General features: G+C 52.1%; 114 protein-coding genes, 2 tRNA genes, 1 pseudogene, 1 CRISPR repeat array and 1 riboswitch (2 of these 119 only partly in view). Of the genes and pseudogenes, 43 read left to right on the forward strand and 74 right to left on the reverse strand.

Going from position 1 to position 114,296, the window contains the following annotated elements; translation table 11 throughout:
- From ACWAU0_RS04310 to ACWAU0_RS04340, 7 genes are all read left to right on the forward strand, one after another.
- Window positions 1–717: the 3' portion of a cytochrome b gene (locus ACWAU0_RS04310; protein ID WP_458138413.1), read on the forward strand. The gene continues 681 nt to the left of window position 1, outside the view; the window shows 717 of its 1,398 coding nt (coding positions 682–1,398); its start codon lies off the left edge, out of view; it ends in the stop codon at window positions 715–717.
- A gap of 3 nt (window positions 718–720) precedes the next feature.
- Window positions 721–1,440 carry a cytochrome c1 gene (locus tag ACWAU0_RS04315; protein ID WP_033155859.1) on the forward strand — a complete coding sequence of 240 codons (720 nt, stop codon included), beginning with the start codon at window positions 721–723 and terminating at the stop codon, window positions 1,438–1,440.
- Between the two features lie 184 nt (window positions 1,441–1,624).
- Window positions 1,625–2,176, forward strand: a complete 552-nt coding sequence (locus tag ACWAU0_RS04320; RefSeq protein WP_458138414.1) for a winged helix-turn-helix domain-containing protein — start codon at window positions 1,625–1,627, stop codon at window positions 2,174–2,176.
- A gap of 182 nt (window positions 2,177–2,358) precedes the next feature.
- Complete coding sequence (locus ACWAU0_RS04325) at window positions 2,359–2,619, forward strand: hypothetical protein (RefSeq protein WP_458138415.1); 261 nt, start codon at window positions 2,359–2,361, stop codon at window positions 2,617–2,619.
- 394 nt (window positions 2,620–3,013) lie between these two features.
- Entirely contained in the window at window positions 3,014–3,643 is a 630-nt protein-coding gene (gene lexA / locus ACWAU0_RS04330) for a transcriptional repressor LexA (protein ID WP_171696677.1), read from the forward strand.
- A 9-nt stretch (window positions 3,644–3,652) separates the two neighbouring features.
- Window positions 3,653–3,802: a hypothetical protein gene (locus ACWAU0_RS04335; protein WP_165385910.1), complete on the forward strand. Its 150-nt coding sequence runs from the start codon at window positions 3,653–3,655 to the stop codon at window positions 3,800–3,802.
- A gap of 48 nt (window positions 3,803–3,850) precedes the next feature.
- The gene (locus ACWAU0_RS04340; protein ID WP_458138416.1) at window positions 3,851–4,174 is read left to right on the forward strand and encodes a YqfO family protein; all 324 of its coding nucleotides are present in this window, start codon (window positions 3,851–3,853) and stop codon (window positions 4,172–4,174) included.
- 230 nt (window positions 4,175–4,404) lie between these two features.
- On the opposite strand, the gene ACWAU0_RS04345 is transcribed toward ACWAU0_RS04340, so the two are convergent.
- Window positions 4,405–5,562: a PilT/PilU family type 4a pilus ATPase gene (locus ACWAU0_RS04345; RefSeq protein ID WP_205454376.1), complete on the reverse strand. Its 1,158-nt coding sequence runs from the start codon at window positions 5,560–5,562 to the stop codon at window positions 4,405–4,407.
- A 167-nt stretch (window positions 5,563–5,729) separates the two neighbouring features.
- Here ACWAU0_RS04345 and ACWAU0_RS04350 point away from each other — a divergent pair, with 167 nt between their 5' ends.
- The 10 genes from ACWAU0_RS04350 to ACWAU0_RS04395 all read left to right on the forward strand — a co-directional run bounded on the left by ACWAU0_RS04350 (window position 5,730) and on the right by ACWAU0_RS04395 (window position 19,199).
- A complete protein-coding gene (locus tag ACWAU0_RS04350) occupies window positions 5,730–8,336 on the forward strand; it encodes a PAS domain-containing sensor histidine kinase (protein WP_458138417.1) in 2,607 nt (868 codons plus the stop codon).
- On the forward strand, window positions 8,333–8,965 hold the full coding sequence (locus ACWAU0_RS04355) for a response regulator (RefSeq protein WP_101051991.1): 633 nt from the start codon (window positions 8,333–8,335) through the stop codon (window positions 8,963–8,965). The genes ACWAU0_RS04350 and ACWAU0_RS04355 overlap by 4 nt, the downstream gene beginning before the upstream one ends.
- A 141-nt stretch (window positions 8,966–9,106) precedes the next feature.
- Window positions 9,107–9,529: a hypothetical protein gene (locus ACWAU0_RS04360; RefSeq protein WP_129871332.1), complete on the forward strand. Its 423-nt coding sequence runs from the start codon at window positions 9,107–9,109 to the stop codon at window positions 9,527–9,529.
- Window positions 9,526–12,072 carry a putative bifunctional diguanylate cyclase/phosphodiesterase gene (locus ACWAU0_RS04365; RefSeq protein ID WP_458138418.1) on the forward strand — a complete coding sequence of 849 codons (2,547 nt, stop codon included), beginning with the start codon at window positions 9,526–9,528 and terminating at the stop codon, window positions 12,070–12,072. Before ACWAU0_RS04360 ends, ACWAU0_RS04365 begins: the two co-directional genes overlap by 4 nt.
- Before the next feature lie 118 nt (window positions 12,073–12,190).
- Window positions 12,191–13,945, forward strand: a complete 1,755-nt coding sequence (locus tag ACWAU0_RS04370; protein ID WP_415879772.1) for a methyl-accepting chemotaxis protein — start codon at window positions 12,191–12,193, stop codon at window positions 13,943–13,945.
- Between the two features lie 184 nt (window positions 13,946–14,129).
- The gene (locus ACWAU0_RS04375; RefSeq protein WP_458138419.1) at window positions 14,130–15,173 is read left to right on the forward strand and encodes a tRNA (5-methylaminomethyl-2-thiouridylate)-methyltransferase; all 1,044 of its coding nucleotides are present in this window, start codon (window positions 14,130–14,132) and stop codon (window positions 15,171–15,173) included.
- A complete protein-coding gene (locus ACWAU0_RS04380) occupies window positions 15,170–15,394 on the forward strand; it encodes a sulfurtransferase TusA family protein (RefSeq protein ID WP_458138420.1) in 225 nt (74 codons plus the stop codon). Before ACWAU0_RS04375 ends, ACWAU0_RS04380 begins: the two co-directional genes overlap by 4 nt.
- A gap of 444 nt (window positions 15,395–15,838) precedes the next feature.
- Window positions 15,839–16,558: a HEPN domain-containing protein gene (locus ACWAU0_RS04385; RefSeq protein ID WP_458138421.1), complete on the forward strand. Its 720-nt coding sequence runs from the start codon at window positions 15,839–15,841 to the stop codon at window positions 16,556–16,558.
- Window positions 16,559–17,027: 469 nt separating this feature from the next.
- Window positions 17,028–18,242, forward strand: a complete 1,215-nt coding sequence (argJ, locus tag ACWAU0_RS04390; RefSeq protein ID WP_458138422.1) for a bifunctional glutamate N-acetyltransferase/amino-acid acetyltransferase ArgJ — start codon at window positions 17,028–17,030, stop codon at window positions 18,240–18,242.
- A 12-nt stretch (window positions 18,243–18,254) separates the two neighbouring features.
- Window positions 18,255–19,199: a Nudix family hydrolase gene (locus ACWAU0_RS04395; protein WP_458138423.1), complete on the forward strand. Its 945-nt coding sequence runs from the start codon at window positions 18,255–18,257 to the stop codon at window positions 19,197–19,199.
- Between the two features lie 16 nt (window positions 19,200–19,215).
- Here the strand turns inward: ACWAU0_RS04395 and yacG are convergent, their stop codons facing one another.
- The 7 genes from yacG to thiC form a co-directional block, all read right to left on the reverse strand.
- Window positions 19,216–19,419: a DNA gyrase inhibitor YacG gene (gene yacG / locus ACWAU0_RS04400; RefSeq protein ID WP_033155846.1), complete on the reverse strand. Its 204-nt coding sequence runs from the start codon at window positions 19,417–19,419 to the stop codon at window positions 19,216–19,218.
- The gene (zapD, locus tag ACWAU0_RS04405) at window positions 19,419–20,192 is read right to left on the reverse strand and encodes a cell division protein ZapD (RefSeq protein WP_458138424.1); all 774 of its coding nucleotides are present in this window, start codon (window positions 20,190–20,192) and stop codon (window positions 19,419–19,421) included. The genes yacG and zapD overlap by 1 nt, the downstream gene beginning before the upstream one ends.
- Complete coding sequence (gene coaE, locus ACWAU0_RS04410) at window positions 20,189–20,800, reverse strand: dephospho-CoA kinase (protein WP_458138425.1); 612 nt, start codon at window positions 20,798–20,800, stop codon at window positions 20,189–20,191. Before coaE ends, zapD begins: the two co-directional genes overlap by 4 nt.
- Before the next feature lie 3 nt (window positions 20,801–20,803).
- Window positions 20,804–21,670, reverse strand: a complete 867-nt coding sequence (locus tag ACWAU0_RS04415; protein ID WP_458138426.1) for a prepilin peptidase — start codon at window positions 21,668–21,670, stop codon at window positions 20,804–20,806.
- 75 nt (window positions 21,671–21,745) lie between these two features.
- Entirely contained in the window at window positions 21,746–22,963 is a 1,218-nt protein-coding gene (locus tag ACWAU0_RS04420) for a type II secretion system F family protein (protein ID WP_205452935.1), read from the reverse strand.
- A gap of 2 nt (window positions 22,964–22,965) precedes the next feature.
- Window positions 22,966–24,681 (reverse strand): type IV-A pilus assembly ATPase PilB, encoded by a 1,716-nt coding sequence (pilB, locus tag ACWAU0_RS04425; protein ID WP_458138427.1) that lies wholly within the window; start codon window positions 24,679–24,681, stop codon window positions 22,966–22,968.
- A 201-nt stretch (window positions 24,682–24,882) separates the two neighbouring features.
- On the reverse strand, window positions 24,883–26,751 hold the full coding sequence (gene thiC / locus ACWAU0_RS04430) for a phosphomethylpyrimidine synthase ThiC (RefSeq protein WP_171696694.1): 1,869 nt from the start codon (window positions 26,749–26,751) through the stop codon (window positions 24,883–24,885).
- Between the two features lie 32 nt (window positions 26,752–26,783).
- Window positions 26,784–26,891, reverse strand: a riboswitch (TPP riboswitch).
- Between the two features lie 195 nt (window positions 26,892–27,086).
- On the opposite strand from thiC, the gene ACWAU0_RS04435 reads away from it, so the two are divergent.
- A complete protein-coding gene (locus tag ACWAU0_RS04435) occupies window positions 27,087–27,491 on the forward strand; it encodes a hypothetical protein (protein ID WP_205452931.1) in 405 nt (134 codons plus the stop codon).
- A gap of 4 nt (window positions 27,492–27,495) precedes the next feature.
- Here the strand turns inward: ACWAU0_RS04435 and ispB are convergent, their stop codons facing one another.
- Entirely contained in the window at window positions 27,496–28,500 is a 1,005-nt protein-coding gene (gene ispB, locus ACWAU0_RS04440) for an octaprenyl diphosphate synthase (protein WP_171696696.1), read from the reverse strand.
- Window positions 28,501–28,706: 206 nt separating this feature from the next.
- Between ispB and rplU the strand changes: the two genes are divergently transcribed.
- From rplU to proB, 4 genes are all read left to right on the forward strand, one after another.
- Window positions 28,707–29,018, forward strand: a complete 312-nt coding sequence (rplU, locus tag ACWAU0_RS04445; protein ID WP_033156113.1) for a 50S ribosomal protein L21 — start codon at window positions 28,707–28,709, stop codon at window positions 29,016–29,018.
- A 17-nt stretch (window positions 29,019–29,035) separates the two neighbouring features.
- The gene (gene rpmA, locus ACWAU0_RS04450; RefSeq protein ID WP_020484554.1) at window positions 29,036–29,293 is read left to right on the forward strand and encodes a 50S ribosomal protein L27; all 258 of its coding nucleotides are present in this window, start codon (window positions 29,036–29,038) and stop codon (window positions 29,291–29,293) included.
- Window positions 29,294–29,375: 82 nt separating this feature from the next.
- Complete coding sequence (gene cgtA / locus ACWAU0_RS04455) at window positions 29,376–30,434, forward strand: Obg family GTPase CgtA (protein ID WP_458138428.1); 1,059 nt, start codon at window positions 29,376–29,378, stop codon at window positions 30,432–30,434.
- Window positions 30,421–31,542 (forward strand): glutamate 5-kinase, encoded by a 1,122-nt coding sequence (proB, locus tag ACWAU0_RS04460; protein WP_458138429.1) that lies wholly within the window; start codon window positions 30,421–30,423, stop codon window positions 31,540–31,542. The genes cgtA and proB overlap by 14 nt, the downstream gene beginning before the upstream one ends.
- Window positions 31,543–31,585: 43 nt before the next feature.
- Here the strand turns inward: proB and apbC are convergent, their stop codons facing one another.
- Window positions 31,586–32,677 (reverse strand): iron-sulfur cluster carrier protein ApbC, encoded by a 1,092-nt coding sequence (apbC, locus tag ACWAU0_RS04465; RefSeq protein ID WP_319960208.1) that lies wholly within the window; start codon window positions 32,675–32,677, stop codon window positions 31,586–31,588.
- A 258-nt stretch (window positions 32,678–32,935) separates the two neighbouring features.
- On the opposite strand from apbC, the gene ACWAU0_RS04470 reads away from it, so the two are divergent.
- Window positions 32,936–34,273 (forward strand): L,D-transpeptidase family protein, encoded by a 1,338-nt coding sequence (locus ACWAU0_RS04470; RefSeq protein WP_458138430.1) that lies wholly within the window; start codon window positions 32,936–32,938, stop codon window positions 34,271–34,273.
- A gap of 13 nt (window positions 34,274–34,286) precedes the next feature.
- Here the strand turns inward: ACWAU0_RS04470 and ACWAU0_RS04475 are convergent, their stop codons facing one another.
- The 4 genes from ACWAU0_RS04475 to ACWAU0_RS04490 all read right to left on the reverse strand — a co-directional run bounded on the left by ACWAU0_RS04475 (window position 34,287) and on the right by ACWAU0_RS04490 (window position 38,399).
- A complete protein-coding gene (locus tag ACWAU0_RS04475) occupies window positions 34,287–36,554 on the reverse strand; it encodes an EAL domain-containing protein (RefSeq protein ID WP_205452913.1) in 2,268 nt (755 codons plus the stop codon).
- Complete coding sequence (locus ACWAU0_RS04480; protein WP_445367137.1) at window positions 36,551–36,889, reverse strand: hypothetical protein; 339 nt, start codon at window positions 36,887–36,889, stop codon at window positions 36,551–36,553. The genes ACWAU0_RS04475 and ACWAU0_RS04480 overlap by 4 nt, the downstream gene beginning before the upstream one ends.
- Before the next feature lie 572 nt (window positions 36,890–37,461).
- Complete coding sequence (locus ACWAU0_RS04485) at window positions 37,462–37,710, reverse strand: EexN family lipoprotein (protein ID WP_033155832.1); 249 nt, start codon at window positions 37,708–37,710, stop codon at window positions 37,462–37,464.
- A 287-nt stretch (window positions 37,711–37,997) separates the two neighbouring features.
- Window positions 37,998–38,399 carry a hypothetical protein gene (locus ACWAU0_RS04490; protein WP_033155831.1) on the reverse strand — a complete coding sequence of 134 codons (402 nt, stop codon included), beginning with the start codon at window positions 38,397–38,399 and terminating at the stop codon, window positions 37,998–38,000.
- A 259-nt stretch (window positions 38,400–38,658) separates the two neighbouring features.
- Between ACWAU0_RS04490 and metG the strand changes: the two genes are divergently transcribed.
- The 3 genes from metG to ACWAU0_RS04505 all read left to right on the forward strand — a co-directional run bounded on the left by metG (window position 38,659) and on the right by ACWAU0_RS04505 (window position 41,558).
- Window positions 38,659–40,725 (forward strand): methionine--tRNA ligase, encoded by a 2,067-nt coding sequence (gene metG / locus ACWAU0_RS04495; RefSeq protein WP_458138431.1) that lies wholly within the window; start codon window positions 38,659–38,661, stop codon window positions 40,723–40,725.
- 30 nt (window positions 40,726–40,755) lie between these two features.
- Window positions 40,756–41,328, forward strand: coding sequence for an RnfABCDGE type electron transport complex subunit B (locus tag ACWAU0_RS04500; RefSeq protein WP_458138432.1), 573 nt, complete (start codon window positions 40,756–40,758; stop codon window positions 41,326–41,328).
- Between the two features lie 153 nt (window positions 41,329–41,481).
- A tRNA-Arg gene (locus tag ACWAU0_RS04505) sits at window positions 41,482–41,558 on the forward strand.
- Between the two features lie 145 nt (window positions 41,559–41,703).
- Here the strand turns inward: ACWAU0_RS04505 and ACWAU0_RS04510 are convergent.
- From ACWAU0_RS04510 to moaB, 29 genes and pseudogenes are all read right to left on the reverse strand, one after another.
- Entirely contained in the window at window positions 41,704–42,453 is a 750-nt protein-coding gene (locus ACWAU0_RS04510; RefSeq protein ID WP_033159547.1) for an IS5 family transposase, read from the reverse strand.
- Between the two features lie 200 nt (window positions 42,454–42,653).
- Window positions 42,654–42,875 (reverse strand): hypothetical protein, encoded by a 222-nt coding sequence (locus ACWAU0_RS04515; RefSeq protein WP_101051493.1) that lies wholly within the window; start codon window positions 42,873–42,875, stop codon window positions 42,654–42,656.
- Between the two features lie 322 nt (window positions 42,876–43,197).
- A CRISPR array of direct repeats spans window positions 43,198–46,156; the repeat unit is 29 nt; unit sequence CGGTTCATCCCCGCGGGTGCGGGGAACAC.
- A gap of 139 nt (window positions 46,157–46,295) precedes the next feature.
- On the reverse strand, window positions 46,296–46,619 hold the full coding sequence (cas2e, locus tag ACWAU0_RS04520) for a type I-E CRISPR-associated endoribonuclease Cas2e (protein ID WP_101051491.1): 324 nt from the start codon (window positions 46,617–46,619) through the stop codon (window positions 46,296–46,298).
- The gene (gene cas1e / locus ACWAU0_RS04525) at window positions 46,600–47,511 is read right to left on the reverse strand and encodes a type I-E CRISPR-associated endonuclease Cas1e (protein WP_101051507.1); all 912 of its coding nucleotides are present in this window, start codon (window positions 47,509–47,511) and stop codon (window positions 46,600–46,602) included. The genes cas2e and cas1e overlap by 20 nt, the downstream gene beginning before the upstream one ends.
- Window positions 47,512–47,546: 35 nt before the next feature.
- The gene (locus ACWAU0_RS04530) at window positions 47,547–47,876 is read right to left on the reverse strand and encodes a type II toxin-antitoxin system RelE/ParE family toxin (RefSeq protein WP_101051490.1); all 330 of its coding nucleotides are present in this window, start codon (window positions 47,874–47,876) and stop codon (window positions 47,547–47,549) included.
- Window positions 47,873–48,148 carry a type II toxin-antitoxin system Phd/YefM family antitoxin gene (locus tag ACWAU0_RS04535; RefSeq protein WP_101051489.1) on the reverse strand — a complete coding sequence of 92 codons (276 nt, stop codon included), beginning with the start codon at window positions 48,146–48,148 and terminating at the stop codon, window positions 47,873–47,875. Before ACWAU0_RS04535 ends, ACWAU0_RS04530 begins: the two co-directional genes overlap by 4 nt.
- Window positions 48,149–48,195: 47 nt before the next feature.
- Window positions 48,196–49,074 (reverse strand): type I-E CRISPR-associated protein Cas6/Cse3/CasE, encoded by an 879-nt coding sequence (cas6e, locus tag ACWAU0_RS04540; RefSeq protein WP_458138433.1) that lies wholly within the window; start codon window positions 49,072–49,074, stop codon window positions 48,196–48,198.
- Window positions 49,074–49,856 carry a type I-E CRISPR-associated protein Cas5/CasD gene (cas5e, locus tag ACWAU0_RS04545; RefSeq protein ID WP_101051487.1) on the reverse strand — a complete coding sequence of 261 codons (783 nt, stop codon included), beginning with the start codon at window positions 49,854–49,856 and terminating at the stop codon, window positions 49,074–49,076. Before cas5e ends, cas6e begins: the two co-directional genes overlap by 1 nt.
- 9 nt (window positions 49,857–49,865) lie before the next feature.
- Window positions 49,866–50,999, reverse strand: a complete 1,134-nt coding sequence (cas7e, locus tag ACWAU0_RS04550) for a type I-E CRISPR-associated protein Cas7/Cse4/CasC (protein WP_101051486.1) — start codon at window positions 50,997–50,999, stop codon at window positions 49,866–49,868.
- Between the two features lie 16 nt (window positions 51,000–51,015).
- A complete protein-coding gene (gene casB, locus ACWAU0_RS04555) occupies window positions 51,016–51,579 on the reverse strand; it encodes a type I-E CRISPR-associated protein Cse2/CasB (protein ID WP_101051485.1) in 564 nt (187 codons plus the stop codon).
- Entirely contained in the window at window positions 51,580–53,154 is a 1,575-nt protein-coding gene (casA, locus tag ACWAU0_RS04560; protein WP_458138434.1) for a type I-E CRISPR-associated protein Cse1/CasA, read from the reverse strand.
- 25 nt (window positions 53,155–53,179) lie between these two features.
- A complete protein-coding gene (locus tag ACWAU0_RS04565) occupies window positions 53,180–53,386 on the reverse strand; it encodes a type II toxin-antitoxin system HicA family toxin (RefSeq protein WP_101051483.1) in 207 nt (68 codons plus the stop codon).
- Window positions 53,383–53,586, reverse strand: coding sequence for a type II toxin-antitoxin system HicB family antitoxin (locus ACWAU0_RS04570; RefSeq protein WP_033158589.1), 204 nt, complete (start codon window positions 53,584–53,586; stop codon window positions 53,383–53,385). The genes ACWAU0_RS04565 and ACWAU0_RS04570 overlap by 4 nt, the downstream gene beginning before the upstream one ends.
- A 48-nt stretch (window positions 53,587–53,634) precedes the next feature.
- Complete coding sequence (gene cas3 / locus ACWAU0_RS04575; protein ID WP_458138435.1) at window positions 53,635–56,415, reverse strand: CRISPR-associated helicase Cas3'; 2,781 nt, start codon at window positions 56,413–56,415, stop codon at window positions 53,635–53,637.
- Between the two features lie 234 nt (window positions 56,416–56,649).
- Window positions 56,650–56,925, reverse strand: a complete 276-nt coding sequence (locus tag ACWAU0_RS04580) for a J domain-containing protein (RefSeq protein ID WP_165385909.1) — start codon at window positions 56,923–56,925, stop codon at window positions 56,650–56,652.
- A 279-nt stretch (window positions 56,926–57,204) separates the two neighbouring features.
- Window positions 57,205–57,603, reverse strand: coding sequence for a DUF805 domain-containing protein (locus tag ACWAU0_RS04585; RefSeq protein WP_051670351.1), 399 nt, complete (start codon window positions 57,601–57,603; stop codon window positions 57,205–57,207).
- Between the two features lie 6 nt (window positions 57,604–57,609).
- A pseudogene (locus tag ACWAU0_RS04590) lies at window positions 57,610–57,672 on the reverse strand (zinc-ribbon domain-containing protein); the annotation flags it as partial.
- Window positions 57,673–58,023: 351 nt separating this feature from the next.
- A complete protein-coding gene (locus tag ACWAU0_RS04595; protein ID WP_129871328.1) occupies window positions 58,024–58,209 on the reverse strand; it encodes a hypothetical protein in 186 nt (61 codons plus the stop codon).
- Window positions 58,210–58,361: 152 nt separating this feature from the next.
- Entirely contained in the window at window positions 58,362–59,486 is a 1,125-nt protein-coding gene (locus ACWAU0_RS04600; RefSeq protein ID WP_033158586.1) for a fatty acid desaturase family protein, read from the reverse strand.
- Between the two features lie 263 nt (window positions 59,487–59,749).
- Window positions 59,750–59,825 (reverse strand) — tRNA-Thr (locus ACWAU0_RS04605).
- A 10-nt stretch (window positions 59,826–59,835) separates the two neighbouring features.
- Complete coding sequence (hisI, locus tag ACWAU0_RS04610; RefSeq protein ID WP_033158585.1) at window positions 59,836–60,222, reverse strand: phosphoribosyl-AMP cyclohydrolase; 387 nt, start codon at window positions 60,220–60,222, stop codon at window positions 59,836–59,838.
- Window positions 60,219–60,992: an imidazole glycerol phosphate synthase subunit HisF gene (gene hisF, locus ACWAU0_RS04615; protein ID WP_205452890.1), complete on the reverse strand. Its 774-nt coding sequence runs from the start codon at window positions 60,990–60,992 to the stop codon at window positions 60,219–60,221. Before hisF ends, hisI begins: the two co-directional genes overlap by 4 nt.
- 24 nt (window positions 60,993–61,016) lie before the next feature.
- On the reverse strand, window positions 61,017–61,763 hold the full coding sequence (gene hisA, locus ACWAU0_RS04620; protein ID WP_026147134.1) for a 1-(5-phosphoribosyl)-5-[(5-phosphoribosylamino)methylideneamino]imidazole-4-carboxamide isomerase: 747 nt from the start codon (window positions 61,761–61,763) through the stop codon (window positions 61,017–61,019).
- 68 nt (window positions 61,764–61,831) lie between these two features.
- On the reverse strand, window positions 61,832–62,473 hold the full coding sequence (gene hisH / locus ACWAU0_RS04625; RefSeq protein WP_205452888.1) for an imidazole glycerol phosphate synthase subunit HisH: 642 nt from the start codon (window positions 62,471–62,473) through the stop codon (window positions 61,832–61,834).
- Window positions 62,474–62,520: 47 nt separating this feature from the next.
- The gene (gene hisB / locus ACWAU0_RS04630; RefSeq protein WP_033158582.1) at window positions 62,521–63,114 is read right to left on the reverse strand and encodes an imidazoleglycerol-phosphate dehydratase HisB; all 594 of its coding nucleotides are present in this window, start codon (window positions 63,112–63,114) and stop codon (window positions 62,521–62,523) included.
- 49 nt (window positions 63,115–63,163) lie between these two features.
- On the reverse strand, window positions 63,164–65,806 hold the full coding sequence (gene pepN / locus ACWAU0_RS04635) for an aminopeptidase N (protein WP_458139197.1): 2,643 nt from the start codon (window positions 65,804–65,806) through the stop codon (window positions 63,164–63,166).
- A 3-nt stretch (window positions 65,807–65,809) separates the two neighbouring features.
- The gene (locus ACWAU0_RS04640; RefSeq protein ID WP_458138437.1) at window positions 65,810–66,352 is read right to left on the reverse strand and encodes a phosphate-starvation-inducible PsiE family protein; all 543 of its coding nucleotides are present in this window, start codon (window positions 66,350–66,352) and stop codon (window positions 65,810–65,812) included.
- The gene (locus ACWAU0_RS04645; RefSeq protein ID WP_458138438.1) at window positions 66,353–66,724 is read right to left on the reverse strand and encodes a DUF423 domain-containing protein; all 372 of its coding nucleotides are present in this window, start codon (window positions 66,722–66,724) and stop codon (window positions 66,353–66,355) included.
- The gene (gene moaB, locus ACWAU0_RS04650; RefSeq protein ID WP_458138439.1) at window positions 66,724–67,245 is read right to left on the reverse strand and encodes a molybdenum cofactor biosynthesis protein B; all 522 of its coding nucleotides are present in this window, start codon (window positions 67,243–67,245) and stop codon (window positions 66,724–66,726) included. The genes ACWAU0_RS04645 and moaB overlap by 1 nt, the downstream gene beginning before the upstream one ends.
- 154 nt (window positions 67,246–67,399) lie before the next feature.
- Between moaB and ACWAU0_RS04655 the strand changes: the two genes are divergently transcribed.
- Both ACWAU0_RS04655 and ACWAU0_RS04660 read left to right on the forward strand, forming a co-directional pair.
- Window positions 67,400–68,485 (forward strand): AI-2E family transporter, encoded by a 1,086-nt coding sequence (locus tag ACWAU0_RS04655; protein WP_033158579.1) that lies wholly within the window; start codon window positions 67,400–67,402, stop codon window positions 68,483–68,485.
- 125 nt (window positions 68,486–68,610) lie between these two features.
- Complete coding sequence (locus tag ACWAU0_RS04660) at window positions 68,611–68,976, forward strand: Rieske (2Fe-2S) protein (RefSeq protein ID WP_033158578.1); 366 nt, start codon at window positions 68,611–68,613, stop codon at window positions 68,974–68,976.
- A gap of 76 nt (window positions 68,977–69,052) precedes the next feature.
- On the opposite strand, the gene ACWAU0_RS04665 is transcribed toward ACWAU0_RS04660, so the two are convergent.
- From ACWAU0_RS04665 to ACWAU0_RS04720, 12 genes are all read right to left on the reverse strand, one after another.
- The gene (locus tag ACWAU0_RS04665) at window positions 69,053–69,520 is read right to left on the reverse strand and encodes a CBS domain-containing protein (protein ID WP_033158577.1); all 468 of its coding nucleotides are present in this window, start codon (window positions 69,518–69,520) and stop codon (window positions 69,053–69,055) included.
- 165 nt (window positions 69,521–69,685) lie between these two features.
- The gene (locus tag ACWAU0_RS04670) at window positions 69,686–70,189 is read right to left on the reverse strand and encodes a YgjP-like metallopeptidase domain-containing protein (protein ID WP_033158576.1); all 504 of its coding nucleotides are present in this window, start codon (window positions 70,187–70,189) and stop codon (window positions 69,686–69,688) included.
- 25 nt (window positions 70,190–70,214) lie between these two features.
- A complete protein-coding gene (locus ACWAU0_RS04675; RefSeq protein ID WP_033158575.1) occupies window positions 70,215–70,490 on the reverse strand; it encodes a DUF5710 domain-containing protein in 276 nt (91 codons plus the stop codon).
- Window positions 70,491–70,645: 155 nt separating this feature from the next.
- Window positions 70,646–70,795, reverse strand: a complete 150-nt coding sequence (locus ACWAU0_RS04680) for a hypothetical protein (protein ID WP_165385908.1) — start codon at window positions 70,793–70,795, stop codon at window positions 70,646–70,648.
- Window positions 70,796–70,932: 137 nt separating this feature from the next.
- On the reverse strand, window positions 70,933–71,724 hold the full coding sequence (locus ACWAU0_RS04685; RefSeq protein ID WP_171696729.1) for a sterol desaturase family protein: 792 nt from the start codon (window positions 71,722–71,724) through the stop codon (window positions 70,933–70,935).
- Window positions 71,724–72,407 (reverse strand): TIGR04283 family arsenosugar biosynthesis glycosyltransferase, encoded by a 684-nt coding sequence (locus tag ACWAU0_RS04690; protein WP_171696730.1) that lies wholly within the window; start codon window positions 72,405–72,407, stop codon window positions 71,724–71,726. The genes ACWAU0_RS04685 and ACWAU0_RS04690 overlap by 1 nt, the downstream gene beginning before the upstream one ends.
- A gap of 93 nt (window positions 72,408–72,500) precedes the next feature.
- Window positions 72,501–72,782 (reverse strand): antibiotic biosynthesis monooxygenase, encoded by a 282-nt coding sequence (locus ACWAU0_RS04695; RefSeq protein WP_171696731.1) that lies wholly within the window; start codon window positions 72,780–72,782, stop codon window positions 72,501–72,503.
- Window positions 72,783–72,796: 14 nt separating this feature from the next.
- Window positions 72,797–73,273, reverse strand: a complete 477-nt coding sequence (locus tag ACWAU0_RS04700) for a cupin domain-containing protein (protein ID WP_301539353.1) — start codon at window positions 73,271–73,273, stop codon at window positions 72,797–72,799.
- A gap of 58 nt (window positions 73,274–73,331) precedes the next feature.
- Window positions 73,332–74,174 carry a glutamate racemase gene (gene murI / locus ACWAU0_RS04705; protein ID WP_171696733.1) on the reverse strand — a complete coding sequence of 281 codons (843 nt, stop codon included), beginning with the start codon at window positions 74,172–74,174 and terminating at the stop codon, window positions 73,332–73,334.
- A 28-nt stretch (window positions 74,175–74,202) separates the two neighbouring features.
- Window positions 74,203–74,829, reverse strand: a complete 627-nt coding sequence (locus ACWAU0_RS04710; protein ID WP_171696734.1) for a glutathione S-transferase family protein — start codon at window positions 74,827–74,829, stop codon at window positions 74,203–74,205.
- A gap of 135 nt (window positions 74,830–74,964) precedes the next feature.
- The gene (locus ACWAU0_RS04715; protein WP_523070760.1) at window positions 74,965–78,927 is read right to left on the reverse strand and encodes a CHASE domain-containing protein; all 3,963 of its coding nucleotides are present in this window, start codon (window positions 78,925–78,927) and stop codon (window positions 74,965–74,967) included.
- Window positions 78,928–79,113: 186 nt separating this feature from the next.
- Window positions 79,114–80,163: an NAD(P)-dependent alcohol dehydrogenase gene (locus ACWAU0_RS04720; protein ID WP_458138441.1), complete on the reverse strand. Its 1,050-nt coding sequence runs from the start codon at window positions 80,161–80,163 to the stop codon at window positions 79,114–79,116.
- A gap of 134 nt (window positions 80,164–80,297) precedes the next feature.
- On the opposite strand from ACWAU0_RS04720, the gene ACWAU0_RS04725 reads away from it, so the two are divergent.
- Window positions 80,298–80,999, forward strand: a complete 702-nt coding sequence (locus ACWAU0_RS04725; protein ID WP_458138442.1) for a class I SAM-dependent methyltransferase — start codon at window positions 80,298–80,300, stop codon at window positions 80,997–80,999.
- 123 nt (window positions 81,000–81,122) lie between these two features.
- Here ACWAU0_RS04725 and ACWAU0_RS04730 read toward each other — a convergent pair whose 3' ends face one another.
- From ACWAU0_RS04730 to ACWAU0_RS04750, 5 genes are read right to left on the reverse strand one after another with little or no spacing between them, the layout of a single operon-like run.
- Window positions 81,123–81,368, reverse strand: coding sequence for a YfhL family 4Fe-4S dicluster ferredoxin (locus ACWAU0_RS04730; RefSeq protein ID WP_171696737.1), 246 nt, complete (start codon window positions 81,366–81,368; stop codon window positions 81,123–81,125).
- A 2-nt stretch (window positions 81,369–81,370) separates the two neighbouring features.
- Complete coding sequence (gene coaD, locus ACWAU0_RS04735) at window positions 81,371–81,856, reverse strand: pantetheine-phosphate adenylyltransferase (RefSeq protein WP_171696738.1); 486 nt, start codon at window positions 81,854–81,856, stop codon at window positions 81,371–81,373.
- Between the two features lie 26 nt (window positions 81,857–81,882).
- Complete coding sequence (gene rsmD / locus ACWAU0_RS04740; RefSeq protein ID WP_458138443.1) at window positions 81,883–82,467, reverse strand: 16S rRNA (guanine(966)-N(2))-methyltransferase RsmD; 585 nt, start codon at window positions 82,465–82,467, stop codon at window positions 81,883–81,885.
- Window position 82,468: 1 nt separating this feature from the next.
- On the reverse strand, window positions 82,469–83,767 hold the full coding sequence (locus tag ACWAU0_RS04745; RefSeq protein ID WP_458138444.1) for a M16 family metallopeptidase: 1,299 nt from the start codon (window positions 83,765–83,767) through the stop codon (window positions 82,469–82,471).
- Entirely contained in the window at window positions 83,757–85,127 is a 1,371-nt protein-coding gene (locus ACWAU0_RS04750; protein ID WP_458138445.1) for a M16 family metallopeptidase, read from the reverse strand. The genes ACWAU0_RS04745 and ACWAU0_RS04750 overlap by 11 nt, the downstream gene beginning before the upstream one ends.
- A gap of 107 nt (window positions 85,128–85,234) precedes the next feature.
- On the opposite strand from ACWAU0_RS04750, the gene cyoE reads away from it, so the two are divergent.
- Entirely contained in the window at window positions 85,235–86,125 is an 891-nt protein-coding gene (cyoE, locus tag ACWAU0_RS04755) for a heme o synthase (RefSeq protein ID WP_033158560.1), read from the forward strand.
- Window positions 86,122–87,120, forward strand: coding sequence for a glycosyl transferase family protein (locus tag ACWAU0_RS04760; RefSeq protein WP_458138446.1), 999 nt, complete (start codon window positions 86,122–86,124; stop codon window positions 87,118–87,120). Before cyoE ends, ACWAU0_RS04760 begins: the two co-directional genes overlap by 4 nt.
- 28 nt (window positions 87,121–87,148) lie before the next feature.
- Here the strand turns inward: ACWAU0_RS04760 and ACWAU0_RS04765 are convergent, their stop codons facing one another.
- Window positions 87,149–87,781, reverse strand: a complete 633-nt coding sequence (locus ACWAU0_RS04765; protein WP_033158558.1) for a PilZ domain-containing protein — start codon at window positions 87,779–87,781, stop codon at window positions 87,149–87,151.
- Between the two features lie 66 nt (window positions 87,782–87,847).
- Here ACWAU0_RS04765 and ACWAU0_RS04770 point away from each other — a divergent pair, with 66 nt between their 5' ends.
- From ACWAU0_RS04770 to ACWAU0_RS04785, 4 genes are all read left to right on the forward strand, one after another.
- On the forward strand, window positions 87,848–88,438 hold the full coding sequence (locus ACWAU0_RS04770) for a transglycosylase SLT domain-containing protein (protein WP_275899161.1): 591 nt from the start codon (window positions 87,848–87,850) through the stop codon (window positions 88,436–88,438).
- A 36-nt stretch (window positions 88,439–88,474) separates the two neighbouring features.
- Entirely contained in the window at window positions 88,475–88,960 is a 486-nt protein-coding gene (locus ACWAU0_RS04775; RefSeq protein WP_192392074.1) for an FKBP-type peptidyl-prolyl cis-trans isomerase, read from the forward strand.
- Between the two features lie 534 nt (window positions 88,961–89,494).
- The gene (locus ACWAU0_RS04780) at window positions 89,495–90,163 is read left to right on the forward strand and encodes a hypothetical protein (RefSeq protein ID WP_051670343.1); all 669 of its coding nucleotides are present in this window, start codon (window positions 89,495–89,497) and stop codon (window positions 90,161–90,163) included.
- Window positions 90,164–90,575: 412 nt separating this feature from the next.
- On the forward strand, window positions 90,576–91,541 hold the full coding sequence (locus tag ACWAU0_RS04785; RefSeq protein WP_458138447.1) for an IS110 family RNA-guided transposase: 966 nt from the start codon (window positions 90,576–90,578) through the stop codon (window positions 91,539–91,541).
- Between the two features lie 354 nt (window positions 91,542–91,895).
- On the opposite strand, the gene ACWAU0_RS04790 is transcribed toward ACWAU0_RS04785, so the two are convergent.
- Window positions 91,896–92,471 carry a chemoreceptor glutamine deamidase CheD gene (locus ACWAU0_RS04790; RefSeq protein WP_458138448.1) on the reverse strand — a complete coding sequence of 192 codons (576 nt, stop codon included), beginning with the start codon at window positions 92,469–92,471 and terminating at the stop codon, window positions 91,896–91,898.
- 415 nt (window positions 92,472–92,886) lie between these two features.
- Between ACWAU0_RS04790 and rlmKL the strand changes: the two genes are divergently transcribed.
- Together rlmKL and ACWAU0_RS04800 are read left to right on the forward strand one after the other, a co-directional pair.
- The gene (rlmKL, locus tag ACWAU0_RS04795) at window positions 92,887–95,082 is read left to right on the forward strand and encodes a bifunctional 23S rRNA (guanine(2069)-N(7))-methyltransferase RlmK/23S rRNA (guanine(2445)-N(2))-methyltransferase RlmL (RefSeq protein WP_458138449.1); all 2,196 of its coding nucleotides are present in this window, start codon (window positions 92,887–92,889) and stop codon (window positions 95,080–95,082) included.
- Window positions 95,079–95,351, forward strand: coding sequence for an acylphosphatase (locus ACWAU0_RS04800; protein ID WP_458138450.1), 273 nt, complete (start codon window positions 95,079–95,081; stop codon window positions 95,349–95,351). Before rlmKL ends, ACWAU0_RS04800 begins: the two co-directional genes overlap by 4 nt.
- 28 nt (window positions 95,352–95,379) lie before the next feature.
- Here the strand turns inward: ACWAU0_RS04800 and ACWAU0_RS04805 are convergent, their stop codons facing one another.
- Window positions 95,380–95,625, reverse strand: a complete 246-nt coding sequence (locus ACWAU0_RS04805; protein WP_458138451.1) for a hypothetical protein — start codon at window positions 95,623–95,625, stop codon at window positions 95,380–95,382.
- A 220-nt stretch (window positions 95,626–95,845) separates the two neighbouring features.
- Between ACWAU0_RS04805 and hemC the strand changes: the two genes are divergently transcribed.
- The 4 genes from hemC to ACWAU0_RS04825 are packed head-to-tail and all read left to right on the forward strand — an operon-like array spanning window position 95,846 to window position 99,949.
- Complete coding sequence (gene hemC / locus ACWAU0_RS04810; protein WP_458138452.1) at window positions 95,846–96,772, forward strand: hydroxymethylbilane synthase; 927 nt, start codon at window positions 95,846–95,848, stop codon at window positions 96,770–96,772.
- Window positions 96,769–97,551 carry a uroporphyrinogen-III synthase gene (locus ACWAU0_RS04815; RefSeq protein WP_458138453.1) on the forward strand — a complete coding sequence of 261 codons (783 nt, stop codon included), beginning with the start codon at window positions 96,769–96,771 and terminating at the stop codon, window positions 97,549–97,551. Before hemC ends, ACWAU0_RS04815 begins: the two co-directional genes overlap by 4 nt.
- Window positions 97,535–98,701, forward strand: a complete 1,167-nt coding sequence (locus ACWAU0_RS04820; protein ID WP_458138454.1) for a uroporphyrinogen-III C-methyltransferase — start codon at window positions 97,535–97,537, stop codon at window positions 98,699–98,701. The genes ACWAU0_RS04815 and ACWAU0_RS04820 overlap by 17 nt, the downstream gene beginning before the upstream one ends.
- Before the next feature lie 12 nt (window positions 98,702–98,713).
- Window positions 98,714–99,949 carry a heme biosynthesis HemY N-terminal domain-containing protein gene (locus ACWAU0_RS04825; protein WP_458138455.1) on the forward strand — a complete coding sequence of 412 codons (1,236 nt, stop codon included), beginning with the start codon at window positions 98,714–98,716 and terminating at the stop codon, window positions 99,947–99,949.
- A 20-nt stretch (window positions 99,950–99,969) separates the two neighbouring features.
- Here ACWAU0_RS04825 and ACWAU0_RS04830 read toward each other — a convergent pair whose 3' ends face one another.
- The 7 genes from ACWAU0_RS04830 to ACWAU0_RS04860 form a co-directional block, all read right to left on the reverse strand.
- The gene (locus ACWAU0_RS04830) at window positions 99,970–101,052 is read right to left on the reverse strand and encodes an HD domain-containing phosphohydrolase (RefSeq protein ID WP_033158548.1); all 1,083 of its coding nucleotides are present in this window, start codon (window positions 101,050–101,052) and stop codon (window positions 99,970–99,972) included.
- A 206-nt stretch (window positions 101,053–101,258) separates the two neighbouring features.
- Window positions 101,259–102,395: a PP2C family protein-serine/threonine phosphatase gene (locus ACWAU0_RS04835; RefSeq protein ID WP_458138456.1), complete on the reverse strand. Its 1,137-nt coding sequence runs from the start codon at window positions 102,393–102,395 to the stop codon at window positions 101,259–101,261.
- Window positions 102,396–102,435: 40 nt separating this feature from the next.
- Window positions 102,436–103,899, reverse strand: coding sequence for a 4-hydroxy-3-polyprenylbenzoate decarboxylase (ubiD, locus tag ACWAU0_RS04840; protein WP_458138457.1), 1,464 nt, complete (start codon window positions 103,897–103,899; stop codon window positions 102,436–102,438).
- 288 nt (window positions 103,900–104,187) lie between these two features.
- Window positions 104,188–104,490 (reverse strand): hypothetical protein, encoded by a 303-nt coding sequence (locus ACWAU0_RS04845; protein WP_458138458.1) that lies wholly within the window; start codon window positions 104,488–104,490, stop codon window positions 104,188–104,190.
- 258 nt (window positions 104,491–104,748) lie between these two features.
- A complete protein-coding gene (locus tag ACWAU0_RS04850; protein WP_458138459.1) occupies window positions 104,749–106,023 on the reverse strand; it encodes a PepSY-associated TM helix domain-containing protein in 1,275 nt (424 codons plus the stop codon).
- 171 nt (window positions 106,024–106,194) lie between these two features.
- Window positions 106,195–108,009 (reverse strand): TonB-dependent siderophore receptor, encoded by a 1,815-nt coding sequence (locus tag ACWAU0_RS04855; RefSeq protein ID WP_458138460.1) that lies wholly within the window; start codon window positions 108,007–108,009, stop codon window positions 106,195–106,197.
- The gene (locus ACWAU0_RS04860; protein ID WP_129871393.1) at window positions 108,006–108,755 is read right to left on the reverse strand and encodes an IS5 family transposase; all 750 of its coding nucleotides are present in this window, start codon (window positions 108,753–108,755) and stop codon (window positions 108,006–108,008) included. The genes ACWAU0_RS04855 and ACWAU0_RS04860 overlap by 4 nt, the downstream gene beginning before the upstream one ends.
- Window positions 108,756–108,993: 238 nt before the next feature.
- Between ACWAU0_RS04860 and ACWAU0_RS04865 the strand changes: the two genes are divergently transcribed.
- Together ACWAU0_RS04865 and ACWAU0_RS04870 are read left to right on the forward strand one after the other, a co-directional pair.
- Window positions 108,994–109,236, forward strand: coding sequence for an antitoxin (locus tag ACWAU0_RS04865; protein WP_458138461.1), 243 nt, complete (start codon window positions 108,994–108,996; stop codon window positions 109,234–109,236).
- An 8-nt stretch (window positions 109,237–109,244) separates the two neighbouring features.
- Complete coding sequence (locus ACWAU0_RS04870; RefSeq protein ID WP_458139198.1) at window positions 109,245–109,646, forward strand: type II toxin-antitoxin system VapC family toxin; 402 nt, start codon at window positions 109,245–109,247, stop codon at window positions 109,644–109,646.
- Between the two features lie 177 nt (window positions 109,647–109,823).
- Here ACWAU0_RS04870 and ACWAU0_RS04875 read toward each other — a convergent pair whose 3' ends face one another.
- From ACWAU0_RS04875 to ACWAU0_RS04890, 4 genes are all read right to left on the reverse strand, one after another.
- On the reverse strand, window positions 109,824–110,798 hold the full coding sequence (locus ACWAU0_RS04875; RefSeq protein ID WP_458138462.1) for a FecR domain-containing protein: 975 nt from the start codon (window positions 110,796–110,798) through the stop codon (window positions 109,824–109,826).
- Between the two features lie 6 nt (window positions 110,799–110,804).
- A complete protein-coding gene (locus ACWAU0_RS04880) occupies window positions 110,805–111,308 on the reverse strand; it encodes a sigma-70 family RNA polymerase sigma factor (protein WP_458138463.1) in 504 nt (167 codons plus the stop codon).
- A gap of 388 nt (window positions 111,309–111,696) precedes the next feature.
- Complete coding sequence (locus ACWAU0_RS04885) at window positions 111,697–114,177, reverse strand: ABC transporter permease (RefSeq protein ID WP_458138464.1); 2,481 nt, start codon at window positions 114,175–114,177, stop codon at window positions 111,697–111,699.
- A protein-coding gene (locus ACWAU0_RS04890) for an ABC transporter ATP-binding protein (RefSeq protein WP_458138465.1) crosses the window boundary here: on the reverse strand, window positions 114,174–114,296 show its final stretch. It continues 570 nt past the right edge of the window; only the last 123 of its 693 coding nucleotides appear in the window; the start codon falls outside the window, past its right edge; its stop codon occupies window positions 114,174–114,176. The genes ACWAU0_RS04885 and ACWAU0_RS04890 overlap by 4 nt, the downstream gene beginning before the upstream one ends.

Here is a 114,296-nt window from a genome sequence, read left to right on the forward strand (position 1 = left end):
AAGGACCCTTGGGGACATCCGGTCGACGGCATTCCTTTCCACCCTTACTACACCGTCAAGGACATCGTCGGCGTCGGCGTGTTCATGTTCTTCTTCGCCACGGTGATTTTCTACATGCCGGAATTAGGCGGCTACTTTCTGGAGCATGCCAACTTTATCCCGGCTGACCCATTGAAAACCCCGGAACATATCGCCCCGGTCTGGTACTTCACCCCGTTCTACGCCATTTTGCGCGCGGTACCGGATAAGTTTGCCGGCGTGATTGCGATGGGCGGCGCGATTGTGGTGCTGTTCATGCTGCCTTGGCTGGATCGCAGCCCGGTCAAATCCATCCGTTACCGTGGCGGTATCTTCAAAAAAGCCGTGGCATTGTTTGTAGTCGCCTTTATCGGTCTGGGTTATTTGGGTACCCAGCCTGCTACGCCAGGCGCCACGACGGTTGCGCGGATATTGACCGCCGTTTACTTCGGATTTTTCCTGTTGATGCCTTTATATACCCGCTGGGAAAAAACCAAACCGGTACCGAATCGCCTGACCAACCAGCCTAGCCTGGAAGATCGCATTCCCGCTCTGCTGGCCTTAGTCGATGAAGTCGTTGAGGTACAGCAAGTTCCCGACAATATGGGTGGCACTATCGCTAAGAAAAGGCCGAACTGGTCCGGCGTCTCAGCCGTGCTGATTCGTTTTGCAAAAAACCTAAAAAAGAGCCTGGATTAAGCCATGAAAAAAATACTCTACACTCTTTTGTTTTTGCTGCCTTTCAACGTGCTGGCCAGTGGCGGCGTCAAACTGGATAGCGCCGACATCGATTTGAGCGACAACCTGTCGATGGAGCGCGGCGCGAAGTATTACGTCACTTATTGTTTGGGCTGTCATTCGGCAAAACACATCCGCTACAAACGTATCGCGATCGATTTGAAACTGGATGAAGCGGAAGTTCTGAAAGTGGTGGCGCCTTTCGGGGCCGGCATTTACGATCAGATGCATTCAGCCATGAACGCGCACGACGCGGAAAAATGGTTCGGCACCACACCGCCGGATTTATCGCTGATCGCCCGTTCGCGCGGTGCCGACTGGCTATATACCTACCTGCGCAGCTTCTATGCTGAACCGGGAAAACCTTTAGGCGTTAACAACGCGGTATTCCCTGATGTTGGTATGCCGAATGTATTCTGGCAACTGCAAGGTACGCAGTCGGCAATTACGCAGAAAATCGACGGCCATGACGTGATTACCGGTCTGAAACTGGATCAACCCGGCCAAATGACACCCCAGGAATTCGACAAAATGGTCAACGATCTGGTCAACTTCCTGGTTTATGTCGGTGAACCGGTACAGTTGGAAAGACAACAAATGGGTAAATACGTGCTGTTCTTTATCCTGATGTTTATCGCTCTGGCTTATCTGTTGAAAAAAGAGTACTGGAAAGACGTACACTAACCACAGTTTGAGCGCTTTATATCAAACCGGTATCGGCTGAGCTGATACCGGTTTTTTTATGGCCGCGGGTTTAACAAGCAATCGATTTATAAATCCGGTTAAAATCTCGGTTAAACTCCCAGTATAGCCATGCGCTAAGCTCTAACGCTGGAAACAACTCTATCCTTGACCGTCGAAAGCTAATATGAAAAAAACTACGCCTACCTCCGAAACACCAGTCTCTACCGCTGAAAAGCCCGCTCCAGCGAAAGCGACTAAAAAATCCCCTACCAAATCCGTTGCCGTTAAAACAGCACAAGAAGCCTCCGTCGCACCGGGCAAAACCAAAGCTAAACCCAAAGCAACTACAACGCCTAAAGCCGTAAAAACAACGGCTGAAGCACCGGCTGCCCCGGAAAGTATCGAAAAAGCTCCGGAAGCTGCCGCTGCCAAAGCAGCCACGAAAAAAGCCAATCCAAAACCAAAGGCCGCCAAAGTAGAGTCTAATGTAGAAGCCGAGCCAAGCGGCACTGAGTCAGCCGAGATTTCCATGCTCGAACGCATAGGTTTGACCGCTGGCGTTATCTGGCATCATTTGGCTGAAAACGGCGCGACACCGGTTGCCAAATTAGTTTATGTACTTCAGGAGGAAGAGGCCGTCATTCAAAGAAGTATCGGCTGGTTAGCTCAAGAGGACAAAATCACGCTGTCGGCCAGAGGTGGTGACCAAGTCGAAACCATCGTGCTGAAGGGCTAGTATTTGCGACTGAGAAAATCGTTCCTCGCGCAACACTTAGCCGCTTGCCATGAAAATAACGATTGTTGAGGCATAAAGACCTCTGGCTTTAAACGACAAGCAACAGACGGTCAATTGCGAGAGCCATCCAAACCTCAGCAATGACCGAATAAGCGCACTATCAATTATTCGGAGGATAAACAATGAAAAACATTATTTTGGCAATCGTAGCTTTATTGTTCTTAGGCCAAACGGCGTATGCGGCCGACGCAGATTGCGCAGCGAAGGCAACTGAAAAAAAGCTGGCCGGAGCCGCCAAAAATAGCTTTCTTAAAAAATGCGAGAAAGACGCCAAGATCGCTGCCGCTAAAGCCAGTTGCGATACAAAAGCGGCCGAGAAAAACTTGAAAGGCGCGGCCAAAAACAGCTTCACCAAAAAATGCGTCACTGACACAAGTAAATAGCACTTTCGATAAACGCGAGTCCTCCGTCCCGCAGGAACGCCAGCAACGAATATCTGCTTGCCCCCATAGTTGCAATCACTCCGAAAATACGTTTTTTGTGAAATGACGTGTTTCAGTCCCACTGACACATACGCAACAGCTATTAACCCCGCGCCTCAATAAGCTCGCTCCCGCAAAGCCGGGAGCCCAGTTGCCGCACTGGAGCCCCTCTTCTCCTGAATGACGACCTCAAGAAACTCAAGAAGCGGATTAACCATAGCGGTTTCGAGAAGACCGCCTTACCTCACCCAAGCAGCAACAGCCCATCGATAGAAAATTTTTCCGGTAACGAAAAAATTATTTGTTCTGCATTTGTTTTAGTTGTATGCTTTATCAAAACAAACACAGAACAAATATGACGCTTACCCGTAAACAACAAGAAATTTTCGACTTCCTGCTACAAAACCAAGAGCGATTCAGTCATCCGCCGACATTGGAAGAATTGTGCGCGGCGATGGGCTTGAAATCACGCGGTTCATTGCATAGCCAGATTAAGGCGCTAATCGATGCCGATTTGATCGAAGCGCCGCAGCGCAAGCAACGCGGCATCCGCCTGACCGAACACGCCAAATCGCTGGTCAACAAAACCGAGGCATCCGGCATGCTGCCTTTTGTCGGCACCATAGCCGCCGGCCGGCCGATAGAAGCGATCGAAAACATTTCTTATATGGCAGTGCCGGAAGAATTGAAAACCGAGAACCCTTGTTATGTACTGAAAGTAAAGGGCGATTCGATGCAGGAAGAAGGCATCTTCGACGGTGACTGGGTCATCATCGAACAACGCAGCCATGCCCGTAACGGCGAAATCGTCGTGGCATTGGTCGAAAAAGCCGAAGCAACATTGAAATTTATTGAGCAGTATCCACACGAAACCCTGCTAATCCCCGCCAATTCCACGATGCAGGCCATGCGTTACCGGCCCGAGCAAGTGGAAATACAAGGGGTATTAGTCGGACAAATGCGTAGCTATACCAACCACCATTAGGAGGAGATTATGCTTCATCAATCCGTTCATATGCGCGATCAAAAAGCCAATCAAACAGCCATGCTGAACAGGGCGGATCGACAGGCCGCCATCAACATGATCGAGGAAATTACGTTGGTAGTGGTGCTGTGGGGCGTGTTTTTACTGGCTACCGGCTGATGTTCGTAACCATAAGCTGCATGGCATGGTCACCTGGCACCCAGCACGATGTATAAGCTGAGTTTTTATGTGCCGGTGAGCCATGCCGAACAGCTGAAACAAGCGTTGTTCGAGCAGGGCGCCGGGCGTATCGGCGATTATGATAGTTGCGCCTGGCAAGTGCTGGGAGAGGGCCAATTCCGGCCTCTTACCGGTAGCGAACCCTATCTGGGCAGTATCGGTAAAATTGAGCAGGTCGCCGAATATAAGATAGAAATGGTCTGCGCCGATGATTTGATAAAAACGGTGGTGCGAACCTTGCTGGCTTGCCATCCCTATCAGCAGCCAGCCTACGAGGTTTATAAAATCCTCAGCATCGCAGACTTATCCTAGCCTGTTCAAATCAGTTTTAGGATCTGTGCACAAGCTGATTCCATTGGGATTCGAAGCCATCCAGACGAAATCTATCGATTGCCACTCGCTGGTAAAATGGCCTATCGTCGGCTTTTATGTCTTGATAGACCCGTCATTCCCACAACCGGAATCCAGTTTTCGAACTTACCGGCTTGCAGCTTTCGTGGCAACACAAAGCAAAGATGTTTGGGACATTCGTTGGAATTTCCTTAATGTCCCCCACTATCCTCATCGCCCTCCTTCTTGGTGATTTCTTCCAAAGCAAGACCGCCGGCCAACGAACTGGGTTTTTTGGTCGCCGACCCCAAACCTTCGCTCAAATTGATTTTAAGTTTTAAATTGTTCGGCGAATCCGAATTGCGTAAGGCCTCCTCCAAGGTAATCACGCCGCCTTTATAGAGCTTGAGTAAATGACTGTCAAAAGTCTGCATGCCGATATTTTCGGATTTTTCCATCGCTTCCTTGATGGCGTGAATATCGCCTTTATGGATCAAATCGCTGACCAATTTCGTGCCCAGCAAAATTTCGATAGCCGCCACCCGCTTACCTTCCACGGTGGGCACGAGGCGCTGGGAAATAAACGCTTGCAGATTCAAGGACAAGTCCATCAATAACTGCGGACGGCGCTCTTCCGGGAAAAAATTGATGATTCGGTCCAAAGCTTGATTGGCATTATTGGCGTGTAATGTGGACAAGCACAGATGCCCGGTTTCGGCAAAAGCCAAAGCGTGTTCCATGGTCTCCTGACTGCGAATTTCGCCAATCAGAATCACATCCGGCGCCTGCCGCAGAGTGTTTTTCAATGCATCCTCATAACTGAGGGTATCGACACCCACTTCGCGTTGATTGACCAAGGATTTTTTATGCGGATGTACAAACTCGATAGGATCTTCGATGGTAATGATATGCCCGGATGAGTTGCTATTGCGATAATCTATCAAGGCCGCCAAGGACGTGGATTTACCGGAACCGGTGCCGCCAACAAACAAAATCAGCCCGCGCTTTTCCATGATTTTATCTTTGAGGATTTGCGGCAAGCCCAAGGCATCGGCACTGGGAATATCGACCTTGATGTTGCGAATTACCAAGGCATGGCAATTGCGCTGTTTAAAAATATTCACCCGAAACCGTCCGATTCCTTCTTCGGTGATCGCCAGATTCATTTCCGGCACCTGTTCGAAGGCGGCGCGTTGCTCGGCGTCCATGATGCCGTCGGCAATTTCCTTGATGCGCTCACGGCTAAGTTTGACGTTTTCCAACGGTTTTAAGCTGCCTTGGAACTTGGCCGCCGGTGGAGCGCCCGCCGTCAGGTAAAGGTCCGAACCATCGTGTTGGACGAGGATTTTTAGATAGTCTTTAAATTCCATGCGGGCGGCTCTCGAATTGATAATGCCCAAAGTGTAGGCCAATCCGCCCACAAGTGAAGCCGGGACGCTATTCGCTTGCTTACCCAAAAATGCCTGTTAATTTCTTCGCCGAAAAATGTCGTAGCTCGTTTATGCTTGCCTTCCCAAACCATTACTAATTCGTCGAGATGCCAAACCGCCGACTCAACTTGAGTAATTTTGCCCATGAAACCGACTTGCTGTACGGGATCATCGACAGCATTAAAGAAGCCGTCATCGTTTTCGACACGACCCACCAAATCATCTGCGTCAACCGCTCCGCCGAACTTTTGCTGGGGATTGGCTCAACAGCCGATTGGCAGAATCAACATTACCTTTTTTCCGCTGACGGCAACACGCCTTTTCCCGTTGCGCTTTTACCGTGTTTCAAGCCCGTTGGCCCAGGTATGGCGGAAGCTATCGAATTAACCGTAAGACGCGCAGACGGCAGCGATGTCCGCGTCAGCGTCAGCGGTCGAGGTCTAGCGGACCGGCATGGCACTATATCGGCATGGCTAACAATACTTTCGGATATTTCGTTGCCAAATAACCCGGAGAAGGCGGCCGAAGTTTTAGAGCACCAACAGAATTTGCGTTCCGTACTCAACCATATGCCGGCGATGATCGGCTACTGGGACAAAAATCTTATCAACAAATTTGGCAACAAAGCCTATGAGGAATGGTTCGGCTTTACCTCCGAAAACTTACTCGGCAAACATATTCGCGAAGTCATCGGCGATGAACTATACACGCTGAATAAGCCGTTTATCGATGCCGTTCTGAAAGGAGAACCACAGTATTTTGAGCGCACCATCGTCAATGTCGCGGGCGCAGTTCGCCATACCCAATCCGCCTATTTGCCGGATGGCGCAGCAGGGCAAGTAAAAGGATTTTTCGTCTTGGTGACCGACATTACCGCATTGAAGTCTGCACAAAAACGGGTTAGCGAATCGGAAGCCCGTCTGCGTGCCATGTACGATAGCTTGCCGTTCTTGGCCTGGATGAAGGACAGAAACGGGAAATATATTCAAGCCAACAAACATTGGCTAAACGCCGTGGGCATCGACCATCTGCACGATTCAAACGATGTGACTGATTTCGATATCTGGCCGGAAGGCCTGGCCGAGCATTACCGCGCGGTTGACAAAGAAGTGATGCTGACTCGGCAACAAATATCGCTGACCGAGAGAGCCTTCGACGCTGGACGGGAAACCTGGACCGAAACGATCAAAGCCCCCATCGTCGACGATAAAAACGATGTGCTGGGCACCATCGGTCTGGCACGCGATATAACCGAAAGCCGCAGCGCGGAGGAGCGACTCCGCAATTACAGCGAACGCTTGAGCTTGGCCACCAAAGCCGCCGCAATCGGTATTTGCGAGTGGGATCTGGCGTTGGGCGTCGGGGATTGGGATGAACGCATGTACGAAATGTTCGGCATTCCTGTGGGAACGCCCATAGACTACCAAATCTGGTCTGCCTTGGTGGTGGTTGAAGACTTACCGCGCACCGAAGCCACCCTGCGCAAGCTGATTCGAGACCAGCAGGAAAAGCATTGGGAATTTAGGATTCGCCGGCAAAGCGACGGCGCCTTACGCTTCATTCAGGCTTCAGCGATCATAGCCGGCGATCCCAAGAGCGGCGGGCAAAAAATCGTCGGGGTTAACAGAGATGTCAGCAATTTTAAGTTGATCGAAAATGCCTTGCGCGAAAGCGAAGCACATCTGGCTCACGCCCAAGCCCAGGCGCATTTGGGCAGTTGGTCCTTGAATCTTAGAGAACATTCTCTGAAATGGTCTGACGAAAATTACCGCATTTTCGGCATGCCTTTGGGCACGCCGATAAGCTACGAGCGCTTCTTGGAATGTGTCCATCCGGCTGACCGACATTACGTGCGCCACGCCTGGGAAGCGGCCATGCGTGGCGCGCCTTACGACATCCAACACCGTATCGTGGCGAACGGTAAAATAAAATGGCTGAGGGAACGCGCCGATCTGGTATTTGCCGGGGATGGCAGTTTCGTGCGCGGCATAGGCACATCGCAGGACATCACCGAACTGAAAATAATAGAAAAAGACCTGGAATCGTCCCGCTTGCAATTACGGCAACTGGCCGCTCGTCGGGAAAAGGCCCGTGAAGAAGAACGCAAGCACATGGCCCGTGAAGTTCACGACGAGCTGGGACAAATGTTGACTGCCCTGCGCATGGAAATGTCGCTGCTGCGCATGAAATTCGCCATCAACAACCGGGAGCTGGCCGAACAAATCCGCAACATTATGGAATTGCTGGACCAAACCATCCAGGTTACCCGCGACGTGGCAACCTCCCTACGTCCCTCGGCGATAGAAATGGGAATTGTGCCGGCTTTGGAGTGGCTGGTAAGGAAATTCGCGGAACAATCCGGGATTCAGTGCGATCTGTTGTATCCGGAAGATGATTTCGATATGGACGAGGAATGTGCAATCGTGATTTTTCGCATCGCCCAAGAATCGCTGACCAATGTGCTGCGGCATGCGGCAGCCAGCAAGGTAAAAATTGCCGTCAATTTGGATAAGGACCACTATTGCCTGAAAATTGACGATAATGGTCGTGGTTTCGACACCCATGCGCCCACTAAGACCAAGTCTTTTGGCCTGATCGGCATACGTGAACGCTCCTTGATGTTGGGCGGAGAAACCAGTATTTCCAGTGCCCCGGGCCAAGGTACCTCTATCCAGGTACGTATCCCGGCTAACCCTAAAAGACCAGAACTATGATCCGATTAATTATTGCCGACGACCATGCCATTGTGCGGGGCGGTCTGAAACAACTATTCGCACTCTCCACCGATATTACCGTCGTCGGCGAAGCCGAAAATAGCCAGCAACTGTTGAGTTTTCTCGATGAAAACGCCGTTGATCTGGTGCTACTTGATCTGACCATGCCCGATCTTGGCGGCGTGGAGATGATCAGCCGGATTCGCAGCCAATATCCGGCATTGCCCATCCTGATTTTGAGTATGCACAACGAATTGCAAATCGTCTCGCGTGCATTAAAAACCGGTGCGAATGGCTATCTAACTAAGGATAACGACCCGGAAACCTTACTGACAGCCATCCGCCGAGTCGCCGGTGACGGCCGATTTATCGACCCTAAACTCGCCGAAAAAATGGTATTTGAATTCGAGAGCTCCGAGCCAAGCAAACCGCATGAAAAACTATCCGAACGCGAGTTTCAAATCTTGCAGTTACTGGCTAAAGGCCAAAGCCTGAACGACATCGGCAGGGACCTGGCAATCAGCAACAAGACTGTCAGTACATACAAAGCCCGGCTGTTTGAAAAATTGCACATCAGCAATAACGCCGAATTGATCCGCTACTATGATGCACACCGCCTGAACATGTAGTCCTATGCCCGCATAAGCCGGAAATAGCCTACAAAAAATTACATTTTTACCTGCCTGAAATTTCGGATTAACTGATATTCAGCCGCTCTACATTTAAATATGATGCAGGCTCCAGAATTTTGAATGCATCGGGGTTCATCTATGCAAGTATCGGTAACAGGTGAATGGTTTGAGGTGACTATCCGTAACACGTTGGAGTTTGCAAAATGCCATGAATTACTGGCGTCGTGCAAGGCTCACACCAAAGTCAATACGCGCGCCGGCGCCAGGATAACACTCGAGAATATCCCTACATTCAATATGTGCGGCATCGCCACCATCTCGCTAATCTGCGATTGGATGCAGGCCGGCGTCGAGCTGAATCTGCAAGGCTGTGGCGGCGACGTACATCAGATTTTCGATACCGGCATATTCGATAAATACTTCAGCAAACACACCCCCTACATTCGCACCACCCACCATGTGCCAGGAGCGCACAAAGCCGCGTTTAGCCAAGGATTGCCCGATACGCAAAACCCGCCCACGGTTACGTCCGGACCAAACCGTGCTGGAAAATTAGCGTGAAAACACCATTTTTCGACTTTTTCAGTGCGGGCGGACTGATGCCGCACGGGTTTTGCCTAAAGTGGACGCCCGGCCTGCTGTGGTCGTATGTGATTTCCGATGCCTTAATCGCTCTGGCCTATTTCGCGATTGCCGTCATTCTGGCTTATGTCGTATCACAGCGCCGAGACCTGAAATTTCGCGGCATCTATTTGATGTTCAGCTCATTTATTCTGGCCTGCGGGGCATCGCACTTGATGTCCATCTTCCTGATCTGGCAACCCTTGTATTGGTTGGATACCGCCATAAAAGCCTTGACGGCGACCATCTCCCTGGCAGCGGCAATATTGCTGATCAAGTTGGTGCCGCATGCATTGAAACTACCGAGCAATCGGCAACTGGCAGCCGAAATTGCCGTGCGCACGCAGGCGCAACAGGATCTACAGGAAAGCGAAAGCAAGCTAAAAGCCCTCAGCCAGCAACTCATCAGCCTGATAGAAGCCATTCCCGACGCTATTTTGTTCAAAGACGGCGACGGCCGCTTGTTATTCGCCAATGAGCACGCGCAACAGTTATTCCGATTTGACGGTATGGATTGGCAGGGCAAGACCTATCTGGAACTGGCCGATCAACAGCCGGACGCACTGGACAAGCATATAAAACTATTTTCGGATGAAGAAGCGGTATGGAAGGCCGGACACTTGATCATGTTCGAAGATCATATTCTCAACGACGAGGGCCGCTCGATCGAAATAGAGGTACGCAAAACGCCGATTTACCAGGAAAACGGCCAACGCAAAGGCATGGTGGTGATTAGCCGGGACATCAGCAACATCCGCTGGGCGGAGAGCCAATTGCGCATCGCCGAGCGCGCTATCGAGTCCCAGGAAGGGATCATGATTACCGACGAAAATAATATCATCTTGCGCGTCAACAACGCCTTCACCCGGCTGACCGGTTATCAGCCGGACGAAGTCATCGGCAACAAACCCTCGATTTTAAAATCCGGCCGCCACGGCCAAGAGTTTTACCGGGAAATGTGGGCCGCTCTGAAGCGCGAAAAATTCTGGCAAGGCGAGGTGTGGGACAGGCGTAAAAACGGCGACGTGTACCCGAAGTGGCTGACAATCAGCGTAGTAACCGGCGCGGACGGCCACACTTGCAACTACGTGGCGGCCTTTACCGACATTAGCCAGCACAAGGAAGCGCAAGCCGCCATTCACCGCCTGGCTTATTACGACCCGCTCACCGACCTGCCCAATCGCCGCCTGTTGCAAGACCGGCTACAGCAAGCCTTACACAATAGCCGTTGCGTGGGCAAACATGGCGCGGTGTTGATGATTGATGTCGATAATTTCAAAACGATTAACGATACCCAGGGCCACCAAATCGGCGATCAGCTACTAATAGAAATTGCCTCGCGCCTAAAGTCCTGCGTCCGTCAAGGCGATACCGTTGCCCGGCTGGGCGGCGACGAATTTATCGTGCTGCTGGAAAATCTGGGCAGCGCGCAAGCCGAGGCAACCGCGAATGCCGAAGACGTTGCACACAAAATATTGTGCGCCATCAATACCGGCATGTTGTTAAACGGTAAGGAACATCTCGGCTCCATCAGTATCGGCATTGCCATATTCGACGAACACAACAACTCGTTCGACGACACGCTGAGGCGCGCCGACGCGGCGCTGTACCAGGCCAAGGATGCCGGCCGCAACACGCTGCGCTTCTTCGATCCACAGATGCAGGCCTTATTGGAATCGCGCGTACTGCTGGAGTTCGATTTACGCCATGCCCAGGCCCAAGATCAGCTAAGCCTGCATTACCAACCCCAGGTCGATAAAAACGCCCAGATTTTTGGCGCAGAAGTGCTATTACGCTGGAAACATCCGCAAAAAGGCATGATTTCGCCGGCCGAGTTTATCCCGCTAGCCGAAGAATCCGGCTTGATTCTGCCCATCGGCGAATGGGTGTTGCAATGCGCCTGCGAGCAACTCAAGGCCTGGGAACAGAATCCGCTCACCCAGCATTTACAGCTTGCCGTCAATGTAAGCGCCAGACAGTTCCGTCAAGCCGATTTCGTCGAATCGATCTGCCGAATTCTTAACAACTCGGGCGCCAACTCGGCAAAACTCAAACTGGAATTGACCGAAAGCATGGTATTGCACGATGTCGAAGATGCCATCGAAAAAATGCAAACGCTGAAATCATTGGGCGTACGTTTTTCGATGGACGACTTCGGCACCGGATATTCCTCACTGAGTTATCTAAAGAAGTTGCCGCTTAGCCAACTCAAAATCGATCAAAGCTTTGTGCGCGACCTTATCGTTGATCCTAACGATGCGGTCATTGCCCAAACCATTATCGGCATGGGCCACAACCTGGGCCTGAATGTGATTGCGGAAGGGGTGGAAACCCAGGATCAACGCATCTGCCTGGAGCGTATAGGCTGCGATGCCTTTCAAGGCTACCTGTTCGGCAAACCCATGCCCTTACCTGAATTCGAACGTGTAATACACAGCTTGAACCGGGCGATTCGACCGGAAAACATCCGCAACGGCAGCTAAATGGCCGTCATTTTAAGCCCTCATTGATTTTCTACACGACTTGGCGACATGGCATGTTTGATCATCCATCTGCCGTTTCACTCACTCTTATAACAATAAATTTAACGGGGGAAATCTTATGTTCTTAATGAACTGGCATTCGGTGGGAGTCAAAGTGGTAGCAATAACCACGGGCATACTCTTCGTCCTGAGCTTGGGCTTGTTGTTGATGTTTGCCAACATCGAAAAACAAAAACTGATAGACCGCAAGATTGAATCGTCCCGGCAATTGCTGCTGCTTTCCGAATCGATTCGCGACAATGTAGCCAAAAATTGGGAAAGCGGCCTTTACTCGCCGGAGTACCTCCGGCAGTTGGTGCAAGGCAAGGATGAAGCCAGCCGCCGGTCGTTGATTATCGCGACCGTCCCCACCGCCAATGCCTGGGACGTGATAGAAGCCAAAGCCAAGGAAGGCGGTTTTCGTTTTAAAGCGCCGGCACTGAATCCGCGCAATCCGCCCAGAAACATGCCGGACCAACTGGAACAACAGGTTTTGGACAAATTCAAAAAAGACCCGGCGCTAAGCGAATACAGCATGGTCGACGAAGAGAAACAAGAAATTCGCTATTTCAGACCGGTGAAAATGACCAAACAATGCGAGCTTTGTCACGGCGACCCGCAAACCTCGCAAGCCTTATGGGGCAACGGCAAGGGCCAGGATTTACTCGGTTATGCCATGGAAAACCGCCGGACTGGCGACTTGCACGGCGCATTCGAAATCATCACTCCCTTTAGCAACGCCTTTAGCGAGTTGAAGCAAACCGTGTTTTACGCTGTCGGCTTTTTGGGTTTGACGCTTTTAATCATCGGTATCACCGGTTATCTGGTGATGAGTAAAATCATCATCGGCCCACTGACTGCATTGGCGCTGAACCTGCAAGCCATTTGCAGCGGAGACGGCGATTTGCGCGCCAGGCTCAGCGCGTCGGGTAAATCCGAGTTTGCCTGGGTGGCTTCCAGTTTTAATGCCTTCGTGAAGAAAATCGCCAAAACCGTTGAAGAAATCAGCGTGACCAGCGACCGGCTGGCGCAGGCAGCCAACAAACTGGCAACCATCACCCAATCCACCCAACAAGGCGTAGAGCGGCAATTGCAAGAAACCACGCTGGTGGCCAATGCAATGAAACAAATGACATCGACTGTACAAGAGGTTGCCAAAAACGCGGTTAAAGCATCCGAAGCCGCCGAAAATGCGGACCGGGAAGCGACGTCAGGCAAAAATATCGTCACGCAAGCAGTTGGCGGTATTAACGAATTAGCCACCGAAGTGGAAAATGCCGCCAATGTGATTCACGATCTGGAAACCGACAGCAACAGCATAGGCGAAGTATTAAGCGTGATTCAGGGCATCGCCGAGCAAACCAATTTATTGGCGTTGAATGCGGCGATTGAAGCCGCCCGCGCCGGCGAGCAAGGCCGCGGCTTTGCAGTGGTGGCGGATGAAGTCAGAACTTTGGCCAGCCGCACGCAAAACTCGACGCTGGAAATCCGCCAAACCATAGAAAGGTTGCAAGGCCGGGCGAAACAAGCGGTTTCGGTGATGGAAAACGGCAGAAAACGCGCCGCCTCCAGTGTTGAGCAAGCCGCTTCGGCAGGTGATTCGATCAATACCATCAGCGAGAGAATATTTACCATCAACGACATGAATAATCAGATCGCCACCGCCGCAGAGCAACAGACAGCGGTCGCGGAAGAAATTAACCGTAATGTCAGCAATATCAGCCATGTGTCCCAAGAAACCTCCAGCGGCGCCAAACATACCGCCGATGCCTGCCATGAGTTGCTTGAGCTGGCCAATCAATTACGGCAGACGGTTGGCCATTTTAGAATTTAAAGCCATCGCTTCGCCGGCCGTCAGCGGCCGGCGAATCACCGACCCACCAAGGCAAACCCCTGATTTTTTGGTGGATTTTCCAGCCGAAAGTTGCCCAATTAATTGTTTGCCCTCGTTGCTGACAGCCGCATATTGCTGAAATCCACAGTATAATGCGGCGTTTTTCCTGCTAGACATCTGAGTTATGAGTCAACAAAGAAAAGCGGTGGCGCTGATTTCCGGCGGCCTGGACTCCATGCTGGCTACCCAAGCCATCCTTGAGCAAGGTATCCACGTCGAGGGCATCAATTTTTTCACCGGCTTTTGCGTGGAAGGCCACACGCATGCGATACGTAAGCAAGACGCCGACAAGGTCAAGCGCAACAACTCGCTGTGGGTGGCCGAGCAGTTGGGTATCAAACTGCATATCATCGATGTTATCGAAGAATACAAAAACGTCCTTCTAAACCCAAAACACGGTTACGGCGCCAACCTGAATCCCTGCCTGGATTGCAAGATTTTCATGGTCAACAAGGCCAAACAGTGGATGGTGGAAAACGGCTTTGATTTTATCATCACCGGCGAAGTGGTCGGCCAACGGCCAATGTCGCAGCGCAAGCAAACCATGCCCATCGTCGCGGCCCAGTCCGGTGCCGACGATTTACTGGTCCGCCCCTTATCCGCGCAAAATTTACCCGCCACCTTGCCGGAACGCGAAGGCTGGATCAGCCGTGAAAAAATGTTCGGTTTTAGCGGTCGGTCACGCAAACCGCAAATGACCTTGGCGAAAGAATACGGCTTTACCGACTACGCCCAACCCGCCGGCGGCTGCTGTTTCTTGACCGACGAAGCCTATTCGTTGAAGTTGGTTGATCTATGGAAAGCGCGCGGCGAACGCGATTACGATCTGGACGATGTGATGCTGCTGAAAGTGGGCCGGCATATCCGCCCCAAACCACATTTCAAAGTCATCATAGCGCGCGAAGACGGTGAAGCCCGCTTCATGAGCGGTTATAAAAAAGAGTTTATCAGCATGAACTGCGCCAGCCATCGCGGCCCACTGGCCTTAATCGACGGCACGCCCAGTGAAGACGATTTGCTGCAAGCCGCGCAGATTACCGCACGCTATGGCCAGGGCCGCGAAGCCGAGCAAGTGGAAGTGACCATCCGCGACCGGGAAGGCAACGAGCGCAATGTGTTCGTTAAACCTTTGCTCGCCGACGAAATTCCGCAGGAGTGGTTCGTATGAGTGGCCATGTTTTGAACGCCCGCCGGCTGCTCTGCCCTTTGCCGGTGATCCGCACGCAGGACAAGGTAAAAACCCTGGTGACAGGTGACGTGCTGACTGTTGAATGTACCGATCCTGGGGTGATGCAGGATATTCCGGCTTGGTGTCGGATTAATGGGCATCGGGTTTTGGATACACGAGTTGCCGATGGTGAGTATGTGATTGTTTTGGAAGTGGGCTAAGTTGTTTGGTTGGTTGGTTGGTTGTGTCGCTGTCGCGACGGGTTGATTTGATGTCGGTTTCACGAAAAACGTCCTTGTTTTTCGCCCTTCGGGTGCTAACGCATGCAAATCGGCTATCCTGCCGATTTGTCGGCCCGACGGCCGAGTGACTTTTCTTTGTTTGGCCAAAGAAAAGTCACCAAAAGAAAAGCCACCCGGATGCCGTTTTTTCCCTGCGCTCCGTAGCTTTCGACGGGGATCGACAGAAGGGGCTTCCTGCCCCTCTGTCGATGTGCGGCATCCATGCCGCACCCCTGCGGGCTATTCCCGCCGAAAGCCCCGGTGCTCGGCGCGGCATACGGGATTAAAACCGTCGCGATATAAAGAAATAGTTTATTTGCGGATACGGATGATATACAGAAACCATTTAATAACTTATTAAACCGAAATAGTGGATGCAATAAAATGATGGAGGATCAGGATTTAATCAACGACTACGCAGAACGGTCATTACGATATACTGCTGACGAGGATTATATTGCCGCAAGAATGAGTTATAAGGCAGGATTAATTGAACCATTTTTATGGTCGAGCCTGCATTCAATAGAAAAATACCTAAAAGCTCTTTTACTTTTCAAACGAAGACCTGCGAAGGGTTTCAAACATGACATTGTCCGTTTGCTGGACGCGGCAATTGCAATCGAAGGGCTTGATTTACGACTTTCCAAAAAGGCAAAGTCGTTTATTGGTTACATAAATGAGTTTGGCGAAAACCGTTATTTTGAAGGAGCGGCATGTTTAAAAGAATGCGCTCTTGACTGCCTTGATGAGGTTGTTTGGTATATTCGTAGGTATTGCTACGACGAAAGTGCTTATGAAGGATATAACCTTCGAAAAATTGAGTCGGCAGACTTAGAGAAAAACCCAAAAGAGTACCGCCTATCGGGAGGGCTTTTGGAAAAAATTGTTAAAGAAAAGCCTATTGCCTATAGTTATCTTGTTTGGGATAACTTCTTTTATGGCGATGAAAACATTGACAGAGATGATATACGAAGAAAGCAATCGAAATTCTCTGTTATAAACCCGCCTTTAGCCTACTTCGGTAAAGAAGCATTTGAAACTCTGAAGGAGTTTGTCGATTTCTCTTATGACACAAAGCAATATTTCAAAGAGAACGCCGAATAGGTACGCATTACTTATCTTGTTGAACTTAAAGCCCTGTAGGGTGGGCACGGCTGTTTGTGCCCACGCGAATTTATAGCTATCGACTCAACAAGGTGGGCAGAAAAGCGTTGCCCACCCTACATTTGAACGTCGCATTAAGGTTGATAGCACCAAGCGCATCTGATTTACGGGATGGTTTTTTCCCGTATGCCGCGCCGAGCACCGGAGCTTTTGGACGGTATAGCCCGTAGGGGCGATGCAGGGATGCATCGCGTTGCCGAAGGGGCAGGAAGCCCCTTTCGGCAACCCCGTTCAAAAGCTTCGGAGCGCAGGTAATAAGCGGCGTCTGGGTGTCTTTTCTTTTGGGTACTTTTCTTTGGACAAGCAAAGAAAAGTACCTCGGCTGTCGGGCCGAGACCCGACATCAAATCAACCCGTCGCGACAGCGACACAAAATAGAACAGCTAATTAGTATTAACAGGTTACAACAATGGCAGTAGGACAAATCGACTTCCCCACCATGCATGCCGTAAAGGGCATCAAACTCGGCACCTGCAATGCCGGCATCAAGCAAACTGTCCGCGACGATATTTTAGTCATCGAAATGGCGGAGGGCGGCAGTTGCGCGGCGGTGTTTACCCAAAATGCCTTTTGCGCGGCGCCGGTACATATCGCCAAAGCCCATTTATCGCAAAACCCGCGCTGGTTGCTGGTCAATTCCGGCAACGCCAATGCCGGGACCGGTAAGCAAGGCCTGCAAGATGCCTTCGCCTGCTGCGCCAATCTGGCCGGCGAAGTGGAGGCCTTGGCACAACAGGTGTTGCCGTTCTCCACTGGCGTCATCGGCGAACCGCTGCCGGTGGAAAAACTCACGGCGGCATTGCCGAGCGCTGTCGCAAACTTGTCTGAAGCACATTGGGATAAAGCCGCGCGCGCGATTATGACCACCGACACCTTCCCCAAGGGCGCTTCGATCATCATCAATATCGCCGGCCATCCGGTGACGATTACCGGGATTTCCAAGGGTGCCGGCATGATTCAACCCAATATGGCTACCATGCTGGGTTTTGTGGCTAGCGATGCCCGTATCGAGCAATCGCTGTTGCAACAGTGTCTGAGCGCGGCGGCGGAAAAATCCTTTAATCGGATTACCGTGGATGGTGATACCTCGACTAACGACGCCTGCGTATTGCTGGCCAGCGGTAGTAGCTCGGCACCGGAAATTCTGGCCGACAGCGCGGAATATGCAACCTTCGCCGAGGCCGTGATGGCGATTTGCAAACGCCTGGCGGAGCTGATTATTCGCGACGGAGAAGGTGCGACCAAGCTGATGCGCATCGTCGTCGAGCAAGCCCGCGATAGCGCCGAGGCGGTGCAAGTCGCTAAAACCATCGCCCATTCTCCGTTGGTAAAAACCGCCTTCTTCGCCAGCGACCCGAACTGGGGACGGATTCTGGCAGCGGTCGGCCGGGCCGGTGTCGAAAACATGGACTTGGATAAAATCGAAATTTATCTGGGTACGGTGTGCATCGTCGAAAACGGCGGCAGAGCCCGCTCGTACACCGAACAGGATGGTCAGCGCGTGATGAATCAGGAGGAAATCGTCGTCACGGTCAGACTGGGACGAGGCACAGCTAGCGAGGAAGTGTTGACCTGCGATTTTTCCTACGATTACGTGAAAATCAACGCCGAATACCGTACCTAAGCGGCTAAAAGTATGTCAAGCAATAATCAGCGTCTGCATGTTGCGGTCGGCGTAATCCGCGACGGCGACGGCAGGATTTTGATTACCCAACGCGCCAAACACGCGCATCAAGGCGGCTTGTGGGAATTTCCAGGCGGCAAACTGGAAACAGATGAACCGGTACAGCAAGCACTAGCCCGTGAGCTGGCGGAAGAAGTTGGTATTCAGGTAGAAACCGCAACACCGCTGATCAAAATCAACCACGATTATGGCGACAGGCATGTGTTGCTGGATGTTTGGAATGTCAGCGCCTTTGCCGGCCAAGCCAGAGGCTGCGAAGGTCAGGCGATGCGCTGGATTGATGCCGAGCAACTAAAGGAGTTTACCTTTCCGGCCGCCAACACCCCCATCATCGCCGCCGCGCAACTTCCGCATTATTACGCCATCCTGGAAGGCCGCAGCGCGACGGAAGCGCTAGACAATTGCCGGCGGATTTTGGCAAACGGTGTCAAGCTGCTGCAATTTCGCGTCAAGTCTTTACCTATTGCCGATTTGCAAACTGTCTTCGAGCAGGTTTCTCAGCTTTGCCGGCAGCAACAGGTTAGCTTGCTGGTCAACGCCGATTTGCCTGTCGATACGGTTAATGCGCAAGGCCTGCACCTGAGCAGCCGCACCTTGCTGGCTTGTCATGAACGGCCAAACGGCTATCGCTGGGTAGCGGCATCGTGTCATAACCTTGAGGAACTACAACACGCGGCAGCGCTGGGCCTGGACTTTGCGGTTTTAGCGCCCATCCAAGCGACCGCATCCCATCCGGACGCCACGCCGCTAGGCTGGCAGACTTTCACCGAATTGCTCGAGCACATCAATTTACCGGTGTTTGCCTTGGGTGGTTTGGGGAGGCACCACCTGAACCGAGCCCTTGCCGCCGGCGCTCAGGGCATAGCCGGCATCAGCACCTTTTTAGCGGCAGATTAGCAGGATAAAACCCGGCTTAGTAGGATTCGAAATCCGAATTTTCGCCGTCTTCGTCAAGCAGTGGCGGACCGGGGATTTTATGGGCTTCGGTAGCCCAATCGCCCAAATCGATCAATTTGCAACGTTCGGAACAGAACGGCTTGAATGGTTCGGCGGCTATCCAGGCTACCGGCTTGCGACAAGTGGGACATGCCACCATAGTCGGGGTATTCGCGGTCATCAGAACATGCAGCGGGTCAAAGAAAATTCAATATCGTCCAACGTCTGGCTGGGCCGGTTTTCGTCAACCGATGGATTCATAAACCGGATGCTGAACCGATGCTTGCCACCGCTGATTTCGGCAAAACACGGGGTGTCAGCCGCTAAGCCAACTCGAAGCAATTGCACCGGATGGTTTTTATTGTCCAGCGCCAATTGGAAAAATCCGGCCTTGGCAAGTTCCTGGGTGGGCACGCTGCTTTGCCGAATAAAACCCAGGATCAAATCAATCGCTACCCGAATATCCACGAACGGTTGAGTCCAGCGTTCCAGGTCTTTTTGCTGCTCGGCTTCGTGTTGCTCCAGCCAGTAATGAAAAGCCGGCAAATCGAAGGAACAGCTGCCGCCGGGGATGGAGTTGCGCTGCGAGATACTTTGAAACAAATCGCTTTCCATCACGCTGATGCCAATTTTGCCGTTGGCGCTATACAAATTACGGCTGGCTTGATTCAGCTCGAGCAGTATTTCCTGCAATTTCTCATCATCAACGCCATAGCTATGCGCCAGTTGATTCAATACTTTGGTGTGCCTATCCAGCTCTTTGATCAACTCGGATTTCAAGTCGCTGCGGCTGAAGATCATCAAGATGTCGAGTAAAACCGAAATGGCGGCGCGTTTATCGAAGACCGAAGCGCCCAACATGAAGTGACTGAGCTGTTGAAAGAGTTGCTCCAAGCGCATAAACACCCGAATTCGTTCATTGAGAGGGAATTCGTAGATAGTTTGTGTATTCAAGCCGATTGTGTCCTGACGGTGGCTAATAAAGTGTAGGAATTGTGCAGTCTTTTAACCTGTTCTGCAAGTTGCTCCGGGCCGGCGATATTCTCGATGACATCGTCCGCTTTGCTTAAACGTTCTGGCCGCGACATTTGGCTGTCGATGATGGCTTGCACTTGCTGGCGAGCAAGTTTATCGCGCGCGGTAACCCGGGCTATTTGCAAATCCACCGGGCAATCGATCAATAAAACCCGATCCACGACATAAGGATTTTTCGACTCCAGCAGCAGTGGCACGGCAATTATGCAATAGTCGGCCGTTAACTCGCGGACATCCTCCGCGATCTTCCCGTACACCAAGGGATGCATGATGCCATCCAATTCACGCTTTTTGTCCCTATCAGTGAATACCGCATCGCGCAGTCTGGCGCGATTCAAGCTACCGTCCTGGTTAAGCATCTGTTGCCCAAAAGACCTGGCGATCAGCGACAGAGCAGCTTCTCCCGGCTCGACCAACTGTCGGGCAATCAGATCTGCATCAACAATAGGAACGCCAAATTCGGCAAACAACCGGCAAACCGTGGATTTACCGCTGCCTATGCCGCCCGTCAGACCAATCTTCAGCATCGCCTACAAACCGGCAGTATGCAGATATAAGGCATTCAGCTCCGGTCCGAACAACATTGCCAACCAGCCGGCCATGGCCAGATAAGGCCCGAAGGGTATCGGTTTGCCGGCATCGCGTTTGCCGAACACGATCATCGCGATACCGATGACCGCACCCACCAAAGATGACAGAAGAATGATCAACGGCAGATATTGCCAGCCCAGCCAGGCCCCGAATAGTGCCAGCAGTTTGAAATCGCCGTAGCCCATCCCTTCCTTGCCGGTCAGCAATTTAAAAAGTTGATAAACGCTCCACAGGCTCAAATAGCCAGCCACCGCGCCGATGATCGCGTCGTGGCTATTCGTGTATATATCAAACAGGCTTAACAACAGGCCCAGCCACAGCATCGGCAGCGTGATCGAGTCCGGTAATAATTGCTGATCGATGTCGATAAAACTCAATGCGATCAAACACCAGGTCAAAGGTAATGCAAACGCTAAAGCCCAACCGTAACCGAAATGCCAAGCCACCACAGCAGAACATAAACCGGTAAACGCTTCGATAAGCGGGTAACGGATGGCGATTTTCACCCCGCAATGTGCGCATTTGCCGCCCAACAACAGGTAACTGATGACCGGAATGTTTTGATAGGCTTTGATTTCGGTTTTGCACGACGGGCAATGCGAGGCCGGCAACATCAGGTTGAACACTTCGCTTGCTTCATCCTGTGGGAGCTGCAAATATTCCCGGCATTCGCGCCGCCAACCCGTCTGCATCATCACCGGCAAACGGTAGATAACCACGTTTAGGAAGCTGCCGACCAGAAGGCCCAGCACGCAAACGACGCTGATCAGAAACAGCGGATATTGTTGTAGAGTGGCAAAAACCATGAGGAAGAGAGAATATCCGTAATTCGGCCCCGGCGCTCGGCCCAACGATGGCAAGCAACCAGGGAATAACAAAAACTAAATAGCCGCGCCCAACTTGAAGATAGGCAGATACATCGCGACGATCAAGCCGCCGACCAGGATACCCAGGATCACCATGATGATAGGCTCCATCAAACTGCTCAAGTTATCGACCAGGTTATCCACTTCTTCTTCGTAAAAGTCGGCTACTTTGTCCAGCATCGCATCAATGGAACCGGACTCCTCGCCGATCGCCACCATTTGCACCACCATATTCGGAAACATGCCGGTGGTCTCCAAAGCAAACTTCAATTGCTGGCCGGTGGAAACGTCGTCGCGCACAGCCATCACCGCTTCGTAAAATAAAATATTGCCGCAAGCCCCTGCCACCGAAACCAGTGCTTCAACCAAGGGTACGCCAGCCGCAGACATGGTGGACAGTGTTCTGGCAAAACGAGCGATGGCCGATTTTTCCAGGATCATCCCGACAACCGGGATTTTCAGCAAAGTCTTATCCAGAAAATGGTTAAACGCCTTCGAGCGCTTTTTAAAATAATTGAACACGTAAGCGGTAATGGCGATCACGCCAATCACCGCCCACCACCATTCCTGCACCCACGCCGACAGCTCAATAACAAATTGGGTAAATGCCGGTAGGTCGGCGCCAAAGCCTTTAAACAAATCCTCAAACACCGGCACTACGAAAATCAGCAAAATCGCGGTGACGATAAACGCCACGACCAACACTGCAATCGGGTAGGTCAATGCTTTTTTAACCTTCTTTTTGATCGATTCGGTTTTTTCTTTGTAGGTGGCAATCTTATCGAGCAAAGTTTCCAATACCCCGGCATGTTCGCCGGCTTCGACCAAATTGCAGAACAGCGCATCAAAATACAGTGGCTTACGGTTTAAGGCCTGGGCCAGGGTATCGCCACCTTCCACATCGGCTTTTATCGATAACAGCAACTCCGACATACTGGCATTGTCGTGTCCCTTGCCGATAATGTCGAACGATTGCACCAAAGGCACACCAGCGGCCAGCATAGTCGCCAACTGCCTGGCGAACACCGCGATGTCGCCGGGCGTGATTTTCTGCACTCTGGCACCGAACAAGGGCTTGGACTTGGCTTTGATACCGATGACCCGAATGCCCATCCGCCTTAATTCGGTGCGCGCAATGACCTCGCTCTTGGCGCTGATGGTGCCTTTGGTTTTCTTGTTTTGCCTATCGAAACCGTCCCAATTGAACTCGATTTGTTCGTCTTGCTTTGCCATGATTATTCCTTGGTGACCCGGTCAATTTCTTGCAGCGAGGTAACGCCTTGCTTAATTTTTAACAGCCCCGACATTCTTAAATCGTTGATCCCTTCACTTTTCGACAATTCCGCCATTTGCATGGAATTACCGCCGTTCAAAATCAGCGCACGCATTTTTTCGGTGATAGGCATTACCTGGTAGATCCCTACCCTGCCCTTGTAACCGTTATTGCAATGTTCACAACCCACTGGACCGTAGACTTTAAACGTACCGATTTCCTCCTGCTTAAACCCGGCCGACAGCAAGGTGCTTTCCGGATAATCAACTTCTTGCTTGCAATGCTCGCATAAGCGCCGCGCCAGCCGTTGTGCCATGATCAAAATCACCGCCGAAACAATATTGAACGGTTCTATGCCCATTTGCACCAAACGGTTAATGGTTTGCGGCGCATCATTGGTATGCAAGGTAGACAACACCATGTGACCGGTTTGCGCCGCCTTGACCGCGATACTGGCGGTTTCCAGGTCGCGAATCTCGCCAACCATGATGATGTCCGGATCTTGCCGCAAAAACGCCCGTAGCGCTTCGGCAAAGGTCAGGCCGGCCTTGGGATTGACGTTGACCTGGTTGATGCCTTCCACGGTGATCTCGACCGGATCTTCGGCGGTGGAAATATTGGTTTCGATGCTGTTCAGAATATTCAGCCCGGTATACAGCGATACGGTTTTACCGCTACCGGTCGGCCCGGTGACCAACACCATGCCGTAAGGCTTGTGGATCGCCTCCAGAAAATTTTTCTGCTGCTCGGGCTCGAAGCCGAGTTTCTCGATGCCAATTTGCGCACTGGTCGGATCGAGAATCCGCATTACCACTTTTTCACCGAACAACGTCGGGCAGGTGTTTACCCGAAAATCGATGGCCCGGTTCTTGGAAATCTGCATTTTGATCCGGCCGTCCTGCGGCACCCGCCGTTCGGCAATGTCCATTTTCGACATGACTTTCAGCCGGGAAATAATCCGGTTGGCAATGCCCACCGGCGGACTGGCCACCTCCGATAAAATACCATCGGCCCGAAAACGGATACGGAATTTCTTCTCGAAAGGCTCCAGGTGTATGTCCGACACCCCTCGTTTGATCGAGTCCAGCAGGATTTTGTTCACAAAACGGACGATAGGCGCGTCATCAATATCCGAGCCTATTGCTTCGTCGGCCGGTTTGCTGTCGTCGCCTGCGGAAATATCGATATTATCCAGATCGTCGTCCAACAGATCCTTCATCGACGTATCGGCAGCCTCCAGCGCCGTGTCTATCATGCGGATCAGCTTGTCTTCTTCAACCAGAATATTTTCGGTGTTGTGCCGGGTATGAAACTTGATCTCGTCCAGCGCCTGAAAATTGGTCGGATCTGCGGTGGCGACAAACAAGCGGTTGCCGCGCTTGAATAAAGGTAAGGCATGATGCTGGCGAATCAATTTCTCGCTGACTAGTTTGATCGGCAAGAATGAAGGATCTATGGCATCCAGATCGAAAAACGGCACACCAAACTCCGCCGAAGCCAGCATAGCCACGGTTTTGCTGTCCGCATACTTATGTTCCACCAAATAGCTGATAAACGCTTGTTTACGCTTCTGCGCCTCCTGCAAACAGGTCGCCGCCGATTCCTCGGTCAACAAACCTTTTTGAATCAGGCATTTGACCAAGCCGCTGAAATGGATGTTAGTGGGTGCTGTCGCCATGAAAAAAAGTCTGGATTGGTTTTACTGCAACTAAGTGCTGCAACTATAGATGAAGTAAGGATTTTATCCAAACTCATCAAGCCATGCCCAAGACTTTAACATGGCTATATTGGCATGCCGCCAAGCGCTGTTTTTAAGCTGGCGATCATTTGGAACGGCCGGCGGTGCCAAGAACAGCACCGCCGACGAAGGGGACAAGAATCAGATTTCGTGATAAATCGCAGCACCTTCTTCCAGGAACTGCTTGGACTTTTCTTCCATACCAATTTTCAAGGCCTCGGCTTCTTCCAGACCTTTTTGCTCGGCGTAATTGCGCACGTCCTGGGTGATTTTCATCGAGCAGAAATGCGGACCACACATCGAGCAAAAATGCGCGACTTTTGCGGAATCCTTCGGCAAAGTTTCATCATGGAAAGAGCGGGCTTTTTCGGGATCGAGCGCCAAGTTGAACTGGTCTTCCCAGCGGAATTCGAAGCGCGCCTTGGACATGGCGTTATCGCGGATCTGCGCGCCGGGGTGGCCTTTGGCCAGATCGGCGGCATGCGCGGCGATTTTGTAGGTCACAATACCTTCGCGCACATCCTGCTTATTGGGCAGACCCAAGTGTTCTTTCTGAGTCACGTAGCACAGCATCGCACAGCCGTACCAGCCGATATTGGCAGCGCCAATCGCTGAAGTAATGTGGTCGTAGCCGGGCGCGATGTCGGTGGTCAACGGTCCCAGGGTGTAGAACGGCGCTTCGTAGCAATCTTCCAATTGCTTGTCCATGTTGACCTTGATCATTTGCAACGGCACGTGACCGGGGCCTTCGATCATGGTTTGTACATCGTGTTTCCAGGCGATTTGAGTCAATTCTCCCAGGGTTTCCAGTTCGCCGAACTGCGCTTCGTCGTTGGCGTCGTAAATCGAGCCGGGACGCAAACCATCGCCCAAGGAGAACGACACATCGTAAGCCTTCATGATTTCGCAGATTTCCTCAAAGTTGGTGTAAAGGAAACTTTCGGTATGGTGAGCTAGACACCATTTGGCCATGATGGAGCCGCCACGCGAAACAATGCCGGTGAGACGCTTGGCGGTTAAAGGCACGTGATGTAGACGTACCCCGGCATGGATGGTGAAGTAATCCACGCCCTGCTCAGCTTGTTCAATCAGCGTGTCGCGGAAGATTTCCCAAGTCAGCTCCTCGGCTTTACCATCGACTTTTTCCAGGGCTTGGTAGATCGGCACCGTGCCGATCGGTACCGGCGAGTTGCGCAAGATCCATTCGCGGGTTTCGTGGATGTTTTTGCCGGTGGATAAATCCATGATGGTATCAGCGCCCCAGCGGATGCCCCACAGCATTTTCTCGACCTCTTCTTCGATAGAAGACGTCACGGCAGAGTTACCTAGGTTACCGTTAATCTTGACCAGAAAGTTGCGGCCGATAATCATTGGCTCCAATTCGGGATGGTTGATGTTGGCGGGGATGATGGCGCGACCACGGGCAACTTCGGAGCGAACAAATTCCGGTGTGATGAAGGACTGGATATTAGCGCCGTAGGAAAAACCGGGGTGCTGACCTTGGTAACGGTCGCGCATTGCTTCAAGATTTTGGTTTTCGCGGATGGCGATGTATTCCATCTCAGGAGTAATGATGCCTTTACGGGCATAGTGCATTTGCGAGACATTGTGGCCGGATTTGGCACGACGTGGATTACGGGTCAATTCGAAACGTAAGTGCGCGGTTTTCGGGTCGTGTAAGCGCTCGTGACCATACTTTGAGGTCGGACCTTTCAATAATTCTGTGTCACCGCGCTCCGCAATCCAGTTACCACGAATCGAACCCAAGCCTTTATGTAAATTCACATCCACATTAGGATCGGTGTAAACACCGGAGGTGTCGTAAACATAAATCGGCGGATTTTTTTCCGCACCGAAGTGCGCCGGCGTGTCCGACATGCTGATCTTACGCATCGGCACTTGAATATCCGCGCGACTGCCCTGAATATAAATTTTCTCGGAAGCGGGGTAGGAATCAATTCTTACGCTACTACCGGTATCGGTAGTAATCTCATTACGGACAGCGCTCATGCTTATCTCCAAAATCTCAATAAATCGCAAGCGCAGGGAAGATAGGGCTTTCCTACGCCGGTGTTAACCGGTTCAGGTTCGAAGGGTTTTTCTCAGCTTTCCGGGCTTGCATACAGCGGAAAGCACCCCTAGCCTTTCAGGTGACTTGCTAAGTTAAATGATAATCGAGCCAATTGCAAGCGCAGCGCCAAGCTCCCAAGGCGCAAAAAGCTTATAAAACAATGGGTTTTAAAGCTCATCAATCCCTCCCGGCGCTCTTGCTATCATAAGCATTCACAGCCAAACCAGAGCATATGCCGCCGCAGCAATCAACGCACTAAAAAACAGGAGAAAACATGGCATCCCAAAAAAAGCAAAGCAAACGCCTGCTGAACGACATAGAGGACTCAGTAAATCAGTTAGTATTTTTGACCAGCGATTTGAGTTTGCTTGCAGACACAAACAGACTGGCGCTAAACCTAAAAACAAACATCGAGACATTAAACCGCCAATTAGCCGGCTTAAAAAAAGCAGAATTCAACGCCACCCTGGCAGAATCGGAGATACTGGAGATATTGGACGAGCTAATCGATAGCGATCCGATCAGCACACTGGAACAACGACTGTTTGTAGCTCATGCTGATCAAGAATCGGGCGAAGTAGGCGAGTTTTTCCAACAGTTGCTCGATAAAATCGAAAAACTGTATTCGCCGCTACTATCGTCCATCCAGCAACTAACTGCGATGCCGGATAAGCTGTAAACGCTCAGTGACTGCGCTGCACCGAGAAGCGCGCCAACTCTTCAAGAGCCTGTTTGTAATCGGAATCAGGCAGGCATTGCAGTGCGGCAATCGCCTTTGCAGCGGCCCTGTCCGCACATTGCTCTGTGTATTCTATGGCATTGGTGGCCTTAACTACTTCATAGACATCGTTAAACGCCTCGCGCGAACCTTGCCGGATCGCATCGACCACAATTTTAGCCTGCTGCTCGTTCCCGTGCTGGATGGCATAGATCAACGGCAAGGTAGGCTTACCTTCAGCCAGGTCGTCACCCAAGTTTTTACCCAGTTCTTCGCTATTGGCTTTGTAATCCAATGCATCATCTATCAACTGAAACGCCACGCCCAATTGCTGACCATAAACCGCCAACGCTTCTTCCGTAGCCGGGTCTGTTGCAGAAACGACTGCCGCCAAACGGGTGGCCGTACTAAACAAAATGGCGGTTTTACGGGCAATGACTTCTAAATATCTGGCTTCACTGGTCTCCGGGTTATTGCAATTCAACAATTGCAGCACCTCACCCTCAGCAATCGCGGTGGTAGTTTTGGACATAATGGCCATCACCCGCATGTTATCGGTGCGGACCATCATTTCGAAGGCACTGGAGTACAAGTAATCACCTACGAGCACGCTAGCCGCGTTGCCCCACACCGCATTCGCCGACTCCTTGCCGCGCCGCAGAGCCGATTCGTCGACCACATCGTCGTGCAACAACGTCGCGGTATGGATGAATTCGATCACTGCTGCCAAAATCAGATGATGGTCATCAACCTTGCCCAAGGCTTTTGCCGCCAACAGCAACAGCATCGGTCGTAATCTTTTTCCGCCATTACCGATTATGTAATGCCCAATTTGATTAATCAGCACAACATCGGAACTCAGTTCCTCTAAAATCAACCGGTCGACGGCTTGAGTTTCCGCACTGGTTAAATTTTTGATGGAATCGAAGTCTATAGTGACTGACGCTGGCGTTGAAACTTTAGCTATCATGTGATGTTGTGAACTTGTCGCTCGTTAGCGTATAACGTGAATAACCGGTCATGCTATGAAGAATACTGATTAGTGTCAATAGTACTCCCTGCATAGGCCTGTTAGACAGCAGGCTTCCCCTGGAATTTTAGTTTGACTGTGACTTAAATAAAAAATATAATCCTCTGTTCACTATTAACAGATTATGCTTGATGGAGCTTACGCTGATGTATGCGGTAATTCAAACAGGTGGTAAACAGTATCGGGTCGCAGAGGGTACTACCTTAAAAATAGAAAAACTTGAGTTGGGCGCAGGCGACAGCGTAGAGTTCGACAAAGTACTGATGGTCCAATCCGGCGACTCCGTAAAAGTAGGTCAGCCATTTGTCGAAGGCGGCAAAGTGACTGCAACCGTGGTTTCCCAGGGCAGACACAAAAAAGTCAGAATCATTAAATTCAGAAGACGTAAGCACCACATGAAACAAATGGGGCATCGTCAATACTACACAGAAATCCAGATTACTGGCATTTCTGCTTAATATAACGAGGATAAGAAATGGCTCATAAGAAGGCAGGCGGTAGTACTCGTAACGGCCGCGACTCTCAGGCTCAGCGCCTCGGCGTAAAACGTTTCGGCGGTCAAGTTGTTAAAGCCGGCAACATTCTGGTTCGTCAACGCGGCACCCAGTTCCACCCTGGCACCAACGTAGGCATCGGCAAAGACCACACCTTGTTTGCAACAGTCGATGGCAAAGTGGTTTTTGAAGAAAAAGGTCCTAAAAACCGCAAATACGTCAGCATTGCAGCAGCGTAAATTTCTTTGGCTGTGCTGATTGGCACAACTAAAAATAAAAGCCTCGTTTTCAGCGGGGCTTTTTTGTTTATACCGGTAGATTATGAGATTTGTTGACGAAGCGGAAATCCGCGTAGAAGCAGGCGACGGCGGCAATGGCAAAGCCTCATTTCGCCGTGAAAAGTATATTCCCCTGGGCGGCCCGGACGGCGGCGACGGCGGCGACGGCGGCAGTGTTTATCTGGTAGCCACCGAAAACGTCAACACGCTGGTGGATTTTCGCTATCACTCGGTACACCGAGCCCAACGCGGACAAAACGGCGGCAGCCGCGATTGCACCGGCAAGAAAGGCGACGACTGCTTCGTCCCGGTCCCACCCGGCACCATCGTTTACGAAGCCGACACCGGCGAAAAAATCGGCGATCTAACCAAACCCGGTCAGCAGCTATTAGTCGCCAAAGGCGGATTCCACGGCCTCGGCAACACGCGCTTCAAAAGCAGCGTCAATCGCGCCCCGCAACAAACCAGCAAAGGCTCGGCCGGCGAGCACCGGATGTTGCGCCTGGAATTAATGGTCATCGCCGATGTTGGCTTGCTAGGCATGCCCAATGCCGGCAAATCCAGCCTGATTCGCACCGTCTCTTCCGCACGCCCCAAAGTCGCGGACTACCCATTCACAACCTTACACCCCAACCTGGGTGTCGTGCGTGTCGATGATTTACGCAGCTTTGTCATCGCAGATATCCCCGGCGTCATCGAAGGCGCTGCAGAAGGTGCAGGCCTTGGCTTGCAGTTTTTAAAACATCTATCCAGAACCGGCTTGTTGCTGCACATCGTAGACATTGCCCCCTACGAAAGCGACGAAACGCCAGTGAGCGCTGCGCGCAAAATCATCCATGAAGTGGAAAAATGGAGCGATGACCTGTCCAGCAAGCCACGCTGGCTGGTATTGAATAAGATCGACAATGTGCCTGACGACGAAGTCGAGCAACATTGCCAAGCCATCGTCGAAGAACTTGATTGGACCGGTCCGGTATTCCTGATTTCCGCCTTAAAAAATCAAGGCACGCAGGCGCTGATGTACGCCATCATGGACTTTCTCGACCAACAAAAGGCCGAGCAGGATCAGCAAGCACAGGAGCCGCGCCATGAGCCGTTCTGAGTTTTCGCAAGCCCAGCGCATTGTCGTCAAAATCGGCAGCTCACTGCTAACCGACGGCGGGCGCGGCCTCAATAAACAGGCCATCGCCGGCTGGGTCGCGCAAATGGCCGCCCTCAAACGCCAAGGCGTCGACGTGGTATTGGTATCGTCCGGCTCCGTTGCGGAAGGCATGTCCCGCTTAAAGCTAAAAGCCCGCCCGAAAACCTTACATGAATTACAAGCGGCCGCCTCAGTAGGGCAAATGGGCTTGGTCAGACGCTTTGAAGATGAATTTCAAATACACGACTTGCTGGCAGCGCAAGTATTGCTGACCCATGACGACCTTTCAGACCGCCAGCGTTACCTGAATGCCCGCAGTACTTTACTCACACTGCTGGATTTCGGTGTCGTGCCGGTCATCAATGAGAACGATGCCGTCGCTACCGAAGAAATCCGCTTCGGCGACAACGATACCTTGGGCGCGCTGGTTGCCAATTTGGTAGAAGCCGATTTGCTGATCATTCTTACCGACCAAACCGGCTTATTCGACGCCAACCCTAGCTTGAATCCAAACGCTAGGCTGATTTCCAGTATTAGCGTTAACGAAAGCCTACTTGACGAGGTTGCCGGCGGCAGCATCAGCGGCCTGGGACGCGGCGGCATGTACACCAAAGTTCGCGCCGCCAGGCTGGCTGCGCGCTCTGGTGCAGCAACAGTGATCGTATCCGGCAAAATTGACAACGTCATCCACGCAGTATTCGACGGCAATGACTTAGGTACTTATTTAATACCCAACATTGCACCGCTGGCGGCTCGCAAACAATGGCTGGCCGGGCAATTGCAACTGAAAGGCAGTGTGGTATTGGACGATGGCGCGGTAAAAATCCTGAAAGATGCCGGCAAAAGCCTACTCGCGGTCGGCGTTAAAAGCGTACAAGGTTCGTTTAAACGTGGCGACCTGGTCTCTTGCCTGGATTTGCAAGGCAATGAAATCGCCCGCGGCTTAATCAATTACGGCGCGGACGATGCCAATAAAATCGCTGGCAAACCCAGCAGCGAATTCGAAACATTGCTGGGCTACGCCGACGAAGACGAACTTATCCATCGCGATAATTTAGTGTTGGTCTGAAACCAGACGACTTCGCGACTAGCCAAGTCGTCTGCCATTAATCTCAGGTATTCTGGATAACAATATTTGGAAACCGGCCGCTATAATCCCGCGCACGCATTGCCAGCTTGGCGGCCATTTTCCGGGCAATCGCTTTGTAGATTTGCGCCGGCCGGCCATCCGGGTCAGCCACCACTGTAGGCCTGCCGCTATCGGCATACTCTCGAATCTGAATATCCAGCGGCAAAGACCCCAGTAAATCAAGCTTATTCTTGACCGCCATCGCCACGCCGCCGCCTTGCCCGAAAATCGCCTCTTCGTGTCCGCAATTGCTGCAAATATGCACGCTCATATTTTCCACTAGCCCCAATATAGGCACGTTGACCTTTTCAAACATCCCCAAGCCGCGCTGAGCGTCGATCAGGGCAATATCCTGCGGTGTAGTCACGATCACCGCGCCACTCACCGGTATTTGTTGAGCCAATGTCAGCTGAATGTCACCAGTGCCGGGCGGCAAATCGATGATCAGATAATCCACATCCTGCCACTGGGTTTGATTCAGTAATTGTTGCAAAGCACCGGTAACCATGGGTCCACGCCAGATCATCGGCTGATCCGGATCGATCAGATAACCGATGGAAATTGTCTGCACTCCGAACGAGATTTTCGGCAACATACTTTTGCCGTCAGGGCTATCGGGCTTACCGGACAAGCCCAACATGGTCGGAATGCTGGGGCCGTAAATATCCGCATCCAGAATACCGACATTGGCGCCTTCCGCCGCCAAGGCCAGAGCTAGGTTCACGGAAGTGGTGGACTTGCCCACCCCACCCTTGCCGGAGGCCACTGCGATGATGTTTTTCACATTCGGCAAGGGTTTCAGCGCCTTTTGCACCGAGTGCGAAACGATATTGAAACTGACCGACACATCCAGTTTGCCGACGTCCGGCAAAGTTTGCAGACGCTGTGTTACCGCCGCCTTCAGTTCTTCAAGATAACTTTTAGCCGGATAACCCAACTCAATAACGACGCTGACATCATTGCCATCCACACTGATTTTCTTAACGGATTTTGCCGACACCAAATCGGTTTCCACATTTGGATCGATAAAGTGTTTAAGTAAATTTTCGACAGCCGTTTTGTCAATGCTCGCCATGCGGAACTCCGAAGTAAGGGGAAATAATAACCAAGTAAAATAGTGCGAATATGATAACACCTTAACAGGATGCCATTAAATCCGCGCCATTGTTAAAAAATAGTTTTCTCTTGCAGAATAATGCTTTATCGTAACGACTTAACAATTAGCCTTAATAGTTAATTCTTAATTAAGACTTAATGCCGCCTTAATCTGATTTTAATTTGGATCGCTTACCTTCAACCATCCGCTCCGTCACTATCTGCGCCTATCATAAACATGTCAGCAGTCATTCAAAACCGTACTGATTCACCGATACCGCTAGTCTTCGTTGTAGCAGTAGTCAGCGCCCTGCTTAGCGGCTGTCAAAGCATACCGTTATTTTCCGACAACCAGCCGGAACACATCGTCTGGAACTCCAAACCGGACAATATAGCCAGTCATGAATTTAACCTGAGCAGTGACCAAGGCATGGTCGGTACGCTTGCCAGTATCAGCAGCCGCGAAAACGATACGCTGTCCGACATCGGCCGCCATTACGGTTTGGGTTACAACGACATTACCATCGCCAATGCCCATCTCGATCCATGGACCTTGCCCGCCGAGCAAACCGTGTTGCTGCCTTTGCGTTTCGTGCTCCCCGACGCCCCACGCAAAGGTATCGTGTTGAATCTGGCCAATATGCGCATGTTCTATTACCCCAAAAATCAAGCCAATACCGTGCTGACGTATCCGGTGGGCATCGGCCGCCAAGGCTGGAACACGCCGTTAGGACAAACCCAAATTGTCGCAAAAAAGGCCAATCCGGACTGGACGGTACCGGAATCGATCCACCGCGAACATCAGGCATTGGGCGACCCACTACCCAAAGTGATACGTTCCGGCCCGGACAACCCCCTGGGCAACTACGCCATGCCCTTGGGTTTCAGCGGCTATTTAATCCACGGCACCAACAAGCCTTACGGGATTGGTTTACAAGTCAGTCATGGCTGCGTGCAGCTATATCCTGAAGATATAGAAGTCCTATTCAACAAAGTCGAAGTCGGCACCCCGGTTCGTATCGTCCATCAGCCATACATGGCAACCTGGCAAGACGACATGCTTTATCTGGAAGCTCATCGCCCCTTAGACAAATGGGAAAAACAGCAAAAACAGCTACAAAAAGATATTCGGAAAAAATTGCAACAGCTAGCCTCCGAAAAACAGGCAACGGTTGACTGGAGCAAAGTCGAGCGGATTTTACAACGCGCCGACGGCGTCCCCACCCCGGTCTTGCCGAACAGTGCCGACCTACCCGAACTCACAGCCGATGCGGTGCAACTTGCCCATCCTGAACAATTTTTCGGTCAACCGGTCATCGACGAATTGAGCGACAGTGACTGGTCCATTCTGGCCGCCAGCTTCGAAAATGAGACCGACGCCCAAAAGCTGGCAGCCATGCTCAATCACCAAGGGCCGCCGATTCCCGCCCGTAAAATTGCCAAGGATGGTAGCTTTCAAGTGGTTGCCGGACCGTTTAAGAATAAGAAAGAAGCCAAAACCGTTGCACAACGCATCAAGCTGAATTTCGACATGGACGTTAAAGCCATCGATCCGAAGCAGGCTTCAAGAAACTGAGCGCAGCCAAGCCTTATTGCTGTTGCAACATGGACTGCCGCAACAGGGCAGATGCCTGTTCGGCCGGCACGGGTTTACTGAAAAAATACCCTTGTCCGTAATTGCACTGTTGTCCGCCCAAAAAATCCAACTGACTCTGATCTTCGACGCCTTCGGCCACCAGCTCCAGCTTCAACTGGCCCGCCATGGCCGAAATAGCCGACACAATCGCTCTATCGTTGGCGTCGGTGCAAATATCCTTCACGAACGATTTATCGATTTTTAAGGTATCAAGCGGAAAACGCTTCAAATAACTGAGCGAAGAATAACCGGTACCGAAATCATCCACCGAAATCCGCACTCCCAGCTGCTTGATCTGACTCAGCGTGTCCAGCGTCGTATCCAGCTTATGCATCAAGATGCTTTCGGTAATCTCCAACTCCAGCAACTCCGGCGAAAGCTCGGTTTCTTTAAGCACATCCAACACCACATCCAGCAACTGGCGCTGATCTTGGAAGCGGTGAAACTGCCGCCCGGACAAATTGACCGCAATTCGAGTCGGCATACCGGCCAACTGCCAGGCCCGTGCCTGTTTGCATGCAGTTCGCAATACCCAAGCCCCAATTGGCACGATCAGCCCGGTTTCTTCAGCCAAGCCGATAAATTGATCCGGCATGACGATACCCATGGCGTGATTGTGCCAACGTATTAACGCCTCCATACCGATGATGCAACCGCTATCGATTTTCACCTGCGGCTGATAGTGCAATACCAGTTCATCCAAATCCAAAGCCTGGCGCAAATGATGCTCCAGCTTCAGATAATGCTGAGCGGCGCTGTTCATTTCCGGGGTAAAAAACTGGTAATTATTTTTGCCCAGCTTTTTGGCGTGATACAAAGCAGAGTCGGCCTGCGCCAGCAATTCGTCGAACGAAAGCGAATTATCCGGATAAATACTGATACCAATACTGGCCCGTGAATAGATTTGATGCTGTTGAACCTGTAAAGGCTCGTTCAAGGCATGTAATATTTTGATGGCCACTTTGGCGGCATCCAGACTATCTGCAATATTGGGCAGCATAATAATAAACTCATCCCCGCCCATCCTGGAGGGCGTATCGCCTTCCCTCAAACAACCGGAAATTCGCTTGGCAACAGCTCTGAGTAATTCATCACCCACGGCATGCCCAAAGGTATCGTTGATCGCCTTGAAATTATCCAGATCGAGAAATAGAAACGCGATAATGCCTTGCCTGCGCTGCGCTTGCGTAATGAACTGCAAGGCTCTATCGGTTAACAAAGTCCGGTTCGGCAACTCGGTAAGCGCATCGAAATGGGCAATATAATCCAGGCGTTGCCGTGCGCGTTTCACTTCCTCAATTTCACGGGCATTATCGATTACCAGCGACAACGAATGCGCAAAACTCAACGCCAACTCTTCATCGTTCTTGGTAAACAGCTCACCACTGTATTTATCGCTGAGATAGATACGCCCATACACCCGGCCTTGATGAGATATAGGCACCGCCAATAAGGATGTCATCTGCGGATGATGTGGTGGAAAGCCGGCGCTGCGCGGGTCCTTGCCCATATCCGCAAGCCTCAAGGAGACGTTTTCCTCAATGACTACCCCCAACAAGCCCCTCCCCTCAGGTAAATGACCTATTTGCTGAGCTTGCTCGTCGCTGATACCGGCATAAATAAACTCCGTCAACGCGCCGCCGTTGTCAACTATCCCAATAGCACCATAACGAGCATCCAACAAATTACAAAGCGCATCAATGCCGGCCTGCAATAACTCGGTTTCGATTGATGTATGGGCCAGCACCCCCAGCAAGCTGCGCGCAGCGTCGTTCAATGCGGCCAGACGCCCAACCCAAACCACCGTTTGCTCGTGGTTGGTTTCCGCCGCAATTTTAAGGCGCATAGTCTCTTTCAGCAGCAGTCGCTCACGGTTCAGCAGAACTTCCAAAATACTTTGCCGGGTAACCACGCCGACGAATTGACCTTTGTTGAGCACAGCCAAGGCTCCCAGCTGATTTTCATCCATCAGACATAGCGCTTTGCGGACGCCAAGCTTAGGAGCGACACTAAGCATAGGCCGATGCTCGACCAAATCTGCAAAAATCCAATTGGGATGTTTTGATATATCGTGATCGGTGGCCAAACCGCAAAACTCTTCCACCGGTGCTTCCCGAAAAACGGCAAAAACGATATTGCGCTCAACGCTGCAAGGCCGCTCCTCCTCCATAACCCGACGAACGTGCGGCCATAAACAATCGCCAACCGCCAGTTGTTTCATAACTTGGTATTTAGCTGAACGGAAATATCCATCTCCGCATGCAATATTTCATCGTCACTCATCAAGGGCTTTATCTGAGTCAACACGAAATCGATTAACGCAGCCTTGCTGATACGTTTTAGCAAGCTCTGTCTTACCAAAAGATCACTGATCACATCGTCATCAAACTCAATATGCTCAAACGGCGCTTTTACCAATAGTTCGATTGCCCGGCGCATGGCGATGCAGCCAATCGGAGACTCCTTGCCTAACACCAACATATCTTTTAACGGCGGAATAGCGTATTCGCCCAAGTTGGCAGAAATATGAATTTGATTTTGGCTGGCTTTGTACATGGTCTAATGGCCGAATTATCTGACAAATTGAAAGGTTAATTTAGCAGATTTTCAGTTTTGAGAATTATTTCAGTAGCAGCCGACGCTAGGTCAGAGACTTCACTTGCCGCTCGACCACGTGCTATGGAAATGAAGAAAGGAAGGACTTAAAAGTTACCGCTAAAATCATGCGGATTGGCGATTACCCATCCACAACAACTAACTTGAAAAAAAGGAATTTGCATTGCGTTTGCCGGCTTGCCTAATTAGACGACAGCTGTCAACTAAGCAAACCGGTAAACGCTATCCGGACAATCGAGGGGAGATTATCCGGTCACAAAACAGGCGGCAGTGACCGCCAAAAACAATTATCTCGGTTCAAACCAAACCGCTCAAAACCTCTATCAAACCGACTCTTAAACGCCCTGGATTCGTCATTCCTGAGAAGGTCGCAACCGTTAAAGAATTCTCAGCGAATCCGGCATAGCCGCTGGGCTCCCGGTTTCGCGGGAGCGACGATATTCAAGAATTGGATCAATCATTTCGTAAAGTCTTGGCCGGCAAGTTGTCGAACCGAATAGGTTCAACGGGTATCAGTTGCCACCTTTGAAGGTAATTTCCAGCGCGTGCAAGGCATTAGCGCAATTAGCGCTGCCTTGAATAGCCGGATCATCGTGACAAGCTTGGTTTTGGGTACGCGCCTCTTTAATGTTGGCCACATACCAAGCGACGGTTTTGACATCCTCGCCAGCCGCTTCATTGGCATTAGTAACATTCAACGCCGTAGTCAAACCCAGCGCGGCAACGGCAGCGGCTATTATCATCATGTGTGCTTTTTTCATAAAAACTCCTTGGCTTCTCGATTATCGGGGGGAACGATTAACGCCCATGCAAACCCGCATGAGCTGGCGATAATCTAGCAAAGAATCCTAACGTTTAAAATGTGGCCGATTGCCGCGCGACAATATGTCTCTACAGTGCGGCATATCACACAATTTTGCACAAAAACCCCTAAATGCGGCTGACAAAAAGCGTTAATAACAAATGGCCGCAAAACACAGCGGGACAGCCCAGGCAGGTTTGTTGGAGAAAAGACGGCGCAATAAGCCAAAGCCATTGCGCCAGGGATTTATTTGATTTTGACCAGTTCCTTACCGTTGCTGGAAAAACTGCAGATACCGGCTGCGAAATAAGTACATTCGTCCGATTGCTCCAGCTTGGCACCGTTAGGCGTCAGATGAATTTTCACTGAGCAAGAGCGCGCTTCGCCCTCAATGTGCTTTTTCAAGACCAATTCGTTTTCACCAACACTTTTAGCCTCATCGGATACCGTTGCGGAACAAGCGTGCTTGCCGGCTTCATCGGGATTGGGTTCGAAATCCACATCCACCGTGGCGTTAATGTCTTTTCCCAAGGTCGTAATCTTCAAATGCTGTACATGATTGCCGTCGCGCAACAGATAATGGTCAGTAGCCGCCGCCGCAGTACCGGAAGCCAGCATCGCGATGGCCAGAAACAACGTTTTTCTCATGATGTTACCTCTTCTTATAAGTTTAAGTGGTTCAAAAAGGGCTAAGGCCGATCCGACTTTAAGTATGCCATGCCGGACGGTATAGCGCTTAAGCTGGAGGCTTGGTTGGGATTGTACCTTACTGATCCCTATTACCAAACATCCCTAGCCCCCGCATCAGGGTAACGCGCCGGCAATCGGCAAACCGCTGCCCAAACCATGAAAGCCCTGGCGATTTATGCCATAATCCGCCCTCATTTTCCCAGGCTGTTTTAACCCCATGTCTAACCGAAAAATCCTTGTTACCAGCGCCCTGCCGTATGCCAATGGCCCGATTCATTTAGGCCACCTCGTCGAATACATTCAAACCGACATCTGGGTGCGGTTCCAGAAACAACGCGGGCACAATTGCTACTACGTCTGCGCCGACGACACCCACGGCACGCCGATCATGCTTAGAGCCGACAAGGAAGGCATTACCCCGGAACAACTGATCGCCGATGTGGAAAAACAACATCGCGCCGATTTCCAGGAATTTGGCGTCGCGTTCGATCAGTACCACAGCACCCATTCGCCGGAAAATAAAGAATACTCGGCGCTGATCTACAAACGTCTGCGCGCCGGCGGCCATATCAGCCAACGCAGCATCACCCAGGCTTACGATCCGGTGAAAAATATGTTCCTACCGGACCGTTTCATCAAGGGCGAATGCCCGAAATGCGGCGCGGCCGACCAATACGGCGACAGCTGCGAAGCCTGCGGCGCCACCTATTCGCCCACCGAACTGAAAAACGCCGTCTCCGCCATTTCCGGTGAGCGCCCCATCGAAAAAGATTCCGAGCATTACTTTTTCGAACTCGGCCATTTCGCCGAGATGCTGCGCGATTGGACCACCGCAGGCCACTTGCAACCGGAAGTCAGCAACAAGATGGCGGAATGGCTGGAGAACGGCCTGCAGCAATGGGACATTTCCCGCGATGCGCCGTATTTCGGCTTCGAAATTCCGGACGCGCCAGGCAAGTATTTCTACGTTTGGCTGGATGCCCCGATCGGTTACATGGCCAGCTTCAAGCACTTCTGCGACCGCCAAGGCCTGGACTTCGACCAGTTTTGGCAAAAAGACAGCACCACCGAGCTGTACCATTTCATCGGCAAGGACATCATTTATTTCCATGCCCTGTTCTGGCCGGCCATGCTGCACGGCGCAGACTTTAGAACACCCAGCGCGATCTTCGCCCACGGCTTTTTAACCGTCAACGGCGAGAAAATGTCCAAATCGCGCGGCACCTTCATCAAGGCCCGCACCTACCTGGACCATCTCAATCCGGAATATCTGCGCTATTACTTCGCCGCAAAACTCAGCGCCGGCGTGGATGACATTGATTTAAACTTCGACGATTTCAGCCAGCGTGTCAATTCCGACTTGGTCGGCAAAGTGGTTAATATCGCCAGCCGTTGCAGCGGCTTCATCGCCAAGCGTTTCGACGGCCTGCTTTCGACGGAATGCGCCGAACCGGCACTATTCCAACAGTTTGTCGACGCCAACAGCACGATTGCCGATTTATACGAAAGTCGCGAGTTCGGCAAAGCGATGCGGGAAATCATGGCGCTGGCCGATAAAGCCAACCAATATATCGACGAGAAAAAACCCTGGCTAATCGCCAAGGAAGAAGGCAAAGACGCCGAATTGCATTCCGTGTGCAGCATGGGCGTGAATCTGTTTCGGATGCTGGTAGCTTATCTGCGCCCGGTGATTCCGACGCTGGCAAACAACGCCGAAAGCTTTTTGAACATTCCCACACAAAGCTGGCCGAGCGATGCCCAGCCGCTGGTCGGCCACAAAATCAACAGCTTCGTACCGTTGATGACCCGCGTAGAGCCGGACAAAATCGCCGCGATTGTAGAAGCCTCCAAAGAAAATCTGGAAAAAACGCCACCGGTGACAGCCAAGCCGGTCAAACCAGCCGCCGTGGAAAACAATCCCGAGCAAGTAGCAAAAGCGATAGCCGAGCCGATTGCTGAAGCGATCGAGATCGAAGACTTTGCCAAAATTGATTTGCGCATCGGTCGCATCGTCAAAGCCGAATCGGTGGAAGGCGCCGAAAAGCTACTGCAACTGACGGTGGATTTGGGGACCGAAACCCGCAATATCTTCGCCGGCATTAAATCGGCCTACGCCCCGGAAGAACTGGAAGGCAAATTGACCGTGGTAGTGGCCAATCTAAAGCCGCGCAAAATGCGCTTCGGCACCTCCGAAGGCATGGTGTTGGCGGCTGGACCCGGCGGCAAAAACATCTGGGTGCTGTCGCCGGACCAAGGCGCGCAACCGGGCATGCGGGTTAAATAAAGCAAGAGGCCGCAAGACAGCTTATTGGTCATGAGCGAGCAACACGAGGCATCTCTAGCCGTACAGATCGACGCGCTGCTACCGCAAACCCAGTGCCGCAAATGCGGTTACCAGGGATGCCGGCCGTATGCGCAAGCTATCGCAAACGGTGAAGCCGACATAAACCAGTGTCCGCCGGGCGGTGACCAGGGTGTCCGTCTACTGGCGGATTTCCTGAACGTCCCCGCCAAACCGTTGAATCCGGCGTTCGGTATGACGCAGCCTTTGCAAGTGGCCGTAATCGACGAGGCAAATTGCATAGGCTGCACCAAATGCCTGCCGCCTTGCCCCACCGACGCCATTCTCGGTGCATCTAAGCAGATGCATACCGTCATCGCCACCTTATGCACCGGTTGCGAATTATGCATCGCCCCCTGCCCGGTCAACTGCATCAGCATGATCCCGGCAAACGCCCAATGGACCGCCGCTAATGCGGACCAATCCAGACAGCGCCACCAAGCCAAAAACCGGCGGCAAGCCAAAGCGGAAGCGGAAAAGTCCGAACGGCTGAATCGGCAAAAACAGCTGCTGGCGAAACTTAATAAAGGAAAAACCGCTGTTTAAGCCAGGATTGGCAATGACTTTAACGGCATTTAATCTTATAATGACGCGCTTACCCGATTCGGCCCAGTGGCCGATACGTATCCTGAAAAGAAATCCTCTTAGGTTTTCAGGATTAAGGTAAAAAGCCTAAACCGCTTGAATGCAAATCACATAGCGCCCGTAGCTCAGCTGGATAGAGCGCAGCCCTCCGGAGGCTGAGGCCAGAGGTTCGAATCCTCTCGGGCGCGCCATTTGACATGTTTCCCACCCTATCTTGACTCTGCGTGCGATGGTGCTGAGAGGCCTCTAGTAGCAAATAGTCTTTTGCCATGCCCGGCAAATCCGCTTCCGAAACCCTGATCAAATGGGCATTTAATATTAGGGGCTGTTGCCGTTTTACATGGGTAACCAAATAAAAGCGCAGGCCAAAGCGACAACGCCTTCAAAATTGCGTTTCAATTTGTCATATCGCGTCGCGATGGCTCTGAAATGTTTCAATCGCGCAAAGACATTTTCAACGAGGTGGCGATATTGGTAGAGGCACCAATCCATTCCGTCATTCCCGACGATTGAATTTTGTTTTCTAGGAATGATAGGGACACTCCCTTTCTCTCGAATTTGAATCCGTAGAGGTTCACTGTCATAGCCTTTGTCAGCGACCGTGTAGTCAGCCAAAGGCAGTTTAGCCACTAATTCCGGCGCTTCTTTGCAGTCATGGACTTCACCACCGGTGATCGAGAAATGAATAGGCAGCCCACAGGCATCAACGGCCATATGGATTTTCGTGGTGTTACCCGCAACGGATTTCCCAATCGCGGCATCCTGTTCATGAGCCGCACCACTACTATGCTGATGCGCTTTCACGATACTGCCGTCAATAAAGGTCCATTCCAAATCCGGTGCCACAACCAGGCCTCGAAAGATGCCCATCAGTTTTTCTTGCAGTGACCACGCATTAAACCGTTTGTAGACTGCATTCCACTTACCAAACGTGGCAGGCAGGTCTCGCCAGGGGCAGCCGACTCGCATGCGATAAAAAATCCCTTCTACCGTTTGCCTGAGCGAAGGCTTGTCATAAATCCCCAGGCTTAACAGGATGGCTTTGAATTTATTCCAGTATGCATCCGTAAACATTTGTCGCGGCATAGCTCACTTGTCTTCTGATTGAAAAATCAATCAATGAGGCAGAGCCGTTCGATTTCAAGGCTATCGTTTCAAAATGGCAACAACCCCTAGCCTGCCCCTTAACGTCTCTGGAGTCGCCATACCCGCGAAAGCAGAAATCCAAAAAGCTGCTGGGCTATGGTCATAGCTGGAAAATCGATACTTAAAGACTAATAAACAGGCTAATCCGGATTGAAGTCACTCAAGGCGTTTTCAAGTTCCTCCAACAGGGTCTTTAACACTTCGGCTTCTTGAAGCAAATGGCTATTTTCTTGGCGGACGGCTGGCCCCGGAACGGTTTCCGCCTTAATGCTTGATTTATCCGCTGCCGATTTAGCCGGCATATCGGTTAACAATGCTTCAAGCCCGCGGCCCAGGCCGCGTTTGGGTGGAATATTATTCATATCAATTTAATGACAACAACAAATCCGCAGCACTTGCGGCCGCTTAAGGCCATCATCTCCAGCGCATAGACCCTGGTAACTTCGGCGAAGTGTTGCTGCAACATCAAATAAACTCCTCTTCTAATCACGGGGAACCGAGCCAATACAAACTGGGGCAACGAATACCGGAGAACCTCCATTTCGCCGGCGAACAAGGCATTTTAGCAATTTCCCTGCCGGCAAGCCGATCAGAAATAGCGGTTTTAACAGAATACGCCCCGCATTCCATGCCTCGACACTTGCACCAAAGCCACGAGTCGATATGAGGAAGGTCAACAACAAGTCATTCATCCCCGCGGGCGCGGGGAACACCAGGCCAAGCTGGTGGTCTCTGCCGATGCGGACGGTTCATCCCCGCGGGTGCGGGGAACACGCCCCGGGCGTTATATCCAGGGCTTTTGCCAGCGGTTCATCCCCGCGGGTGCGGGGAACACCGCAAACACAATATCCACCTTCTCATCACCGCCGGTTCATCCCCGCGGATGCGGGGAACACCCCGTTTAGGCCGCTTTTCCGTGCCAGAATCCCGGTTCATCCCCGCGGGTGCGGGGAACACTGCCGGTTCTTATCAAGTCAAGGCGGCGTGTGCGGTTCATCCCCGCGGGTGCGGGGAACACACCTGATTATTCGGCGCGCGCGTGTTGTGATTCGGTTCATCCCCGCGGGTGCGGGGAACACTAATTACGCTACATTTTGCGGGTCAAACAGTACGGTTCATCCCCGCGGGTGCGGGGAACACGTCATGGCTGCTCTCGCCGGTGTATTTATTGTCGGTTCATCCCCGCGGGTGCGGGGAACACATCGTAAAATCGTTACAAATATCCCGCTGATTCGGTTCATCCCCGCGGGTGCGGGGAACACATAGCCGCTACAAGCGCAAAGGATTATCAACTCGGTTCATCCCCGCGGGTGCGGGGAACACGAAGAGACAAAGCTGCTAGCTATTGCTCTAGCCGGTTCATCCCCGCGGGTGCGGGGAACACCACCAGCATGCCGGCCAGATAAACCACCAACCCGGTTCATCCCCGCGGGTGCGGGGAACACGCAAAAAATAGCCCTTGACACCCTGAAAAAGCCGGTTCATCCCCGCGGGTGCGGGGAACACCATGCTGTGAAATTCCCTGTCAGCTAGGCCGGCGGTTCATCCCCGCGGGTGCGGGGAACACGATTTAGCACAAGCTAAAAGGGTGAAGCTATCCGGTTCATCCCCGCGGGTGCGGGGAACACATCAGTTTGCGCATTGATAAAGCTAATAAAGCCGGTTCATCCCCGCGGGTGCGGGGAACACAATCCAGCATCGATCGCGCTTGTGTGGAGCGCTGGTTCATCCCCGCGGGTGCGGGGAACACTACGAAGATATTTTGCACATGGCCGGTCCTGGCGGTTCATCCCCGCGGGTGCGGGGAACACCTACGGCGGGTTTTTTTATGTCTTTTGCTGTAACGGTTCATCCCCGCGGGTGCGGGGAACACGGTTGAACCGGTAAACGTCACGCTGCCGATGGCGGTTCATCCCCGCGGGTGCGGGGAACACACCGAGGGAGCCATGGAAACAGCAGGCGACTACGGTTCATCCCCGCGGGTGCGGGGAACACAAACGCCAGCAGAAACACCGGGCGCGTGGAGTGCGGTTCATCCCCGCGGGTGCGGGGAACACCCGTCCGTATTCATCCGGACATCAACGCCAGGCGGTTCATCCCCGCGGGTGCGGGGAACACCGACTATCATTAAAACCGTGGAAAGCATACCGCGGTTCATCCCCGCGGGTGCGGGGAACACACAACAATAATGACCGAAAACGCATCTCTAACCGGTTCATCCCCGCGGGTGCGGGGAACACAAAATGACTAAAATTTACACATCTGATACCGACGGTTCATCCCCGCGGGTGCGGGGAACACTACGTTGTCGTTTCAGCGCTACCGGGGCGGGGCGGTTCATCCCCGCGGGTGCGGGGAACACCCAAAGGCCTGGAAAGATTCACATTTCACGACCGGTTCATCCCCGCGGGTGCGGGGAACACTGCCGATTCAGCGATTTGCGCGCCCTCAGCCGCGGTTCATCCCCGCGGGTGCGGGGAACACAATAATAGGGCTATCCAGCGCTTGCCTATAGACGGTTCATCCCCGCGGGTGCGGGGAACACAATGCTATTAAGCAGACTGCTGTATCTAGCGCCGGTTCATCCCCGCGGGTGCGGGGAACACCACTAGCAGCCCTCACCAATGCCACTAAAACCCGGTTCATCCCCGCGGGTGCGGGGAACACCCATATAGAAGGGTAGGTTCAAAGTTTTACTACGGTTCATCCCCGCGGGTGCGGGGAACACCAGAATCAATTCAAGGCGCTGCTACCGGGCAGCGGTTCATCCCCGCGGGTGCGGGGAACACCTGTATATTTTTGATGACGGTCATCCGCTAGGCGGTTCATCCCCGCGGGTGCGGGGAACACCAATGCTGATACGGCGGCGGTTGATGATCCCGCGGTTCATCCCCGCGGGTGCGGGGAACACTGTTTATATCGGTTCTGCTCTTGACGATCAAGCGGTTCATCCCCGCGGGTGCGGGGAACACAAAGTTGCGTTTGAACCTTAAAAGACGGGAATCGGTTCATCCCCGCGGGTGCGGGGAACACGGAAAAACAATGATTTTTCATCTGTTGATTCGCGGTTCATCCCCGCGGGTGCGGGGAACACCGCTCAGAATGCTAGCGCTTTAACCTACTGTCCGGTTCATCCCCGCGGGTGCGGGGAACACCACTGTGGTTTTCTTCGGTGTCCGAAAAACATCGGTTCATCCCCGCGGGTGCGGGGAACACGCTTCGTAGAGATCGTCGAACAAAAAGCCCTCCGGTTCATCCCCGCGGGTGCGGGGAACACTGCTTTTGTTGAGCTCTTAAGGCTCTACGCTGCGGTTCATCCCCGCGGGTGCGGGGAACACGCCCTTGCGGCGGCTGATCAGCAGGCCTTTGTCGGTTCATCCCCGCGGGTGCGGGGAACACTACCCACGCCAGCCAGATCAAACCCATTGCCACGGTTCATCCCCGCGGGTGCGGGGAACACTGATACAAATAACCCCGATAATCCCGGTACGTCGGTTCATCCCCGCGGGTGCGGGGAACACCCAGGCACCGGCACCGTTAACCCGCACATCAACGGTTCATCCCCGCGGGTGCGGGGAACACTCCAGGTCGTCGGTTTCGATGATTGTCCAGGCCGGTTCATCCCCGCGGGTGCGGGGAACACACTAATCGTAACTTATTGTTACGCATATAAAAATAACCTGGCTAAATTTCCACCAAATTTTTCGGTATTTTCCAAGTTGTTAAAAAGCTGGCGACTACCCTTACAGCGCCCTATACCCCAACAGGAATTTAGTGCACCTTCACCCCGGCCCTCTCCCGGAGGGCGAGCGAGACAAATCGGCCTCTTCCGGCGGAAAAAACGACACCAGTTTCAAGCCGTCCAACTCTACCGGTAGCCGTCTATTCTTTCCTAAAGTCATAAAATCAAAACCGGATTCGGTATTGGTGGACCAGGCCATCACGGCGTTGCCCTCCTCCAAGCCCTGCTCGACTTGCGACCAGATCATCTCCCGCACCTTGGCCGACAAGTCGCCGACGTAAACCCCGGCGCGGATTTCGATCAGCCACACCGCCAAGCGTCCGCGCAGCCTGGGCGGCACGTTTTCAACTACGATGACCAACATCGCCGATGCCCTCCGCATTGGGAATGGCCGGGGCAATGTTTTCCTCGGCGGGTTTAGGCACTTCCAGTTCGCCGGCCGCCAGCACGTCTTCGATGGTGGGGATGATCTTGCGCAGGATTTTGGATTGGCGAAACACATCGCGGCACATCAGCCGCACTTCGCGTTCCGGGTTGGAGTAGTTTTTGGCGGCGATTTTGAAGGCGTGCGGGACGATGTCGTCGAATTTGAACAGGTCGGCGATGTCGTAAACGAAAGACAACGGCTTGCCGGTATGGATAAAGCCGATGGCCGGCGCGTAACCGGCGGCCAGCACGGCCGCTTCGCAAATGCCGTATAGGCAGGCGGTGGCGGCACTGAGACAGCGGTTGGCGGTATCGCTGTTGTCCCACGCCGTATAATCGTAATTGCGGCCCTTCCAGTCCACGCCGGCCTGCTTGGCCAGCAACTGGTACAACTTCCTGACTCTGGCGCCTTCGATGCCGCGCAGTTGTTCGACGCTACGGCGCTCGGGCGGTTTTTCGCCGAAACGGATTTCGTACATTTTGCGCACCACCTTCAAACGAGCGTCGTCGTCCAGCGCCAGTTTGGCCTGGTAAAGCAAGCGGTCGGAACGCGCGCCGCCGGGTTGGCCGGCTGCGTATAACCTGACACCGGCTTCGCCAACCCAGACCAGCAAAGTCCCTGCTCGGGCCGCCAGGGCGGCGGCGTGATGGGAGACGCGGGTGCCGGGTTCCAGCATGATGCAGGCAATGGAGCCGACCGGAATGTGGGTGCGGATGCCGGTTTCGTCGATGACGACGAAGGCGCCGTCCTTGACATCTATCTGGCCTTTTTCGATAAAGACCAGCGAGACACGTTCTTTCATGGCAATGGGTTTTAGGGGTGGGAGCATGGGTAAAATCATCCTTAATTTTGGGGATCGTTCGGCTAGAGAGCGCCTATCAATCGCTGGGTTAACAGCGTTTGCATATCCCGGCGCCCATCCAGAATGGCATGGACGACCACTTGTTCAGGCATGCGTTGATAGACGATGCGATAGGGTTTTACGATGAGTTGTCGATATTGGCGAATGCCCAAACCCAGTAACCCTTTAGGTACGGTTCCACGCTCGTTCAAATCCGCGAGGCTATTGACGGCTGTTTCGAGGGCGTCGATGATTTTTGCCGCCACCTTATCACTGACTTCCACTAAGAAATAATCATTGATAGCCAGCAAATCGGCCAAGGCCGGTTCGGTCAGCCTTACCGGAACACTCATGCCAAGCCGCGCCGCTTACGTAAACGACTAAACGCCTCTGCGCTGGACACCGTTTTGCCTTCCGCTAGCGCTTGCTGACTTTGCGCCAACATTTTCAGCAAGGCCAGGGTTTCCTGAGTTTGCTCGTAATCGGCAACCGACTGAACTACCATCGCCGCCTCGCCGTTTTGGGTGATGACCATAGGCTGGTGATCGGTTTTTAATTTTTCGATCACCTCAGCGGCGTTGGCTTTTAAGTAACTGATGGGTTTTATGTTTTCGGATAGTTTCATTTGGTTTTGCTCGCAATGAAATAAATTCAGACTGAATTAAGTCCGAATTATAACCGCCGCACCATCAGCAAACCACAACCAAATGCCTTGGCCCGGCCCAGGCCGGTGAACAGGGTTTGGCGAAATTTTTCGGCGTCGGTGATTTGCAGTTCGCCGGTGAAATCGACCGAGCTAAAGCCGGATTTTTCGCCTTTTTTGACAGCCTTTTGCTGCAAGCCGTGCCATGCGTAAGTGCTGTTTTGCAACTTGGGTAAACCGTCATCGCCGCTCAGTAACGTAAATCCGCAACGCTCGCCTTGCTTGATCATCCAACTAGTCAGTGCCTGATCGACGCAGGCTTTGATCGCCCATTCCAACTTATCAGCCAAGCCGGAAATTTGCCCCAAACGCTCGGCGTAGTAACGATCCCCAGCCAATAATTCGGATAATTCAGCCTCCAACGCCGCCCCGCCCTTTTCCAGTAACAGCCTTTTGTAAATACCTTTATCGGTTTTGGCGGGCAAAGAAACATCCAGGCCATGCGATTTGATCAACGACGCCAAAAACTGCAATTGCGCATCCATCGCCACATCATGCTTTTTGCCTTGCCGACTGACCACTGGGTTGACCCGGCAATCGAATTGCAGGCATAGGCCGTTCGCCAATCGTGGGTCGTATTCTTTACTCTCGACCTTGAACAACGATCCTTCAAGCTCAATAGGCTTATTTTGCGAAACGACGTAATACAAGGGCTCGCCGCGTACCGCCGGCGACGGACCAATCTGTTCGCGGGCAATTTCTTCGCGATAGAGAAAAGTCCGTTTGTCCTGTTCCGGGAACAAATCCCATAACAATTGATGACAACCGTAAACGTTGCCTTCCAATTCCCTCGCCAACTGCGACGATTTGTAAATATCCGGCCGTATCCTGACCCTGGAAAAATACATCACTCGCCTCCCTGATAAAAATAATGTTCCTGACGCGGCGCGAATTGCCACCGTTTGCGCGATAAGGGTTGATCGTGGCGAACGCGGGTTTGCCGGAGCTGCAAATCGATGTCTTTGGCAAAGTCATCAGGCTCGCCTTCCCAGTAATAATGGCGCTCACCACCGGCATTCAGCCAATAAGCATCTTGCTTATCGGGTTGGCCCAGTGCGCCATCTGCCTCCTTGTGCGGCAATAACGGTTTATGCAGATAGGCTTTGAACGCCGACAACAGATCGGCTTGCTCGGTCAGCAATTGCGGATGCAACGGCGCGGCCAGCGGACAAGATTTGCGCCCCAAATACAAATGGAACACCGGCTTGCGCAGTTTTTCCTCGATTTGTATCAGACTGAACGGCGCATCCGGTAAAGCGCGCAAAGCCACGACGGCCAGGGCATCGCTACGGTATTCGCGGCTGGACAATATCGTGCCCAAGCGCTCCTTGCCCAACACCAATTCGTCGCGGCGGGTACGGTAAACAAACTTGCCGGCCGAGTCCGGCACTTGCGCAGTATGGTAATCGCGCAGCAATTGGCCGGTGCTGAACACTTCGACGGCCACTTGGTAACCATTCTGCAAGCCGGCTTGTTGCGCTTCGTCGCTTCGCTCTATACCCAGCGCCGCGCCGACCAATCCCAATATCGCCGACTTGCTCGGATAATTGGCGCTATGCCGGCTTTCGCCAACGGCGATTTCACCCCAACTCGCCATCGGCCCGTATAAACGGAATAACAATAGGTCCATTGCCGGCTCCTATTGGCCGACGAAGTCGAGTAATCCGGCCAGTGAAACTGGCGCTATTTGTGACTCTACAGATTGCTCTTGCTGGCGTTTTTTCAATTTTTCAATCACGTCTTTTTGCTGCTCTTGAGTCAAAGCCGACAACAATCGACGATCTTCGGCACATTCGCCATAAACACTATCAAAGGTAAAGCACTGGTCGAGCAAAGCGGCAACGGCTTTAACACTATAATCTTCGTGCGAACGATCAACTGGCTTTAGATACGCTACCGACAAGGAACGCGGCTGCTGATCGCCCTTTTCCGCCAACACGAACGACGCATAAGCCCTGGACGCGAAGCTGTTTTGCTTGCCTTCCGGCGCAACTTTGACGGCGGCTTCGGTCAAGGCGCGAATGGCTTTATTCGCAAGCTCGGCGTTGCCATCCAGGTTTTTGATCAGCAACTCGCGGTTGATGCAGATGTAGGCGTAAAACAAACCGGCTGCGAAGCGGGTTTCGCCGATGTGGGCGGCACCCATGTCGTCCTGGCCGTTGTTTAGATCGTCGACGGCGGTGAAATAATCGTCTTCGATCACCACCGGATGCACGCTGATGGCGTGCGCCACTTGGCAAGCAGCTTCGATGTTGAAGGCCGGGCTGGATGCCAGCATACGGCCGAACAAGGCAATGTCCACCGCCTGTTCCTTGACTCGCAGCAAATTCAATTCGTCTTTTTCCGGCGCTCGCTGTTCGGCAATCAATTTTGCGGTCAGCACATCCAATGCCGACCGTTCCGCAGGACTGACATGCACCAATTGTTCGATTTCCATTTCCGCCAGCGGGTCGCTTTTGTCGGTTTTTTTCAACGCGCCGAATACCTTGGCAATGTCCTTGGTCCATTCCTTGGCGTCTTTTTCTTTAACCCCGCCTGCCAACAGCTTGTTATAAATCTCCAGGCCAAGCAATTTGGTCCGGGTGCCCAAATGGCCGGCAACCGCCGCCTGGAACATGTCCGAGGTCCGCCAGGTTCTTTTCAGGCATTGCGACGACACCCGCAAGCGGTCGTAACCTCCCATCTTCGCGGTTTTCGGGCTGCCTTGATCGTCGCGGTTCAGGTTGGCGGGCGGGTAAGCGGTCAGCAAATGCAGTTGAATGAAACGGCTCATGTGTCTCTCCTTGAAATTAATTTTTGGGTAAGGCGGTGAAATAGTCGGTGGCCCAACGCACAGCAAGGCGGTCTTTGGGATAGCGGCCCAGCGGCTGATTAAACTCCTTATGCCAATGAATGATGTCGTTGGTGAGCGACACAACATTGGCGGTTTTGCCAAGCAAACGAATCGCGCGCAGCATGCGCCGATAAAAGTCTTCGACGGTTGGGCTTTTTTGCAGTTGCTGAAAGCGCAACTCGCTCATTGGCGGCTTGGCTTTATCTTTGGCCGTACCCAACTGAGCGGCAAAACGGGCAGTGGCATCGTTGGTTTCGACATGCGCCAGCAAACCAACAATAGATGCGGCGACCAACAAGCGCTGCTCGGGCGACACCTTTTGCGGAAAATCGTCCGGCATTTGCCGTAAGAAATGGAAAAAGGCGTCGGTCAACAAAATGTCTTCCGGCGCTTCGGCGCGGCGTAAACGGGCGCGGGCGCCACGATTACCACCCCGGTCGCCGTCGTCGCCGTTCAACCAGCGATGCCAGGCCAGCAAAGCCGGTAATTCCTCAGAAGTTAAAAAATAGTTCTCGCTCATTTAGGCAGCCTCCTCCGTTTTGGCATGGGTTTTCAATTGCTTGACGATTTTGTTGCCGTGAAAACGGCCTAACATGGATTTCCGGGCGTTGATAATCCGTTTTAAATCGAGGTCTTCCGGGGTAGCGCTTAAAGTTGCAACTTCAAAAACCTCGATCATTTTCGATCTCAACGCTGCAAACCAATCAGCGTAAATGTCAGCCGGGGCCATACCACCGCCGTCCGACAAGGTAGCCAAGCGTTCCAAGAGGCGGAAAAACTCCGCTTCGCTGGCTTGCCAAAATTGCGCGTCGATTTGGCTCATGTCGCCTTTGGCATCTTCTGGGCGTCGAAACCAGGCGGCTTTGACTTCGCTACGCAAAATCTTCACGGTTTCCCGTGCCGCGGCTATCAATTCGCCAGCCCAACCGACAAGGTTGCGTTGCTGCTGTGCGGACAGATAAAACACCGGAAACCTCGCTTCGTACCAGCAACGCGCCTTCATGTTGTCCATGTCGTAACCGAAGCACCACAATGCCGTTCCGCCCCGGTCGGCCAACTTGCGACCGCGCTCCTGGTTGTATTGGCAAACAATTTTGGCGGCTTTGTCGCCGTTGCTATCGTCCTGCAAGGCCAAGCCCAACCAATGCCGGTAACCCAAACCGCCTTGCTGGCCTTTCAAAGACAACGGTGGATTGACCTTTTTCGGATCGTGACGGTACGGCGTTAACGGATGTTGCCAAGCGCCATCGTAATTGGTGCCATAGTTTTTAGTACGGTATTCGCGGAACAACGTCTTGGCATCGCATCCGCATACATCGCAAATACCCGGCTCAGGAGTTTCGCTCAAGCGAATCCGGCGCGGCATGCCCCAATAAGCGTGCAACGGATGAACGTCGACCGGCGTGGTGATTTGGCCTTTTTCAGAAGTGCGGGTTTTGTCCAACCAGGGCATGATGGATAGTTCCAGTTTGTCCAAAGGTTGCAGGTCTTCCTGATTGAACACGTTCAACCAAAGCTTTTGCCACAACGTGGTTTGGCTAGCCTTAGGAAGCACCAAGGTCGTCAAAGGCCCGCCGCCGCGCAAGCCGACCCGATGTCCGACACCGCCGGATGGCGCGTTGGTTTGCAAGGTAAACAATGCGCTAGCCGCACAGCTTGGGCATAGCTGGTTCGCCGAGCCGCGTTTAATGAAGTGGTCGAGATTGTCTTTCAGCGTTTTACCGCCGGGCGCTTCGATCAGCAACGCCGCGATAGGCTTGGCTTCACCGTCCGGCAGTGCCAAATCCTGCAAAAATGCCGGGCCGTTATCGCCAGTCAGTTCGAACGCTGGCGAAAGTGATGACAAACGACCTTGCAAATCTGTGGAGTCAGGCGCCTCTTCCCAGCATTCCAACCATTGATCTTCGTCTTCGGGTGCAAATCCGGTTTGCAGCAGACCGATCAGGAACTGATACAACGCCCCATGAAAATCCGGCCTCGGCGCGTTGATTTCGATTACCGGGTTTTCGGTCTCGGCGATTTGCCAGGGCGCGGCCAAATCGTGTAAGCCATTTTGGCGAATGACCGGTATCCAGCGATCCGTTATTAAATTCATCTTGTCTCCCTGCTTGAACTTGAAATTACAATTCGGCTTCGCCGATGTCGGCCATCTTCATGATCTGCTTTTGCAAGCCGATCTTTAACGCACTATCGCCATGCACCGGCACGGAGATCCTGGTGATGCTGCCCGCTTTGGCGTAAATATGATGGCTGCCGTTGATTCGTTTTAAATCCCAACCGCGCATCTCCAGCAATCGGCACATGCGCTTGCCGCTGATAGCCTTCACACGGCAATCTCCATGATTCGGTCGTTACTGCCAACGCTGGCCTCATCTATATCCACCGATAAACACCCTTCCACGGCTTCATAAATATTGCTTAGCAACTCGTCAAAGCTTTCGCCTTGGGTTACACAGCCCGGAATCGACGGCACTTCAGCCCAGTAACCGCCTTCTTCGGCTTCGTGAATGATGACTTTTAATTTCATACCAGACCCTCGTAAATGGAATTGAACAATTCATTTTAAACACTCTTTTCAGTCTGCCGGCGTATAGCCAGCAAATCCATCCGTCGCCGAATACAGATTTTGCCCATCGAGCAAAGGCAACACTTCCAGCCAACGCAAGGCTTTTTGTTCGTTTTTCAAGGTTTCGACTTGCTGCTTCAGTTCGTCGGGAAGTTGTTGGCTAACCTTTTTCCATTCGCGTTCCGGCAATTTGATGGTGCTCATCGCCCAGGCGTAACGCTCGACATCGGCGTAAGGTTTAAGCTGACCGTCAACCAGCACAGCCAACGCCACCGAAATACTTTCCTCTTCGGTAAGACGTGTGGGGATTCGGGTTTCCTCATCCCACTCGCCGCTTTTCCGGGTATAGCCTTTGTCCAGCTTCAAGACATTCAAGTCGGCCATGCTCCGCTGTACCATGGTTTTGCCTTCCGCGTCGAAGGAAGCTTCTTGCAATGCAAGCGGTATCCGAGCCTGCGCTTCGTCGGCATACACGCCTTCAATCAATTCCCGCGCATCGTCCGGCATGGCGAAACCGCTTTTATCCTCCAATAATCGGGCCGACAGCCATAGCTGGCCGACATGCGGATAAACCGCCTGGGTACCGGCGTGATCCGGCTTCAGCCAAACGGCGTTTGCATCTTCCGACGGCGCCGGTGCATGCAGATAAAACACCGGTTCGCCGCGGCCATCATCCGCGCCTTGTTCCCGCAAGCGATTGCCTAGCGCATCGCGGACATGGCGGCGCAAGCGGCCGGCGCGTTGAATCAGTAGATCGATGGGTGCCAAGTCGCTGATCAGTACATCGAAATCCAAATCCAGCGATTGCTCGACCACTTGAGTGGCGATCAGAATTTGGCCTTTGCGGGTGTCATGGTCAGATTGCTCGCCGAATGTCTGCAAGGTGCGGTTTTCGATGGCTTGCCGGTCTATCATCGCAAAACGGCTATGGAACAGCGCCACTCGATCGGCAGGAAAGCCTTGGCTGAGCAATGTTTGATAAGCCTGCCGAGCCGATTTGACGGTATTGCGTATCCAACAAACGCAGAGGCCTTGCTCGGCGCTTTGGCGAATTTTGGCAATGATTTGTTCTTCGCTGTCGAGGCGTTGAACGTGAACCGTGCGTTTGACTTCGGATCGGGTATCGATGGGCGTTTCCACAGTTGCCGGAAGTTGTCGCAAAAGTCCCTCACCCTGCCCTCTCCCGGCGGGAGAGGGTTCTGTTTTGACTGTCAGACTACTTTTTGCTGCCGGCGTGTGAGTCGCCAACGGGTAAGCTGCCGGATAGGCCAAACTCGGCGTGTCCAACCCGAGTCCACGATGAAAAGACGCGGTCAGATTTTCGCGCATGGTTTGCGGCAAGGTGGCGGACAGCAATATCGCGCTGCCACCCTGCCGCGCATGAACTTCCAATAATGTCGAAAGTAGTTCTCGCATATAGCTGTCGTAGGCGTGAACCTCGTCCACCAATAGTACTTTGCGGCCCAATCCCAGCAAACGCAAGGATTGATGCCGCGCCGGCAATACCGCCAATAAAGCTTGGTCGAGCGTGCCGACGCCGACATCCGCCAGTAAGGCTTTTTTGCGACTGTCCGCCAGCCAGGCGTTGCAGTAAGCGGTAGCGCTCAGTTCCTGATCTTCCTCGAGTCGGCCGTTCTGATAATCGGTATCTAGATTTGCTTGCTCGGCCAGTAGCACCGAATCACGAAAGGCTTGCGACAATTCCCGAGCACCATGCGCCAGTACCAACGATGGCTGTTCGCCGACTTCATAAAAGCTGCGGTAGACCTTACCCAAGCGCTGGTACATGGCGTTGGCGGTCGCCATGGTCGGCAAGCCGATGTACAGACCGTCAGCCAAACCTTTTGCAATCAAGCGTTGCGTCAAAATCAACGCCGCTTCGGTTTTGCCGGCACCGGTGACGTCTTCGAGGATGAAGAACTGCGGTTGATCGGTCAACGGCTCTTCGGCAGCGTATCGTTGTAACGGCGTAGGCTGCTGGATAAAGGGAAACAGGGTTTGCACGGCTTCGAATTTTCCGGCTACAGGCGGTTTAGGCAAACCGGCAAGCACTTGTTTGGCCTTGGGTAACGCAAAGTTTTGCCAATATTCGGAAAGCAGCATCGGCTTGGCGCAATAAGTGAAATGCTCCTGATTCGAACCCAACCAGTCGGCCAACACGGCTATACCGGCGAATTGCCAGGACAACGGCTTCAGGCGTTTATAAGGGTTCTTGTCCGCTAGGGGCTGAAAGTCGAAATCGGCCAGAAAGCAATCCAGCAAATGCTGCACGAAGACGAACGCGGCCAGCTCGTCGTCGGCCTCGAAGAAATTACCAAGCCGAAAGCTATCCAATTTCGGCGGCATGCCGTGGTGGCCGGTGACGATTTCCAGCCAGGGATCGATTTTGTTGATCCAAGCAGTTTGACCCGCCGGAAGGTGTTGCACCAATTTTTCTTGCAAAACGTCCCGCCAAAGCGCAAATCCTAGGCTATCGTGACGTTCAGAATAAGTCATTCTCGGATTCGTCTTGACCAAATCGCCCGGCATACCAGTTCGCAAGCCTTGGAATGCACGAGCGAATTTGCCCAGATCGTGCAGGATAAGACAAAAGGTAAACCAACGTTGCAGCCATTCCGGCTCGACTTGCAGGCGCATTGCTAGTTGCTTACAAACCGCTGTATTCGGAGCAAGCCAGAGCGATCCTACCGCCGCCACATCCAAACAATGGTAAGGCAATAAATGATAAGCCGGACCGTCATCGGTTTCTGGCTTGGCTTTACCCCAATATTGGAAATACGGTGCTGTCACGCTCAGTCCTTGATTTGATTGAAATCCATATCCGACAGATATGCTACGCCGCCAGGTAGTGTAGTCGTTTGCAGGTATTCATCAATGCTGAATCGACCCGGCACAGCAAGAGTTCGGCGTTTGTTAAGTGCTACGCCGCTGGTGATGTTTACACGCCAATGTTAAAAATCGATGGCCGGTTAAAATCGTTTAGCCGTTGTCAGCGCCAATCATCCTAAAACCAACTTGGCGATGTCACACCCTGCCCTGCTCTTGCAGCATGGCGTAGGCGGCGTTGATCTGCCGAGTTTCTTCCTCGGCGAGTTGTTTGATTTTTTCGCCAAACACGCCGACTCGGTCCGGGTGGTATTCGGAAATTTTCTTTTTGTATGCTGCTTTGATGTCTATCGGTATGGCATCGGCAGTTAGACCGAGAATTAAATAACAATCCGCTAACGATTTGATGTGTTGATCGTCTTCAGGCAGTTTTATTTCGGTTATATACACATTGCGATGTTCGTCGATATCCAATTTGAATTGTGCATGGCACTTTCGGCATCGCGCTTTGTTACCCTCGATGGGTAACGTAAATTTAATGTGTTGCGCACAGGATGGACAGGAAATTGTCCTTACATTGGCAGGCGTTCTAAGGGTGGGCTGCTTTTGATTTTGATGTTTGCGTCGAACTTTTCGGGCCTTGAAGACCAGCAGCGCGACCAAAATAATGTTCAATATTAGCGATGCGGACAAAACAATATTGATCATCATCCCGGCTAATTGACTGATCGACGAAATTTAAAATGAAGGGGATTAAACAGGCGGCGCCCCATACTCGTTTGCACGGTCATCGCCTTTTGACACCATCCAAATGAAATACGGAATGATGCCGATGATGGTCAGAATAATCAGATACCACCAGCCGCTATGCCCGGTATCGTGTAATCGGCGGATATTAACAGCCAGCGACGGAAATAGAATTACCAAATTGGTGATCGCCGTGACGGTTGCCGGCTCGCCGTAGGACGATTGATCGATGATCCCCGCTATCATCGACACCAATAGTGTGAAAAGCGCGAACCACCAGTATTCGGCTCTCGAGGCTCTACCTGTAAAAACAAATGCCTTTGCAAAACAGCCGGACACCGCTTCGGTAAACGTCATATTCCGTCCGTTAGCCACTGGCCCGCGATAGCCGTTATTCGCTTGCATGGCTGCGCCACACTCAAGGCAGAAATTTGCATTGTCCGGATTTTGTTTTCCACAGTTTGGGCAGTACATTTTGCGCTCCGACAGACTCTTTAAGTGACGATATTACTGCGATATGGAAAAATGTGTAGTCCGTGCGCACATTTTTATGCCGTTTCGTTAGTCGCCTTGACGATAGAGATGCAACGCTTTACGAACCTGACCAGCCACAGTGCTTACACTGTACGCCAGTAACTAAACCAATCCCGGCAAATAGCGAACGCACCCTCTCGCCAAGTTTATCGCTGCTTTCAACGACACGGCAGGTCCAGAAAAATCAGGTGGAACCTTGCCTGAATGCGTTTACCACAAAACCGCTGGCAGTCCTCCGCCAAAAGGCGGCGTAACACGACTAAACCGCGTTGCACGGTTTACCCGGGTTAACTATTTATTCTGCTCGTCCACAGTGTCGTTGTCGTCTTTCGGGGCGGCATCGACAACGCGCTTTTTCGACTTCTTAATAGCGGTCTGCTGATTTATCCGTTCAAGCTGGGCTAGAAAGTACGAGTCGTAATTCCAGTTTGGTTTTGCTGCGATGGGTTCGGGCTTGGTATCTCTGATGTCGCTCATAGTATTTTCGTTGATTACACTCGTTTGTGGGCAGATTAACTGCATTGACATAAATTAGCGCGCATCGCCAGTCACCCAGAATCGCATAGACTCTTCGCCTAAAACATAAAGTTTGATTCAGTGGGTTATTTGAACAACTCGCGCTGGACGTATTAAACAGTCGCCGGCTTCAGCATTGAGGTTTTGCCTACCATAATATCCGCGGCTTTCAGCATGCGCTTAAACACCGATTCCTGGCAGTAAGGAATATTATGTTTCTCGCACAGCGCTTTCACTTGCGGCTGCAATTTTTGGTATTGGCTTAGCGGCAAATCCGGCCATAAATGGTGCTCAATTTGATAATTCAACCAACCGTAGAAAAAGTCATTGAAATTAGACCCGGTTGGATAATTGACCGAACCCAAAATCTGCCGCAGATAAAACTCGCCTTTACTATGCGATTTTTCATCGAACATCATCACGTCATCGCCGGCATGATTGGGGATCATCACCAGAAAGCTATGCATATTGGTGAAAATTTCCGCCAGAATCGAATTGATCAATACACTGACAGCGGCAAACCCGCCCAGCGGTAAGAATAGCAGCGGTATTAATACAAAACGATACGCGCTATAAGGCAATACGCTTTGCAGCCATAGCGCCTTACCTTGCGGGGTAAACAAGCTCCAGGCACCGATACGTGTGGTCTCGGGCTTGGGTTTACCTTGCAGGCGGGCGGCATTTAAAACCAATTCTTTATGCGTGCGCGGGGTGTAATAAATGATTTTCCAGATACCGGAAAACAACGCCACGATGGCATAGCGTTGCCACATCGGCAGTTTGGATTGCCGCAACCATTCCATATTGTGCTGGGCATTGTTGGGATCGGTCTCCTCACCCAGGTTGTAATGATGCAATAAATCGTGTTCGTGATGCCAACCGGCCGGGGTCATCCAATCCGGCCAATCCAAAAACCGCCGCCAGCCCTTTGCAAACTTCTTGCTGGTGTAGTTTTTGTCCACATCCCGCATTTTATCGAAGGCTTTATGCACGATGGGGTGGCCTACCCCGGTCCAGCGGGAAAAACTACCCTGACTGATCAACAACGCGGAAATCGGGTTGGGAAAAATCCAGGCGGTCGCGTAACCCACGAGAGAGCAAACCTTGCCCCAACGTTCGACTTTTTTTAAATGTTCGAAATCGGCAGGACCAATATCGGCTAACGCTTGTTTGTGAATTTGGCTGATGTCTTTGGCTAATTGTTCGCGATCAACCGACTGGTAACTATTTAAACTCAAAATGTGTTGTCTCTGTAAAGTGCAAGGAAAGGATTTGAATACCTTCGGATAAAAAGTCAGGATTTAAAGCGTCCGGACGGCGCTTAAAATTAGCGGTTGCGGCCTATAGGGTCGGAACTAACCAAAACTGGCCGGCCAAAACGGTATAAGTCTATAGACCATCCGCATCTTTGCACGCGCTATCAAACTCCCCGACATCCCGCGCGCGAGTATAACGAAGCAACTTTTGCAAATGTCTAAAAAGGATAGAGTGTTGATTTAAATGGTGCCGGCAATAGGAATCGAACCTACGACCTTCGCGTTACGAGTGCGCTGCTCTACCTGCTGAGCTATGCCGGCGTGTGATTGTCTATTTGTAGATGGCTTTGGGGTCTTTGAGTACCGGCTCGGTGGCTTGCCATGCACCATCTTTCAGGCTGCGGTAAAAACAGCTTTCCCGACCGGTGTGGCAGGCGATGCCGCCTTCCTGTTCAATTTTAAGCAATATTACATCAGCATCGCAATCCAATTGCATGTCGATGACTTTTTGCCTATGCCCGGACTCCTCGCCCTTGCGCCACAAACGGTTGCGCGAGCGGGACCAATATACCGCATAACCTTCGGCAACCGTCAAGGCCAGTGACTCGCGATTCATCCAGGCAAACATCACCACGCGGCCGCTGTCATGCAGCTGGGCGATGACCGGCAACAGGCCGTCTTCGGTCCACTGGATTTCCTCCAACCAAGCCAAGCTCATAAACGCACCTCTATGCCTCTGGATTGCATATGTTTCTTGGCCTGCTCTATCGTATATTCGGCAAAGTGGAAAATGCTGGCGGCCAACACTGCGTCGGCTTTACCTTGGGTAATGCCGTCGGCTAGATGGTCCAGATTGCCGACACCGCCGGAAGCGATGACCGGGATGCTGACCGCTTCGCTGATCGCACGGGTCAAAGCCAAGTCAAAGCCGGATTTGGTACCGTCGCGGTCCATGCTGGTTAGCAGAATTTCGCCGGCACCGTAGTCTTTCATTCTGACGGCCCATTCGACGGCATTAATGCCGGTCGGTTTGCGGCCGCCGTGGGTAAATATCTCCCAGCGGTTTTCCTCGCCTTCCTGGCTGACTTTTTTGGCGTCGATAGCCACCACGATACATTGCGAACCAAACTTTTCAGCCGCTTCCTTAACAAACTCGGGCCTGAATACCGCAGCGCTGTTGATGCCCACTTTGTCCGCGCCGGCGTTGAGCATGCGGCGGATGTCTTCCAACACCCGGATGCCGCCGCCCACGGTCAGCGGGATAAATACTTCGCTGGCCACTTGTTCGACCACATGGACGATGGTGTCGCGGTTGTCGTGAGTGGCGGTGATGTCCAGGAAGGTGATTTCGTCCGCGCCTTCCCTATCGTAGCGGCGGGCAATCTCGACCGGATCGCCGGCATCACGAATATCGACGAACTTTACGCCTTTAACGACGCGGCCGTTATCGACATCCAGGCAGGGAATAATACGTTTGGCTAGGCTCATGGTTTACGATTTAGCAGCATTAGCTCAGACATCTGCTCCACCGAAAGACTCGGCGAGCTTTTCGCCTTCGGCAAAATCCAGCGTCCCTTCGTAAATAGCCCGACCGGTGATGGCACCCATGATGCCTTCGTGGGCCACCTCGCCCAGCGCACGAATGTCGTCCAAATTAGTGATACCGCCGGAGGCGATGACCGGAATGTGCACCGAGCGCGCCAATTTTGCAGTGGCTTCGACATTGACGCCCTGCATCATGCCGTCGCGGGAAATATCAGTGTAGATAATGGCGGCAACGCCGTTGGACTCAAATTTTTGTGCTAGATCGATGACATCGTGGCGGGACAGTTTCGACCAGCCGTCGATTGCTACTTTGCCGTCTCTGGCATCCAGACCGATGATGATATGGCCGGGAAACTCAATCGACACGTCGCGCACGAAATGCGGTTCGCTGACGGCCTTGGTGCCGATAATCACATATTGCACACCGGCTTCCAGATACGCCTGGATGGTGTCTTCATCTCGGATACCGCCGCCGATTTGCACCGGCACATCGGGATAAGCCTGGACGATGGCGTTAATAACCTGGGCATTTTTCGGTTTACCAGCGAAGGCGCCGTCCAGATCGACCAGATGCAATCTCTTCGCCCCTGCTTCAACCCAGCGCCCGGCCACAGCCACCGGATCGTCCGAGAATACGGTATCGTCTTCCATACGACCCTGGCGCAAACGGACACATTTTCCTTCCTTCAAGTCAATTGCGGGTATCAGCAACATATTTAAATCTCGACAGTTAAAACACTAAATCTAAAGGTTAGTAAAGCCAACATCTAAGGGTTGGGGAGTTACGCGGTCCCATCCCAAGCCAGGAAGTTTTGCAATAGCTGCAATCCTACAGTCTGGCTTTTTTCGGGATGAAATTGCACGGCAAACATATTCTCTTTTGCCAGTGCGCAGGTAAAGGCTTGCGGATAATCGGCCGTTGCGGCGCTGTGGCGCGAATCGTCCGGCGCCGCATAATAGCTGTGTACGAAATAAAAGCGACTATGATCCGGAATGTCGCGCCAAAGCGGATGCGGATGTTGTTTGACCTGATTCCAGCCCATGTGCGGAATTTTCAGCACATTGCCATCGGCATCCAGCATGTGGTCAGCAAAACGGCGCGCATGGCCAGGAAATAAGTTCAGACAGGCGATGCCGTCGTTTTCCTCGCTGTCGGTCAGCAAGGCCTGCATACCCAGGCAGATGCCCAGAAAAGGCTTGCTTTGCGCTACTTCACGGATCACATCCGCCAAACCACTCTCGTTCAAGGCTTGCATACAATCACGTATCGCGCCGACCCCCGGAAACACCACGCGATCCGCCGAGCGAATCACTGCGGCATCAGCCGTTATTTGTACGTTTACCCGGCTATCGGCATGTTGAAGCGCTTTGGCAATGGAATGCAGATTTCCCATTCCGTAATCGATAACGGCTACTGATGACATAAAACTAGAGATACAAGGTCGGGGTTTCTAGGCGAAAAATGGGGGAATTATAGACTGCCTTTAGTGGAAGGCATGATACCGGCCATCCGCTCGTCATGGCTGATTGCCATCCGCACGGCCCGGCCGAATGCCTTGAATACGGTTTCGGCAATATGATGCGCATTGCCGCCCTTGATATTATCGATATGCAAGGTCACGCCGGCATGATTCACAAAACCTTGAAAAAACTCTTTAAACAAATCCACGTCGAAATTACCGATGAACGCGCGTTTGAATTCCACTTGATAGAACAAGCCCGGACGGCCGGAGAAATCCACCACCACCCGCGATAACGATTCATCCAACGGGCAATAAGCGTGGCCGTAACGGTAAATGCCTTTTTTATCGCCCAGCGCTTTGGCAAAGGCTTGACCGAGCGTAATGCCGATGTCTTCCACGCTGTGATGGGCATCAATGTGCAGGTCGCCGTGCGAGACAACCTCTATGTCTATCAAGCCGTGCCGGGCTATCTGATCCAGCATGTGGTCCAAAAACGGCAAACCGGTGGTAAACGAAGCCGAGCCGTTACCGTCGAGATTAATGGAAACTTTGATCTGGGTTTCGAGCGTATTGCGCTCAACCTGGGCGGTGCGTGGGTTCATGCTTGATGCGGATGGCTTATTTCGGCGCTAGTTTACGTGATTGTGACAACTACGCCAAACTCTTGCTGGCGATCTCATAGACATCCTTGGATAGATGTTCGGTAGCGACAATACGCTGTAATTGCTGTTTCATCAAGCCCTGCCGGGCTGCATCATAACGCCGCCATTGCGCCAACCCGGTCACCATCCGCGAGGCGATTTGCGGATTGAGGGTATTCAGCGCCAACACTTGGTCGGCCAGGAAGCGGTAGCCCTCGCCGTTTATGGCATGAAAATGCAGCGGATTGGCTTGGCTGAAAGCGCCAATCAATGAGCGCACGCGGTTGGGCGTCTTCATATCGAAAGCCGGATGTTCCATCAAGGCCTGCACCGTCGCAAAGGTATTGGGCGTGCTGCTGGTCGCCTGCAAGGTAAACCATTTGTCGATCACCAGCGCTTCTTGCCGCCATTGCACGTAAAAACTATCCAGACTTCTGGCCTTGGCCGGATGGTTACTGTTGACGATAGCCGACAACGCCGCCAACTGATCGGTCATATTCCGGGCGCTATAAAACTGCTGCTCGGCGATATGATAAACGTCCTGATTTTCCAGCTTGCTCAAATAGCTCAAGCAGGCATTTTTCAAACGCCGCCGCCCCACTGCACCGGCATCGAAATTGCCGGATTCGTCGCGGTGATGCTGAACATACAGCTCTTTAAACTCACTCTGCAAAGCTTCCGCAAGAGTCTTCTTCACAAACTCGCGCGCTTGATGGATGGCTTCGACATCGATGATAGCCATCTGCCCGGACAAATAACTTTCTTCCGGCAGCGCCAGCAACAGCGCTTGATAAGACAAATCGCCGCCGCTATCGGTGAGCACGCTGCGATAGGCATCGACGATAACCGGCTCCAGATGCAAAGGCCGACCCAACTCTATCGCGTCGATCAGCTTGAAAATCACTTGCACGGCCAATTGCTGACCGGCTTCCCAGCGGTTAAAGGTATCGCTGTCGTGTCTAAGCAAAAATGCCAATTCTTCCAGGCTACGCTCCATCTTCAGGGTAACCGGCGCGGAAAAACCTCTTAGCAACGACACTACCGGCTGTTGCGGCAGCTTATCAAAACTAAAAGCCTGCTCCGCACCAGTAACATTCAAGGTAATTTCCGTCTGACTGGAACCCTTGTAATGAATCTGTGCAACCGAACCGTCGGCGGCGAGTAAACCCAGTTTTACCGGAACATGCAGCGGCGCTTTCACCGGCTGATTCGGGGTGGGCGGGCAGCTTTGCTGAATGGTCAAATGCAGTTGTTGCGCTTTGGCGTCGTATTGCTGATTCACCGTCAATACCGGCGTGCCGGCTTGTGAATACCAAAGTCTGAACTGCTTCAACTCCACGCCGTTGGCGTCTTCCAAAGCCTTGACGAAATCCTCGCAAGTCACCGCCTGGCCGTCATGGCGTTGAAAATATAAATCACAGCCTTTTCTGAAACCGGCCGCGCCCAGCAAGGTGTGCAGCATCCGCACTACTTCCGCGCCTTTTTCGTATACGGTCAGCGTGTAGAAATTATTGATTTCGATATAAGCTTCCGGACGAATCGGATGCGCCAACGGGCCGGCATCTTCGGCGAACTGCCGGGTGCGCAAGGCGTTGACGTCTTCTATGCGTTTCACGGCTGGCGAGGTGCGATCGCCACTGAATTGCTGGTCGCGGAATACCGTAAAACCTTCTTTCAAACTCAATTGAAACCAGTCGCGACAGGTGACGCGATTGCCGGACCAGTTATGGAAATATTCATGACCGATCACGCCTTCGATATGCTCGTAATCGCTGTCGGTAGCGGTGTCCGGGCGCGCCAACACGAACTTGGTGTTGAATACATTCAGACCCTTGTTTTCCATCGCCCCCATATTGAAATGGTCGACCGCGACGATCATGTACAAATCTAGGTCGTATTCCAGACCGTAGATTTCCTCGTCCCAGCGCATGGCGTTTTTTAAAGACTGCATGGCGTGGTCGCATTTGTCGACATTGTGCTGCTCGACAAAAATCTCGAGTGCGATACGCCGACCGCTCATTGTGATGAACTCGTCCGCCACGCATTCCAGTTGCCCTGCCACCAATGCAAACAAATAGCAGGGCTTGGCAAATGGATCTTCCCAACTGACCCAATGCCGGTTGTTTTCCAGCTCGCCTTGGCCGACTTTGTTGCCGTTGGACAGTAAGACCGGATATTTGCTCTTGTCCCCAATCAAGGTGGTTTTAAAGCGGCTCATCACATCCGGCCGGTCCAAAAACCAGGTGATTTTCCGAAAACCCTGCGCCTCGCACTGCGTGCAAAGCATGCTGCTGGACAAGTACAACCCTTCCAGCGCGGTATTGGCTTGCGGATTGATGACATTTTCGATGACGATTTGAAACGGCCTATCCTGCGGCACTTCATGCACGACCAAGGCTTCCTCGCCCAGCACATACTGGCTTTGCTCCAGCAATTGGCCGTCTATCGCGATACTGACCAACTGCAATTCCTCGCCGAGCAAGGTCAATGCGGCACTGCTGTCCTGGCTTTGCGGATTGCGGCGCAGGCTCAAGGTCGAGCGGACCTGCGTGTGTTGCTCGTCCAAATCGAAATTCAGTTCAATCTGTTCGATCAGATATTCGGGTGGAGTGTAGTCTTTCAGGAAAACCGTTTGCGGGCTTGCATCGCGCATCATTTATCGCTCGTCTTGTTTGACAGGTTGTGGCGGTTTATAAGAAATCAGCCAGTAAGTAAGGCCCAACGCCACGATGACCGCAGCGATAGCCGTAATATAAGCCGGATCCAAATCCTTGAAATCCAGCATGATGACTTTTCGGGCCACGGCCATCAAGGCAGTGGCTATGACCATTTTGATCGGTAGTGTGTCGTGTTTGATGTACAGCGTGATGTTGATAAATATCTCGATCGCGATCAAGACCGCCATGAACGAACCAAAAATCACCAGTATGTCTGAGACCGTCAGCATCAAAAAGGGTGCCGCGACCACTCGCTGGTACATCACATAGCCCACGTCAGCCACGCCCCACAAAATCACCAGCACCATCAGCACCGCCAATATTCTGACCGCGAAATGAATTACCGCGTGCAGGACTTTGAGCATGGCATCTTCCGGAACCGGCGGCACTTTTACTTCATGGGTATCGTCACGGCGAGTCGCACCGGGCCGAGTGGATGCCGGTGGCGGCATGGAAGGTCGAACGGGCGGTTTCGTGTCCATCTACAACTCCTGGTTTTTCTGCCAAGCCACACAAGCCAATAAGGCCCATGCCGCTAAAAAGGCCAGGCCGCCAAACGGCGTGATCATACCCAGCCAACCGATATTCAATATCGCCAGTAAGTATAGACTGCCGGAAAACAGCACGACGCCCGCCACCAAACACCAGCCGGCCCAGCGCAATAATTTATGTTCCGGTAACACCGCAATCAAGACCAAGACCAATACATGCCACATCTGGTAGCTTACCGCGGTTTTGTAAACATCCAGCAGATGCTCGGATAATAAATGCTTCAAGCCGTGCGCGCCGAATGCGCCCATCGCCACACCAATAAAACCGCCAACCGCGGCCAGAAACAAAAAAGGCGGACGCATTATTTCTCCAGCAGGCGCGGCATCAGTTGCACCAAATTACACGGCCGGGTGCGGTAATCCAATTGTTCCTTGATTAAGGAATCCCAAGCGGTACGGCAGGCACCGGACGAACCCGGCACACAAAATATATAAGTTGCGTTGGCCACGCCGGCGATAGCCCGCGATTGCATCGTCGAACTTTTGATGTCCTGGTAGGAAATCATCCGAAACACTTCGCCGAAGCCATCCAACACCTTATCCAACAATGGCTGAATCGCTTCCGGTGTGCCGTCGCGGCCCGTCACACCGGTGCCGCCTGTCGTAATAACCGCATTGACTGCCGGATCGGCGATCCAAAGACTGACGGCGGCGCGGATTTGGTAAATATCGTCGGGAACGATTTTTTTGTCGATCAAATTATGGCCGGCAGCGGTCAAACCGGTGACCAAAGTTTGCCCGGATACGTCGTCCAGTTCGGTACGAGTATCGGAGACAGTCAATACGGCGATATTAATCGGAATAAACTCTCGGGCTTGGCTCACAGTGCGGCTCCAGATAAAGGCTACCGCATTCTATGTAAAGCGCCGCCGGACAAGCAAGCATTGTTTAATTCAACGGCTGTCATACCGGCTTAACCGATAATGCCGTAAACTCCGGACATTGATTCCAATTCAGTTAGCTGCCGCCCACTCGATCATGCCTATCCAGATTTCCCGTTACGAAAAAATCGCCAGTCTGGCGGCCTTGTGCCTGCTGCTATTTGCCTGCTATCAGGTATTAAAACCATTTATTTTCGATTTGTTGTGGGCGGCGATTCTGTGTTTTGTCACCTGGCCCCTGTATTTGCGTTTGCGCGATTGGAAGCTGACCGCCAACTGGGCCGCCACCGCCATGGTCCTGCCGATAGGCATATTACTGCTGACGCCGTTCGTCGCCGCCACGCTGACATTTACGGAAGACATAAACCACTTGCTGCAATGGCTGAATCAAAGCCGGCATGTGTGGCCGGAACCTCCGGCTTGGTTGCAATCGTTGCCGGTAGTCGGCGACAACGCTGTTGCCGCCTGGCAAAGTGTCGGCGAAGACTCCAGCCGCCTCGTCAATCTGGCCCGGCAATATGCGCTGGGCGCCAGTAGCTGGTTGCTGCAACAAGGCATTGGCTTGGCCGGCGAACTGATGCATATGGGCCTGGCTATTTTGGTGCTGTTTTTTTTCTATCGCGACGGCGAGCATGTTGCTCAGCATGTCGTGATTGGCGTCGAACGCCTGGCCGGCGAGCGCACCCAACGCATCCTGCATATCGTCCGCTCCAGTCTGCGCGCAGTGGTATACGGCATCCTCGGCACCGCGCTGGTACAAGCACTGGCTTCCATCCTGGGCTTTGTGATTGCCGGCGTGCCTTACGCCTTTGTGTTAGGCGTCATCGCCTTCTTTTTGATGATCATTCCAGCGGCCGGCACGGTGATCTGGCTGCCGATTGCCTTGTGGCTGCTGGCAGAAGGCGAAACCGGCTGGGCGGTTTTTATCGCATTGTGGTTTTTGTTATTCGTCGGCACCATCGACAACTGGCTACGGCCGATTTTGATCAGCCGGGAAGTGGAATTGCCGTTCGTGTTGATCGTGTTCGGCATCTTCGGCGGGCTGTTAGCATTTGGCTTTATCGGCGTATTTATCGGCCCGACCCTGCTGGCCACCAGCTATGCCTTGGTGCTGGACTGGCTGATTCGCAATGAACAGCAGGAGCTGGACAGCCAAGCGAACACTGAAGGTAAAGACTGCTAGTTATCCGCTGTCAGTTTGATTTGCCGAGTAACGCCGTCCGCTTGCTCAATTGCCGAAAATCCATCGAAAAAATACAGCATTGTGGCCCAAGGTTTGCTGGCAATCGTGGGGGAGGATAAACAACCATGTCGGTGAAACACCCATTTGCCATCTGCCCTGCTCAACAAGTTCCCGAGCTCGGCAAATTTCCGTTTGAACTGCTCTATCGAGGCTCGCCCCGCTCTGCGGTTCTGGTGCGTTTCCAAGGCGAGGTATACGCTTATCTAAACCAATGCGTCCACATGCCTAGGGCATTGGATTGTGAGAACAGCAACATTTTCGACGAATCGGGACGCTATTTGCAGTGTTCCATGCACAGTATTTGCTATGACCCGATCAGCGGCGAGTCTTTAAGCGAAATTTGCCTGGGCAAAAAACTGACCGCGCTGAAAGTCAAAGAACAAGACGACTGGATTTACTTAGTGGATAAAAGAGCCGCGATTACCGGTTGAGGCTTTGGCCCGGGGCGAAACAATAAGCATCGCCCCATTTGCTTTCAGACGGTTTACGCCGTAAACCCATCCGACCTTAGCCGTGCGCCGCGCCTTCCTTGATCTGTTGTTCCAGCTTTTCGTGCGCGCGTTCCAACTTGGCAAACACTCTTAAAATATCGGTAGCGGACAATATGCCTACCAGTTTGTCTTTTTCCACCACCGGCAGCGCGCCGACGCGGTGTTCCGCCATCATCGCCGCCGCTTCGGACGCTGGCGTTTCCGGGGTAACGGTATAAACGCCGCGATGCATGATATGCACGACTTTTTGCGTGACCACATGCAATTGGGTGCTGTCTTTACTAGCTTCCACCGCATTGGAATTACTTTTGGGGCCCAGGGCTTTATATAAATCCCGGTCGGAAACGATACCGACCAATTTGCCTTTTTCAACCACAGGCAAGTGGCGGATTTTCTCGTAATGGATCAAAAAGAACACGCGATCGATCAGATCGTGAGGTTCGACGGTAAATACCTTGGTGGTCATTAACTCTGCTACGCGCATGCTGTTTCTCCCATAAAAATGTCTGTATAAAAGTAAGTAAATTCTGACGCAATAGTGCCACTATAGCCAGGCAAAATTAAGAAATATCGCTGCTTGATGGCTGCACACAACCATTCATTCGCGAAGCACGGCCGTGAATCCTTCGCCCGCGGCACTTGGATCGACTCAATAAATCGCCCGACCCAAATCCAGACAGGTCAGATAAAGCCGCATGTCGAACTCCCATTGGTGATAGTCCGGCGCCATGTATTCGCATAATTTGTAAAACGCCTTGTTATGCTGCTTTTCACGTAGATGCGCGAGCTCATGAACGACGATCATCTGCAAGAACTCCGGCGGCGCCAGCTTAAAGATCGCGCCAATGCGAATTTCATTTTTTGACTTTAAATTGCCGCCCTGCACCCGCGATACCACCGAATGCAAGCCCAAGGCCTGATGCAATACATCGATTTTGTCGTCGTAAACGACTTTGCTGAGAGGGTTGGATTGCCGCAGAAATTGATTTTTAAGATCCATCGTGTAGACATAAAGCGCCTTGTCGGTCTTTATATCATGCGGCCGGGGATATTTTTTCAGCAGTAGCTCGGGCAGTTTGTCGCTGTCGATCAGCGCATGCACTTGCGCGGTGATGGCAGGCGCATAGCCGGCCAGGTATTTTAACGGGCGCATAAGCTCAAACCGCGCACCGCTTGGTTCAATCCCATGGCGGCTCGTCTCCGTCATAGGCTACAAAGTTTTTATCGCTTGACCGGGTTGTACCGCCGACGACACTGTCGGCTTTTGAACTTTTCGCCTCGCCGCCGGGCAATTGTCCAATCTCGGACTCCATCTGCCATTTGGCAAACAGCGCCACGTCTTTATTGGCGGGGACATACCATTTCTTGACAGCCGCATCCCACCTGGCGCCAAGCGCTTTCGCCGCATCCTTTTCGGCATAGGGTACATTCAGATAAGTTTTCGCGTCAGCCATTTACCGTAGCCGGTCAAAGTTTAATTGCATCGCAATATTGTAAAACATTGCTTATGCAAGTGGTTCGGATAATCCGATCTTACCCAGGAAACCTAACGCTGAACGCATTTATCAAAACATCTGCCGGTTCGGCTACACCGCAGAACAATCCAGTCCTACGGTTTTTTGCGGCTCGAACCCATAGTACTGGCAAAAGTGGTCGCCGCGAACAAGGCCGAGGAAACAATAAAATCGCCCGAAATAAACTCGATAACGCCGGTCACAAACACCAGCCCGGTCAAAATGTCTTTATGTAAGCGTTTCATGGTCGCTTCCCGAAGTAATTAAGGCATTTAGACTATATGCCCGCCTACATTAATTAACAATGACACTAAAAACACATTGATTAATCGCTAAAAGGAAACAACCCAATAAGCCAAACCGCAAGCCGGTTTACCTCGGCTTATCGACTGCGTAGACGGCGAAACGGCAGCATCAACAGGCCGACAAATCCCATTTGGTTACTATCTTGAAACTCGGACAAACCTATCATCATGGCAGTCTGTGCTTCGCGCGCTTGTGGACAATAGGTTTTGAACAATCTATCCCAGCATGACAGCGAGAAGCCGTAGTTGCTGTCGGTTTCCGGTTGAAATGCCGAGTGATGAATGCGGTGCATGTCGGGTGTCACTATCAAATAGCGCAAGCCACGCTCCAGCGCAGGCGGCAAGCCGACATTACCGTGATTGAATAACGCGCAACCGTTCAATATCACTTCAAAAGCGATCACCGCGAGCGGATCGGCGCCGAGTAACACCACCAGCGCGACCTTATAAAGCATCGACAGCATGATCTCCAAAGGATGAAAGCGCACGGCAGTCGTCGTATCGAAATCCATATCGCTATGGTGCACCTGATGCAGCCGCCAGAACCAGCGCCAGCGATGGGCGGCGATATGTTGAGCGTAAATGGCCAGATCCAGCAGCAGCAAACTCAGTGTTATTGACAGCCAATTCGGCACCGACAACGTATTGAATACGCCGATTTGTTGCTCGGCAGCCCAGTTCGCCGCCAGCCAGGCCGCGGCACCGATGCTGAGCCGCATCACGCCGACATTCAGAATCGCCAAACCCAAATTGACCGGCCAACGGCGGCGGCGCTTTGCGGCCAATCGCCGCTTGGGCCGCAGCCACTCCCAAGCCGCCATTAGCAAAAATATCCCCAAAAACACGCCCAAGCGCACCATTGCTTCCATCACCGTCTCCGATAATACTGCGCTGCCAGTTCATCCGGATGGGCTCCGAAAAAATACCGCAGCCGCAAGCACCACATCAATAAGATCGTTCTGAGGATACCGTGTTGTTGCCAACGCCGCGCGGCAGTGACGACCTTAGTCTTTAAACAGCAAGGTTTACCGAGCTTTTTCAGCGCCGCGCTGATGGCAATATCTTCCATCAAGGCAATCTCCGGAAAACCGCCCACAGCCTGAAATGCCTGACGGGTGATGAAGATGGCCTGATCGCCGGTAGCAATACCGGTCAAGCGGGAGCGCGCGTTCATCATGCCGGCGATCAATTTAAAAATGGCTTGTGGGCTGTCGAATTGCACATCAAAACGCCCCCACGACCAGCCTTGCTCGACCGCCGACAAAATTAAAGCGATAGCCTGATCCGGCAGCCGGGTATCGGCATGCAAAAACAGCAACACGTCGGCTTGGGCTTGTTGCGCACCCAGGTTCATCTGCCTGGCCCGGCCAGGCAGACTGGGCAAAATCTGATCGACCAAAGGCTTCGCAATAAGCGGGCTGGCATCACGACTGCCGCCATCGACCACCAATAATTCGCAGCGCGATCTCAGCACCTGCAAGGCTTGCAATGTATCGGCAAGCCGCGCCGCCTCGTTGACTACCGGAATGACAATACTAATCTGGGGTTTCATTGCGCTAGCACATCTTCGTCAGCGCTACCGATTACAGTTCGTTGCTAACAGAGGCAGCAACGCTTATACCAGTAGCATTGAGCAAGGCCGCGATTAAAGCACGCCCTGCTCTATCTCTTGCAAATAGATAAATTCCGGGGCTTTTACGCCGGCCTGTTTTCTGATTTCCACCAACTCGGGGGAGTCGAAAAATCGCCGGGCGTTGTCCAGCGAGGTCCAGGCAGAAAAATGCACGATATTATTGGCATCGTCGTCGTAGCGCAGCAGTTGGTAGCTGATTTCTCCGGCGCGTTTTCTGATCTCGGCGGCCTGATCGAAAATCCGCTTCCAGGCCGGATAGTCGGCGACCTCATGGATGATTAATACGTGTGGCATGCAGACTCCGTTTTTTAGTATGGCTCGCCGCCTTTGTGGGCAAAACGCCAGCCCCCGTCGACTGACATCGCTTGTAAATCGTCGTCCGGATAAATGACTGCGTCTCCGGCCGTCCTGTCGCCAACTTCCAGGTACTGCACGTCTGCGTTCGAGCGATTCAGCAACTGGTGCGCATTACCGGTGCCGGCTTTAAATCCCGCGCACATACCCGGCGCCAGCTCGGTTTCGCCTGCATCCGTCACCAATGTCGGATGGCCTTGCAATATGTAAATAAACTCGTCTTGCCGCGAATGGCTATGCCGCAACGCCGATCTGGCGCCGGGTGCTAGCGTGCTTAGATTGACGCCAAAATTTGCCAGATTGAATACCTCGCCTAGGCGGCGTTTCTCCCTTCCCGCCATGCGCGAGGCAAACGGTTCCGGATACAGCGATGTGGTGCGTGGCTCGACATCTGCCGCAGACACGGCTATTGGAGTGTGTTTATCGTTCATGGTGGCCTGCAAATGGAAGAAAACCGGCTCGAACGGTTTATTAAAAATCCGGCGGAGACTAGCCCAAAGCTGCCGAACCGATCTGCTTGCCCTTAGCGCTCCGAGCAAGCGCCTGAACAAGCACAGGGCTACCCCAGAGCGCGGATATGATCGGACTTGCTTCTTCGACCGCGGTGCTGGAAAAAAAGCGGACCTCTGCCGCCCGCTCTCGGGAAACAGGCCTAAGATGGCCTTGCAAACGCCGCACCAGCTCTTTTGCCACGGCGGTGGCCGGGTCGATTATCGTCAGATCCGGCCCCACAATGTCCCGAATCAGCGGCGCCAGAAACGGGTAATGCGTGCAGCCTAATACGATGGTATCGGCACCAGCCAGCAGCAACGGCGACAGGTAACCAACCAAAAGCTCGCGCGTCGTATCGCTGTGCAATTGGACTTTTTCAACTTGTTCGACCAGACCGGGACAAGGCTGCAACAATATTTCAATGTCTTTACCGTAGGCCGCGCACAGCCTGGCGACGCTGGGGCTGGCCAGCGTGCGGCTGGTGGCCAGTACGCCGACCACTCCGGATTGGGTGGTTTGCGCCGCCGGCTTGATGGCCGGCTCCATCGCCACCACCGGCACAGGACACCAGGCGCGCAGTTTTTCGATTGCGACCACGGTGGCGGTGTTGCAGGCAACCACGATGGCCTTCACGCCGGCATCCAGCAGCCGCTCGGTGATGGTTTTCGCCCTATCCGCAATAAACTCCGCATCCCGGTCGCCGTAGGGCGCGTAGCCGGAATCGGCCACATACAGCAAGTCTTCCATGGGCAGTTCCGCACGGATGGCTCGCAGCACGGACAGGCCGCCGACGCCGGAATCGAATACGCCAATGGGGGCCTCGGTGCGCAAGGCTGTCATGGATGGATGCTGTCTATTATCCAATCGATCAGGCCTGGCGCTGTTGCAAATATTCTTCGTTGAGACGAATGGCTTGCAGGGCTGCCGGGCGCGCGTAGATCCGCGCCACATAATCTTCGAACAACGGACGCTTGTCGATGCTGCCAAACATCATCCCCCAACCCAGCTGCGAGCCGACATACACGTCCGCGGCGGTAAATTGCTCGCCGCAAATGTAAGGTCCGGGCTGCAGGGCTGTTTCGACGGCGGCTAAGGTCGCTTCGTAACTACCGAAACCGACAAAGCCGCTTTTGCCCTCGGGCACTTGCCAACCCAGCGTCTTGGCGGTAACGGCCTGTTCCAGCGGACCGGCCGCGAAAAACAGCCAACGGAAATAGTCCGCGCGCGCGGGATGGTTTGCGGCCGGCAGCAGATTTTTCTCCGGAAAACGATCCGCCAAATACGCGCAAATGGCCGCGGTTTCGGTGACGAACGCAGTACCGTGTTTCAGCGCCGGCACCTTGCCCATTGGATTGACAGCCAGATAGTCGGCATTTTTCATCGCGGCGCCGAACGCCAGCCAGACCGTTTCGTAAGGCTCGCCGATTTCTTCCAGCATCCAGTGAGCGATGCGCCCACGCGACTGCGGATTGGTATAAAACACCAGATCGTTCATTGTGCGTTCTCCTTGGCGGGATGTTTTACTAAAGGCAATATGGCGGCGGATTTTACACCGATAAACCGGACCGGACTCAGACGATGTTTTGGGACCGGCTGTAGACACTGTTCCATCAGGAACAATGTCGAGCGACTATCCCAACGGTTCCAGTGCAGTCAGCGCTTCGGTCATTATCCGTTTGAATTCGGCATAGTCAGCAGGATTTAAACTGTCCTGCTTGAGTGACAGACAAAATCTCGTCGCGGCCTGCTCCACACGATTTGCCCCCAAGTTAGCGGCGACGCCTTTCAAACCGTGCAGCACGTCTCGCGCCTTTTGCAAATCGCGCTTCTCCAGCAAATCATCCAGCGCTATCAAGGTGCTTGCGGTGCTATTTTTAAAACTACCCAGCAACTCGCTCAAAAAGCTTTCGTCGCCATCCAGCAAATCCAGCGTGTTGCTGAAATCAAAACCGGGCAAATCTCGTAAGCAAAACGCTGAAACGTCACGCGCATTTGTAACAGGCCCGTTTACCGAAGCGCCAACCGGACTTCGACCTATCTGCTGGCACAACACCTTAACCAACTGCATCGGTTGAATCGGCTTGACCACAAACTCGTTCATACCGCTGGCCAGGCATTTGTCCCGCTCCTCTTGGGTCACGCCGGCACTCAGCGCGATAATCGGTAGCGATTGATACTCGGGGTTACGGCGGATCTGTTCGGTGGCGGCCAGGCCGCTCATCACCGGCATATGAATATCCATCAGCACTGCATCATAAGCTTGCTCTGCCAGCATGGCCAAGGCGTCGCGGCCGTTACCGGCAAGATCGACACTAACCCCGCATAAGGCCAAAAATTCCTGCAAAATTTTCTGATTGATAGCGTGGTCTTCGGCCACCAAGATACGCATGCCCCGCAATGCGCTACCTTGATCGGCAAGAGTCTTAGACAAGCCACCGGCCTGGGTGTCATTATCCGGCCGCGCCGCCGGCAAGTCGGCTTGCTGCGCGCTAACGCCCAGCATTAAGTCAAAACTAAAATTCGAACCCTGCCCCGGCTTACTTTCGACATGAAAATCGCTGCCCATTAGTTGCAGCAACTTTTGGCTGATGCTCAAGCCCAAGCCTGTACCACCGAAGCGGCGAGTAATCGACGCATCCAGCTGGCTGAAGGAACGGAACAACTTAGGCAGATCCGCTTCGGGAATACCGATACCGGTATCCATCACGCTGAAACGCAGCTTGGCCTGAGCATCCTGCCATTCCAGCAAAGCCACTTGCAATGTGACACTGCCTTGCTCAGTAAACTTCAGCGCATTTCCCACTAGATTGGAGAGAATCTGTTGCAAACGCAACGCATCCCCCACCAAACATAAGGGCACATCCGGCGCAACGTCTATCTTGATGTCCAGGCATTTTTCCGCGGCGTACAAGGCAAACAGATTATGCAGGTTATCCAATACGGTATTCAGGTTGAATTCGACCTGTTCGAGTCCCAGTTTACCGGCCTCCATTTTGGAGAAATCGAGAATGTCGTTGAGTATGCCGAGTAAACTGACGGAACTGCTGTAAATCTTTTGCAGATAATCCCTTACCTCAGCGGATACCGGCTTATTCAATGCCAACTGCGACAAACCGATCACCGCGTTCATCGGCGTGCGGATTTCGTGCGACATGTTCGCCAGAAACTCCGATTTGAAGGCTGCCATGCTCTCGGCGGTTTCTTTGGCTTCGATCAAGGCCTGCTCCACCCGCTTTTGCTCGCTTAGATCGCGCACCACGCTTTGTAATACCAGGTGGCCGTCCAGACTAACCCGCGCCAGCGTCACCAAAGCCGGAAAAATACGACCGTCGGCACGCTTATGCAGCCACTCGAATTCCAAGTGGCCGTTTTTGATCGCCGTAGCCATATACTCGTTCGCCAATTCTACCGAATCCCTGCCGTTTGCCTGATTTGGCGGCGAAACTTTACCGGGGTGCAAGCGGCAGAACTCGGACACAGCGTCGTAACCAAATAAATCCAAGGTGGCCTGATTACAATCCAGAAATCCGCTGCTATCGGCCATCATGACCGCATCGCTGGAACTGTTGAACAGCTTTCGATACTTCAACTCACTTTGTCGCAGCACTTCTTTATTGGCTTTGGCTTGGGTGACGTCCTCGGCAATAAACCAAATATAATCCTGATCCTCGGTACCGGCGACTTTGGTGCCGCTTAGTTGCAACGATACCGGCCGCCCTCTTTTATGGATAAACGTCGCTTCGTCCGAACCATACTGCCCGGTTCTGGCTAACCAACTTAATTGTTCGGCCAAACTCTGCTCTTTATCGGCGGATAAACTCATGTAATCGAGCCGTTGAAGTTCTTCTTCCGTGTACCCGGTCATGCGTTGAAAAGCATGATTGAATTCAACGAATTTGCCGTGCACGTCCAGCAAAGCGATGCCTAAGGGGGACAGCTCGTATAAGTCGCGGAGCTTTTGGCCTTTTTCCGCCAAACGAATATACGCATCCTTTAAACTTGAGTTTGCCGCATCAAGCTGAGCGGTGCGCTGATCGACCAGTGCCGCCACCATAGCCGCCCTGCCGGTGGCGGATAACAAGTACACGCTTAGCAGCATGGTAAACAGCAATCCGCCCAACAACACCAGCCACGGTAACCAGGAGGCATGCGTCGCAATGAATACGGCTTCCGGCTGGACAATCACTTCCAACAAGCGATTGCCAAAACGGATGGAATGCCTGGACTCATTAACACCGGTCGTCAATGCTTTCAGCGCTCCGTATAACGGTATGGCGTGGTTTTCCGCATCGTAATACAGTAGCGCCACGTTCATATCGTCAAGATTTAAGTCTTGCATGGCCGCCTTCACCAGGGAATCGATACGCACCACTGTAGACAAAAACCCGCTAAACGCCGGCTCCGAACTATTGGCATTAGCCAGGTATACAGGCATCATCAGCAATAAAGCTTGATTGGCTTGCCCGTCCTGCACCAGTTGAATAGGCCGGGTGACGCTGACTGCTTGGCTGGCCCTGGCTTCTGTCAGCGCTGCTCGGCGATTGGCCTCCGAATTCAAGTCAAAACCCAGCGCCAGCTTATTGGTTGATAAAGGCTCGATAAAGGTAACCGGGAAATACTCGGTACGCTCCTGAGCTTTGATGAACTGGCGATCCGCACCTAGTTCCTTGATCGTAAAATCTTTATATCCTTCGTCGCGGATCGATTGTTCGTAAGACGCCCGCTGTTCGCTGGGGATCTGCGATACCCAGCTCAGCGCTTGAATGTGCGGATTCTGTGTCAGCACGCCATTGGCAAAAACGCCGAATTTATCCCGGTCTAACGGTCCGGCCGCTTGAAAGAAACTATTGAGCGAAAAAGACGCTTTCAACACGGCGGAAAAATTGTCTGCTAAGGCTTTATTAACCGCGCCGGCATTGCTGTCAAATTGCAGTTGCAGCCGACTGTCTTCCGCTCGTAAAACCAATAGAAAAGTAATGATCAGCCCAGCCAACATGGCTACCAGCGGCATAGCCACACCTACCAGCCGGGGACGCCAAAGCGCTCTTGGCTCTGCAAACAAGCAAAAAACCAAAGGCGATATGATGATGGCTCCGAGACAATCGCCTATCCACCAATTCCACCAAGCCACCAAAACATTGGCATCGGTTAAAACACCGAATCCAAGCAAGGTGCTGACCCCGACGGTGGCGGCGATCAAGCAAGTCAAAGGCCCGACTAGTAACACATACCGAAAAATGTTTTTGCCTTTATCCAGACGCGGTACGCCGGTCCCTAGAAAGCGTTGCGACAGCCAAGCACCGGTCAATGCTTGCAATGTGCTGCCGATCGCGATGCCCATCGCGACGAAGATCGTCGGCGGCGTTAATTCGCCGCTTAAATCATATCCTTGCGAGAGATTGGTCAGGAACGAGCCGCACCCTATCGCCGGCCAGATTTTCTTACCCCGGAGCAACACCGCTGCCAGCGCAATGCCGGCCGGCGGCCAAATCGGACTGGCATAGCCTGGCGGTAAGGCCAGGCGCAACCCAGCCCAACCCGCCACGGCAATAATTGCTGTCAGAAAAATAAATCGGTAAAAGCTCAAACGCATTCCTTCTCTGCCCAACAAGCCAAGAAAAGTGAGAGAAGGTGATTATAGGTCAAATGTTTTGCTAGGGATGCGGATAGGCCAAAACCTGGGCCATCCGGCATTGCGAGGACTCATCGCTAATCCAGTTTAGCAACTGGGCTCCCGGCGGCGCGGGAGCGACGATATTTAGGAGGTTGGGATAGTGCGTCAGCCCGGCAGGGTTGCCATATCGATCACAAAGCGGTATTTCACGTCGCTTTTCAACATACGTTGATAGGCGTCATTGATGCCGGCCATCGGAATCAGCTCAATATCGGACACGATGCCGTGCTCGGCGCAGAAATCCAGCATTTCCTGAGTCTCGCGAATACCGCCGATCAACGAACCCGCCAACGCGCGGCGGCGAAATATCAGGTTGCCGACGTTCGGCGAGGGATGCGGCTCGGACGGCACGCCGACCAGGCACATCGTGCCGTCGCGCTTCAACAGGCTTAAATATTGATCCAAATCGTGCTGCGCGGCGACGGTATTTAAAATGAAATCAAAGCTGTTTAAATGTTTTTCCATTTCGTCGGTGTTTTTTGAGATCACCACCTCGCTCGCGCCCAAGCGTTTGGCATCCGCTTCTTTACCTGGCGAAGTCGTAAACAGCACGACTTCCGCGCCAAAGGCGTGGGCAAACTTCACGCCCATATGCCCCAGACCGCCCAAACCGACGATGCCAACCTTATGGCCCTTGCCGATTTGCCAATGCCGCAACGGCGAATAGGTCGTAATACCGGCGCACAGCAGGGGCGCTACCGCCGCCAACTCCAGCTTATCGGACACTTGCAACACAAACCCCTGATCGACCACGATCTGATTCGAGTAGCCGCCGTAAGTCATTTTGCCGGTGTATTTATCCGGGCTGTTGTAAGTGAACACCGTTTGGTCGCAAAACTGTTCCTGATGATCAAGGCAATCGGGACAGACGCCGCAGGAATCCACCATGCAACCTACCCCGGCCAAATCGCCCACCTTAAATTGAGTCACTTGGGAACCGACTTCCACTACCCGACCGACAATTTCGTGGCCCGGCACTATCGGAAACGTCGTGCCGCGCCATTCGTTGCGCACCTGATGCAAATCGCTATGGCAAACCCCACAATACAGAATTTCGATACGCACATCCTCGGAACCGGGTTGCCGGCGTTCGAAATGAAACGAGCGTAGCGGCGTTTGCGGGTTATAGGCGGCATAGCCAACCGTTTTAAGCATATCGATCTCCTGCGATTAAGGTTTTATAAAGGATCACAACCGCTGTTTTGAATGCGTGTGTAATAATTGAAAGAAAAGGAAACTTTAATTTTGTTTAATGGACTTTAGCTTAATTATTCGATTGGGAGTAACAAGTGATCCATAACGTAGCAGAAACGGTTTTTGGACATGCCGGATGGCGTGATCTAAGAAATAACATTAATCTCTGGATACAATTCTTAAAAAATTTTCGCCGACGACTGATTTCTAGGGGAAAACTTAAAAAAGCGAGTGGAAATCAACTTCTAATTAACTTCGGTTGCGGAAACCTTGCAAAAGAAAACTGGATCAATATAGACATGACGGACAGCCAGGGTGTCTACTTTCATGACTTGCGTAATCTTATTCCGCTGAATAATCAATGTGCTAAGCACATTCATTGCGAACACTTTCTAGAGCATTTGGAATACTCCTATGCGAAAAAATTACTTAGAGAGTGCTATCGACTACTCGAAAATGGCGCCACGCTCAGACTAATCGTGCCCGACGCTGAAAAATACTTGAAAGCTTACTGCTTTGACGACAAAGAATTTTTCGAACAACTTAAAAATTTGGGAGGCAGCCCAAAGCCATACAACACAAAAATGGAAATCATTAACCAAATGTTCCGAATGGACGACGACCACAAGTTTGCCTGGGATTTCGAAACGTTGAAGCTCGCTTTATCGGAAGCTGGTTTCACACAGATCAATCGCTCCGAGATAGGCGATATTGAAGCTCAATACAACATTGATGGTACCGACTGGTGGCGTCCCGTAGAGAGTTTATATATTAATGCCACTAAATCTAATACCTAAAAACGAGTTATCGAAAGAAAAATAACGAGCTCATCAAAAAGCCTTTGTTTCATCGTTCTCGTAAAACCTAGCCCCCCGCATTCGGGCGCGGGGGGCTACGAGTTTTTCGAGGTAGTCCAGTTATTAACTTGTCAGTTTTAAATACTTCTTGTACAGACTGTCCTTGTCCTCGACCACATCCGGATCTTTATCGATACAATCCACCGGACAAACTTCCATGCACTGCGGCTTGTCATGATGACCGACGCACTCAGTGCATAGGGACGGGTTGATCACGTATATATCATCACCTTGCGAAATGGCGCCGTTCGGGCACTCCGGTTCGCAGACATCGCAGTTGATACAGTCGTCGCTAATAATGAGCGCCATAATTACTCCTCGGAAAATTTTTCGGTTAAGCGTTGTTTGACCACATCAGGCACGAAGCTGGACACATCGCCGTTCAATTGGGCGATCTCGCGGATCATGCTGGACGAGATAAATTCGTATTGTTCGGCCGGGGTCAGAAACACCGTTTCAATATCGGGCGACAAACGGCGGTTCATGCCGGCCAATTGAAATTCGTATTCAAAATCCGACACTGCACGCAAGCCGCGGATGATGACGCTGGCTTGATGTTGCTTGGCACATTCGACCAACAAGGTGTCGAAACCAATCACGCGGACGTTGCTGAATTCCGTGACCACTTCCTGAATCAACGCCACGCGCTCTTCCAAGGAAAACAGTGGCTGTTTGCCGCGGCTGACCGCGACGGCAACAATCACATGTTGGTAAAGCCGGGAGGCGCGGTGGATCAGATCCAGATGACCGTTGGTGATGGGATCGAAGGTGCCGGGATAAATCGCGGTAATGTTCATCGGCTTTGGAAACAGGCAAAAGCGGCTTATTTTAAACCATTCGCCGCGGCAAAAGTATCCGATTGCTTTTGCAGCAGGTGGTAGCTGACTTCGCCGGCCGTCTTGGCTTTCAACAATCGCCAGCCGGCCGGCAGATCATCCAACGGCCGCTTGCGCTCACATTCCAGGTAGATTTTGGCGTAATCGGCCAGCCAGCCTTGGGCGTCCAATAGTCGGCAGGTCTGCCCGATCAAACCTTGCCCGAACGGCGGATCTAGGAACACCAAGTCGAACGGTTGAGCCGGCGCGTTTAGAAATTGCCCAACGTCTTGCTGCACCACCTGAATCTGTGTCGCCGCCAATTTGGCGATGTTCTCGCGCAGCTTTTGGCAACTGCCAGGGTTGTTTTCCACTTGCACCACGTGCTTGGCACCCCGCGAGGCAGCTTCCACCCCAAGCGCGCCGCTACCGGCGTAAAGGTCCAGGCAGCGGCTATTCAGGATGTCGGCTTGCAGCCAGTTGAACAAGGTTTCCCGCACCCGCGACGGCGTCGGCCGCAAACCCGGCGCGTCGTCGAATACGATTTGCCGGCTGCGCCATTCGCCGCCGATGATGCGGATTTGGTTAGACATTTTATTTACCGGCACCGACCGTCACGGTTTGCAACAACTCCGGTTTTACCCGGCGCTTGAACGCATCCTTGATTTGCTCGATGCTGACAGCTTCGACATTGCTCTGAAAGGTATCCAGATAGTCCAGCGGCTGCTGATAAAACCCAATCATCGCTACGTAATCGGTCAGCTTGCTGTTGGTATCGAAGCGCATCGCAAAACCACCTGTGATGTTTTGCTTGGCGGCGGTCAGTTCCTTATCGCTGGGGCCTGTATCCAGAAACTCGTTGAAGGTCTTCAGCAACACATCCAAAGCCTGTTCGGTTTGATCGTTTCGGGTTTGCAAACTCATCATGAACGGCCCCTGCCGGTATAAGGGCGCAAACACGCTATAAGCACCATACGCCAAACCGCGCTTCTCCCGCACTTCTTCGAATAACCTTGACACCATACTGCCGCCCCCCAAAATATGGTTACCTACATACAAGGCGAAATAGTCCGGGTCCTTACGATAGGTGCCGGGCAAGCCAACCAGTACGTGGGTTTGCGTGGACGGAAACTCGATGTGCTGTTTGCTGGCTTTGCTAGGCATCGTCACCACCGGAATTTCGGCAGGCTTACTGCCAACCGGTAACTTGCTCAGTAACTGGTTAGCGGTCTGCTCGGCTTGCTCGCGACTGACGTCACCGACGATGACCACCATCGCGTTAGCAGCCACATAGTATTTTTGATAAAAGCTTTTCAAATCGTCAGCGCTAAAACCGGCCACGGTTTCCACCACGCCGGTCTCGGGATGGGCGTAGGGATGATCGCCATACAAGGCTTTGTTAAACGCGATGCCGGCCAATTCGCCCGGTGATTCTTCCCGGTGTTTCAAACCAGCCAAGGTGCGGGCTTTTTCCCGCTCGAAATCGGCTTGATTAAAGGCCGGCTTGCTCAATACGGTTTCGAAGGTCGCCAAAGCTTTGTCGAACAAGGCTTTTTCGGTCAAGGTCCGTATCGCCAGCCAAGCCATATCCTCGTTGACACCGGCTGAATAATTGGCGCCTACCGACTCGAAACGCTGGGCGATGTCGTCGGCGCTCAAGTCGCCGGCCCCACTATCCAGTAAGGCTGAAGTCAACGCGGCGACGCCGAACTGCGCGTCGTCGCGGGCGCTGCCGGCATCGAATACCACCCGCACATCCACCATCGGCAAACCGGCGGTGCGCACGTAGTAAACCCGGCTGCCTTGCGGGGTTTGCCAGTTTTCGATTTTGGCGGCGGACCAGACGGTCTGGCTCAACAGCAATAGTACCAAACCAATTAAATTAAAACGCATGATGGCCTCCTATGGCTTTTGCAGGTTTGGCGGCTTGGGTGATCGGTTGCGGATCGAGATAAGCGACGGTGAGCGTGTCTTCGATCAAGTATTTACGCGCCACTTCCCTGACCTGCTCGGCGGTGACTTGATTGATCTTATCGACATACTCGTCAGCTTTTTGCCAACCGATACCCACGGTTTCCAGCGTGCCCAATTGCATGGCTTGATAGAAGTTGGAGTCTTTCTGATAGACCGCGCTGGCCAATACTTGAGCCTTGATGCGTTGCAATTCGTCCTTGTCGATCAACTGGTTCTTGAGTTGATATACCTCGTCCAGCAAAGCGTATTCCAGATCAAATACGGTTTTGCCTTCGGCGGGGGTCGCTTCCAACAGGAACACCTCAGGCAAGCGCGAAGTGAAGTCGTAACCCGCACCGGCCGATACCGCGATTTGTTTGCCCCTGACCAACCGCGAAGACAAGCGGGCACTATCGCCGCCGTCCAGCACACCCGCCAGCACTTCCAGCGCGTACGCCTCCCATTCCGGCTTGGCGGTTTTCAGTACCGGGACTTTATAGCCCATCATCAGGTAGGGCAGTTTGGCGGGGGCTTTGACGGTAATCCGTCGCACGCCGCGTTGTTCGCTTTCGTCTTGCGGTTTCACTGGCTTCAACACGCTGGGTTGCAGCGGCGCAAAATATTGCTCGGCTAACTTTTCGACTTGCAACGCATCGACATCACCCACCACCACCAGTGTGGCGTTATTCGGTGCGTACCATTGCTGATACCAGGCTTGCAGGTCTTCGACTTTATAGTTGGCAATATCGGACGGCCAGCCGATCACCGGATTTTGGTATGGGCTGTTGGTGAAAGCCGTAGCCATGAATTGCTCATGCACTTTCGAGCGCGGCTGGTCGTCGGTGCGCATGCGCCGTTCTTCGGTGACTACTTCCAGTTCTTTTTTCAGTTCCTCGGCTTTCAAGTCCAGATTGCGCATCCGGTCGCTTTCCAGTTTAAAGCTGATTTCCAGGCGCGATTTTTCCAGGGTTTGGAAATAAGCCGTGTAATCCTGGCCGGTAAAGGCATTCTCGTTACCGCCGTTTTCGGCGATGATCCGGGAAAACTCGCCGGCCGGATATTTTGCGGTGCCCTTGAACATCATGTGTTCCAACATATGTGAGATACCGGTGATGCCACCGGGTTCATAGCTGGACCCGACCTTGTACCAAACTTGCGATACTACCACCGGCGAACGATGGTCCTCCTTTACCAGCAGTTTCAAGCCGTTGCTGAAAACATGTTCGTGTACCTTGCCGGCCTCGGCATGCGCCGCGACAGCAGGGCAAAGCAGCGCTAACGCCGCGAGCCTATAGTTCATAAATCCCTCGTTGACTAAAAGATGGTGAGCGCTTGTGATTATTTTAATAATCAATGGTTCACTGTTATTCTATATGTTTAAAGACCCGCAAATCTATTTGGTACTTGATGACCGACACCACTTCAGCGCTATCCTGGAAAGACTACTTAGAACTCTGTAAGCCCAGAGTTGTGGCATTGATCGTGTTTACCGCCATCGTCGGCATGTTGCTGGCCGTGCCGGGCATGCCGCCGCTGGATAACTTTTTCTACGGCAGCATAGGCATCGCCCTAGCAGCATCCTCGGCAGCGGCGATCAATCACTTCATCGACCAAAAAGCCGATGCGCAAATGGGCCGCACCAAGAATAGACCACTACCCACCGGTCATTTGAACTCTCATCAGGTATTGGTATTCGCCAGCTTTATCGGCCTTGTAGCGATGGCGATATTGACCATCAAAATCAACGTATTGACCGCCTTTCTGACCTTTTTGTCGCTGATCGGCTACGCGCTGATTTATACGGTATACCTTAAAAAATTAACGCCACAGAATATCGTCATCGGCGGCGCGGCCGGCGCAGCGCCGCCGGTGTTGGGCTGGGCGGCGATTACCGGCGAAGTGCATCCGCATGCGTTGTTGCTGTTTTTAATTATCTTCGTTTGGACCCCACCGCATTTCTGGGCTTTGGCTATCGCCAAACGAGACGAATACGCCAAAGTTGCCATCCCGATGCTGCCGGTGACGCATGGCGTCGAATTCACCCGCCTACAGATTTTGCTTTACACCATTTTGTTGCTGATTAGTACGCTGCTGCCCTATCTAACCGGCATGAGCGGCGTGATTTATTTGCTGGCCGCCGTAGTATTGGGCTTGGGTTTTATCTATTACGCCGTGCAAATGATGCGTAAAAAAGACAATAAAACCGCAATGCGCACCTTCGGCTACTCCATTATTTATCTGATGCTGATTTTCGCAGCATTGCTGATCGATCATTATTTTCCATTGTCATTCTCATGAGCTTGTTGACCCAGGAACATCCGTTCGCGGAATTTATCAAGATACTCGGCAAGGGCAAGAAAGGCGCCCGGCCGCTGACCCAAGACGAAGCCTACCGGGCCATGCAAATGATATTGGCCGACGGCCAGGTCGAGCCGATTCAACTCGGCGCATTTTTGATGCTGATGCGGGTGAAGGAAGAAACCTGCGAAGAGCTAGCCGGCTTCGTGCAAGCCGCGCGGGAAAGCTTCGCCTTCGAATCCAAAGTAGCTGTCGATCTGGATTGGTCGTCCTACGCAGGCAAACGCCGCCATTTACCCTGGTTTTTATTATCCACGCTGCTGCTGGCAGAAAACGGTATAAAAGTATTCATGCACGGCGCCGGCGGCCATACCGAAGGGCGTTTGTACACTGAAAATGTGCTGCAAGCCTTAGGCATCAAAGCTGCAACCTCGATAACCGAAGCCGGCCAGCAATTGGAGCAAGATAATTTCAGCTATCTGTCGCTGGAATATATTTGCCCAAAACTGTACGACATGATCAATCTGCGACCGGTGATGGGCTTGCGTTCGCCAGTGCATACATTGGTCAGATTGTTGAATCCGTTCGATGCCACGGCCAGCATTCAAGGCATCTTCCATCCCAGCTACCGGCAAGTGCATCAAAAAGCCGCTTTGCTGCTGAATCAGAAAAACATGGCGGTGTTAAAAGGCGAAGGCGGCGAAACCGAGCGCAATCCGGACGTGGAATGCCTGGTACAAAGCGTCAATAACGGCGAACTGAACGACGAGACCTGGCCGGCCCTATTCGAACGCCGGCACATGAAAGCCGAAGACATGGACCCGCAGTTATTGGCGCAATGCTGGCGTGGAGAGCTTAACGACGAATTTGGCGAGGCAACCGTGATAGCGACTGCCGCGGTTGCGTTAAAGCTATTGGGCAAAGCCGATAATCAGGAACAAGCTCAGCAATTGGCGACCGAATTTTGGCAGGCGCGTAACCGGCAACGTTTTTGAGTGGCCGACGACGGTTTAACCCTCAGTTCTAGCCGGCTTCCAGAGGCGGATAGCTAAAGTTTGGAATACCCTTGATATAGTCGCGTTGCAAATGCAGATACTGCAAGCCCATCAGCGTGGAAATATCGTCGTGATCGACCCACACTACCTTAACCTCGCCTTCCAGATTCAAGTGCTTGTAATCGAATTTGGCCACCGTACCGTCCGCCACTTCAATTCTGCCCAGCATGCGTATCATCAAACCGTCCACCGAGACATTTTCGGTATTAAACGCATAATCATTGCCGTTGAAGACAATATGACCGGGCGCGGTCATGTTTTTGCGGTAGGCGCGGCGGCTGTAGAGTAAATTATCGGTATCGTAAGACAAGTTGCGAAACTCGATGGCAATTTCAAATCCGCCCTCGGTAGCTTCGGCGCGCACCATTTCCGCCTCTCCAGCCAAGCGCATGCTCGGCAGATAAAAATCGACTATCGGCGAAACTTGCAAAGCATTAAAAATGTCTTTGATGCCATTGACCTGCGGCTCGACCTTCAGCACTGCCAGCAAGCCGGAAAGCGACAGATTCACGACCCAAATTTCGTGCTCTTCAAAGCCTAAATACAGCAATCCTTGGCTAGCCAGGTTTTTGCGATAGGCGCGTTTTTCGGTTGTTGGCATAATAATCCTTCTGTTTGGCAGGGCTTTTTAAAGGTAAATCCTTTTAGCAATCTAATTTATTGGGATATGAAAAGCAGAATAATTTGTCTGGCTAGTCTAGCCGTTTTATCGGCGTGTACAACCATGCCGCCGAAAAACCCGGAAAATATCTGTCAAATCTTCCGGGAAAAAGACGATTGGTATCAAGCAACCTTAAGCTCCGCGCGGCGCTGGGGCGTGCCCATTGCGGTGCAGATGGCGATCATCCATCAGGAATCCAGCTTCGTCGCCGACGCCCAACCGCCCCGGCCATTGATTCTCGGCTTTATCCCTTGGTTTCGCTCCAGCAGCGCTTACGGTTACCCGCAAGCCAAGGACGAAACCTGGGCGGACTATCAGCAAAAAGCCGGCAACGGCTGGGCCGATAGAGAAGATTTTGCCGACAGCTGCGACTTTGTGGCTTGGTATTGCGCCACCAGCAACCGCAAGCTGGGCATTCCCACCTCAGACGCCAACAATCTGTATTTAACCTATCACGAAGGCTTAGGCGGCTATCAGCGAAACAGCTTTTTATCCAAGCAATGGCTGATGAATACCGCGCAAAAAGTCCATCAACGCGCCTTGCGTTACGACGCCCAACTGGCAAGTTGCCGGCAGGAGTTGGAACAAAAAAACTGATAAACTAGCCGCCCCAATCATCTATCGGGAGTTTTCATGAAATCCACGAAACAACGTGTCATCGCCATTTTAATCGCATTTATTACAGGATTTGCTATGTTCTCACTGGCCAACGCCAACGCCCCCACCCCAGCCGAAAATAAAGCAGCCGGGGAAAAATTTCTGGCCGAAAACGCCAAAACCGCCGGCGTGGTAACCACCGCCAGCGGTCTGCAATATGTGGTCTTCACCGAAGGCACCGGCGCGCAACCCAAAGCCACCGATAACGTCACCGTCCATTACAAAGGCACCACCATCGACGGCAAGGAATTCGACAGCTCCTACGGCCGCGGCGAACCCGCCACTTTCCCATTGAACCGCGTCATCGCGGGCTGGACCGAAGGCGTGCAATTGATGAAAGAAGGCGCGAAATACCGTTTCTTTATTCCTTCTAACCTGGCTTACGGCGAGCGTGGCGCGGGACGGGATATTGGGCCTAATGCGGCGTTGATTTTTGATGTTGAGTTGATTAAGGTCAACTGATTTTTTTGTGTCGCTAACGCGACGGATTATTTAGAAGTCGGTTCTCGCACCGACAGGCGAGATACTTTCTTTTGCTTGGCCAAAAGAAAGTATCCAAAGAAAAAGCCACCCGGACGCCGCTTATTTCCTGCGCTCCGAAGCTTTCGACGGGGGTTGACGAAAGGGGCTTCCTGCCCCTTCGTCAACGCGCCACATCCCTGCGGCGCCCCTACGGGCTATTCACTCGGTACCTCCCTGTACCTCGCCCTTCGGGTGCTGCGCATGCAAATCGGCTATCCTGCCGATTTGTCCCGCCAAAAGCTCCGGTGCTCGGCGCGGCATACGGGATAACCCCATCCCATAATCTAAGATCAAACCAACGTACGTCGAGCTTAATCATTAAGCATGTTGGAATATTGTGTTTGGCTCAAACAAAATCTGAATCCTTTTTCCAGCTAGACTTCCCCCTAAACTGACATAACATGTATATCACCCGATTCGGGGAGATATACAGAAACTTTCTAATCACTTGTTGGCATTTTTAAAGGAGTATCGATGCATCGTTTCTTTATAACCGCAGCCTTTTTGGCGATGGCTGGCCTAGCCCATTCAGCCGAATCCCCTACGCCACTAGCTCCCGGCTTTACCCTGGAAAAGCATTCTGTCGGTGAGTTATCTGCTTCATGGTGGATGTGGGCAATGTCTAGTCCTGATGAAATAAACCCTGTTAGAGATATTTCGGGCAATAACTGCCATGTTGGCCAACAAGGCAATATATGGTTTCTGGCTGGTGGCTTCGGCTCGTCGAAAATCAAAAGAAATTGCGTAGTTCCTGCGGGAAAGAGCATTTTTTTCCCTGTGGTTAATATGGTTTATTACCCGCGAGAGGAAAATAATGGTTTTACATGCGAGCAGGCCAAAGCAAATGCCGCAGTCAATAACGACAAAGCCATAGACTTATTTGTTGAGCTAGATGGCGTTAGTGTGAAGAACCCTAAGCGCTATAGAGCAAGAACAGAAAAGTGCTTCAATATTTTTGAACGGGTCCCAAAAAAATATCAGCCGATAAATGCGTATCCATCTGCTTCTGATGGGTATTGGATTGGGCTCAGTCCGTTAAACAAAGGGAAGCACACGCTCAAGTTTGGTGGACGGTACAACAGTGAAAGCAGCGCTTTTGGTCGTATGGTGCAAGATATTGAATATGAAATCACCGTTGAATGAAATGCTAACCCGGCGCTCAACCCCGTTCGCTTCGCTCTCTGGACGCTGCGCGATAAAGCCGCGCAGCACGGTAGGTCCGATTAGCGCAGCGTAATCGGACGCATGTTGAATCAAATCCATCAAGGCACGCCTTACCAAAGAATGGTTGGGATATTCTTCCTTCCTCCGAATACGCTCCGCTATTCGGAGCTTGTATTATCAAGTCGTGCTTTTCAAAGGATAATACCCCGTGAAAACACACCTGAGGGGCACCTCAGGTTTGGGTCGCTGGATGCCGTATCGGAGCTTGGATTTCGAAATCCCCGGCGTAGATCTTTGCAGCAGCGACCCACCCTCGATCAACGATCGGACAGTCTCTTCGGCCCGGTTTCCGGCAGCCTGCATTCACAAGGTAGATCATTTGAGGTTTTCAATGTCCCATTTTTATCTCGGTATCGATGTTTCAAAAGCCAAGCTGGATTGCGCATTACGCTTGCCCAACGGTAAGTTTCGCGCCAAAGTGGTTCCCAATTCGCTTGAAGGCTTTACCGCTTTGTTGACGTGGCTAAACGCCCAAAAAGCTGAATCCGTGCAGGTCTGCATGGAAGCGACCGGCATTTATTGGGAAGACGTTGCTCAGCATCTGGCAACCAACGACTTAACCGTCAGCGTCGTCAATCCGGCACAAATCAAAGCTTATGGCGCTTCACGGCTCACTCGCAGTAAGACCGACACGGTCGATGCTAAACTCATTGCCGATTTCTGCGCCGAACGCAAACCATCCGCGTGGCAACCCCGTAGCGAGGCGGAAGTCACGTTACGCGCACTAGTGTTACGCCTGGACGCCCTGCAAACCATGCGCACCCAGGAAAGCAACCGCTGGCTGGTGGCGCGCGAAGCGGTGCGCGAGGACATTCAGCAGCATCTGAATTGGCTGGATACCGCTATCCAACAATTGATCGACGCCATCAATGATCACATTGATCGCCATCCCGATCTCAAGCAACAGCGCGAATTACTCGACAGCATCCCCGGCATTGGCGAGCGCACCAGCGCTATTATCCTAGCGTTCTACGCCGATACCTCGCGCTTCGCCAATAGCCGACAAACCGCAGCCTTTGCCGGACTCGATCCTAGGCAATACGAATCGGGTAGTAGTATCAAGGGCAAACCCAGACTCTCCAAAATAGGCCACTCGTTCTTGCGAAAAGCCATGTATATGCCTGCCATGGTGACACTTTATAAAACGGCCTGGGGAAAACAATTCAGAAACCGATTAGCCTGCGCGGGTAAGCCCAATAAACTCATTATCGGTGCCATGATGCGAAAATTGATTCATGTGGCATTCGGTGTCTTGAAATCCGCGAAACCCTTCGACTCGGCTATTCATTTGGCTTGACTTGGATAACAGTATCTACTCCACCCAATCCAAAAGTATTGTGAAAGTTTTCGAGCCTGGCAGTGGGTGTCGCCCGTATGCCGCGCCGAGCACCGGAGCTTTTGGCGGGAATAGCCCGAAGGGGCGCCGCAGGGATGCGGCGCGTTGACGAAGGGGCAGGAAGCCCCTTTCGGCAACCCCCGTCGAAAGCTTCGGAGCGCAGGGGATAAGCGGCATCCGGGTGGCCTTTTCTTTGGATACTTTCTTTTGGCCAAGCAAAAGAAAGTATCTCGGCTGTCGGGCCGAGACCCGACATTAAATCAAGCCGTCGCGCCAGCGACACAACCCCAACAAGCCTAACCAAAAAAAACACCCCTACGCCAACACCCTAGCAAACAGCCTGTGAGAATATTCCTGCTCCCGCTGCAAGATAGTTTCGTTTTTTATATCCTTGAGTTTTTTCACCAACACTTCCCCGGTTTCCGGAAAGAAATACACCTTGCGAGGATAGATACCGAGCATGTCGTCAGCGAGGACCGGAATGTTCCGGCCGGCCAGATAACTGCGTAAAAACTGAGCACTACGAGCGCCGACATTGTTGCGCTGCATGCCGTTAAGTATATTGCCGCCGCCGAATACCTTGGCTTCCAGCTCGCCCTCTTCCGCCCCCATGTCGACCAGATGGTTGATGAAATTGTCCATACCGGCACTAGCCATGTTCTCCATGCGTTGGTTGAGCGGCTGGTCTTCGTTGACGTTCACCACCATGAATTGATACATCCCGCCTATGCCCCGCCGCCAATCGCGAATACAGGCAATCACACAGGACCCCAGCACGGTAACAATAAGCTCGCCGGAATTGGTGACACAATATTCGCCGGGAGTGATTTTGCAGGCGCGGATGCGTTGGTGCGGGTCGTAGTAGGTTTCGGAGTATTTTTGCGGATGCATAGCCAGGACCATCTTGAGAGTTGCAGAACATTAATACTTATCAAGCAATAAATCGGCCACTATAAAATTTGGTTTCCACCTCAAATCTTTAGCATTTCAGCGCGCCACCTTGCCGAAGCGATTGTAAACCGCTTCGACAACTATTGATTGATTGGGTATCTGTCTCAGCGCGCCGAGACACAAGCACCCGGGCTATCGACAGTCAGAACGAGCAACGAGCCGGAGTGGTGCGTAGCGCTCGCGATTGGCGCACTTGCTATTATCCCAACCCAAGTCATCACCGGCATATCGTTCGGCAGACCGGGCGAACGATGTCGAATGGAACCGTGGTTTGCAATTTTGCTATAAAAATATCCGCCGCAGTCGCAGCACATTTTAGTATCCTAGCCAGCCATTCCGTACCCAGCCGTCAACCATGAGCCAATACCCACTTTTTGCCACCACGCCTAAAGCGATGGAAGGCATCCTTGCCAACGAAATCAAAGCCCTGGGCGGCCAGAACGTCCGCGAAAAAATGGCCGGCGTGGCTTTTGAGGGTGATTTGGCACTGGCTTACCGGGTCTGCCTGTGGTCGCGCACCGCCAACCGGGTGTTTCTGCCCTTGAGCAGTTTCGAGGTCAAATCCCAGCAGGATTTGTACGATGGCGTCAAAAAGATCAACTGGTTCGAACACATCAAACCGGACGACAGCCTGGCGGTATCGTTTAGCAGCAAAAACAATCCGGCCATTAACAACACCCATTTCGGCGCCTTGAAAGTCAAGGACGCCATCGTCGACCAGATGCGCGCCAAGTTCAACAAGCGGCCCAATATCGATACCGACCGGCCCAGCATTCGCGTCAATGTGTATCTGCATAACGAAACTGCCCAGCTAAGCCTGGACTTATCCGGCGAGAGCTTGCACAAGCGCGGCTACCGTGACGTCAACATCGCCGCGCCGATCAAGGAAAACCTGGCGGCAGCAATTTTGCTGCGCGCCGGCTGGCCGAAAATCGCCGAGCAAGGCGGATCCTTGCTCGATCCGATGTGCGGCTCAGGAACGATGCTGCTAGAAGGCGCGATGATCGCTGCAGACTATGCGCCGGGCTTGCAGCGTGATTACTTCGGCTTCCTGGGTTGGAAAAAACACGATGCGCAGTTGTGGCAAAGCCTGCTCGACGAAGCCAAGCAACGCCGCGATATTGGCTTGAGCAAAATGCCGGTCATCGTCGGTTTCGATCAGGATCGGCGCACCGTGGTAGCCGCCTTGCAGCATGTTGAAAACGCCGGCTTGGCGGGCAAGATTCATATCGAACGGCGCGACATCGCCGATGCGACAGCGGCGGAAAGTTGGCCCAAAGGCCTGATCGCCTGCAACCCACCCTACGGAGAACGATTGGGCGACGAGACGGAAACTTCCGAATTGTATCGCCGCTTTGGAGAGGTACTAAAACAGCGTTTCGTCGGCTGGCAGGTGGCGATGATCATCAGCAATCCGGAATTGGGTTTTAGATTGGGCGTACGTTCGCAAAAGCCGATTACCTTGTTCAACGGCGCGCTGGAGTGCAAATTGCTGCGCTTTAATATTGAAGAGCAGACGTTTTTCGAACCCAAAGCCAAATCCCAGCAAGAACGCATCGAACAAATCAGCCGACGCACCGAGACTGAGCAACCCGACAACCAAGCGGAAATGTTCGCCAACCGGCTGCGCAAGAATCTGAAAAAAATCGGCAAATGGGCCAAGCAACGTCAGGTCAGTTGCTATCGGCTGTACGACGCCGATTTGCCGGAATACGCGGTGGCGGTGGATGTCTACCAAGGTGAGAAAACCTGGATCAATGTTCAGGAATACGAGTCGCCGAAAACCATCGATCCGGCCAAGGCCAATCAACGTTTGGCCGGGGCGATGGTGGAAATCCCCAAAGTCTTGGAGATACCTAAGGAGCAGGTGTTTTTAAAAATCCGCCGCAAGCAGAAAAGTACCGATCAATACGAGAAGCAGGGCGAATCCGGCCGTTTTCATGTGGTCGAAGAAGGTGGCTGCAAGTTTTGGGTGAATTTTGAAGATTATCTGGATACAGGCTTGTTTCTGGATCATCGGCCGATCCGTTTATTGATACAACAACAAGCCAAAGGCAAACGCTTCCTGAATCTGTTTGCTTACACCGGCAGCGCCAGCGTGCATGCGGCGCTGGGCGGCGCGGCCTCCAGCGTCACGGTGGATATGTCCAACACCTATCTGGACTGGGCCAAGCGCAATTTTGATTTGAACGGCATTCAAGGCGATCACAAACTGCTGCGCGCCAATTGCGTGGAATGGCTGGCGGAGCAAGCCGGCGCCAAAGACAAGCCGCAGTTCGATCTGATCTTTCTCGATCCGCCGACATTTTCCAATTCCAAGAAAATGGACGAAGCCTTTGATATTCAGAACGATCATCTGCACCTGCTGCGCAGTGCCGTCGCCTTGCTGGCACCCGATGGCGTGCTGTATTTTTCCACCAACTTCCGCCGCTTCAAATTGGACAAACAAGCCTTGGCGGATTTGCAGATAGAAGACATCAGCGCGCAAACCATTCCGGAGGATTTCGCCCGCGATCAAAAAATTCATTATTGCTGGAGGATAACGCGATGAACGAGTGCTTGCACATCATCGTCAAGGGCCGGGTGCAGGGCGTGTATTTTCGCGCCTATACCCAAAAGCAGGCGGTGAAATTAAATGTGAAAGGTTTTGTCAGAAATCTGGCCGACGGCTCGGTGGAAATCATCGGCAACGGCCATCCTGACGACCTGCAAAAACTGGTGGCGTGGTGCCATAAAGGGCCGATGTTGGCCAAGGTTTCCGAGGTAATCGTCAATCCACACGCTGCCAGCGAGCATTTTGAGTTGTTTGAGATTAGGTAGGTATGCCTGATCAATGCGCATGCGTTCGTCAATAGGGAAACAGAACGCTAATATTCCCTGAAAGCGCAAACACACAGACGGCGCTGGCAATGGCGGCCAAAATGTAACCGCAGAGGCGGACTTTTAGCCATAATCCGATTGAAAACAAGGCGAGCACCAACAAAACCAGAGACAACGCTAGCCAAGAATTGATCTGCACAAAATATATCAACCACTGAGCAGCGATATAAATCGCAATGGCTGCTCCCGCTAGGAGTAGTAAAAGTTCGTACATATTCCAATGGACGCGAATTTAAAATTCGTCTGATTGTTGAAATTAGAGAACTTTAACCAAGAACAACGTTTGAAGCCAATTCTCTCGCCCCATTCCCGCCGTCTCTGCAACGCTTATAACTTCTACCCACCTTCCCCCCTAAATCGGATTACAATAGACAACATTTATTCTCAACAAAGGGCGCAGCTTAGACGCCCGCCAGCAATCGGCAGGAGCAGTTTTGGCAGACAGAATTATTCGCATCGCTACCCGGCAAAGCCCGCTGGCCTTGTGGCAGGCCGAGCATGTCGCGGCACGGCTGCAACAGGCGTTTCCCGGCTTACAAACCGAACTGGTCAAAATGGTCACCCGCGGCGATAAAATTCTCGACGCACCGCTAGCCAAAGTCGGCGGCAAGGGTTTGTTTGTCAAGGAACTGGAACAAGGCATGCTGGAAGGCACAGCCGACATCGCAGTGCATTCCATGAAAGACGTACCTGTGGAGTTTCCGGAAGGCTTGCATCTGGCGGTAATTCTGGACAGAGAAGATCCGACCGACGCCTTTGTTTCCAATCACTATCGCAGCCTGGCCGAATTGCCCGCTAACGCGCGCATTGGCACCTCCAGCTTGCGCCGCCAATGCCAAATCAAGGAAAAATTCCCGAATGCGGAAATCCTGAGTTTGCGCGGCAACGTCAACACCCGTCTGGCGAAACTGGATGCCGGCGAATACGATGCAATCATCCTGGCGTCGGCCGGCTTGAAACGTCTGGGAATGGGCGAACGAATCACCGCTCAATTGCAACCGACGGAAAGCCTCCCCGCCATGGGCCAAGGCGCTATCGGCATCGAGTGCCGGATCGACGACGCCGAGATTCATAAGTATTTAAAGGTATTGCACGACGAGGACACCAGCATCCGGGTCGGCGCCGAGCGAGCGATGAATGCCCGACTGAACGGCGGCTGCCAAGTACCGATTGCCGGTTTTGCTGAAATCAAAGGCGAGCGTTTATTGCTACGCGGCCTGGTCGGCAGCCCCGACGGCACTTTGTTATATAGAGCCGAGGCGGAAAGCAGCCTTAGCGACTTCGAAGCGTTGGGCAAAACCGTGGCCGAGGATTTATTAGCGCAAGGCGCGGACAGGATATTGCGCGAGCTATACCAGTGAACTCGGCTTTAAACGGCGCACGCATTCTAGTGACGCGGCCCGCCGCGCAGGCTGAGAATTTATGTCATTTAATTGAACAACAGGGCGGCGTGCCAATACGCTTTCCAACACTGGAAATCGTCGAAACCCAGCCCGATCCGCAGTTGTTAAGCCAAGCCGTCGCCAGCGACTGGCTGATTTTTACCAGCAGCAACGCGGTGGATTTTGCTATCAAGGCGTTCGGTGGCAAAATGCCGGCCTTGCGTAAATTCAAAGTCGCGGCTGTCGGCGCCGCAACCGCCAACGCATTGCAGCAAGCGGAATGGCCGGTTGATTGCGTGCCGGCCAGCGCATTCAACAGCGAAGGCTTGTTGGCTGAACCTGAATTGCACGCTGTCGCCGGCATGCGCTGCGTCATTGTGCGCGGAGTCGGTGGCAGGGAGAAACTGGCGGAGAGCTTGCGCAGCCGCGGCGCGGAAGCGAGTTATCTGGAAGTGTATAGTCGCCAACAGCCGATGGCGGACAGCACGGAATTGCGGACAGACATAGCCCAAGGGAAGCTGGACGCCGTGACGATCACCAGCGTCGAAGCGTTACAAAATTTGTTGGCGATGCTGGATGACGAGTCGATAGTATCGTTGAAATCGATACTTTTAGTCGTCGTGAGCGAGCGGATCGGCCAAGCGGCCGAAGATTTCGGATTTAAACAGATTGCAGTGAGCACACAGCCCACGGATGCAGCGATTTTAGAGACCTTGACGACGTTATTTAACGGGGAAAACAGTGGCCGAAGTAATTGAAGAACAACAAGAAAATCCAGCTCCGGTAGTGGTGGTTAAAAAGTCTCACGCCGGATTGTGGATAGGCATCACCTCTATCGTATTGGTGATTGCTTTGGCTGGTGCGGGTTTTTTCTTTTTCCAGCAATTGCGCTTCAGTCAAGATACCGAAAACAATCAGGATAACCTGAAGATACTGGAACTGGACAAAGAACTTAACGGCCTGCGCGAACAGCTGAATGGCGTGCAAACGCAAATCGCCAACGTCAATGCCGAAATGACCGGCAAAGATAACCATTTTAATGAAACATTGGCTGATTTTTCCAAGCTGCATGATGAGCGCCTGAGCACGGCGCGCAAAGAGCTGGAAGCCTCCATTGTGGCTTTGCAACGGCAGCTGGGTAAAACCCGCGGCGACTGGCTACTGGCCGATGCCGAATATCTGTTGACCGTTGCCAATCAGCGTTTGCATTTGGTCGGTGACGTCACCACCACCCGCGAAGCGCTGGAAGCGGCCGATCAACGGCTAAGAGAAAGCGGCGACGCGGCGGTATTTAAAGTCCGTGAGCAAATTGCCAAGGAAATCGCCTTGTTAAACGGTGCCACCGTACCGGACATCGTCGGCATCTACAGCGGCATCCAGCACTTACAAGACGCAGTGGAAGGTTTATCGGTGTTCCTGCCGCATGCCGGCAAACAGCCGGAAAAGCCGGAACCGAATAGCGACTTATCCGAACACGGCCATGAAATCTTGAATACGGTGGCCAAGCAGCTGGAAGGCTATGTGGTGCTGCGTCACACCGAACAGCCGGTCAACGCCATCCTGACTCCCGAAGAAGCGCACTTTATCAAGCAGCAATTGAAGGTGCGGCTGGAGATGATCGAAATTGCCCTGGTACAACAAAACGATACCTTGTTTGCCAGCAGCATCGCCGACGCCAAACAATGGCTGAAGAAAAATTTCGCGGAAAATCAGCAAACCGATAACTTCGTGGCTGAACTGGACAAACTGGCGAGTGTGCAAATCCGCAGCCAATATCCGGATGTTAGCGGTTCGTTAAAGCTGCTGAAAGACATCAGTAAATTGCGTATCGAATCCGATAAAGCCGTGCTGAATAATCCGCCAGCGGAAACGGCCTCGCCGGCAATACCCTCTGCCGGCCAGCAATAAGCGAGTGGCATTATGAAAAATCTCATGTATTTTCTAGGCTCCTTGCTTTGCGCCGTTCTGGTGGCGTTTTTGCTGCACAGCTGGCTGGTCAAACAAAACGATCCCGGTTATGTGTTAATCGGTTTCGGCCACTGGTCGCTGGAAACCTCTTTGACCGTATTCGCCGTCGCGCAAGTAATCGGTTTTTTCGTTCTCTACAATTTTTTCCGCTTGATGGGTGTGTTGATTCGCATGCCCAACCAATTTGCCAAGCGCCGCCGCAATATCCGTTTTAATCGCTCGCAGGAAGCCCTGGTTGCCGGCTTATTCGATGCAGCAGACGGTAATTGGGAGCGTGCGGAGAAAGTGCTGATCAAGCATGCCGCGCATAGCGGTGCACCATTACTACATTACTTGACGGCCGCCAGAGCCGCACAATCGCGCGGTGCGCTGGACAAGCGCGACGAGTATCTGCAAAAAGCCAGCGAACAATCCTCGGACACCAATATGACCGTCGGCTTGACCCAAGCCGAATTGCATCTGTCCGAGAAGCAATTCGAGCAAGCCTTGGAAACCTTGGGCAAATTGCACTCAATCAATCCCGGCCATGCCCGCGTCTTGAAAATGATGCATCAGGCGTATCAACATCTGGGCGACTGGGAAGGCTTGAGCAAGATACTGCCTTCGCTGCAACAGCATAAAGTGTTGATGGAAACCGAGGTTAAATTGCTGGAAACGGAAACCTTCAGCCGCCTGCTGAAACAAACCATCGCCCAGGGTGACCGCCAGGCGATCCAAACCTGCTGGGAAGGCATCCCCGATCACATTAAGACTCTGCCGGGTATCGCCAACATCTATTTTGCGGCGATGATTGCCGCCGGCGCCGGCAGTAGCGTGGAATCGGCGATGCTAAAGCAATTGGGCCGGCACTGGGACGACACCTTGCTGGTGTTGGTTTCCAATATTGAAGCCGAAGATAAAGCCAAGCAATTGCAGTCGATCGAACAATGGCTGGCGGTGTACCCCAGCAATGCAGTGTTGTTAAGAGTGCTGGGCAAGCTGGCTTTGAAAGCCGAACAAATGGAGAAAGCCGAACAATATTTGTTGAAAAGCTTGAATACCGAAGCGTCGGTGGCGACCTATCAATTATTGGGCGAATTATTGTTTAGCAAAGGCGACAAGGATCAAGCCTGCGATTATTTCAAACGTGGCATGGAGTTGGCGTCAGCCGAGCTGATTAGCGGTGTGGAATCGATTCGCACAGCTTAAATACTTAAAACAACCCGCGATCAGTTCAAATCCCGAATAACCTCGGCGTCTGCATATTCGCTTTTGATAATCAAAATTTCCGGCAAATTCTTTTTTAACAGCGGCGCTAATTTAGGGTCGAAGTGTTTGCCGGATTCCGAGGCGATATAAGCCAACGTTTCTTCTACCGCCCAGGCCGGCTTATACGGTCGTTGCGACGTCAGCGCGTCAAACACGTCGGCTAGCGCGCAAATTCTGCCGGCAATAGATATATCTTCTTCCCGCAAGCCATTCGGATAGCCGGTGCCATCCCACTTTTCATGGTGATGTTGGGCAATGGTGCGCGCGGCCCGCATCAGCTCGGTCGGCGAGCCGGATAAAATATTGGCGCCTATTTGCACATGGGTCTGCATGATCCGCCATTCTTCGGGGTCGAGCTTGCCGGTTTTTAACAGAATCCGGTCCGGAATACCGATCTTACCAATATCGTGCATCGGCGCCGCATTTAGAATAATTTCCGCCTCCTGCTCAGTTAAGCCATACGCCAAAGCCAACAACTGCGCATATTTACTCATGCGAATGATATGGTTGCCGGTTTCGTTATCCCGATACTCGGCGGCCAGCCCCAGTCTGCGTATGACTTCCTGGCGAGTACGATACAATTCGTCGGTTCTGGTTTTAACCTGTTGTTCAAGAAGACGGTTTTGATCGCGTATCTGATTATGCATCAAGCGCACTTCCAGCAGATTGTGGATGCGGGTAACGGCTTCCAGTTGATCGAAGGGCTTGGTCAAAAAGTCCTTAGCGCCCAAACTCAACGCTTTCAAGCGGGTCTCCATATCCGGTTGCGCACTGAGCACCAACACGGGTAAATAATCGTCTCTGAAACGCTGTTGCAATTGTTCCATGACATCAAAGCCGCTTAAATGCGGCATGCGGATGTCTAACAAAAAGGCATCGAATCGCGTGGTATCACACAGAGAAGTCACTTCGCGAGAATCGCAGGTCGATTGAATATTCCGATAACCCTGGCGCTGCAAAATTTTTTCCAACAATTTGACGTTAGCGGGTTCGTCGTCGACGATGAGAATGGCGGCTTGCAGAATATGCTGTTTTAAGTCCACGTTGCTGTTTTCAAAGAATCATGAAGTTGGGAGCGAAAACCTAGCAGTCCGACTCGTACCGAGCCGTGCCTGCTGAATGGGTTATCCGCGAGATTCTCAGTATAGACAAATTAGTTGAGTCTGCTTTTTACCGCCTGACGCCAGCATTCAATCTAACAGCCCAAGAGATTCCAGAAATAAAACCAGCCGGCCCAAAGTCGAAATATTCAGCGGCAGCGAATGGCCATACAGGAAATATCGTCTTGCGCTTCCCGGTTCAGCATATGTGCTTCCAGGGCCTGTTGGATCGCCGCCACTTCAGCGCCAGGCGGCGCCGTTCGGAGAATCTGCAGGACGCGCTCTTGACCGAATAAGCCGCCGTCAGGACCCAGGGTGTCGGTCAAGCCATCAGAGTACATAAATAACTCGCAAGCCTCCCGCCAATGCCAGATTTCGCAAGTATCGTCGAATTGCCGGTTATCGAGAATGCCGGCAGAGGGGTGTGAGGAACGAAAGGTGTGAACCGGCTTGCCATCGCCATCCAGCGCATAAACATCGGGTAAGCCGCCATTCCACAACTCCACTGACTTTTTTTCAGCATCTATCATGCCCAATACCAAAGCCACGAAACGGCCCGTCGGCATCTGGCTGTACAGCAGGCGATTGATCTCGCGGACGATGATGGGTACGGCCAAGCCCTTTTTCGTCATCGCCTGGAATGCCTGATTGACAATCACCGTCGGTAACGCTGCCGCCAAGCCGTGGCCGGTCGAATCGGCGAGCATAAAGTAAATTTGTTGCTTACTGATGCGCCTGGCGCAAATCAAATCGCCGCTAAAGCGTTTGGCCGGCAATAACCAAAACTGCAAATGATCGTCTTTCAGATCGCTCTGTTTAATTAACCTTTCAAAAATACTCTGTAAAAACTGCTGCTCCGCTTCGTTTTCGTCGCGATAGGCTTTAAGTAGCTGAGTATCGGCAATAATCAGATTTTGCATATCGATCACACGCTGCACCGAACCCAATTTAGCGGCAAGAACAGCACGACTGAACGGTTTTTGCAGATAGTCGTCAGCACCGGCTTGCAGCCCATCCAGGACATTTTGGTCATCGGCTAGCGCGCTGAGCACAAAAATGGGCACCCACTTGTCCAGGGTTCGCTCTCTAATCGCTTTGATAGCCTCCAGGCCATCCATGACCGGCATCATAATATCCATCAGAATCAGATCGGGATTTACGCTGGCCAGAGCGTGAACCGCCTGCTCCCCATTTTCGACCAAAATGACTTCATGCTGCATCCTGCTCAGTAATTTGTCGAGCAATAGCCTGTTTTCGTAGATATCGTCGACAACCAATATTTTCATTAGGAACTGTACCGTTATTCAAGCGAACCGGCAGTCTACCCTAGTTAAATAGGGTATCCCACATAGAATCGACTTTTTTGATGACATCCTCACTCATTACAATCGGACGTCCCCACTCCCGGCTGGTTTCGCCCGGCCATTTGTTGGTCGCATCGAAACCGACCTTGGACCCCAAGCCCGACACCGGCGAAGCAAAGTCCAGATAATCTATAGGCGTGTTTTCCAAAATCGTCAAATCGCGCGCCGGGTCCATGCGGGTGGTAATCGCCCAAATCACGTCCTGCCAATTGCGTACATCGACATCGTCATCCACCACGATCACAAATTTGGTGTACATAAATTGGCGCAAATACGACCAGGTGCCCAGCATCACACGCTTGGCATGACCGGCGTATTGTTTCTTCATGCTGATCACCGCCATCCGATACGAACAGCCTTCCGGCGGCAGATAGAAATCAACGATTTCCGGAAACTGCTTTTGCAAGATGGGCACGAAGACTTCATTTAAGGCCACACCCAAAATAGCCGGTTCATCGGGCGGACGGCCGGTGTAGGTGCTGTGATAAATCGGCACCTGCCGCTGAGTGATGCGTTCAATAGTAAACACCGGAAATTCATCGACTTCGTTGTAATAACCGGTGTGATCGCCGTACGGCCCTTCCGGCGCGGTTTCGCCGGGATAGATGAAGCCTTCCAGGACAATTTCCGCGCTGGCCGGCACTTGCAAATCGTTGGACAAACATTTGACCACTTCGGTCTTGCTGCCACGCAGCAAACCCGCGAAGGCATACTCGGACAAAGAATCCGGCACCGGTGTAACCGATGCCAATATCGTCGCCGGGTCAGCCCCCAACGCTACCGCCACCGGAAACGGCTTACCCGGATGCGCTTGTTGCCATTCCTTGAAATCCAATGCCCCGCCGCGATGCGCCAGCCAGCGCATGATGACTTTGTTTTTGCCGATGACTTGCTGGCGGTAAATCCCCAGGTTTTGCCGGTCTTTGTTCGGCCCTTTGGTAATCACCAGCGGCCAGGTGATCAAAGGCGCGGCGTCTTCCGGCCAACAGGTTTGAATCGGATAGACGCTTAAATCGACTTCGTCACCGACCCGAATCACTTCCTGACAGGGTGCGGAGCTGACTATTTTCGGCGCCATATTCAACACCTGCTTGAATACCGGGAATTTTTCCAGCGCGTCTTTCATGCCCTTCGGCGGCTCCGGCTCTTTCAGATAGGCCAGTAACTCGCCGATACCGCGCAATTCGGACACATCTTTGGCTCCCATGCCCATCGCTACCCGCTTCGGCGTGCCGAACAGGTTGCCCAGCACGGCAATGTTGGAACCTTTCGGATTTTCGAACAGCAAAGCCGGCCCGCCCTGCTTCAACACCCGGTCGCATATCACTGTCATTTCCAACACCGGATCGACTGCCTGTTTGATGCGCTTCAGTTCGCCCTGCTTTTCCAGTTGCGCGATAAAGTCTCGTAAATCTCTATATTTCATGCATGGTCCTTAAAAGGGGAGGCCGAACTTCGTGCCATGGGGTGCAAAATTAAAGCGGCAATCATACGCTGAGTTAAGCTAGACGAGAAAACCAAAGAGACAAGTAATCAGACTATGATCTCGCTCATTTCCCCGCCGTCGTCTTCACTGGAAAATTTCACGGAAAATTTCAAGCTAGTTGTCGCCTCAAGTTTTTAGAACCCTTTAAATTTGACGCAACAAATAACTACCCCCAAAAGCAGACCGATAGGTCCGCCGTATGCGTAGTCGAATGCCACAGTGCCAGCTTCACCGTCCCCCCGTCAGATTAAAATTGGGGGTTTCACTGTCCGAAGTAGCGTTACGATTCACCGTTAGGCGCTCAATAGGGCTCAACGTGTTGCCATCAAGGCGGATGCCTTGCCCCGTTCGCGACAGCTGACTTTCCAGTTGTCGCATTTGCTGTTGCAAGGTTTCTTGATTACGCAAGATCAACTGAATCTGCTCTTGCAGAAACTCAAAATGAATCTGGAAATAACGCGCGGACGGGAATATTTCGGCGGCTTTTTCAGCCGGTACCACGTAGGGTGCCTTTTTAGTGGTTTTGCGCATACCCGCGCCTCCTTCCATGTTCTTAATAATTATTATGGGGCGGGGAGTTAATTGGCTTCGGCCAGGAAATTCCTACGGGTAGTCAGAGCGTAGGTTGGGGTGACGACAGGAACCCCAACACGACAGTAGCAAAACAACCCGCAAACCGTTGGCAACGCAACAATGAAGTCATCGATAATTTAAAGGCCATCAATGTTGGGGTTCGTGCCTCCCCCCAACCTACGGCCCTTGATAACAAGACCTGACCCCAGCTTGCTCCTAACGCGATTCATAAGCTGGCGATTGTTTGGCTTGATGCAACTTTGCCGCGCGGCGTTTTTGCAGCCAACGAATCACACCCGTTACATACAAAACCGGACATGCCAAACCCGCCAGAAACACCAAAATCCGGCCCGGCCAAGCAAACGCTTGGCCGCTGTGTAAGGGCCATTGCCAATCCAGAAATACATCGCCCGCATTGCCTATACCTGCGTTGTAGCTGTGAATAATCTCGCCACTGTATTGATCAACAACCAGTGTTTGATGACCAACGAAGCGGCTGTTTTCTAGAACATCCCTGTTTTGAATGATATACACGCCGTTCGGATCAATCGGTGCATTGACCATCACTACCTTACCGACAGAGGAGTGATTTTCAACTGCCGCAACCGCTGCCGAAAACCCGATGGCTTTTTCACCGGCATGGCGGCTAGAGTGATAGCTTTCGTCGTCTATACCGTCATAGGCATTCGTTCTGGTAATTGGCGAAAATAGCTTAACCAGCGTATTAACCTGTTCGGGCAAGTTCATATAAATCCCGGAAAACAAAACCGGCAACAACACCAAGCTGCAATAAAAGCCGATGGCTTTATGTAAATCAAAATTGAACCGTACTGGCCCCGCGCGGCGTTTAAAACTTAACGCCTGTTTAAATTTGCCGGTTAACGGCCACCAGACTATCAAGCCAGTCAAAACAGAAATAATCGATAACGCTGCCAAAATACCCACAATCGTGCCGCCGGTTTCACCTAACAGCAAACTCCAATGCAACTGCATGATGAAACTCATAAAAGGTCGCCCCCAATATTTGCCCTTGGGATGCCAAAGCTGTATGCCCTTGACCTGATTGATGTAAGGATCGATATAAATGTAATAGCCATCGCCGTTATTCGCTTGGCGGGCGTCTTGGACAAAGTAAAGCAGCTTATAAGCGACATCTGCCTTGCGGGGGTAATACACCTTAAGAAATTGGCTGCCTAGTGGTTTAGCAGATTCTGCTGTGATGATAATTTCATCCAATGAATGGGCATTCTGCCGGGGTTGTAAGGGCTCAGAAATTACATTCAATTCGGCATTCAAGACCTCTTGTAGCTCCACATAGAAAACCGCGATACTGCCGGTAAAGCCGACGACTACCAATAATGCACCTGCAAACAAACCAAGGTAAAGATGCACAGCCAGCCATAGTTTACGATGCGCCTTAAGCCGAGATAAACGCGCAGCGCTAGCGCTATCTGGATAGATGTCCAAAACATCGGCGTCCGATTTATTCATGGTTTGCAAATGGATTTCGTTAAATTAAATGCAGTGTTAGTGGGTTTGGGGAGGTAAATATTCAATCAAGCGTAGGTCGGGTTAGCTCGATAGAGCGTAACCCGACAAATCGAAGCCAATCTGTCTGGTTACACCTAACCAGGCCTGCGTAGCTAAACAACTAACCCGATATTAGAATTCGACTTTTACAGACCCTAAAAACGTACGCGGCGTACCAGGTATAACCTGATTTTCGTTATTACCGTATCCGTTACTGGACGCCATATAGTCCTTGTCAGTTAAATTTTCTATATTAAATTGCAGAGTCACTTTTGAAGGGCCAACCTGTCTTTTATATTTCAACATCGCATCCACTCTTGCGTAACCGGGCAAGTCAAAAGTGTTGGCGATATTTCCGGCTCTATCGCTTGCCAAAAACACCCCAATACCGCTGCTGAATCCATGCGCACCAAATCCAGAAAAGTCATAAGTTGTCCAAAGACTACCTGAATGTGTAGGTACATTGGCAAAGCGATTACCTTGATTACCCGTGCAGCCTGAAGAGTCTGTATCTTTTGTGATTTTTACATCGGTAAATGCATAGTTACCAATCAAATTCAAATAGTCAGTCAAATTTCCGTGAATATCAAATTCGATGCCTTGGCTGCGTACTTCGCCAATGGCTTGCTTATACCCTTGTAAAGCAAGAGCCCTATCTGGATCTGATACGCTGATATTTTCTTTGGTTAATTCAAAAACTGCTATTCCCGCTGATAGCTTGCCATCGAACCATTCGCCTTTTACACCAGCTTCATATTGCCTCGATTGTTCTGGACTTAAAGCCGTCCCTGACGCGGTAAATCCACTGTTAAAGGCATTCGTACCCTGAACATAACTTGCATATAGACCTAGCCACGGCAATGGGTGATACATCAAGCCAGCACGAGGACTAAAGTTTTCATTTTTGGTTGATTTGCTTGCTACAGTCTCTTTTTCTTGGAATTCAGTATTGTCATAACGACCACCTAAAAGTAAGCTCCACTCCTCGCCAAATTTAATTTGATCCTGAATATACGTGCCAAACCATGAATAATCACGTTCACGTTCATATCGTGGAGAATTGATAAATGAGGGAAGGTTAAAACCGTTGAAGCCATATTGAGGATTAAATAAATTGATTGATGGCGCACTATCGCAACAAAAGGTGGAAATATTCGTATTGTAATTAAAATGATCGCCGCCTATCAATAAGGTGTGCTGCAAACTCCATGTGTCAAAATGACCAATGACATTTATTGTTTCAAAATCAGTTCCCGTCTGGTCGTCTGAGGCATATGTGCCCCGAGACAGCTCACTATTACCAATTAGGGAATCTCCAAAAGTTTGGGCATCCGAAATATCGTTTTTAGCAATATTGAATTTTCCTTTTATCTGCCAATCTTTATTAATTTGGTGGCTTAAGGACATTCCACCTTGAATGTATTCTTGATTGTAGTGATCGGTTGGTTCGGCAATAAATAAATTTCGCGGTAGCTTCCCAGCTAAAAGCCCTTTTTGCTCTAAACCAAATGGTATGCCATGATCTCGTATTGATTCCAATTTTTGATATATAAATTCGAAATCAACTTGTGTAGCATAGCTGATGTTCCATGTTACTGTCGGAGCAATGAAATCTCGCTTATTGAACCCAAAATTTCTGAATGACCCCGAATCTAAATGTTCATAATCAAACCTATAAGATAATGAACCATCCTTAGTAGCGGGGCCAGTTGCATCCAAGAGGGTGCGATAGGTATCAAACGAACCAAACTGCTGTTGTAAAGAATAATACGGAACTGATTGGGGGCGCTTGGTAACTACATTAACAAGGCCGCCGGGTTCTAATTTTCCGTAGAGCATAGCCGCTGGGCCTTTCAACACTTCCACACGATCAATATTAGCTAATGAAACAGGAACTCCGAAAGTGAAAAATCCATCACGCAATATTAGGGGCTGTTGCCGTTTCACATCGGTAACCATATAAATGCACAAGCCAGGGCGATAGCACCTTCAAAATTGCGTTTTAGTTTGTCATATCGGGTGGCAATAGCTCTAAAATGTTTCAGTCGCGCAAATACGTTTTCAACGAGGTGGCGATATTTATAGAGACACCAGTCCATTTCCTCATTCCCGACTATTGAATTTTGTTTTCTTGGGATGATGGGGACTGTGCCTTGGTCTCGAATTTGAATCCGTAACGGCTCGCTGTCATACCCTTTGTCTGCAATCATGTAGCCCGCCTGGGGGAGCTTGGCCACAAATTCCGGCGCTTCTTTGCAGTCATGTACTTCGCCCCCCGTAATCGAAAACTGGATGGGAAGTCCACCGGCATCAACCGCCATATGGATTTTGGTCGTGTTGCCTGCGACCGATTTCCCGATGGCTGTTGGATTTTCATGGGCGCCGCCGCTACTGTGTTGATGGGCTTTAATAATGCTGCCATCAATAAATAGCCATTCCAAATCAGGCTCAATCACTAGCGCTTGAAAGATACCCCTCAGCTTTTCTTGCAGTGACCAGGCATTGAAGCGCTTGTACACGGCATTCCACTTGCCAAAAGCGACGGGCAAGTCTCGCCAAGGGCAGCCAACACGCAAGCGATAAAAAATCCCTTCGACCGTTTGCCGAAGACCGGGTTTGTCGTAAATGCTGAAACTCAACATAATCGTTTTTAGCTTTTCCCAGTGGGTATCTGTAAGCAGTTGGCGTGGCATTCGCTAGTTATCGTTTGATTGAAAACTCAATCAATATGGCTCGCCAATCGATTTTCAAAGGGATTATGACAAAATGGCAACAGCCCCTAATCGATTGTCTTTTCTATGAAAATAATTTTATTGTTCAGCGAAAAATGTCCGGTTAGGCTTGCCTTATCGAACCGACTTGACGAGTATCATTGGTACATATCAAGCTGTGATATATACTTCAGATACCTATTTGATAAGGGGAATTAAGATGCATACCACTGCCAAGTTATTTACCACTGGCCGAAGCCAAGCGATACGGCTTCCGAAAGAATTCCGTTTTCCGGGCGCGGAAGTATTTATTCGTCGTGATCCCGTGACTGGCGAAGTCATTCTGTCGCCTAAACCGGCATCCTGGGCGGAGTTTTTCGAGCTTGCCGACCACACAAAGATTCCTGCTGATTTCATGGCCGATCGCGAAGACCAGCCGAACCAAGAGCGGGATTTGTTTTGATGCGTTATATGCTGGATACCAATATGGCTAGTTATATTATCAAAAGCCATCCCCCGGAGATTCGACACCGGTTGGCGTCACTGCCGATGGACAGTATTTTTATATCGGCAGTCACACAAGGTGAGCTTTTATATGGCTTAGCCCGCAAGGGCCACCCTACCAGCCTGGCAAAGCTGATCCGGGAGTTTCTATTGCGTGTTGAGACATTGCCCTGGGACGAGCAAGCCGCCTGCGTTTATGGCGATTTACGTGCATCTTGCATGTCGGTTGGCATTACGCTTGGGGCGCTAGATATGATGATCGCCGCGCATGCAATAGCCGCCAAAACCATACTTGTCACCCATGACAAAGCCTTCAGCCTGATTCCCGATGGGGTTTTGACTATCGAAGATTGGGTGAATGGGGTTTAAGTAAGTAATAAACGATGGCAATAAAAAACAAGCTGCTGATGGTGCTATCGTAAACCGCATGGACCTGCATTGGCTTTGTTGCAGGCCGTAGAGAAAGAGCTTCAAGCAGTGCTTCGAGCTTTATCGTAAACGGACCTAGCGGACCGAGCATGACCGTCTCTGCGAGTGCAGAAGCAATCAGCGCGGCAGGACTTTAACCCAGAAAGGTAGCGGGTGTGAGAGCTTGACTGGCAGGTTAGCCTCGAGAAAGGCGAGAATTTTGTCGGTATCTTTTAACGGGTATGACCCGATAATCCGTAAATCGGCAATCTCGGGAGCACAAGTAATGTAGCCTGATCGGTAACGGCTTAGTTGCAGCAAAAATTCGCTGAGCGGCAGATCATCGGCAACGATAAAGCCTTCGGTCCAAGCGGGTTTATTCTGTCTGTGTCCTTGGATAGGCTCAAGGTGGTTTGAGGAAAATTGAACTTGTTGACCGGCGCGGAGAGTTTGTTTGGCGGACGCTGCATCGGCTGGTTGGATTTCTACGGCATCTTGAAATACGGTAACCTGCGATAGATTTTGGCGTTGGCTGACGCTGAAGCGGGTGCCGAGTGCTTGAACTCTGCCTTCCAAGGTATCGACGACAAAGGGCCGTTTCCAGCCAACGCTATCAGGTGCTGTTTCGATGTAAATTTCCCCTTTAACCAGTTGCAACCTGCGTAAATTAACCGAGAAATCAACGTTTACCGCGCTACCGCTATCCATAACCACGCTGGAGCCGTCGGCTAGGGTGATGGTTTTAGTTTCGCCGAGCGCTGTATGTTGATCGGCCGACCATTCCTGCCAATAACGACCTCGAGAAATCTGGCAGCCGGACCATCCTGCAACACCCAATAGGGCCATGCTTAACAGCATGCGTCTTCGATTGAGATTGGGGGCATTTAACGCTGCGGTGGCGGCGAAGGCGGCTGGTGGTGGCAGTGATTTAAATTTGTCGGTATAAAACTCAACTCTGGCCCAAGCCATTTGGTGATCCGGGTGCGAAGCCAGCCAGGCTTGCCACTGTGCGGTTTCGTCAGGGCGAACGTTACCGGAGCTAAGAACCATAAACCATTCAGCGGCCTCCGCCACGATGCGGGGATGGATCTTTTGTCGATCTCCGGAAGACATTTACTGTTAGAACTCCACGCTCAGGCATAGCACCATGGCTTGCACCATGTACTTTCTAACCATGCGATCACTGACCCCGAGTTTTTCGGCGATTTCGACGTAGGTAAGTCCATCGATCTGGGACATAAAAAATGCCTTGCGCGCCTTTTCCGGTAAGCGACTAAGCAATTCATCAATTTCTTGTATGGTTTCCAGAATAATGGCGCTTTCTTCCATAGACAACGATGTGGCTTCAGGAATTGCCGAAAGACGTTCCAGATACACTTGTTCAATGGTGGCGCGGCGCCAATGGTTGATCAGTAAATTTTTGGCGATGGTGGCGAGGTAAGGCCTGGGTTCATTCAAATCCGGTGTGCGACCCGATGCCATCACCCGTACAAAAGTGTCTTGCGCGTGATCTTCGGCTTGCAAGCGACATTGCACACGTTTATCCAGCCAACCGAGCAGCCAGGAGTGATGTTCTTGATAAAGCCGGGACAAGGCTTCATTAGTCAGCAATTCCGTCGCCACTAAACACTCCTATTGATGATTGAAAGATGTGCTTTCAAGACGACATACAGACTTTTGATCATAGCTTTGGTTGCCTTGCTAAATCCTCACGATTGCTGATTGTATGCTTACAAATCAGTCAAACTTTTACCAAATAACCAAAGAATTCGGCAAAAAATATACCATTTTCTAGGCTATAGACATCTTCCAAAATGCCTATGTGAAATAAATTCCAGTAAAAACAACTACTCAAGCAAATACATCACTCTTAACGCCACCTAGGGTTGCACACTAAACTTACCGGCGAAAAGTCGCCTCCAAATTTAACTATGTTAAGTGACCTATTGAGTATGAAAAAATCAGTGCATTGCCTTATCGCAACCATCGCGAAAAATTTACTGATCAACTATCAACGCCTCAACACTTGTAGCGGTGGCTGATTGACCACCTGCCTAACCCCCCAGTACCCTGCCAGCCCCACCGTTATCGCGCCTATCGCCGGCAATGCTCCCCACAAATGGTAGCCCGGACGATAGTCGATCTGCATCACACGGGTATACAACGCATACAGAATCGCTTCGCTAGCCAGTGCCGCCATAGCACCAGCTAAAATGCCGAGCAAGCCAAACTCAATCACGTGCGTGGTACGTAAAAAGCCGCGCCGGGCGCCCAAAGTCCGCATCAGCCCACCTTCGTAGATCCGTTGATCCAACGTGGCATAGACGGCAGCAAACAACACGGTGAAACCGGCCGCCAGGGCAAAATACAATAGTAGATTGATGGCCTTGGTCAACTGCGTCAGGATCATCTTGAACTGTTTCAAAATCTGATCAACTTCCAATATCGTGATCGCCGGATACTTTTTCAGCAGGGTATTCAACAGAATTTTTTGGGTATCGGCCAGATAAAAGCTGGTCATGTACATGGTCGGAAAGTTATCCAGCGTGCCGGGCGAGAAAATCATGTAAAAATTGGGCCGCATCGTATCCCACTGCACGCTGCGGAGTTGAGCTACCTTTGCGCTGAATTGCGCGCTCCCCACCGTAAAGGTCAATTCATCGCCCACCTTGATTTTCAAGCTTTCCGCCAGTTTTTGCTCCACCGATACCAGACCCGGCCGATCGGCTTGCCAAGCACCGCCATCGGTGGCTTTGTTATCGTCCGGCAATTGCACCGCCCAGGTCAGGCTCAATTCGCGTTGAGTGGCGCCTTCGCCCTGGGTGTCTTTGCTGACCCGGCCTTGCACCGCTTCGTTATTAATCGTCACCAGGCGTCCGCGTACCACCGGATAAAACCGGCTGCTGGGGATTTGCGCCTGCTGCAATTCGCTTTGAAATGCCTGCTGGCGTTCCGGCAGAATATTCAAGGCAAAATGATTCGGCGCCTGTTCCGGCAATTGCTGTTGCCAGTTGTCGATCAAATCGCTGCGCACCGTAAAACTCAGGGCCATGGCGGTGAGCGTGATGCTGAAAGCCAATATCTGGCTGACACTTGCCTGGCTGTTCCGCAGCAATCCCTGCAAGCCAAAACGCCAATTCAAGCCCATCCTCGGCAACAGCTTGCGCGCCAGCAATAACAAACCGTATACCGCGCCACCTACACCCAATAGTGTTAGCGCACCCAACCCCAATATGGTAGATGTCATTTTCGGGTCTTGTGTGTAGCGCCAAATCAAGCCGCCGATAATCGCCAGCGCCAAACCGTAAATCAACCAACCGCTGCTGGGTAAGGGTTCCAACTCACGACGCAATACCCGCAACGGTGAGACTTTTTGCAAACGCAGCAACGGCGGCAAAGCAAAACCCAGCAAGATTGCCAAGCCCGAAGTCAAGCCAAAAAATACCGCCAACCAGCTGGGACTGGCCAATTCTTCCGGCAACAAGGATTTTAACAGCTCGAATAAACCAAACTGCGCCAACCAGCCCAGGCCGCAGCCGACGCTGCTGGCTAATAGGCCCAGCACCAAGAATTGCAAACCGTACAGCCAGACAATTTCCGCTTGTTTACATCCCAGGCAACGCAACAAGGCAGTGGCGTTGAAATGCCGCTCGGTGTAACGGCGGGTAGCCATCGCAATCGCCACGCCGGCAATCAAGATCACCACGATACTGGACAAGCCCAGGTAACGCTCGGCGCGCTGCAATGCCGATCCCAGCTCCGGGCGATCCTCATGTATATCCAGGATTTTTTGCGAACTGTTCAGTTGCGGTTTCAACCAGGTTTTAAAGGCAAGCAAAGCCTGTTCGTCGCCGCTGAACTGGAAGGCGTAACGCACATGACTGCCGGGTTGAATGACGCCGGTGGCAGCCAAATCGATTTGATTAATCATCACCCGCGGCGAAAAGCTGTAAAAGTCACCGCGCTTGTCCGGCTCGTAGCTCAACACCCGGCCGATGGTCAGAGGTTTTTCGCCTACGGTCAACGTATCGCCGATTTTTAGATGTAGAGCCGGCAGGATGCGCTTGTCTACCCAAGCCGAGCCGGGTTCCGGACCCTGGCTGGCGACGATTTCATCCTGTGACTCGGCATCGCTGGTTTTCAATTTGCCGCGCAGCGGGTAGCCGCTGCTCACCGATTTTACCGAAGCCAACAGCATTTCCTGGTTTTCCAACAAAACGCTGGCAAACTCGCTGGTTTGCGAATGGGATAAGCCCAATTCGCCAGCCTTGGCCAACCAGGTTTCGGCTATGAGCGCCGGCGCAGCCACCACCAGATCGCCGGCTAAAAACTCGGCGGCTTGCACCGTCATGGTCCGATGCAAACGGTCGGCGAATAGCGATATGGCGGTGGAACTGCTGACCGCAATCAGCAAAGCTAGGAGCAATAAGGTCAGCTCTCCGGAACGACTATCGCGCCACAACAGTTTCATGGCCAGATTGACACGTTTCATACCACGCTCCCAGCATCCAGGCGAATGGTGCGTTGACAACGTCCGGCCAAAGTCATGTCGTGAGTCACCAAAATCAAAGTGGTATGTTGTTCTTGATTGAGCTCGAACAGCAAATCGAT

The organism is Methylomonas sp. Uni0009 (assembly GCF_054188105.3).

Excerpts from the sequence above, each read along its gene's own strand:
- ACWAU0_RS04315 (WP_033155859.1), top strand. The coding sequence starts at position 721 with ATGAAAAAAATACTCTACACTCTTTTGTTTTTGCTGCCTTTCAACGTG.
- ACWAU0_RS04320 (WP_458138414.1), top strand. The coding sequence starts at position 1,625 with ATGAAAAAAACTACGCCTACCTCCGAAACACCAGTCTCTACCGCTGAA.
- ACWAU0_RS04325 (WP_458138415.1), top strand. The coding sequence starts at position 2,359 with ATGAAAAACATTATTTTGGCAATCGTAGCTTTATTGTTCTTAGGCCAA.
- lexA (WP_171696677.1), top strand. The coding sequence starts at position 3,014 with ATGACGCTTACCCGTAAACAACAAGAAATTTTCGACTTCCTGCTACAA.
- ACWAU0_RS04335 (WP_165385910.1), top strand. The coding sequence starts at position 3,653 with ATGCTTCATCAATCCGTTCATATGCGCGATCAAAAAGCCAATCAAACA.
- ACWAU0_RS04340 (WP_458138416.1), top strand. The coding sequence starts at position 3,851 with ATGTATAAGCTGAGTTTTTATGTGCCGGTGAGCCATGCCGAACAGCTG.
- ACWAU0_RS04345 (WP_205454376.1), bottom strand. The coding sequence starts at position 5,562 with ATGGAATTTAAAGACTATCTAAAAATCCTCGTCCAACACGATGGTTCG.
- ACWAU0_RS04350 (WP_458138417.1), top strand. The coding sequence starts at position 5,730 with ATGCCAAACCGCCGACTCAACTTGAGTAATTTTGCCCATGAAACCGAC.
- ACWAU0_RS04355 (WP_101051991.1), top strand. The coding sequence starts at position 8,333 with ATGATCCGATTAATTATTGCCGACGACCATGCCATTGTGCGGGGCGGT.
- ACWAU0_RS04360 (WP_129871332.1), top strand. The coding sequence starts at position 9,107 with ATGCAAGTATCGGTAACAGGTGAATGGTTTGAGGTGACTATCCGTAAC.
- ACWAU0_RS04370 (WP_415879772.1), top strand. The coding sequence starts at position 12,191 with ATGTTCTTAATGAACTGGCATTCGGTGGGAGTCAAAGTGGTAGCAATA.
- ACWAU0_RS04375 (WP_458138419.1), top strand. The coding sequence starts at position 14,130 with ATGAGTCAACAAAGAAAAGCGGTGGCGCTGATTTCCGGCGGCCTGGAC.
- ACWAU0_RS04380 (WP_458138420.1), top strand. The coding sequence starts at position 15,170 with ATGAGTGGCCATGTTTTGAACGCCCGCCGGCTGCTCTGCCCTTTGCCG.
- ACWAU0_RS04385 (WP_458138421.1), top strand. The coding sequence starts at position 15,839 with ATGATGGAGGATCAGGATTTAATCAACGACTACGCAGAACGGTCATTA.
- argJ (WP_458138422.1), top strand. The coding sequence starts at position 17,028 with ATGGCAGTAGGACAAATCGACTTCCCCACCATGCATGCCGTAAAGGGC.
- ACWAU0_RS04395 (WP_458138423.1), top strand. The coding sequence starts at position 18,255 with ATGTCAAGCAATAATCAGCGTCTGCATGTTGCGGTCGGCGTAATCCGC.
- yacG (WP_033155846.1), bottom strand. The coding sequence starts at position 19,419 with ATGACCGCGAATACCCCGACTATGGTGGCATGTCCCACTTGTCGCAAG.
- coaE (WP_458138425.1), bottom strand. The coding sequence starts at position 20,800 with ATGCTGAAGATTGGTCTGACGGGCGGCATAGGCAGCGGTAAATCCACG.
- ACWAU0_RS04415 (WP_458138426.1), bottom strand. The coding sequence starts at position 21,670 with ATGGTTTTTGCCACTCTACAACAATATCCGCTGTTTCTGATCAGCGTC.
- ACWAU0_RS04420 (WP_205452935.1), bottom strand. The coding sequence starts at position 22,963 with ATGGCAAAGCAAGACGAACAAATCGAGTTCAATTGGGACGGTTTCGAT.
- pilB (WP_458138427.1), bottom strand. The coding sequence starts at position 24,681 with ATGGCGACAGCACCCACTAACATCCATTTCAGCGGCTTGGTCAAATGC.
- thiC (WP_171696694.1), bottom strand. The coding sequence starts at position 26,751 with ATGAGCGCTGTCCGTAATGAGATTACTACCGATACCGGTAGTAGCGTA.
- ACWAU0_RS04435 (WP_205452931.1), top strand. The coding sequence starts at position 27,087 with ATGGCATCCCAAAAAAAGCAAAGCAAACGCCTGCTGAACGACATAGAG.
- ispB (WP_171696696.1), bottom strand. The coding sequence starts at position 28,500 with ATGATAGCTAAAGTTTCAACGCCAGCGTCAGTCACTATAGACTTCGAT.
- rplU (WP_033156113.1), top strand. The coding sequence starts at position 28,707 with ATGTATGCGGTAATTCAAACAGGTGGTAAACAGTATCGGGTCGCAGAG.
- rpmA (WP_020484554.1), top strand. The coding sequence starts at position 29,036 with ATGGCTCATAAGAAGGCAGGCGGTAGTACTCGTAACGGCCGCGACTCT.
- cgtA (WP_458138428.1), top strand. The coding sequence starts at position 29,376 with ATGAGATTTGTTGACGAAGCGGAAATCCGCGTAGAAGCAGGCGACGGC.
- proB (WP_458138429.1), top strand. The coding sequence starts at position 30,421 with ATGAGCCGTTCTGAGTTTTCGCAAGCCCAGCGCATTGTCGTCAAAATC.
- apbC (WP_319960208.1), bottom strand. The coding sequence starts at position 32,677 with ATGGCGAGCATTGACAAAACGGCTGTCGAAAATTTACTTAAACACTTT.
- ACWAU0_RS04470 (WP_458138430.1), top strand. The coding sequence starts at position 32,936 with ATGTCAGCAGTCATTCAAAACCGTACTGATTCACCGATACCGCTAGTC.
- ACWAU0_RS04475 (WP_205452913.1), bottom strand. The coding sequence starts at position 36,554 with ATGAAACAACTGGCGGTTGGCGATTGTTTATGGCCGCACGTTCGTCGG.
- ACWAU0_RS04480 (WP_445367137.1), bottom strand. The coding sequence starts at position 36,889 with ATGTACAAAGCCAGCCAAAATCAAATTCATATTTCTGCCAACTTGGGC.
- ACWAU0_RS04485 (WP_033155832.1), bottom strand. The coding sequence starts at position 37,710 with ATGAAAAAAGCACACATGATGATAATAGCCGCTGCCGTTGCCGCGCTG.
- ACWAU0_RS04490 (WP_033155831.1), bottom strand. The coding sequence starts at position 38,399 with ATGAGAAAAACGTTGTTTCTGGCCATCGCGATGCTGGCTTCCGGTACT.
- metG (WP_458138431.1), top strand. The coding sequence starts at position 38,659 with ATGTCTAACCGAAAAATCCTTGTTACCAGCGCCCTGCCGTATGCCAAT.
- ACWAU0_RS04500 (WP_458138432.1), top strand. The coding sequence starts at position 40,756 with ATGAGCGAGCAACACGAGGCATCTCTAGCCGTACAGATCGACGCGCTG.
- ACWAU0_RS04510 (WP_033159547.1), bottom strand. The coding sequence starts at position 42,453 with ATGCCGCGACAAATGTTTACGGATGCATACTGGAATAAATTCAAAGCC.
- ACWAU0_RS04515 (WP_101051493.1), bottom strand. The coding sequence starts at position 42,875 with ATGAATAATATTCCACCCAAACGCGGCCTGGGCCGCGGGCTTGAAGCA.
- cas2e (WP_101051491.1), bottom strand. The coding sequence starts at position 46,619 with ATGTTGGTCATCGTAGTTGAAAACGTGCCGCCCAGGCTGCGCGGACGC.
- cas1e (WP_101051507.1), bottom strand. The coding sequence starts at position 47,511 with ATGCTCCCACCCCTAAAACCCATTGCCATGAAAGAACGTGTCTCGCTG.
- ACWAU0_RS04530 (WP_101051490.1), bottom strand. The coding sequence starts at position 47,876 with ATGAGTGTTCCGGTAAGGCTGACCGAACCGGCCTTGGCCGATTTGCTG.
- ACWAU0_RS04535 (WP_101051489.1), bottom strand. The coding sequence starts at position 48,148 with ATGAAACTATCCGAAAACATAAAACCCATCAGTTACTTAAAAGCCAAC.
- cas6e (WP_458138433.1), bottom strand. The coding sequence starts at position 49,074 with ATGTATTTTTCCAGGGTCAGGATACGGCCGGATATTTACAAATCGTCG.
- cas5e (WP_101051487.1), bottom strand. The coding sequence starts at position 49,856 with ATGGACCTATTGTTATTCCGTTTATACGGGCCGATGGCGAGTTGGGGT.
- cas7e (WP_101051486.1), bottom strand. The coding sequence starts at position 50,999 with ATGAGCCGTTTCATTCAACTGCATTTGCTGACCGCTTACCCGCCCGCC.
- casB (WP_101051485.1), bottom strand. The coding sequence starts at position 51,579 with ATGAGCGAGAACTATTTTTTAACTTCTGAGGAATTACCGGCTTTGCTG.
- casA (WP_458138434.1), bottom strand. The coding sequence starts at position 53,154 with ATGAATTTAATAACGGATCGCTGGATACCGGTCATTCGCCAAAATGGC.
- ACWAU0_RS04570 (WP_033158589.1), bottom strand. The coding sequence starts at position 53,586 with ATGAAATTAAAAGTCATCATTCACGAAGCCGAAGAAGGCGGTTACTGG.
- ACWAU0_RS04585 (WP_051670351.1), bottom strand. The coding sequence starts at position 57,603 with ATGCAAGCGAATAACGGCTATCGCGGGCCAGTGGCTAACGGACGGAAT.
- ACWAU0_RS04595 (WP_129871328.1), bottom strand. The coding sequence starts at position 58,209 with ATGAGCGACATCAGAGATACCAAGCCCGAACCCATCGCAGCAAAACCA.
- hisI (WP_033158585.1), bottom strand. The coding sequence starts at position 60,222 with ATGAGCTTGGCTTGGTTGGAGGAAATCCAGTGGACCGAAGACGGCCTG.
- hisF (WP_205452890.1), bottom strand. The coding sequence starts at position 60,992 with ATGAGCCTAGCCAAACGTATTATTCCCTGCCTGGATGTCGATAACGGC.
- hisA (WP_026147134.1), bottom strand. The coding sequence starts at position 61,763 with ATGTTGCTGATACCCGCAATTGACTTGAAGGAAGGAAAATGTGTCCGT.
- hisH (WP_205452888.1), bottom strand. The coding sequence starts at position 62,473 with ATGTCATCAGTAGCCGTTATCGATTACGGAATGGGAAATCTGCATTCC.
- hisB (WP_033158582.1), bottom strand. The coding sequence starts at position 63,114 with ATGAACCCACGCACCGCCCAGGTTGAGCGCAATACGCTCGAAACCCAG.
- pepN (WP_458139197.1), bottom strand. The coding sequence starts at position 65,806 with ATGCGCGATGCAAGCCCGCAAACGGTTTTCCTGAAAGACTACACTCCA.
- ACWAU0_RS04640 (WP_458138437.1), bottom strand. The coding sequence starts at position 66,352 with ATGGACACGAAACCGCCCGTTCGACCTTCCATGCCGCCACCGGCATCC.
- ACWAU0_RS04645 (WP_458138438.1), bottom strand. The coding sequence starts at position 66,724 with ATGCGTCCGCCTTTTTTGTTTCTGGCCGCGGTTGGCGGTTTTATTGGT.
- ACWAU0_RS04655 (WP_033158579.1), top strand. The coding sequence starts at position 67,400 with ATGCCTATCCAGATTTCCCGTTACGAAAAAATCGCCAGTCTGGCGGCC.
- ACWAU0_RS04660 (WP_033158578.1), top strand. The coding sequence starts at position 68,611 with ATGTCGGTGAAACACCCATTTGCCATCTGCCCTGCTCAACAAGTTCCC.
- ACWAU0_RS04665 (WP_033158577.1), bottom strand. The coding sequence starts at position 69,520 with ATGCGCGTAGCAGAGTTAATGACCACCAAGGTATTTACCGTCGAACCT.
- ACWAU0_RS04670 (WP_033158576.1), bottom strand. The coding sequence starts at position 70,189 with ATGCGCCCGTTAAAATACCTGGCCGGCTATGCGCCTGCCATCACCGCG.
- ACWAU0_RS04675 (WP_033158575.1), bottom strand. The coding sequence starts at position 70,490 with ATGGCTGACGCGAAAACTTATCTGAATGTACCCTATGCCGAAAAGGAT.
- ACWAU0_RS04680 (WP_165385908.1), bottom strand. The coding sequence starts at position 70,795 with ATGAAACGCTTACATAAAGACATTTTGACCGGGCTGGTGTTTGTGACC.
- ACWAU0_RS04685 (WP_171696729.1), bottom strand. The coding sequence starts at position 71,724 with ATGGAAGCAATGGTGCGCTTGGGCGTGTTTTTGGGGATATTTTTGCTA.
- ACWAU0_RS04690 (WP_171696730.1), bottom strand. The coding sequence starts at position 72,407 with ATGAAACCCCAGATTAGTATTGTCATTCCGGTAGTCAACGAGGCGGCG.
- ACWAU0_RS04695 (WP_171696731.1), bottom strand. The coding sequence starts at position 72,782 with ATGCCACACGTATTAATCATCCATGAGGTCGCCGACTATCCGGCCTGG.
- ACWAU0_RS04700 (WP_301539353.1), bottom strand. The coding sequence starts at position 73,273 with ATGAACGATAAACACACTCCAATAGCCGTGTCTGCGGCAGATGTCGAG.
- murI (WP_171696733.1), bottom strand. The coding sequence starts at position 74,174 with ATGACAGCCTTGCGCACCGAGGCCCCCATTGGCGTATTCGATTCCGGC.
- ACWAU0_RS04710 (WP_171696734.1), bottom strand. The coding sequence starts at position 74,829 with ATGAACGATCTGGTGTTTTATACCAATCCGCAGTCGCGTGGGCGCATC.
- ACWAU0_RS04715 (WP_523070760.1), bottom strand. The coding sequence starts at position 78,927 with ATGCGTTTGAGCTTTTACCGATTTATTTTTCTGACAGCAATTATTGCC.
- ACWAU0_RS04720 (WP_458138441.1), bottom strand. The coding sequence starts at position 80,163 with ATGCTTAAAACGGTTGGCTATGCCGCCTATAACCCGCAAACGCCGCTA.
- ACWAU0_RS04730 (WP_171696737.1), bottom strand. The coding sequence starts at position 81,368 with ATGGCGCTCATTATTAGCGACGACTGTATCAACTGCGATGTCTGCGAA.
- coaD (WP_171696738.1), bottom strand. The coding sequence starts at position 81,856 with ATGAACATTACCGCGATTTATCCCGGCACCTTCGATCCCATCACCAAC.
- rsmD (WP_458138443.1), bottom strand. The coding sequence starts at position 82,467 with ATGTCTAACCAAATCCGCATCATCGGCGGCGAATGGCGCAGCCGGCAA.
- ACWAU0_RS04745 (WP_458138444.1), bottom strand. The coding sequence starts at position 83,767 with ATGCGTTTTAATTTAATTGGTTTGGTACTATTGCTGTTGAGCCAGACC.
- ACWAU0_RS04750 (WP_458138445.1), bottom strand. The coding sequence starts at position 85,127 with ATGAACTATAGGCTCGCGGCGTTAGCGCTGCTTTGCCCTGCTGTCGCG.
- cyoE (WP_033158560.1), top strand. The coding sequence starts at position 85,235 with ATGACCGACACCACTTCAGCGCTATCCTGGAAAGACTACTTAGAACTC.
- ACWAU0_RS04760 (WP_458138446.1), top strand. The coding sequence starts at position 86,122 with ATGAGCTTGTTGACCCAGGAACATCCGTTCGCGGAATTTATCAAGATA.
- ACWAU0_RS04765 (WP_033158558.1), bottom strand. The coding sequence starts at position 87,781 with ATGCCAACAACCGAAAAACGCGCCTATCGCAAAAACCTGGCTAGCCAA.
- ACWAU0_RS04770 (WP_275899161.1), top strand. The coding sequence starts at position 87,848 with ATGAAAAGCAGAATAATTTGTCTGGCTAGTCTAGCCGTTTTATCGGCG.
- ACWAU0_RS04775 (WP_192392074.1), top strand. The coding sequence starts at position 88,475 with ATGAAATCCACGAAACAACGTGTCATCGCCATTTTAATCGCATTTATT.
- ACWAU0_RS04780 (WP_051670343.1), top strand. The coding sequence starts at position 89,495 with ATGCATCGTTTCTTTATAACCGCAGCCTTTTTGGCGATGGCTGGCCTA.
- ACWAU0_RS04785 (WP_458138447.1), top strand. The coding sequence starts at position 90,576 with ATGTCCCATTTTTATCTCGGTATCGATGTTTCAAAAGCCAAGCTGGAT.
- ACWAU0_RS04790 (WP_458138448.1), bottom strand. The coding sequence starts at position 92,471 with ATGCATCCGCAAAAATACTCCGAAACCTACTACGACCCGCACCAACGC.
- rlmKL (WP_458138449.1), top strand. The coding sequence starts at position 92,887 with ATGAGCCAATACCCACTTTTTGCCACCACGCCTAAAGCGATGGAAGGC.
- ACWAU0_RS04800 (WP_458138450.1), top strand. The coding sequence starts at position 95,079 with ATGAACGAGTGCTTGCACATCATCGTCAAGGGCCGGGTGCAGGGCGTG.
- ACWAU0_RS04805 (WP_458138451.1), bottom strand. The coding sequence starts at position 95,625 with ATGTACGAACTTTTACTACTCCTAGCGGGAGCAGCCATTGCGATTTAT.
- ACWAU0_RS04825 (WP_458138455.1), top strand. The coding sequence starts at position 98,714 with ATGAAAAATCTCATGTATTTTCTAGGCTCCTTGCTTTGCGCCGTTCTG.
- ACWAU0_RS04835 (WP_458138456.1), bottom strand. The coding sequence starts at position 102,395 with ATGAAAATATTGGTTGTCGACGATATCTACGAAAACAGGCTATTGCTC.
- ubiD (WP_458138457.1), bottom strand. The coding sequence starts at position 103,899 with ATGAAATATAGAGATTTACGAGACTTTATCGCGCAACTGGAAAAGCAG.
- ACWAU0_RS04845 (WP_458138458.1), bottom strand. The coding sequence starts at position 104,490 with ATGCGCAAAACCACTAAAAAGGCACCCTACGTGGTACCGGCTGAAAAA.
- ACWAU0_RS04850 (WP_458138459.1), bottom strand. The coding sequence starts at position 106,023 with ATGAATAAATCGGACGCCGATGTTTTGGACATCTATCCAGATAGCGCT.
- ACWAU0_RS04860 (WP_129871393.1), bottom strand. The coding sequence starts at position 108,755 with ATGCCACGCCAACTGCTTACAGATACCCACTGGGAAAAGCTAAAAACG.
- ACWAU0_RS04865 (WP_458138461.1), top strand. The coding sequence starts at position 108,994 with ATGCATACCACTGCCAAGTTATTTACCACTGGCCGAAGCCAAGCGATA.
- ACWAU0_RS04870 (WP_458139198.1), top strand. The coding sequence starts at position 109,245 with ATGCTGGATACCAATATGGCTAGTTATATTATCAAAAGCCATCCCCCG.
- ACWAU0_RS04875 (WP_458138462.1), bottom strand. The coding sequence starts at position 110,798 with ATGTCTTCCGGAGATCGACAAAAGATCCATCCCCGCATCGTGGCGGAG.
- ACWAU0_RS04885 (WP_458138464.1), bottom strand. The coding sequence starts at position 114,177 with ATGAAACGTGTCAATCTGGCCATGAAACTGTTGTGGCGCGATAGTCGT.